This window comes from Pseudarthrobacter sulfonivorans (assembly GCF_001484605.1).
GTDB classification, from domain to species: domain Bacteria; phylum Actinomycetota; class Actinomycetes; order Actinomycetales; family Micrococcaceae; genus Arthrobacter; species Arthrobacter sulfonivorans_A.
This window is the reverse complement of sequence record NZ_CP013747.1, coordinates 4,121,723-4,236,184: the sequence shown is the minus strand read 5'-3', so window position 1 is coordinate 4,236,184 and position 114,462 is coordinate 4,121,723. Positions and strand designations below refer to the sequence as shown.

General features: G+C 65.3%; 105 protein-coding genes, 4 tRNA genes and 1 pseudogene (2 of these 110 only partly in view). 36 read left to right on the top strand and 74 right to left on the bottom strand.

The window, feature by feature from the left end; genetic code table 11:
- Together AU252_RS19220 and AU252_RS19215 are read left to right on the top strand one after the other, a co-directional pair.
- Positions 1–397: the 3' portion of an IclR family transcriptional regulator gene (locus tag AU252_RS19220; RefSeq protein ID WP_058932091.1), read on the top strand. 323 nt of this gene lie to the left of the window's left edge; 397 of the gene's 720 nt are visible here — the last part of the coding sequence; the start codon falls outside the window, past its left edge; it ends in the stop codon at positions 395–397.
- Positions 398–443: 46 nt separating this feature from the next.
- Positions 444–983 (top strand): DUF1697 domain-containing protein, encoded by a 540-nt coding sequence (locus AU252_RS19215; RefSeq protein WP_058932090.1) that lies wholly within the window; start codon positions 444–446, stop codon positions 981–983.
- A gap of 5 nt (positions 984–988) precedes the next feature.
- Here the strand turns inward: AU252_RS19215 and AU252_RS19210 are convergent, their stop codons facing one another.
- From AU252_RS19210 to AU252_RS19195, 4 genes are all read right to left on the bottom strand, one after another.
- Positions 989–2,605: a GTPase gene (locus AU252_RS19210; protein ID WP_058932089.1), complete on the bottom strand. Its 1,617-nt coding sequence runs from the start codon at positions 2,603–2,605 to the stop codon at positions 989–991.
- Positions 2,602–4,317, bottom strand: a complete 1,716-nt coding sequence (locus AU252_RS19205; protein ID WP_058932088.1) for a dynamin family protein — start codon at positions 4,315–4,317, stop codon at positions 2,602–2,604. Before AU252_RS19205 ends, AU252_RS19210 begins: the two co-directional genes overlap by 4 nt.
- A gap of 216 nt (positions 4,318–4,533) precedes the next feature.
- Positions 4,534–4,609: transfer RNA gene (locus tag AU252_RS19200), tRNA-Glu, on the bottom strand.
- Between the two features lie 143 nt (positions 4,610–4,752).
- A tRNA-Gln gene (locus AU252_RS19195) sits at positions 4,753–4,824 on the bottom strand.
- A gap of 296 nt (positions 4,825–5,120) precedes the next feature.
- Between AU252_RS19195 and AU252_RS19190 the strand changes: the two genes are divergently transcribed.
- A complete protein-coding gene (locus AU252_RS19190) occupies positions 5,121–6,515 on the top strand; it encodes a hypothetical protein (protein ID WP_058932087.1) in 1,395 nt (464 codons plus the stop codon).
- 8 nt (positions 6,516–6,523) lie between these two features.
- Here AU252_RS19190 and AU252_RS19185 read toward each other — a convergent pair whose 3' ends face one another.
- The 4 genes from AU252_RS19185 to AU252_RS19170 are packed head-to-tail and all read right to left on the bottom strand — an operon-like array spanning position 6,524 to position 10,423.
- Positions 6,524–7,261: an HAD family hydrolase gene (locus AU252_RS19185; RefSeq protein ID WP_058932086.1), complete on the bottom strand. Its 738-nt coding sequence runs from the start codon at positions 7,259–7,261 to the stop codon at positions 6,524–6,526.
- Positions 7,261–8,775, bottom strand: coding sequence for a glutamate--tRNA ligase (gene gltX / locus AU252_RS19180; RefSeq protein WP_058932085.1), 1,515 nt, complete (start codon positions 8,773–8,775; stop codon positions 7,261–7,263). The genes AU252_RS19185 and gltX overlap by 1 nt, the downstream gene beginning before the upstream one ends.
- Before the next feature lie 20 nt (positions 8,776–8,795).
- Positions 8,796–9,572 carry a fumarylacetoacetate hydrolase family protein gene (locus tag AU252_RS19175; RefSeq protein ID WP_058932084.1) on the bottom strand — a complete coding sequence of 259 codons (777 nt, stop codon included), beginning with the start codon at positions 9,570–9,572 and terminating at the stop codon, positions 8,796–8,798.
- A gap of 56 nt (positions 9,573–9,628) precedes the next feature.
- Positions 9,629–10,423 carry an MBL fold metallo-hydrolase gene (locus AU252_RS19170; protein WP_058932083.1) on the bottom strand — a complete coding sequence of 265 codons (795 nt, stop codon included), beginning with the start codon at positions 10,421–10,423 and terminating at the stop codon, positions 9,629–9,631.
- Between the two features lie 99 nt (positions 10,424–10,522).
- Between AU252_RS19170 and AU252_RS19165 the strand changes: the two genes are divergently transcribed.
- On the top strand, positions 10,523–11,125 hold the full coding sequence (locus AU252_RS19165) for a hypothetical protein (RefSeq protein ID WP_240484231.1): 603 nt from the start codon (positions 10,523–10,525) through the stop codon (positions 11,123–11,125).
- A gap of 105 nt (positions 11,126–11,230) precedes the next feature.
- On the opposite strand, the gene AU252_RS19160 is transcribed toward AU252_RS19165, so the two are convergent.
- The 12 genes from AU252_RS19160 to ilvD all read right to left on the bottom strand — a co-directional run bounded on the left by AU252_RS19160 (position 11,231) and on the right by ilvD (position 28,138).
- The gene (locus AU252_RS19160; RefSeq protein WP_058932081.1) at positions 11,231–12,343 is read right to left on the bottom strand and encodes a branched-chain amino acid aminotransferase; all 1,113 of its coding nucleotides are present in this window, start codon (positions 12,341–12,343) and stop codon (positions 11,231–11,233) included.
- 111 nt (positions 12,344–12,454) lie between these two features.
- A complete protein-coding gene (locus AU252_RS19155) occupies positions 12,455–13,507 on the bottom strand; it encodes a 3-isopropylmalate dehydrogenase (RefSeq protein ID WP_056349215.1) in 1,053 nt (350 codons plus the stop codon).
- Positions 13,508–13,550: 43 nt separating this feature from the next.
- Positions 13,551–14,231, bottom strand: a complete 681-nt coding sequence (locus tag AU252_RS19150; RefSeq protein WP_058932080.1) for a class F sortase — start codon at positions 14,229–14,231, stop codon at positions 13,551–13,553.
- A gap of 114 nt (positions 14,232–14,345) precedes the next feature.
- Positions 14,346–15,161, bottom strand: coding sequence for a hypothetical protein (locus AU252_RS19145; RefSeq protein WP_058932079.1), 816 nt, complete (start codon positions 15,159–15,161; stop codon positions 14,346–14,348).
- 268 nt (positions 15,162–15,429) lie between these two features.
- Entirely contained in the window at positions 15,430–16,989 is a 1,560-nt protein-coding gene (gene metG / locus AU252_RS19140) for a methionine--tRNA ligase (RefSeq protein WP_058932078.1), read from the bottom strand.
- A 34-nt stretch (positions 16,990–17,023) separates the two neighbouring features.
- A complete protein-coding gene (locus AU252_RS19135) occupies positions 17,024–17,779 on the bottom strand; it encodes an ABC transporter ATP-binding protein (protein ID WP_056349225.1) in 756 nt (251 codons plus the stop codon).
- A complete protein-coding gene (locus AU252_RS19130) occupies positions 17,776–20,571 on the bottom strand; it encodes an ABC transporter permease (protein WP_058932077.1) in 2,796 nt (931 codons plus the stop codon). Before AU252_RS19130 ends, AU252_RS19135 begins: the two co-directional genes overlap by 4 nt.
- Before the next feature lie 204 nt (positions 20,572–20,775).
- Entirely contained in the window at positions 20,776–22,365 is a 1,590-nt protein-coding gene (gene serA / locus AU252_RS19125; protein ID WP_058932076.1) for a phosphoglycerate dehydrogenase, read from the bottom strand.
- 124 nt (positions 22,366–22,489) lie between these two features.
- Positions 22,490–23,515 carry a ketol-acid reductoisomerase gene (gene ilvC, locus AU252_RS19120; protein WP_058932075.1) on the bottom strand — a complete coding sequence of 342 codons (1,026 nt, stop codon included), beginning with the start codon at positions 23,513–23,515 and terminating at the stop codon, positions 22,490–22,492.
- Positions 23,516–23,614: 99 nt separating this feature from the next.
- Positions 23,615–24,127, bottom strand: a complete 513-nt coding sequence (gene ilvN, locus AU252_RS19115; protein WP_028271611.1) for an acetolactate synthase small subunit — start codon at positions 24,125–24,127, stop codon at positions 23,615–23,617.
- A 2-nt stretch (positions 24,128–24,129) separates the two neighbouring features.
- Positions 24,130–26,037 (bottom strand): acetolactate synthase large subunit, encoded by a 1,908-nt coding sequence (locus AU252_RS19110; protein WP_058932074.1) that lies wholly within the window; start codon positions 26,035–26,037, stop codon positions 24,130–24,132.
- A gap of 379 nt (positions 26,038–26,416) precedes the next feature.
- On the bottom strand, positions 26,417–28,138 hold the full coding sequence (gene ilvD / locus AU252_RS19105) for a dihydroxy-acid dehydratase (RefSeq protein WP_058932073.1): 1,722 nt from the start codon (positions 28,136–28,138) through the stop codon (positions 26,417–26,419).
- Positions 28,139–28,346: 208 nt separating this feature from the next.
- Between ilvD and AU252_RS19100 the strand changes: the two genes are divergently transcribed.
- The 3 genes from AU252_RS19100 to AU252_RS19090 all read left to right on the top strand — a co-directional run bounded on the left by AU252_RS19100 (position 28,347) and on the right by AU252_RS19090 (position 30,921).
- On the top strand, positions 28,347–29,588 hold the full coding sequence (locus AU252_RS19100) for a hypothetical protein (protein WP_058932072.1): 1,242 nt from the start codon (positions 28,347–28,349) through the stop codon (positions 29,586–29,588).
- On the top strand, positions 29,542–30,729 hold the full coding sequence (locus AU252_RS19095) for a PQQ-dependent sugar dehydrogenase (RefSeq protein ID WP_083510478.1): 1,188 nt from the start codon (positions 29,542–29,544) through the stop codon (positions 30,727–30,729). The genes AU252_RS19100 and AU252_RS19095 overlap by 47 nt, the downstream gene beginning before the upstream one ends.
- A gap of 116 nt (positions 30,730–30,845) precedes the next feature.
- Positions 30,846–30,921 (top strand) — tRNA-Lys (locus AU252_RS19090).
- 347 nt (positions 30,922–31,268) lie between these two features.
- Here AU252_RS19090 and AU252_RS19085 read toward each other — a convergent pair.
- Both AU252_RS19085 and AU252_RS19080 read right to left on the bottom strand, forming a co-directional pair.
- On the bottom strand, positions 31,269–32,966 hold the full coding sequence (locus tag AU252_RS19085) for a family 16 glycosylhydrolase (protein WP_083510477.1): 1,698 nt from the start codon (positions 32,964–32,966) through the stop codon (positions 31,269–31,271).
- A 240-nt stretch (positions 32,967–33,206) separates the two neighbouring features.
- The gene (locus tag AU252_RS19080; RefSeq protein ID WP_058932071.1) at positions 33,207–33,662 is read right to left on the bottom strand and encodes a MarR family winged helix-turn-helix transcriptional regulator; all 456 of its coding nucleotides are present in this window, start codon (positions 33,660–33,662) and stop codon (positions 33,207–33,209) included.
- A gap of 95 nt (positions 33,663–33,757) precedes the next feature.
- Between AU252_RS19080 and bcp the strand changes: the two genes are divergently transcribed.
- From bcp to AU252_RS19040, 8 genes are all read left to right on the top strand, one after another.
- Positions 33,758–34,231, top strand: coding sequence for a thioredoxin-dependent thiol peroxidase (bcp, locus tag AU252_RS19075; protein WP_058932070.1), 474 nt, complete (start codon positions 33,758–33,760; stop codon positions 34,229–34,231).
- A gap of 156 nt (positions 34,232–34,387) precedes the next feature.
- A tRNA-Leu gene (locus AU252_RS19070) sits at positions 34,388–34,469 on the top strand.
- 260 nt (positions 34,470–34,729) lie between these two features.
- Positions 34,730–35,401, top strand: a complete 672-nt coding sequence (locus AU252_RS19065) for a fasciclin domain-containing protein (RefSeq protein ID WP_058932069.1) — start codon at positions 34,730–34,732, stop codon at positions 35,399–35,401.
- A 196-nt stretch (positions 35,402–35,597) separates the two neighbouring features.
- On the top strand, positions 35,598–37,220 hold the full coding sequence (locus AU252_RS19060) for an ABC transporter substrate-binding protein (protein WP_205630712.1): 1,623 nt from the start codon (positions 35,598–35,600) through the stop codon (positions 37,218–37,220).
- Positions 37,221–37,299: 79 nt separating this feature from the next.
- Positions 37,300–38,802: a malate:quinone oxidoreductase gene (locus AU252_RS19055; protein WP_058932068.1), complete on the top strand. Its 1,503-nt coding sequence runs from the start codon at positions 37,300–37,302 to the stop codon at positions 38,800–38,802.
- Positions 38,803–38,885: 83 nt separating this feature from the next.
- Entirely contained in the window at positions 38,886–42,122 is a 3,237-nt protein-coding gene (locus AU252_RS19050; RefSeq protein WP_058932067.1) for an efflux RND transporter permease subunit, read from the top strand.
- Between the two features lie 113 nt (positions 42,123–42,235).
- Positions 42,236–43,345 (top strand): LLM class flavin-dependent oxidoreductase, encoded by a 1,110-nt coding sequence (locus AU252_RS19045; protein ID WP_058932066.1) that lies wholly within the window; start codon positions 42,236–42,238, stop codon positions 43,343–43,345.
- Positions 43,345–43,815 (top strand): MarR family winged helix-turn-helix transcriptional regulator, encoded by a 471-nt coding sequence (locus AU252_RS19040; RefSeq protein WP_058932065.1) that lies wholly within the window; start codon positions 43,345–43,347, stop codon positions 43,813–43,815. The genes AU252_RS19045 and AU252_RS19040 overlap by 1 nt, the downstream gene beginning before the upstream one ends.
- A gap of 62 nt (positions 43,816–43,877) precedes the next feature.
- Here the strand turns inward: AU252_RS19040 and AU252_RS19035 are convergent, their stop codons facing one another.
- Both AU252_RS19035 and AU252_RS19030 read right to left on the bottom strand, forming a co-directional pair.
- Positions 43,878–44,684, bottom strand: a complete 807-nt coding sequence (locus AU252_RS19035) for a transglutaminase-like domain-containing protein (RefSeq protein WP_058932064.1) — start codon at positions 44,682–44,684, stop codon at positions 43,878–43,880.
- A gap of 70 nt (positions 44,685–44,754) precedes the next feature.
- Positions 44,755–45,570, bottom strand: coding sequence for a hypothetical protein (locus AU252_RS19030; protein ID WP_058932063.1), 816 nt, complete (start codon positions 45,568–45,570; stop codon positions 44,755–44,757).
- Positions 45,571–45,664: 94 nt separating this feature from the next.
- Here AU252_RS19030 and AU252_RS19025 point away from each other — a divergent pair, with 94 nt between their 5' ends.
- The 3 genes from AU252_RS19025 to AU252_RS19015 are packed head-to-tail and all read left to right on the top strand — an operon-like array spanning position 45,665 to position 47,733.
- A complete protein-coding gene (locus AU252_RS19025) occupies positions 45,665–46,327 on the top strand; it encodes a DUF1684 domain-containing protein (protein WP_058932062.1) in 663 nt (220 codons plus the stop codon).
- A gap of 48 nt (positions 46,328–46,375) precedes the next feature.
- Complete coding sequence (locus AU252_RS19020; protein ID WP_058932061.1) at positions 46,376–47,224, top strand: fumarylacetoacetate hydrolase family protein; 849 nt, start codon at positions 46,376–46,378, stop codon at positions 47,222–47,224.
- Positions 47,225–47,241: 17 nt separating this feature from the next.
- A complete protein-coding gene (locus tag AU252_RS19015) occupies positions 47,242–47,733 on the top strand; it encodes a GtrA family protein (RefSeq protein ID WP_058932060.1) in 492 nt (163 codons plus the stop codon).
- Here AU252_RS19015 and AU252_RS19010 read toward each other — a convergent pair.
- From AU252_RS19010 to AU252_RS18985, 6 genes are all read right to left on the bottom strand, one after another.
- Entirely contained in the window at positions 47,730–48,884 is a 1,155-nt protein-coding gene (locus tag AU252_RS19010) for a cysteine desulfurase family protein (protein WP_058932059.1), read from the bottom strand. The genes AU252_RS19015 and AU252_RS19010 overlap by 4 nt on opposite strands.
- 7 nt (positions 48,885–48,891) lie before the next feature.
- Positions 48,892–49,764 (bottom strand): carboxylating nicotinate-nucleotide diphosphorylase, encoded by an 873-nt coding sequence (gene nadC / locus AU252_RS19005; RefSeq protein WP_056349292.1) that lies wholly within the window; start codon positions 49,762–49,764, stop codon positions 48,892–48,894.
- On the bottom strand, positions 49,757–51,565 hold the full coding sequence (locus tag AU252_RS19000) for an L-aspartate oxidase (protein ID WP_058932058.1): 1,809 nt from the start codon (positions 51,563–51,565) through the stop codon (positions 49,757–49,759). Before AU252_RS19000 ends, nadC begins: the two co-directional genes overlap by 8 nt.
- Before the next feature lie 39 nt (positions 51,566–51,604).
- Positions 51,605–52,927: a quinolinate synthase NadA gene (gene nadA / locus AU252_RS18995; RefSeq protein ID WP_058932057.1), complete on the bottom strand. Its 1,323-nt coding sequence runs from the start codon at positions 52,925–52,927 to the stop codon at positions 51,605–51,607.
- On the bottom strand, positions 52,924–53,634 hold the full coding sequence (locus tag AU252_RS18990) for an NUDIX hydrolase (protein WP_058933059.1): 711 nt from the start codon (positions 53,632–53,634) through the stop codon (positions 52,924–52,926). The genes nadA and AU252_RS18990 overlap by 4 nt, the downstream gene beginning before the upstream one ends.
- A 155-nt stretch (positions 53,635–53,789) precedes the next feature.
- A complete protein-coding gene (locus tag AU252_RS18985) occupies positions 53,790–54,269 on the bottom strand; it encodes an Lrp/AsnC family transcriptional regulator (protein WP_058932056.1) in 480 nt (159 codons plus the stop codon).
- A 175-nt stretch (positions 54,270–54,444) separates the two neighbouring features.
- Here AU252_RS18985 and AU252_RS18980 point away from each other — a divergent pair, with 175 nt between their 5' ends.
- The 5 genes and pseudogenes from AU252_RS18980 (at position 54,445) to AU252_RS18960 (ending at position 58,589) form a co-directional block, all read left to right on the top strand.
- Positions 54,445–55,824 carry an amino acid permease gene (locus tag AU252_RS18980; protein ID WP_058932055.1) on the top strand — a complete coding sequence of 460 codons (1,380 nt, stop codon included), beginning with the start codon at positions 54,445–54,447 and terminating at the stop codon, positions 55,822–55,824.
- 28 nt (positions 55,825–55,852) lie between these two features.
- Positions 55,853–56,053: pseudogene (locus AU252_RS18975) on the top strand (biotin/lipoyl-containing protein); the annotation flags it as partial.
- Positions 56,054–56,057: 4 nt separating this feature from the next.
- Positions 56,058–56,885 carry an alpha/beta fold hydrolase gene (locus tag AU252_RS18970; RefSeq protein WP_058932054.1) on the top strand — a complete coding sequence of 276 codons (828 nt, stop codon included), beginning with the start codon at positions 56,058–56,060 and terminating at the stop codon, positions 56,883–56,885.
- A gap of 83 nt (positions 56,886–56,968) precedes the next feature.
- Positions 56,969–57,850 carry a serine hydrolase gene (locus AU252_RS18965; RefSeq protein WP_083510476.1) on the top strand — a complete coding sequence of 294 codons (882 nt, stop codon included), beginning with the start codon at positions 56,969–56,971 and terminating at the stop codon, positions 57,848–57,850.
- Between the two features lie 91 nt (positions 57,851–57,941).
- Positions 57,942–58,589, top strand: a complete 648-nt coding sequence (locus tag AU252_RS18960; protein ID WP_058932053.1) for a phosphoribosyltransferase — start codon at positions 57,942–57,944, stop codon at positions 58,587–58,589.
- 86 nt (positions 58,590–58,675) lie between these two features.
- On the opposite strand, the gene AU252_RS18955 is transcribed toward AU252_RS18960, so the two are convergent.
- On the bottom strand, positions 58,676–60,010 hold the full coding sequence (locus AU252_RS18955) for an MFS transporter (RefSeq protein ID WP_058932052.1): 1,335 nt from the start codon (positions 60,008–60,010) through the stop codon (positions 58,676–58,678).
- Between the two features lie 301 nt (positions 60,011–60,311).
- On the opposite strand from AU252_RS18955, the gene AU252_RS18950 reads away from it, so the two are divergent.
- Entirely contained in the window at positions 60,312–61,037 is a 726-nt protein-coding gene (locus AU252_RS18950) for an IclR family transcriptional regulator (RefSeq protein WP_058932051.1), read from the top strand.
- Between the two features lie 42 nt (positions 61,038–61,079).
- Here AU252_RS18950 and AU252_RS18945 read toward each other — a convergent pair whose 3' ends face one another.
- The 4 genes from AU252_RS18945 to AU252_RS18930 form a co-directional block, all read right to left on the bottom strand.
- Positions 61,080–62,384, bottom strand: coding sequence for an MFS transporter (locus AU252_RS18945; RefSeq protein WP_083510475.1), 1,305 nt, complete (start codon positions 62,382–62,384; stop codon positions 61,080–61,082).
- 127 nt (positions 62,385–62,511) lie between these two features.
- The gene (locus AU252_RS18940; protein ID WP_058932050.1) at positions 62,512–65,589 is read right to left on the bottom strand and encodes an AAA family ATPase; all 3,078 of its coding nucleotides are present in this window, start codon (positions 65,587–65,589) and stop codon (positions 62,512–62,514) included.
- Positions 65,586–66,767, bottom strand: a complete 1,182-nt coding sequence (locus AU252_RS18935) for an exonuclease SbcCD subunit D (RefSeq protein WP_058932049.1) — start codon at positions 66,765–66,767, stop codon at positions 65,586–65,588. The genes AU252_RS18940 and AU252_RS18935 overlap by 4 nt, the downstream gene beginning before the upstream one ends.
- 71 nt (positions 66,768–66,838) lie before the next feature.
- The gene (locus AU252_RS18930) at positions 66,839–67,867 is read right to left on the bottom strand and encodes an MIP/aquaporin family protein (RefSeq protein ID WP_058932048.1); all 1,029 of its coding nucleotides are present in this window, start codon (positions 67,865–67,867) and stop codon (positions 66,839–66,841) included.
- Between the two features lie 142 nt (positions 67,868–68,009).
- Between AU252_RS18930 and AU252_RS18925 the strand changes: the two genes are divergently transcribed.
- Positions 68,010–69,092 carry an ADP-ribosylglycohydrolase family protein gene (locus AU252_RS18925; RefSeq protein ID WP_058932047.1) on the top strand — a complete coding sequence of 361 codons (1,083 nt, stop codon included), beginning with the start codon at positions 68,010–68,012 and terminating at the stop codon, positions 69,090–69,092.
- On the opposite strand, the gene AU252_RS18920 is transcribed toward AU252_RS18925, so the two are convergent.
- On the bottom strand, positions 69,079–69,597 hold the full coding sequence (locus tag AU252_RS18920; RefSeq protein WP_058932046.1) for a DUF4395 domain-containing protein: 519 nt from the start codon (positions 69,595–69,597) through the stop codon (positions 69,079–69,081). The two genes, AU252_RS18925 and AU252_RS18920, sit on opposite strands and share 14 nt — an antisense overlap.
- 83 nt (positions 69,598–69,680) lie before the next feature.
- On the bottom strand, positions 69,681–70,355 hold the full coding sequence (locus AU252_RS18915; protein WP_058932045.1) for a TetR/AcrR family transcriptional regulator C-terminal domain-containing protein: 675 nt from the start codon (positions 70,353–70,355) through the stop codon (positions 69,681–69,683).
- A gap of 120 nt (positions 70,356–70,475) precedes the next feature.
- On the opposite strand from AU252_RS18915, the gene AU252_RS18910 reads away from it, so the two are divergent.
- The 3 genes from AU252_RS18910 to AU252_RS18900 are packed head-to-tail and all read left to right on the top strand — an operon-like array spanning position 70,476 to position 73,146.
- Positions 70,476–71,477, top strand: a complete 1,002-nt coding sequence (locus tag AU252_RS18910) for an NAD(P)-dependent alcohol dehydrogenase (protein WP_240484228.1) — start codon at positions 70,476–70,478, stop codon at positions 71,475–71,477.
- A gap of 37 nt (positions 71,478–71,514) precedes the next feature.
- Entirely contained in the window at positions 71,515–72,231 is a 717-nt protein-coding gene (locus AU252_RS18905; protein WP_058932043.1) for a DUF4386 domain-containing protein, read from the top strand.
- Between the two features lie 42 nt (positions 72,232–72,273).
- On the top strand, positions 72,274–73,146 hold the full coding sequence (locus AU252_RS18900) for an SDR family oxidoreductase (RefSeq protein WP_205630595.1): 873 nt from the start codon (positions 72,274–72,276) through the stop codon (positions 73,144–73,146).
- Between the two features lie 43 nt (positions 73,147–73,189).
- On the opposite strand, the gene AU252_RS18895 is transcribed toward AU252_RS18900, so the two are convergent.
- The 4 genes from AU252_RS18895 to AU252_RS18880 all read right to left on the bottom strand — a co-directional run bounded on the left by AU252_RS18895 (position 73,190) and on the right by AU252_RS18880 (position 76,285).
- Positions 73,190–74,182 carry an exonuclease domain-containing protein gene (locus tag AU252_RS18895; protein WP_058932042.1) on the bottom strand — a complete coding sequence of 331 codons (993 nt, stop codon included), beginning with the start codon at positions 74,180–74,182 and terminating at the stop codon, positions 73,190–73,192.
- An 89-nt stretch (positions 74,183–74,271) separates the two neighbouring features.
- Positions 74,272–74,958 carry a hypothetical protein gene (locus tag AU252_RS18890; RefSeq protein ID WP_058932041.1) on the bottom strand — a complete coding sequence of 229 codons (687 nt, stop codon included), beginning with the start codon at positions 74,956–74,958 and terminating at the stop codon, positions 74,272–74,274.
- Complete coding sequence (locus tag AU252_RS18885) at positions 74,955–75,887, bottom strand: ABC transporter ATP-binding protein (RefSeq protein WP_058932040.1); 933 nt, start codon at positions 75,885–75,887, stop codon at positions 74,955–74,957. The genes AU252_RS18890 and AU252_RS18885 overlap by 4 nt, the downstream gene beginning before the upstream one ends.
- Positions 75,884–76,285, bottom strand: a complete 402-nt coding sequence (locus tag AU252_RS18880) for a GntR family transcriptional regulator (protein ID WP_240484227.1) — start codon at positions 76,283–76,285, stop codon at positions 75,884–75,886. Before AU252_RS18880 ends, AU252_RS18885 begins: the two co-directional genes overlap by 4 nt.
- 124 nt (positions 76,286–76,409) lie before the next feature.
- On the opposite strand from AU252_RS18880, the gene AU252_RS18875 reads away from it, so the two are divergent.
- A complete protein-coding gene (locus tag AU252_RS18875; RefSeq protein ID WP_058933055.1) occupies positions 76,410–77,186 on the top strand; it encodes a DedA family protein in 777 nt (258 codons plus the stop codon).
- 105 nt (positions 77,187–77,291) lie between these two features.
- Here AU252_RS18875 and rdgB read toward each other — a convergent pair whose 3' ends face one another.
- Together rdgB and rph are read right to left on the bottom strand one after the other, a co-directional pair.
- Positions 77,292–77,954, bottom strand: a complete 663-nt coding sequence (rdgB, locus tag AU252_RS18870; protein WP_058933054.1) for an RdgB/HAM1 family non-canonical purine NTP pyrophosphatase — start codon at positions 77,952–77,954, stop codon at positions 77,292–77,294.
- An 11-nt stretch (positions 77,955–77,965) separates the two neighbouring features.
- Positions 77,966–78,724, bottom strand: a complete 759-nt coding sequence (gene rph, locus AU252_RS18865) for a ribonuclease PH (RefSeq protein ID WP_058932038.1) — start codon at positions 78,722–78,724, stop codon at positions 77,966–77,968.
- Positions 78,725–78,808: 84 nt separating this feature from the next.
- On the opposite strand from rph, the gene AU252_RS18860 reads away from it, so the two are divergent.
- Complete coding sequence (locus AU252_RS18860; RefSeq protein ID WP_058932037.1) at positions 78,809–79,306, top strand: group II truncated hemoglobin; 498 nt, start codon at positions 78,809–78,811, stop codon at positions 79,304–79,306.
- On the opposite strand, the gene AU252_RS18855 is transcribed toward AU252_RS18860, so the two are convergent.
- The 4 genes from AU252_RS18855 to clpS all read right to left on the bottom strand — a co-directional run bounded on the left by AU252_RS18855 (position 79,303) and on the right by clpS (position 82,185).
- Entirely contained in the window at positions 79,303–80,100 is a 798-nt protein-coding gene (locus AU252_RS18855) for an MBL fold metallo-hydrolase (protein WP_058932036.1), read from the bottom strand. The genes AU252_RS18860 and AU252_RS18855 overlap by 4 nt on opposite strands.
- A complete protein-coding gene (murI, locus tag AU252_RS18850; RefSeq protein WP_099093408.1) occupies positions 80,097–81,164 on the bottom strand; it encodes a glutamate racemase in 1,068 nt (355 codons plus the stop codon). Before murI ends, AU252_RS18855 begins: the two co-directional genes overlap by 4 nt.
- A gap of 69 nt (positions 81,165–81,233) precedes the next feature.
- Positions 81,234–81,800 carry a DUF2017 domain-containing protein gene (locus AU252_RS18845; RefSeq protein ID WP_058932034.1) on the bottom strand — a complete coding sequence of 189 codons (567 nt, stop codon included), beginning with the start codon at positions 81,798–81,800 and terminating at the stop codon, positions 81,234–81,236.
- Positions 81,793–82,185, bottom strand: a complete 393-nt coding sequence (gene clpS / locus AU252_RS18840) for an ATP-dependent Clp protease adapter ClpS (RefSeq protein WP_058932033.1) — start codon at positions 82,183–82,185, stop codon at positions 81,793–81,795. The genes AU252_RS18845 and clpS overlap by 8 nt, the downstream gene beginning before the upstream one ends.
- A gap of 38 nt (positions 82,186–82,223) precedes the next feature.
- On the opposite strand from clpS, the gene AU252_RS18835 reads away from it, so the two are divergent.
- The gene (locus AU252_RS18835; protein ID WP_058932032.1) at positions 82,224–83,552 is read left to right on the top strand and encodes a nicotinate phosphoribosyltransferase; all 1,329 of its coding nucleotides are present in this window, start codon (positions 82,224–82,226) and stop codon (positions 83,550–83,552) included.
- Positions 83,552–84,184, top strand: coding sequence for an isochorismatase family protein (locus AU252_RS18830; protein ID WP_058932031.1), 633 nt, complete (start codon positions 83,552–83,554; stop codon positions 84,182–84,184). Before AU252_RS18835 ends, AU252_RS18830 begins: the two co-directional genes overlap by 1 nt.
- A gap of 3 nt (positions 84,185–84,187) precedes the next feature.
- Here the strand turns inward: AU252_RS18830 and AU252_RS18825 are convergent, their stop codons facing one another.
- From AU252_RS18825 to AU252_RS18790, 8 genes are all read right to left on the bottom strand, one after another.
- Positions 84,188–85,972 (bottom strand): DEAD/DEAH box helicase, encoded by a 1,785-nt coding sequence (locus AU252_RS18825; RefSeq protein WP_058932030.1) that lies wholly within the window; start codon positions 85,970–85,972, stop codon positions 84,188–84,190.
- On the bottom strand, positions 85,972–86,313 hold the full coding sequence (locus AU252_RS18820; protein ID WP_056349372.1) for a DUF3039 domain-containing protein: 342 nt from the start codon (positions 86,311–86,313) through the stop codon (positions 85,972–85,974). The genes AU252_RS18825 and AU252_RS18820 overlap by 1 nt, the downstream gene beginning before the upstream one ends.
- Before the next feature lie 137 nt (positions 86,314–86,450).
- Positions 86,451–87,233, bottom strand: a complete 783-nt coding sequence (gene nagB, locus AU252_RS18815; RefSeq protein ID WP_058932029.1) for a glucosamine-6-phosphate deaminase — start codon at positions 87,231–87,233, stop codon at positions 86,451–86,453.
- 44 nt (positions 87,234–87,277) lie between these two features.
- A complete protein-coding gene (locus AU252_RS18810; RefSeq protein ID WP_058932028.1) occupies positions 87,278–88,849 on the bottom strand; it encodes a hypothetical protein in 1,572 nt (523 codons plus the stop codon).
- Positions 88,831–89,637 (bottom strand): ABC transporter ATP-binding protein, encoded by an 807-nt coding sequence (locus tag AU252_RS18805; RefSeq protein ID WP_058932027.1) that lies wholly within the window; start codon positions 89,635–89,637, stop codon positions 88,831–88,833. Before AU252_RS18805 ends, AU252_RS18810 begins: the two co-directional genes overlap by 19 nt.
- Positions 89,638–89,709: 72 nt before the next feature.
- Complete coding sequence (locus AU252_RS18800; RefSeq protein WP_058932026.1) at positions 89,710–90,807, bottom strand: NADH:flavin oxidoreductase/NADH oxidase; 1,098 nt, start codon at positions 90,805–90,807, stop codon at positions 89,710–89,712.
- Complete coding sequence (locus AU252_RS18795; RefSeq protein ID WP_058932025.1) at positions 90,807–91,814, bottom strand: tetratricopeptide repeat protein; 1,008 nt, start codon at positions 91,812–91,814, stop codon at positions 90,807–90,809. The genes AU252_RS18800 and AU252_RS18795 overlap by 1 nt, the downstream gene beginning before the upstream one ends.
- A gap of 65 nt (positions 91,815–91,879) precedes the next feature.
- On the bottom strand, positions 91,880–93,574 hold the full coding sequence (locus tag AU252_RS18790; RefSeq protein ID WP_240484226.1) for a hypothetical protein: 1,695 nt from the start codon (positions 93,572–93,574) through the stop codon (positions 91,880–91,882).
- 276 nt (positions 93,575–93,850) lie between these two features.
- Here AU252_RS18790 and AU252_RS18785 point away from each other — a divergent pair, with 276 nt between their 5' ends.
- On the top strand, positions 93,851–95,110 hold the full coding sequence (locus AU252_RS18785; RefSeq protein ID WP_083510607.1) for an AI-2E family transporter: 1,260 nt from the start codon (positions 93,851–93,853) through the stop codon (positions 95,108–95,110).
- A 24-nt stretch (positions 95,111–95,134) separates the two neighbouring features.
- On the opposite strand, the gene AU252_RS18780 is transcribed toward AU252_RS18785, so the two are convergent.
- Both AU252_RS18780 and AU252_RS18775 read right to left on the bottom strand, forming a co-directional pair.
- Positions 95,135–95,935, bottom strand: a complete 801-nt coding sequence (locus AU252_RS18780; RefSeq protein WP_058932023.1) for an alpha/beta hydrolase — start codon at positions 95,933–95,935, stop codon at positions 95,135–95,137.
- Between the two features lie 98 nt (positions 95,936–96,033).
- Positions 96,034–96,390 (bottom strand): hypothetical protein, encoded by a 357-nt coding sequence (locus AU252_RS18775; protein ID WP_058932022.1) that lies wholly within the window; start codon positions 96,388–96,390, stop codon positions 96,034–96,036.
- Between the two features lie 37 nt (positions 96,391–96,427).
- Here AU252_RS18775 and nucS point away from each other — a divergent pair, with 37 nt between their 5' ends.
- Together nucS and AU252_RS18765 are read left to right on the top strand one after the other, a co-directional pair.
- On the top strand, positions 96,428–97,123 hold the full coding sequence (gene nucS, locus AU252_RS18770; RefSeq protein WP_058933052.1) for an endonuclease NucS: 696 nt from the start codon (positions 96,428–96,430) through the stop codon (positions 97,121–97,123).
- A 336-nt stretch (positions 97,124–97,459) separates the two neighbouring features.
- Positions 97,460–97,663 carry a cold-shock protein gene (locus tag AU252_RS18765; RefSeq protein WP_011692441.1) on the top strand — a complete coding sequence of 68 codons (204 nt, stop codon included), beginning with the start codon at positions 97,460–97,462 and terminating at the stop codon, positions 97,661–97,663.
- Positions 97,664–97,805: 142 nt separating this feature from the next.
- On the opposite strand, the gene AU252_RS18760 is transcribed toward AU252_RS18765, so the two are convergent.
- From AU252_RS18760 to AU252_RS18695, 14 genes are all read right to left on the bottom strand, one after another.
- Complete coding sequence (locus AU252_RS18760; protein ID WP_058932021.1) at positions 97,806–100,355, bottom strand: bifunctional lysylphosphatidylglycerol flippase/synthetase MprF; 2,550 nt, start codon at positions 100,353–100,355, stop codon at positions 97,806–97,808.
- On the bottom strand, positions 100,352–101,659 hold the full coding sequence (locus tag AU252_RS18755) for an alpha/beta hydrolase (RefSeq protein WP_058932020.1): 1,308 nt from the start codon (positions 101,657–101,659) through the stop codon (positions 100,352–100,354). The genes AU252_RS18760 and AU252_RS18755 overlap by 4 nt, the downstream gene beginning before the upstream one ends.
- 4 nt (positions 101,660–101,663) lie before the next feature.
- On the bottom strand, positions 101,664–102,095 hold the full coding sequence (locus AU252_RS18750) for a DUF2550 domain-containing protein (RefSeq protein WP_058932019.1): 432 nt from the start codon (positions 102,093–102,095) through the stop codon (positions 101,664–101,666).
- Between the two features lie 10 nt (positions 102,096–102,105).
- The gene (locus tag AU252_RS18745; RefSeq protein WP_058932018.1) at positions 102,106–102,390 is read right to left on the bottom strand and encodes a F0F1 ATP synthase subunit epsilon; all 285 of its coding nucleotides are present in this window, start codon (positions 102,388–102,390) and stop codon (positions 102,106–102,108) included.
- Between the two features lies 1 nt (position 102,391).
- A complete protein-coding gene (gene atpD / locus AU252_RS18740) occupies positions 102,392–103,846 on the bottom strand; it encodes a F0F1 ATP synthase subunit beta (RefSeq protein ID WP_058932017.1) in 1,455 nt (484 codons plus the stop codon).
- 75 nt (positions 103,847–103,921) lie between these two features.
- A complete protein-coding gene (locus AU252_RS18735) occupies positions 103,922–104,812 on the bottom strand; it encodes a F0F1 ATP synthase subunit gamma (RefSeq protein WP_058932016.1) in 891 nt (296 codons plus the stop codon).
- 74 nt (positions 104,813–104,886) lie between these two features.
- A complete protein-coding gene (atpA, locus tag AU252_RS18730) occupies positions 104,887–106,524 on the bottom strand; it encodes a F0F1 ATP synthase subunit alpha (RefSeq protein WP_058932015.1) in 1,638 nt (545 codons plus the stop codon).
- Between the two features lie 83 nt (positions 106,525–106,607).
- Positions 106,608–107,435: a F0F1 ATP synthase subunit delta gene (locus AU252_RS18725; RefSeq protein WP_058932014.1), complete on the bottom strand. Its 828-nt coding sequence runs from the start codon at positions 107,433–107,435 to the stop codon at positions 106,608–106,610.
- Positions 107,435–107,986, bottom strand: a complete 552-nt coding sequence (locus AU252_RS18720; protein WP_058932013.1) for a F0F1 ATP synthase subunit B — start codon at positions 107,984–107,986, stop codon at positions 107,435–107,437. Before AU252_RS18720 ends, AU252_RS18725 begins: the two co-directional genes overlap by 1 nt.
- A gap of 52 nt (positions 107,987–108,038) precedes the next feature.
- Complete coding sequence (gene atpE, locus AU252_RS18715; RefSeq protein ID WP_011692451.1) at positions 108,039–108,257, bottom strand: ATP synthase F0 subunit C; 219 nt, start codon at positions 108,255–108,257, stop codon at positions 108,039–108,041.
- Positions 108,258–108,336: 79 nt separating this feature from the next.
- On the bottom strand, positions 108,337–109,137 hold the full coding sequence (atpB, locus tag AU252_RS18710; RefSeq protein WP_058932012.1) for a F0F1 ATP synthase subunit A: 801 nt from the start codon (positions 109,135–109,137) through the stop codon (positions 108,337–108,339).
- 81 nt (positions 109,138–109,218) lie between these two features.
- Complete coding sequence (locus tag AU252_RS18705; protein ID WP_058932011.1) at positions 109,219–109,557, bottom strand: hypothetical protein; 339 nt, start codon at positions 109,555–109,557, stop codon at positions 109,219–109,221.
- The gene (locus AU252_RS18700; protein WP_058932010.1) at positions 109,550–110,032 is read right to left on the bottom strand and encodes a hypothetical protein; all 483 of its coding nucleotides are present in this window, start codon (positions 110,030–110,032) and stop codon (positions 109,550–109,552) included. The genes AU252_RS18705 and AU252_RS18700 overlap by 8 nt, the downstream gene beginning before the upstream one ends.
- A 93-nt stretch (positions 110,033–110,125) precedes the next feature.
- Positions 110,126–111,238, bottom strand: coding sequence for an MraY family glycosyltransferase (locus AU252_RS18695; protein WP_058932009.1), 1,113 nt, complete (start codon positions 111,236–111,238; stop codon positions 110,126–110,128).
- Positions 111,239–111,531: 293 nt separating this feature from the next.
- Between AU252_RS18695 and AU252_RS18690 the strand changes: the two genes are divergently transcribed.
- A complete protein-coding gene (locus AU252_RS18690; protein WP_058932008.1) occupies positions 111,532–112,428 on the top strand; it encodes a glycosyltransferase in 897 nt (298 codons plus the stop codon).
- Here the strand turns inward: AU252_RS18690 and AU252_RS18685 are convergent.
- The 3 genes in view from AU252_RS18685 to prmC are tightly spaced (at most 15 nt apart) and all read right to left on the bottom strand, a layout consistent with a single transcriptional unit that may run on beyond the window.
- Positions 112,425–113,183: a WecB/TagA/CpsF family glycosyltransferase gene (locus tag AU252_RS18685; protein WP_058932007.1), complete on the bottom strand. Its 759-nt coding sequence runs from the start codon at positions 113,181–113,183 to the stop codon at positions 112,425–112,427. The two genes, AU252_RS18690 and AU252_RS18685, sit on opposite strands and share 4 nt — an antisense overlap.
- Positions 113,180–113,983, bottom strand: a complete 804-nt coding sequence (locus AU252_RS18680) for an L-threonylcarbamoyladenylate synthase (RefSeq protein WP_058932006.1) — start codon at positions 113,981–113,983, stop codon at positions 113,180–113,182. The genes AU252_RS18685 and AU252_RS18680 overlap by 4 nt, the downstream gene beginning before the upstream one ends.
- A 15-nt stretch (positions 113,984–113,998) precedes the next feature.
- On the bottom strand, positions 113,999–114,462 hold the 3' portion of the coding sequence (gene prmC, locus AU252_RS18675; protein WP_058932005.1) for a peptide chain release factor N(5)-glutamine methyltransferase. Its footprint extends 406 nt past the window's final position; 464 of the gene's 870 nt are visible here — the last part of the coding sequence; its start codon lies off the right edge, out of view; the stop codon is at positions 113,999–114,001.

The window sequence follows — 114,462 nt, the reverse complement described above, 5'->3', positions numbered from 1 at the left end:
GCGCATCTGCGTCGCCTCCGCGGAACGCCCCATCGGCCTGCGCGACACCATCCCTGTCGGTACCAAACTCTCCATGAAGGCCGGCTCCGCAGCCCAAGTGCTGCTCGCCTGGGAAGACCACGACCGGCTTCTTGAGGGCCTGCAGGCCGCCCGTTTCACGCCCACGGTGCTGGCAGGCGTACGACGGCGGGGCTGGGGACAGAGCCTCGGCGAACGCGAGCCCGGGGTCGCCTCAGTCTCGGCACCGGTCCGGGGACCGTCCGGACGCGTGATCGCCGCGGTCTCGATCTCCGGCCCCATCGAGCGGCTCACGCGCCAGCCGGGCCGCCTCCACGCCGAGGTGGTTTGCAACGCCGCGCGGATCCTCACCGAGGCCCTGCGCAAGGGCAACGACTGAAGGCTCGCCTCCGTCCAGGCCTGGGTGCCCCGGCTAGGCTGTCGGCATGAACAGCTACGCAGTCTTCCTCCGCGGGATAAATGTCGGCGGGATCAACATCAAGATGGCGGACCTCAAGACTGCGCTTGCATCGCAGGGGTTCGCGGACGTCAAGACACTGCTGGCCAGCGGCAATGTGGTGCTTGCCAGCGACGAGGATCCTGCCGCGGTCAAGCAGACGTTTGAATCGTGCCTGCGTGACGCCTTCGGCTACGACGCCTGGGTGGTTGTCCTCACGGCACGGCGGGTCTCCGAACTCGTGGCGGCCTGCCCGTATCCGGCAGACGACAAGGCAACTCACACCTACATCACGCTGGCATCGGACACCGCCATGCTCGATGAGCTTGAAGCCGCCGGCGCAGCCTTTGAGGGTACCCAGCAGAATCGCCTCGGCCCGGAGGCATTGGCCTGGCTGGCTCCGGCCGGCGGGACGTTGGACAGCCCGTTCAGCAAGATTTCGTCCAAGGCCAGGTTCAAGGCAACCACTACCACCCGGAACCTGCGGACGCTGATCAAGGTCAGGGACGCCGCAACCGCACTGGCGTAACTACCTTAGTTTCCGCCCGCAACCTTCAGTGCGGCGTTGAAGGACGCGAGCCTGCTGACCTCAATTTCAACCGGCTCCACCACGAAGTCCCGGGCAACTCCGCCCACCGCTGCCCGCAGCCGTTTCCTGGCCCGGGCTGCGCGCGCCCTCGCGGCTCCTGACCCAATGAATTTTCCAGTCAGCGCCAGGAAGATCCCCAGCACCACACCGCCGCCAATCAACAGCGTCGGCACCGGCCAGCCCTCCACCTTGGGAACCTCCGGCACGGGCAGCTGGAGATAGCCGAGCCCGGCCAGCCCACCCAGCCAGCCCAGGCCGCCCAGGACTGTCAGCAGCGCGAGCCACTGGACCACGTTGAACACGCCCCACCACCAGGACTTCCGGGACGCCATCAGGTCCGTGCCTGCGATGGCCTGGTCCAAGGCATCCGGCAACGCCTCCCGCCCTTCCCGGGCAGCACCCCTGATGGCGGCACGCCACGGTCCGGGTGCGCCCGCACTCGCCGCATCCGCAAACTCACGGACAGCAGCATCCGTCCGGGCACGTTCCGGGGCGCCCGCGGCCGGGAGCGAGGTCCGGTTAAGCTGGGACGGAGAAGAACTTCTCAGATTGAGCCGGCGGAGCGGATCAGGCCGGAACCGCACCAGCCACCGCGTCACCGGCCACCCTGTGCGGCGCGTCGACTCGATGCGGTAGGACCGGGCGACTGCGTCCACCACCACGGGCACGTTGGCGGCCGTTGCCAGCTCATCGGTAAGGCGGGTTTTCGACGCCGGCCTGACACCGGCGGCTTCCCCGGCGCCGGCGGCTTCCCGGAGCTGCCCGGAGGCCCGCGAAACATCCGCGGCAAGCCGCTGCGAAAGTGCCTGGCGCTGCACCACAACACCGCGGATCGCGCTGCGGACCTTGTCCACACCGGTGCCCTTCAGGGCGGATGCGCCCAGGACCTGAACCTTGCCCAGCCCGTCGCGGGCAAGGATCCCTTTCAAGGACTCGAGCACAGGCTGCACGTCCCGTTCGGGCAACCGGTCCACCTGGTTGAGGACCACCAGGGTCACGGCGCCATGGGCGGACAGGGGCGCCAGGAAATCGTTGTGGACCGCCGCATCGGCGTACTTTTGCGGATCCAGGACCCAGACCAGGACATCAACCAGGCCAACCATGCGCTCCACGATCTCGCGGTTCGCGGCCCTGGTGGAATCGAAGTCCGGCAGGTCCAGCAAGATCAGCCCCGTGCCCTCGTCCGCGAAGCCTGCCACGGGCTCCGCATGGTGGCGGTTGCCCACCTCAAGCCAGTCCAGCAACGGCTCGCTGCCGTCCGCTCCCCAGACACCAGCCAAAGGTTCCGACGTTGTGGGCCGGCGGGCGGCCGCCGTCGCGATTTCAGCGCCGCTGACCGCGTTGAAGAGTGACGATTTTCCGCTGCCGGTGGCACCGAAGAACCCAACAACGGTGTGATCAGCCGACAGTGACCGCCGGGAGCTCGCGCGCTCGAGGAGCTGGTACACCTCCTCGAGTGCAGCATCCGGCAAGACGCCTTCGGCGAGTTCGCGGGCATCATTGAGGGCTTCGAGCCTGCGGTCCAGCTGCGACGCTTCGCGGGCTACGCTGTGGCGGCTCATGCCTTGTCCGCCAGCCGGGCCAGGGCAGCGGCGTGGTCGGTCAGGATCCGGCCGGTGTCCGCGCCGCCCTCCGGCAGGCGTTGGAGGAATTTCTGCTGCTCTGCCTGCAGCAGCCGCTGGCAACGGGCATGGAGGTCATCCCGCGCAGTCTGCGCCAGCCGGCGGACCGCGTCTTCGCCGAACACTGCCTCGAGCAGTTTCTGGCCGACGACGGCGGTACCGCCCGCCACGCCGATCTCCAGCCCGGTGAGGCCGGCGGTCATGGAAAACACCACGATCATCAGTGCGGCACCCAGCCCGTTTATCCCGAAGGAAAGCCATCTGGCCTGCGTGCGCTTGCCCTGCCCTTCCGTGCGGATCAGTTCCATCAGGCCGGCCTGCCAGGCCCTGATCTCCGCTGCGGCCGCATCGGCAAAGCCGGGGCTGGTGCCGGACAGATCCTCCGTCCCGAGGAGCTCGCGGCCGGCCGGGTCCGAGCGCCACCGCTCGTCGGTTTCCTCGCACGCGTTGGCGGCCTCGTCCAGGATGACGGCCTGCAACCCCGTTTCGATGGCGGCCTCAACCCGGACGGCCGGCGTCGGCTCGCCCCGGAAGAACGCTCCCACGCGGTCCCGCAGCCGTCCGATGTTCTGCTCCAACGCCCGGAAGAATTCCCCTGTTCCGACGAAGTCCTGCCAGCGCGCCAGTACTTCGCCACGGAGGAGGGCGCCGTCCTTTGTTGCGTCCAGGATCCGGACCCCGGCATCGCGATAGGCGGCCTCAGCGCCTGCACGGAGCGAGGCCGCGGCACGCTCCTGCCCCTGGACCGCGTGCGCCACGGCACCGACCCGCCCGGCCAGCGCCTTCACCGTCCCGTTGAGGGTACGGCGGGCAATTTCGGACCGCCCAGCGGCGTCGGCTGCAAGTTCCTGCAGCCAGCGCCGCAGCGGCTCCACGGCGCTCGTTGGCAGCATGCCAAGATGGTCCAGGTCCGTCTCCGGCACAATGAACAGTCCGGCATCACCGAGCCCTTCCTGCCGCAGCAACGCGCGGAGATCGGCACTGACTTCGGCTTCCGCCTCCGCCGGCACACGGTCCAGGACCACGGCCACCATGATGTCCCGCGAGGACGCGTCCAGGAGCAGCTTCCACGGGACCGCGTCTGCGTAGCGGTTGGCAGTGGTCACAAAAACCCAGAGGTCCGCGGCGGCCAGCAATTGACCGGCGAGCCGGCGGTTGTCGTCGGAAATGGAGTCGACGTCGGGAGCGTCAAGCAGCGCGATCCCCTGCGGAACAGCCTTGTCCGCCACCAGCACCAGGGAGGAAATGGCCTCCGCATCGGGTGTTGCGCCGGCCCGGCTGGCCGGGACGGGTTCCGTGGAAACAGTCCCCCGGATCCGGTTGAGGGTGGGCAGCACACGGTGGCCTTCGAACCAGCCGGCATCGGCCGGGTGGTGCAGCAGAATGGGCTGCCCCGTGGTGGGCCTGATGGCGCCGGAGCGTGTGACCGCGTGCCCCACCAGGGCGTTGACCAGCGTTGACTTGCCGGCGCCCGTGGAACCCCCGACGACGGCAAGCAGCGGTGCGTCCAGGCTGCGGTACCGCGGCAGGATGTAGTCGTCCAGCTGGGCGACGGCGTTCCGCGTGTCCTGGCGCGCCTGTTCCACGTCCGCAAGGGCGAGCGGCAACGACACTGCGGGCAGATCCCCACGCACGGCCTCAAGCAAGGCCACGGCCGGCTCCGACGCCGCGTCGGGCCGGCCCGGCTGCGTTCTCGGTGCGCGCTTAGGCGGCGGAGGCTGCGTGGGACGAAGCCCGTCTGATGAGGTCACAGGATCATCATGCCAGTTGCCCTGGCTTTTCCACCGGGCCCCGGTTTTGTCCTATAACCCGCAGCGCAGCCTCCACAACGAAAAAACGGCCCCGGGCTGATGCCCGGGACCGTTCGTTGGTGACCCCAGCGGGATTCGAACCCGCGTTACCGCCGTGAGAGGGCAGCGTACTAGGCCGCTATACGATGGGGCCGCGTACTTCCAGGAAGTTTTCACTTCCAACCGGCACCAGGCCGGTTTGCTAAGTGAGTATTTCATACACTCAGCGCGCGTTTCAAATCGGCGAACCGATCTGAAACCACTGATTTGCCGCGGTTAGCCTGCGACCAAACAGAGCTGGGATACCAGGACTCGAACCTAGAATGACGGTACCAGAAACCGTAGTGTTGCCAATTACACCATATCCCAATGATACTTTCGGGCCGGAGTTTCGGGCTTCAAGCCGCGCTCCGTGCGCCTCAGCACGAGAAATTACTTTACCCGAGACTTTGGGCTGGCACAAATCGGCACCGAAGACCCAAGGTCTGAACCCTTGCCAGATCACCCGGAATAAGTTTACTCTCGGTAAGTTACCCGAGAGTAACCACCCTCTGCCTTTGCTGCAGGCACTTCGGAATTTAGTTTTCCGTCCGGACTGCCGCCCCTGGTCCAGGTGGGTGGCCGGCAGATTTCACACTGCCGGCAAACCGTCGAGAGGACCCACCGTGACACAAAGTCGTGCCGCCGCGCCCACCAAGACCCGAACCCGGGCACAGCAGCTTGCCATCGCCGTCCTGGCCCTGATGCTGATTGCTTTGCTTGGGTTTTACACCCTGGTCACCGGCAGGATCACCGACGGTTCGGCCAAGCTGATGGACGGTGCGGGCCAGGCCTCGGCCGGCGCTGAGCAGCTCCAGGACGGCGCCGGTCAGCTGGCGGCCGGCGCGGGCATGGCAGACACCGGCGCCGGCAAGCTCTCCTCCGGCGCCGACAAAGTCTTCCTGGGTGTCAGCGAGAAGCTGGCCCCGGGCGCTGAAAAACTGCAGTCCGGTGCAGACCAGCTCGCCGCCGGCGCTGTCAAGATCGAAACTGACGTCAACAACAAGCTCGCGCCCGGCGTGTACAAAGTGGACGACGGCGCCCGAAAGCTCGCCGCCGGAGCCACCCAGCTCGCCGCGGCACTGACGCCTACGGCCGCCGGAAATGCCGAGAACAACCTGGCGGACGGCGCGACTGCGCTGGATGCGGGTGCGGCCCGTCTGGCCTCCGGGACCGGCGAGCTGGCCGCCGGAACGGCCCAGCTGAAGGGCTACCGGGGAGCGAACAACTCCCCCGAGGCAGGCACCGGCACGGCGGCCTTGGCCCAGGCCCTTGAGCTGCTGGAGGCGGCTGCCTCGGACCCGCTTCAGGGTCTGGTGCCGTTGGCCGTAGTCAAGGACAAGATCGCCAAGATCACCGCTGGAGCCCATAGGCTCGACGCCGGGGCGCAGCAACTGCAGGCTGGCGCGGGGAAGCTCAATGACGGAGCGGCACAGTTGCACACTGGAACAGGGCGCCTCACCGCCGGCTTCGCCACCCTGGGTGAAAAGCTCAACAGCCGCGATCCCAACAACCCTGGTGTTGTGCTGGGTACCGAACTGCTGGCCGCCGGAACTGCCCAGATACGCACCGGCATGGACGGCGTGCCCGGCAATGCCGACCGCCCGGGCCTGATCAAAGCCGTGGCCAGTATTACTGAGGGCACCTCACGGCTGGCGGACGGCACATTGGCATTGAATGCCGGCATCAAGGGCGATCTGGCCGATCCCTCAAACCCCGGCCTGCTCCAGGGCTCCGAGGCACTGGCTGCAGGCGCTTCGGAGCTCGCTACGGGCAACACCAAGCTGGCCTCGGGATCGACAGAGCTGGCCACCGGTGCCGAGAAACTTGCTGATGGCAATGCCCGGATTGCGGATGGCACGGACACCCTGTACACCAGCGCAGCGGCCATCTCGCCCACCAGTATGGTGGGGAAGTCGGATACCGCCGTTGCCCTCGGCCTGGTTGCTGTGCTGGTGCTCGGATCCGTGGGCATCTACCTGGTGCTGTGGAACAGGCGAAGGCTGCAGTCTGCGGAGTAAGCGGCCGGTCAGCCCAGCAGCTGTGACAGCGAGGTGATCTTGTGACCGGTGAAATCCGGCGCAGGCTCCCCCACCCTGTTGAGCCAGACGCCTACCAGGCCCGCCGCCGTCGAACCGTCTGCGTCCAGCATTCTGTTGTCCCCAACGTAGAGCGTCTCCTCCGGGGCAGTCCCCAGCAGGCGGACTCCTTCGAGGTAGATGGCCGGCTCGGGCTTGGCAACGCCTACCGTGTCCGTGCCCACGAGGCGGCGGACGCGTTCCAGGCCGGCGCCGTCGAGCTTGGCCCGCTGGTAGTCGTGCACGTTGTTACTGACGGCACCGTAGGGGATGCCGGCAGCGTCCAGCAGGTCCAGGAGCGGCAGCACGTCCTCAAAGGCACGCACATACGTGGGCTGCAGCCGGCCGTAGGCCGAGAGCCACCCGTGCGCTTCTTCGCCGTCGGCAAGATCCACACCGAAGTGCCCCAGGGCGGCGCGTCCCCGCAGGAGGCGCTGGTCGTTGAAGGTCAGCTCCCCCGCCAGGTACCGGTCGTAGTAGTGCGTGGTCTCGTGCGTGAAGATCCTGCCGAAACGCTCCCACCCGGTCTGGTCCAGACCGGGCAGGAGGTGCTCGCTGACCTCACGCAGGGCGGTGGTCATGGCGTATTCGAGGTCCACCAGAGTGTCGTCGATGTCGAAGAGGACGCCCCGGATGGACCCGAAGCGTGTGCTCAGGACTCCGTCAGCCGTGGTGCCGGTGGTAGACATCAGCCGCGGAAGGTGCGGAGCCGGCTCAGGGACGAGCCCTTGCCCAGGATCACCATGGATTCGAAGAGCGGCGGCGAGATCCGGCGCCCGGAGATGGCCGTGCGGACAGGACCGAAGGCCAGCCGCGGCTTCAGCCCGAGGTCCTCCACGAGTGCCTGCTTCAGGGCCGTCTGGATCTCCTCCGGGTTCCAGTCCTGAATGGGCTCAAGGGCAGCAAGGGCGGCGTCGAGGACTTCGGTCAGGTTGGCGGGCAGGCCCTTGCGGGCGTCGTCTGCGACGTCGATCGCGTCGTCGGCCTTGAACAGGAAGGCGAGCATTTCCGGGGCCTCCCCCAGCAGGGTGATCCGCTCCTGGACGAGGGGTGCGGCCTCGGTGAGGATCTCTTCCTCCCGGTCCGTGAGGATCTCTCCGACCAGGTCCGCGGCCCTGAGGTACGGCACCAGGCGCGCACGGAAATCGGCCGCCTCAAGCAGCCGGACGTGCGTGCCGTTGATGGCCTCTGCCTTTTTCAGGTCAAAACGTGCCGGGTTGGCCAGCACATCGTGGATGTCGAAGTGCTCCACGAGCTGCTTGACGGTGAAGATGTCCTCGTCGGCGCTCAGGGACCAGCCCAGGAGGGACAGGTAGTTAAGCAGGCCTTCGGGAATGAAGCCGCGTTCGCGGTGCAGGAACAGGCTGGATTCGGGGTCGCGCTTGGAGAGCTTCTTGTTGCCCTGGCCCATGACGTAGGGAAGGTGGCCGAACTCCGGCATGTACTCGGCCACGCCGATGGCGTAGAGGGCACGGTACAAGGCGATCTGGCGGGGCGTGGAGCTGAGCAGGTCTTCGCCGCGCAGCACGTGCGTGATTCCCATCAGGGCATCGTCCACCGGATTTACCAGCGTGTACAACGGCGCGCCGTTGGCACGGACCACCGCGAAGTCCGGCACGGAGCCGGCCTTGAACGTGATCTCGCCGCGGACGAGGTCCTTGAACGTGAGGTCCTCGTCCGGCATCCGCAGGCGCAGCACGGCCTGGCGGCCTTCTGCCTTGTACTGGGCCAGCTGTTCCTCGGTGATGTGACGGTCAAACCCGTCATAACCCAGCTTGGGGTCGCGGGACGCCGCACGATGGCGGGCTTCGATTTCAGCCGGCGTGGAGTAGGACTCGTAAATGTGGCCTCCGGCCTTCAGCCGGGCGATGACATCCTGGTAGATGTCGCTGCGCTGGGACTGGCGGTACGGCTCGTGCGGGCCTCCCACCTCGACACCTTCGTCCCACGTGATGCCCAGCCACTTCAGCGCATCCAGCAGCTGGTGGTAGCTTTCCTCGCTGTCCCGCGCCGAGTCCGTGTCCTCGATGCGGAAGACCAGGGTTCCCTTGGTGTGCCGGGCATAGGCCCAATTGAACAGCGCCGTCCGGATCAGGCCCACGTGCGGGGTGCCCGTGGGTGACGGGCAGAACCGCACCCGGACCGGGGTTTCGGCAGTGACGGACGGGATGGCGGCAGGGTTCAGCGCGGAGGCAGTAGTCATAGTGGTTCCAACTTTACCCGTCAGCGGCGGACCACCGGGTTGGACAGCCGACCGATGCCCTCGATCTCCACGTCGTAGCGGTCCCCCGCGGTGACGAGGTCGACGCCGGCCGGGGTGCCGGTCATGATGACGTCCCCGGGGAGCAGCGTGAAGGCCTGGGACACGATGGAGACGATTTCCCGGACGCCGCGGATCATCTGGCTGGTGCTGCCGTCCTGGCGCAGTTCGCCGTTGAGCCAGCCCTTGATGGCCAGGTCCTCGGTGTCCAGCTCGGTCTCAATCCACGGTCCGAGGGGTGCCGAGGTGTCGAAGCCTTTGGCCCGGGCCCACTGCAGGTCCGTTTTCTGGACATCGCGGGCGGTGAGGTCGTTGCCGCAGGTGTAGCCGAAGATGACGTCGTCGACGCGGTCTTCCGGGACGTCCTTGCAGATCCGGCCGATGACCACACACAGTTCGGCCTCGAACGAAACCTCGTCTGAGAATTCCGGCAGCACAATGGGGTCGCCGGGGCCGATGACAGAGGTGTTCGGCTTCAGGAACAGCAGCGGCTGCTGCGGGACCTCATTGCCCAGCTCGGCGGCGTGCTCGGCGAAGTTGCGGCCCACGCCGATCACCTTGCTGCGGGGAATGATCGGGGCCAGGAGCCGGACGTCTTCAAGCTTGTGCTTGACGTGGGTGCGCTCCACGCCGTTGAAGAAGGGGTCGCCGTTGATGACAGTGATTTCCTCACTGCCGGGCTCGCCTTCAACAACGCCGTAGAGGGGATCAGAATCGACTACAAACCTGGCAATACGCATGGTGGCTAGCCTACCGTCTTGAGCTGGCGCCCCTGCCTTTGCGTCATGTCCTAAGGTCAGGCGCCGGGCAGTCCACGGAGGTAGTCGAGCTGCGCGGCCACCGACATTTCGGCCGCCCGCCGAACGGAAGGGTCGACGTCGGCGTACACGGCGTCTGCCACGTCCGCCACCGTGGCGTCCCCGCCGAGCCGGACCAGCGCTGCGCGGATCTGCGCCAGCCGCTCCTGCCGGTGCTCGCGGTAGGCACGGGTGATGGCCTCCAGGGAGGGCAGAACCGGGCCGTGGGCCGGCAGGACGGTGGCCTGGCCAAGGGCTTCGAGCCGGTCCAGGGACTCGAGGTAGTCCCCCAGCCTGCCGTCAGGGTAGTCCAGCATTGTGGTGCCGCGGCCCAGGATGGTGTCGCCGGTCAGTATGGAACCGTGCGGGCCGTCGTCGGGAAGGTGGAAGCAGACGCAATCGGAGGTGTGACCCGGCGTGGCCAGGACCCGGATGGAAACACCCGCCGCGTGGATGGTTTCACCGTCCTGCAGGGTCTCGCCGCGGTGGCAGTGCCGGGGATCGGCCGCGCGGACGGGGGCGCCGGTGAGCTCATGGAGGCGCTGTGAGCCTGCGGTGTGGTCGGCATGCCGATGCGTCACCAGAATGAGTTCCACGGGGCCCACATCCGCGAGGCGGCGGAGGTGGCCTTCGTCCGCAGGACCCGGATCCACCACCACGGATGTACTGGCGCCGGGGGCGGAGATGACGTACGAATTGGTGCCGTCCAGGCTCATGGGCCCGGGGTTGGGTGCCAGGAAGAAAGCCGTCAGTGGGCTGGCAGCGACTGGAATGCCGCTCGAGGTGGAGTTCACTGCACCATCTTCGCATCAGGACGGCACGGAATAACCGCACCCCCGGGGCGGGTTATGGCTGGTGAACCCACCGCCCAGAGAGAGCAGCCAGGCACCACCATGAGCACTTCACCCACCATCTCGCTGTCCGAGCTGTTGTCCGGCGCCGACGCCGCGGGACACGACCACGCACTGACGGAGAAGAACAGCGGCCTGCAGCACATCCACAACCACGCGACCGGGGCCATCGTCTGGTTTCCCACGTGGCGGAAGTTCCGCGAGACGTCCGATTGGAGCGAGGAAGTCGATGCTTTCGTCGAGGACTTCAGATCAGGTGCGCTACCTGTGGAAGCCGGGGCGTCCAGGTTCCTGGCCCGTGACCTCGACGCCCTCCTGACGCGCGCTGCCGCGTCCAGCGACGCAAACGTCTTTGTCCAAGAGAACCTCACGAAGCACCTGACCCGGACCTGGGCTGTGGCCGACGCCGTTGCGGAGGCGGCAGGGACGGATCTGCCCACCGGCGGCACCAAACCGTCCATCTTTGCTGACTATCCCTACGACGTTTACGCCCAGGACGGCGGCGCCTTCGCCACCGCACTCTGGAACGACGTCATCGATGCCCGCCGCAACCGCGCCCTGGCCGACGAAGCGGCGCGGAAGGCCCTGAAGCCGGTCTCGCGCAAGGCCCTGAAGAACGCTGCCCGGAAGGCCGCCCGCCGCTGAGGGTGCCTGGAAACAGCAACGCGGGGTCACTTAACGCCCATTCCGATGGAGATATCGGGCGTTAAGTGACCCCGCGTTGTGGTGGCCGGGGCGCGAACGTGGTGTTTAGGCCAGGCGGGTCAGCCAGCCGTGGGTATCCGGCACGGTTCCGGTCTGGATGCCGAGGAGCCGTTCGCGGATGGCCATGGTGGTCTCCCCCGCCTTCGCGTCCTCGGAGCCGATGAATTCGGTGGTGTCCTTGAGGACACCGATCGGGGTGATCACCGCTGCGGTGCCGCAGGCGAAGACCTCGGCGATCTCGCCCGAGGCAACGCCGTCGCGCCATTCATCCAGGGTGATCTTGCGCTCGGCGACCTCGCGGCCCATGTCCTTGGCCACCTGGATGACGGACATCCGGGTGACGCCCTCCAGGATTGTCCCGCTCAGCGCGGGCGTCACCAGCGAGCCGTCCTTCATCACGAAGAAAACGTTCATGCCGCCGAGTTCCTCTACGGCGTTGTCATTGAAGTGGTCCAGGAACAGCACCTGCTTGCAGCCGTTGGCTTCGGCTTCCTGCTGGGCGATCAGGGAGGCGGCGTAGTTGCCGCCGCACTTGGCCGCACCGGTGCCGCCGCGGCCTGCGCGGGCGTACTCGCGGGAGATCCAGATGGACACGGGCTTGAGTTCGCCGCCGAAGTAGTTGCCGGCGGGCGATGCGATCACCCGGAAGGACACCTCCCGCGCTGCCCGGACACCCAGGAACGCCTCCGTGGCGATCATGAACGGGCGCAGGTACAGGGCCTCGCCGTCACCGGCGGGAACCCATTCCTTGTCCGCCTGCACCAGTTCCCGGATGGCGCCGAGGAAGTATTCCTCGGGCAGTTCCGGAAGTGCCAGGCGTCGGGCCGACTTGTTCAGGCGGGCCGCGTTGGCCTCCGGACGGAAGGTCCAGATTGAGCCGTCAGCGTGGCGGTATGCCTTGAGGCCTTCGAAGATCTCCTGGCCGTAGTGCAGCACCGCGGCAGACGGGTCCAGGGAGATGGGTCCGTAGGCCTCAACGCGGGCGTTGTGCCAGCCACCCTCGCCTTGCTCGTCCACGCTGTAGTCGACGACGGCGGTGTGGTCGGTGAAGTAATTGCCAAATCCCGGGTTGGCCAGGATGGCTGCACGCTCTTCAGCTGACTTCGGGGTTGCCGAGAGCTGCTGGTTAAATTCGACGCCATGGGCGGTCTGAGTCATGGTTCCTCCACGATCGGCTGCCTTCTGAATGTGGTTCAACACTGAACCGCAGGGCAGCATTTGGTGATTCGAAACAAGCTTACGCCCGTTGGCAGGACCTTCCGGCCGGGCCTAGAGCGCTGCGGCGATGGCGTCCCCGACGGCGCTGGTACTGCGGGCGCCGCCGTCGCGGGTTTCGACGTCGGCGATCACCGCAGCTTCGATCCTGCGGGCCGCGGCGGTGTAGCCGAGGTGGTCCAGCAGGAGCACCGCCGACAGGATGGCCGCGGTGGGATCTGCCTTCTGCTGTCCGGCGATGTCCGGGGCCGAACCGTGGACCGGTTCAAACATGGACGGGGCGGTGCGGTCCATGTTGATGTTGCCCGACGCCGCCAGCCCGATGCCGCCGGTGATGGCTGCAGCGAGGTCAGTGAGGATGTCGCCGAAGAGGTTGTCGGTGACAATGACATCGAAGCGTGAGGGGTCGGTGACCATAAAGATGGTGGCCGCATCAACGTGCAGGTAATCGTGGGTGACCTCCGGGAATTCCTGGGCCACCGCCTCGACGGTGCGCTTCCACAGGTGGCCGGCGTAGACCAGGACGTTGTGCTTGTGCACCAGGGTCACATGCTTGCGTTCCCGGGCGCTGGCGCGGCGGAAGGCATCGCGGACAACGCGCTCCACGCCATATGCCGTGTTCAGTGAGACCTCGGTGGCCACCTCGTGGGGTGTGCCGGTGCGAAGCGAGCCACCGTTGCCCACATATGGACCCTCGGTTCCCTCACGGACGACGATAAAATCGATGGTGCCGGGATTGGCCAGCGGGCTCCCGACTGTTCCGTACAGCCGCGACGGCCGCAGGTTGACGTAGTGGTCCAGGCTGAAGCGGAGCTTGAGCAGCATCTCCCGCTCGATGATGCCGGACGGAATCCGGGTGTCGCCGGGGGCGGCACCAACAGCACCGAAGAGGATCGCGTCCCGTGTCCGCAGGTCGGCGAGGACCTCATCCGGAAGGGTCTCGCCGGTGGCCAGCCAGTGCTCGGCACCGAGCTGGTAGTGGGTCTGCTCGAGGACAACGCCTTCAGCGGCGACAGCCTTTTCAAGGACCTTCAGTGCCTCGGCAATGACCTCTGGGCCAATGCCGTCACCGGGAATGACAGCGAGATTGATCGTGGATGCGCTCATGCTCCAAGAATATTTAGATCATCCGCATGCCGGACAATCAGTCTCATTTACTGAGACGGAGGAGTGGGTCCTCCGGTGAGGCCACCACCACCACGTTGGTGCCCCAGGCATCACCCGTATAGCAGGAAATCAGGACCAGCCTGTTGGGTGCCACCTGCCAGATGCGGCTGTCTTTGAGCCCGGATTTTTCGTAGGTAGTCACTGAATCCACCAGGTAGGCCACTTCGCCCGTGGCTGTGGCCACGGTCAGCCTGTCACCTGCCGCCGCGTGTGTACTCAGCCGGTTGAAAGGCGCATCCCGGTCCGTCCAGCTATGCCCGGCAATATAGGTGGTATTGACCGAGCCCGCGCCGGGGGCACCGTAAGGCGACAGCCAGTAGCCGTCCATGGTGGGGGGCGGCACGATGGTCTGGGTGGCCTGGTCCTCGCCGGTGGGTTCGAGCGGATGGACCACCACATCGATGTCAGCGGCCGGGTACACCAGCCGCTGCGGCGGCGACGCCGCCGGACCGGCCGGGACGGGCGTGCCGGTATCCACCGAGGGTGTGGGGGTGGCTGGCACTGGAGTTGGGGCCGTCGGCTGCACAGCAACCCCGGTCACCGTCGGCGACGCTCCCGGCCCGGCCAGGAGTGGCAGAAATGCGAACGCCAGGTAGGCCAGCACTCCACACAGCGCCACAAAGACAATGCTCTTGGCGGTGAAGAGCCTTCCATCGCTGTCCATCGTTACCCGCTGTCAGTCGGATTTGCCCGGTTTGCCGGCAGGCGCCGTGCCCATTGTGGCCACGGCGCCTGCCGGTGATTCAAACAGCGCCCCTGCGGGCGCCAGTAGCCGGCGTCATTCCTTCCGGTGCCGGGATACGGTACCGCTGGCAGCCAGGGTCCTGCGGGCAGCCACTCCCGCTGCAGCGAGCAACATTACGACGATCCCAGCGGCCCAGGGGGCGATGGAAACGTCAGTCGAACCTGCCACTGCAGTCTGGACATTGAAGCCAGGGTTGTTGGCAGCTACGGCACCTTGACCCGCCGGCGCACCCACAACTGCCCCACGGGGAGTTTCGCCCGGCGTCACCGGCGTAACAGCAGGCGGGACCACCGGAGGAACAACAGGCGGCACTACTGGCGGCACCGTTGTGGGAACGCAGCCGTTGTTATAGGTTGCCTGCCCGTTAGCCGTCCAGTTCTGGCCTGCAGGCAGCACGTTGCCGTTGTTCGGCGGGATGATGTCTTCAGTGTGCTGGTGGTTGGCGTTGGCGTGGCCGTTGAGCCCCTGCAGGGCGATCGTAATCGGCTTGTACGGGTTCGTGTCCGAGCCCGTGGCGTGGCAGATGCTGATCTTGTGATCGCCGTGGCCGTTACCCTCGCCTGGTGCGGCGCAGCCTGCATTCCAGATGCTTGCCTTGTCAAGGTTCTGGCCTCCGGGTAGGACTTTCCCGTCGTTGGCCGGAATGATGTCCTCCTCGTGCTGGTGGCCCACGTGGGCGTTGAGCGCGTTGAGGCTGATGGTCACCGGCCTGTAGGGATTGCTTTCCGAGCCGGTGGCGTGGCAAATGGTGATCTTTTTCTCGTCCTCAGAAGGTGAAGCGGTGGCCGGCGCAGTGGCACCCAATAGCGCAAGACCCGCGACACCAAAAGCGGCAAGGATCCGTTTCATTTCCGTCTCCATCCATTGTCTGGTCCAAACTGATCAGACAGGTGGAAGAACGGCGCCATCCCCGACACGGAGGGCTAAGGCAAACAGACAGCATCGGGGCGACGGTTCTCCCAGATGCGAATCATCAGTTTGCTAACCAGATAAGGCTAGACAGACGGACACCATGATGTCTCCAGTACTCAGTACCCGCCTTACAAGATGGGCCCTACTGACCGGCCCCGGAACCGTACTCAGTCCGCGTACCAGCAAGTAGCCAGCAGGGACATACCTAGGCTTCGGCCGGTTCCTCATACTTGGGGAAGACGGGCGCCGGAGCCGGCAGCGGAGTTCCGGCGACAATAGGTGTGGTGAGCGCGGAGAACTGGCGGGATCCGCCGTCGGGCTGTCCCAAGGTGTCCAACAGCGCGGCCGTGGCGGTGGGCATCACTGGCTGGGCCAGGATAGCCACGATGCGCAGCACTTCCAGCGTCACGTACAGCACGGTGTTCATGCGTTCGACGTCGGTCTTCCGCAGTACCCAGGGAGCCTGCTCGGCAAAGTAGGCGTTGGTGTCCCCCAGGACGCCCCAGATGGCCTCGAGTGCGCGGCTGAATTCCTGCTTTTCGAAGGCGGCCCGGGCAGTCTCCAGGAGCCCGTTGGCCTGTGCCAGGATCGCGGTGTCTTCAGCCGTGAAGGCACCCGGAACCGGGACCCGGCCCTCGCAGTTCTTGGCCACCATGGACAGCGAACGCTGCGCCAGGTTGCCGAAGTTGTTGGCCAGGTCCGAGTTCATGCGGCCCACGATGGCTTCGTGGTTGTAGCTGCCGTCGGCGCCGAACGGGACCTCTCGGAGGAAGAAGAACCGTACCTGGTCCAGCCCGTACTGCGCCACGAAGTCTGCCGGTGCCACCACGTTGCCGAGCGACTTGGACATCTTCACACCGTTGTTGTGCAGGAAGCCGTGGATCATGACGCGCTTGGGCAGCTCAAGGCCGGCGCTCATCAGGAACGCCGGCCAGTAGATGGCGTGGAACCGTGAGATGTCCTTGCCGATCACATGCACATCGGCGGGCCAGAACTTCTTGAAGGATTCCGACTCGACGTCCGGGTAGCCGACGCCGGTCAGGTAGTTGGTGAGCGCGTCAACCCAGACGTACATCACGTGCTTGTCGTTGCCGGGGACGGGGACACCCCAGTCGAACGTGGTGCGGCTGATCGACAGGTCTTCGAGGCCGCGCTTGACGAAGCTGATGACCTCGTTGAAGCGGGACTGCGGTGCTCCGAACTCCGGTTGGGCCTCGTACAGCGCCAGCAGGCGGTCCTGGTAGGAGGACAGCCGGAAGAAGTAGCTCTCCTCAGCCGTCCACGTCACCTCGGTGTCCGTCTCCTTGGAGTACCGCACGCCGTCGTCCTTGACCAGGGTGTCGTCCTCCACGTAGAAGGCCTCGTCCCGGACGGAGTACCAGCCCTCGTACTTGGACAGGTAGACATCGCCGTTGGCTTCCATCTTCTTCCAGATGGCCTGCGACGCGGCGTAGTGGTCAGCGTCCGTGGTCCGGATGAAGCGGTCGTAGGTGATCCCCAGCGCGGCGTGGGCAGACTTGTAGACTTCCGCGTTGCGGTCCACCAGCTCCTTGGGCGTGACGCCTTCCTTCTCGGCCGCCTGCGCAATCTTCATACCGTGCTCATCCGTGCCCGTCAGGAACATCACGTCAAAGCCGTCCAGCCGCTTGAAGCGCGCCATGGCGTCGGTGGCGATGTACTCGTAGGCATGTCCGATGTGCGGAACACCGTTCGGGTAGGTGATGGCCGTGGTGATGTAGAACGGGGTTTTGGCTGTTGCGCTCACGTGCGGACGTTACCTTTGGTGCGAAGGGGCAGGGCTAGATCAGTTCAGTCAGCGTATCGCTCAGGCGGACCAGTTCGTGGTCGTGTGAAGCGACCAGTACTGCGATGCCGTCCGAGGTGGTGTCCTTGAGGATGCTGATGATGCGGTTGGCGGAGGCCCTGTCCAGGCTGGCCGTGGGCTCATCAACCACCAGGACGCGCGTACCCAGGATCAGGGCGCGGGCGATCGCCACACGCTGGCGTTCACCACCGGACAGCTGGGCCGGACGGTGCCGCATCCGGCGGCCCAGGCCCACCAGGTCCAGGAGGTCCTTGGCCATGTCGCGGCGCTGGTCCACCTCGCCGTCGGGCACGGCCGGCAGGAGGACGTTCTCGAGCGCGCTCATGCCGTCGATCAGGGCGCCGCCCTGGTCAACGTAACCGATCAGGGCCCGACGGCGGTCGGCGATTTCGTCGTCGCCCATGCTTTCGAGGGAATCACCTTCCCAGAAGACACGGCCCGACGTCGGCAGGGTCAGTCCCGCACCCACTGTCAGGATGCTGGTCTTGCCGGATCCGCTTCGGCCGGCGACGCAGTGCATCTCGCCGGCGTGCAGCGTGAGGTCGAAGTTCTCCACAACACTGACGGCTTCGGCACCGCTTTTGCCGCCGCCATAGCGGATGGTGATGTCGCTCAGTTCCAGCGGGGTCCCGTGGTCCGCGGCCTTGACGATGGTGTTGGCGCGGGTCTGCAGGGGCGACTCAGCCGAGCCGGACCTCCGGCTCCGGTAAACGTTCGTCTCGTTTGTCATTGGACCACTTTCGTTGCAATCGGTATCCAGCAAAGTACAGCCACGAGGCCGGCGACGCCGGCCCATAGCGCGGCATACGGGGCAAGGAGGAGCCCGATGCCCAGCGCGCCCAGGACGCCCAGCGGCAGGGCCACCGTGCCCACCAGCGCGTTTTCGAAAAGACGGACCTGGCGGAGCATGTCCGGGTTCCAGCCCATGGCCTCAAGGATGCCCAGGTACTGGCGTTTGGCGTTCAGCTCAAACCGGCCGGTGACCAGGGTCAGGACCAGCCCCACTGCGACGCCGGCGAGTGCAAGGAGCATGCTGGGCATCGCCACGCTTGCTGCGGCCAGGCCGCTGAGGGCGCTCGCTCCGGCAGCACGGGGGATGTCGATGAGCAAGGCAACCAGCCCGCCCACCGCGGCTCCGAACACGCCGACTGCGACGGCCAGGGACAGGGTGTTGAACTTGTTCGTGCTGAGCTGCCGGTTGGCAAAGGTCAGCGGGGAGTCCACCGGGATCAGCCGCTCGTCGTGCTGCGGTTCCTGGTCCACCTCATCACGGTGGCGCAGCTGTTGGGCGGCGAAGAAGGCCGCTGCCGCATACAGGACCAGTACGGAGGCTGAGACGATGGCTGTGGTCACGCTCCAGCTCACCAGGCTCAGGATGATCCCGGCTACCGCGAGCAGCGCAGCGCCGACACCGAATTCCTCAAGCACCCAGTTCCTGATGCGCACTTGGGTCCAGCCCATGGCGCGGAGGGTCCCGGCTTCACGTTTGCGTTTGCGGATGTAGCTGACAGTGGAGGCGCCGGTCAACAGCGCGGCTCCGCACAGCGTCAGGAAGAGCAGTGTCACGTTGGTCCCGGTGAGGGAGCCGGAGACTGCGTCCGCTGCATTCTGCCGGACCCAGGACTGCTGGACAGTGCCCAGCGCTGACTCCTTGCCGGCGTCGTCCTTGGAGTATCCGGGGACAAAAATGCTGGCGTCCTCACGGGCGGAACCGGCCACAACAGTAGCCTCAAGACCCATTTCGCGGATCTCGCTGGCGAGCTTTTCGACGTCGGGCTGGGCTTCCTTCCAGCTTCCGGGGGCCTTGGCCCGGACACGTACGGCATCGATCACGGCGGCGTTGTCCTTGTAGCCGCGTGCTGCGGCCAGGCCGTAGAAGTCGGTGATGGCACCGGCCGACTGGCTCGCCAGTCCGGTGGCACTGAGTGAAGGCTTGAGTTCGGTATCGGTGACCGTCTTGCCTTCGGCGTCGTTGGTGAGGGTAAACGGAGTGGGGTCGTAGCCACCCAGCGGAAGGCGGTTGACGTCGCCGGCGGCCTTCTCGACAGCCGCGGGGTCGAAGGTCCCGTAGACCATGGCCAGGGGAGCCGCGAGCTTCTCCCCTGTTGCCAGGTCTTCCCGGTAGGAACGTTCGTCCACGGGTTCACGCTGCGTCTGGTCCACCGGGGCGCCGTTGGCACCCTTCTCCGGCAGCCGGTTTACGGTGACCCAGTCGCCGGGAACGGCGGTCTTCTGGACTGCCCCGTTGGCCGCGGCTTCGCCGTCGGTGTACTTCGGCGCGGCAGCGAAGTCGGTGCTCCACGTGGCCGGGGTGTAGAGGCCCTGGTTGAAGTTGCCGGCGCTGCCGAGGAGACCGGAGTGGTCGGTGGAACCGGGCCAGGACAGAGCGAACGGGTCCTTGGACACAAACGGCAGGTAGTCCTTACCGAGGGAACGCGTGGCGGTGCCGACTTCCTTGACAACCTTGCCCGCGGCGTCGATCTCCTCGATCTTCACGTTGTACTTAAGGTCCAGGGATGTGCCGGAACGGACAACCAGGGGAATGGCCTGCGAGTCCGCGGTCAGCTGTCCGCTGCGCTTCGCCTGCTGGTACTGCGTCATCAGCGGTGCCCAGTACTTGAGCTTGACACCGAGGAAGTCAGGGCCCTCGTTGAGCTCTTCCAGGCTGATGCCGTTGGTGAAGAGGCTTTCGAAGTGCCGGCCGATGGCTCCGGCGTTCCGCGCGTCAGCGGGCGGGGCCTTCTCCAGCGGGGCGAGAAAGTCGCCCGCCGAGCCGAGCAGGGCGCGCTCGGAGACGGGGTCGACGGCGACGACGGACTCGGTCACTTCTGGAGACAGCGGCAGTGACACCGAAAGGTTGAACAGGTTATGTTCGGAGCCGCCGGCCGGAGCGGGGAACTTGATGCCTGTCTCGCCTGCGGGAGGGGCAATCCGGATGCTGCTGCCGCCGGCAGCCTTCTCTTCGACGAGTTTGGCCTTGCCCAGGCTGCCCTCGGCCGTGGACTTGAACAGGGTCTGCTCGGAGACACCGTCGGAGCTGACGGCGCTGGCGGTCAGGCGGTAGTTCTTGGGGGTATCGCCGAGCACGGACTCAGCAGCGGGCCATTTACTGGGATCTGTGGCGCCGGCGGCCTGGTCCGTGGTGGCTGTGCCTGCCAGCCCGGAGTTGTAGCCAAGGTAGTCCATGGCGTCGAGCCGTGGCGCTTCCAGGTTCTGCGTTACGCGGGACACCAGGCTGATGGGGGCCGCCACGGACGTTCCGGAAAGCTTCCGGATGCTCTCGAGCTGGTCAAAGCCGATGCCGCCGCCACCGTTGGCGATCTCCGGCTGCATCAGCGCCCCGGAGCCTGCCTTGGCCTGGACCAGGACGTCGTAGAGACCCCGCGAGTTCTCATCCACCGTTCGGTTGAGTGCGGCCTGCGACTGGCCTTGGACGAGGACCGACAAGCACATGGCTGCGATCAAGATGGCCGCGGTCAGCAGCAGCACTTTGCTTCTGATGAACCTCTGGACGGCGTTCATTGGGCTCCCTGAAACCTGGATTGCGTGCGCACACCGGGATCCGCAGGCGGCGGATATATAGGATTTCCTGCCTGGTGTGCAAAAAGTATTGGCCGGTCTGCCGGCGTGGTCCTGAAACAGGACCTAGCCATTGTAAGCAGACCGGCCAATCATACGTGGCCGACGTTAAGGTTCGGTCACGCGTAGTTGATGGCGGTGCGGTTCTTAGTCCTCGAGGTCCACTTCGCGGACCATTTCGGCGCCGATGCCTGCCTTGATGGCGTCAAGCACCTGCTGCGGAACGGAACTGTCGATGGTCAGCAGTGCCAGAACCTGGCCGCCTTCCGCCTGCCGTGCCACCTGCATGCCGGCAATGTTGATGTTGTTCATGCCCAGGATGTGTCCGATGGTTCCGATCACACCAGGCCGGTCGGCGTAGGCCACCACCACGAGGTGCTCGCTGATGGGGATCTCAACATCGTAGCCGTTGACGCCGACGAGCTTCTGGATCTGCTTCGGACCCGTGAGCGTACCTGCCACGGAGATCTGGCTGCCGTCGCTCAAAGCACCCCGGATGGTGAGGACGTTGCGGTAGTCCTCCGCTTCCGCCGTCGTGATGAGGCGGACGTTGATGCCGCGCTGTTCGGCGATGACCGGGGCGTTGACGTAGGAAACCTGCTCGGTCACCACATCGGCAAAGATGCCCTTGAGCGCGGCAAGTTCCAGGACCTTGACGTCCAGCGCCGCGATCTCGCCGGCCACCTCGACGTCGATCTGGGTCAGGGAGGCGTGGGTCAGCGCGGTGAAGATCCGGCCCAGCTTTTCGATCAGCGGGATGCCCGGACGGACATCGGAGGCGATCACGCCGCCGGCCACGTTCACGGCATCCGGTACCAGTTCGCCGGCCAGCGCCAAGCGAACGGACTTGGCAACCGAGACGCCTGCCTTCTCCTGGGCTTCATCGGTGGATGCACCCAGGTGCGGGGTGACCACCACGTTGTCCAGGGTGAAGAACGGAAGGTCCGTGCTGGGTTCCTTGACGAAGACGTCCACGGCTGCGCCGGCGATCTGGCGGTCCTGCAAGGCTGCGTAGAGCGCCTCTTCGTCCACGAGGCCACCACGGGCCACGTTGACCACGTAGGCGGTGGACTTCATCTTGGTGAACGCGTCAGCGCCGAGCATGCCGACGGTTTCCGGCGTCTTGGGCATGTGGATGGTAACGAAGTCCGACTGGCTCAGCAGTTCATCGAGGGTGACGAGCTTGACGCCGAGCTGCGCGGCGCGGGCCGAGGTGATGTACGGATCGTAGGCGAGGATTTCGGTGTCGAAGCCCTGGAGTCGGGCAGCAACGAGGGCGCCGATGCGGCCCAGGCCGATGATGCCGATCTTCTTCTCGAATAGTTCGATGCCGGTGTACTTGGAGCGCTTCCACTCACCGTTTTTCAGCGCGGAGCTGGCCTGCGGGATGTGGCGTGCGAGGCTCAGGATGTGGCCCACCGTCAGTTCCGCTGCCGAAATGATGTTCGACGTCGGGGCGTTGACCACCATCACGCCGGCCTGTGTGGCGGCCTTAATGTCAACGTTGTCCAGGCCAACGCCGGCGCGGGCGATGACCTTGAGGTTCTTCGCGGCGGCAATGGCTTCGGCGTCCAGGTGGGTGGCGGAGCGGACCAGGATGGCGTCCACGTCCGCGATGGCGGCGAGCAGCTGGGACCGGTCGGAGCCGTCCGTTTGGCGGATCTCGAAGTCCGGGCCGAGGGCCTCGACGGTGGCGGGCGAAAGTTCTTCGGCGAGCAGTACTACGGGTTTTGACACGAGTGATCCTCTGCGTTGCAGTCCTTGGGATGGAACAAGTCTAGGCGGACGGAAAGGCCGGGCTCACATTGTTAAGTGAACCCGGCCTCATGATGGCACCCCGAGGGGCACCGGCACAGCAGACTTACCGGGCTGCGGAGCCCTCTACGTAGTCCTCGTCCGTCTGCTGCCAGGCGAACAGTGAGCGCAACTCGCGGCCAACGGCCTCGATCGGGTGCTGCTCAGCCTTGGCACGCAGGGCCTTGAACTCTTCGCCGCCGTTGTCCTGGTCGTCGATGAAGCGCTTGGCGAACGCGCCGCTCTGGATGTCGGCGAGGACAGCCTGCATGTTTTCCTTCACCTCGGGGGTGATGACGCGCGGGCCGGAGACGTAGTCGCCGTACTCTGCGGTATCGGAAACGCTCCAGCGCTGCTTGGCGATGCCGCCTTCCCACATGAGGTCAACGATGAGCTTGAGCTCGTGAAGAACCTCGAAGTAGGCGATCTGCGGCTGGTAGCCGGCTTCGGTCAGGGTTTCGAAGCCGTACTGGACCAGCTGGGACACGCCGCCGCAGAGGACGGACTGCTCGCCGAAGAGGTCGGTTTCGGTCTCTTCGGTGAAGGTGGTCTTGATGACGCCGGCGCGGGTGCCGCCGATGGCCTTGGCGTAGGACTTGGCCAGGTCCCAGGCTGCGCCGGTGGCGTCCTGCTCCACGGCGATGATGTCCGGGATGCCTCGGCCGGCCTCGAATTCGCGGCGCACGGTGTGTCCCGGAGCCTTCGGGGCGATCAGGATGACGTCAACGCCCTCCGGTGCCTCGATGTAGCCGAAGCGGATGTTGAAGCCGTGGGCGAAGGCCAGGGCCTTGCCCGGGGTCAGCTTGTCCTTGATGGAGTCGTTGTAAATCGAGCGCTGGTACTGGTCCGGCGCCAGGATCATGATGACGTCGGCCCATTCGGCGGCGTCGGCAACGGTCAGGGCCTTGAAGCCGGCTTCTTCGGCCTTGGCGATCGACTTCGAGCCTTCCTTGAGGGCGATGACAACCTCGACGCCGGAGTCGCGCAGGTTCAGCGCGTGGGCGTGGCCCTGGGAGCCATAGCCAACAATGGCGACCTTGCGACCCTGGATGATCGACAGGTCGGCGTCGTCGTCGTAGAACATTTCAGTCACTTGGGTAACTCCTCTTGAGTGATTCACTGGGTAATTAGTCTGGGGTGTTGCGGTACTGCACGGGCATTGCGCCGCAGGTGGGGCCGTGCCCCGCCTTAACTAAGCGCTGCGCAAAGCCCTGTCACTCATGGAGCGGGATCCCCGTCCAACGGCCAGGGTGCCGGACTGCACAATTTCGCGGATGCCGAAGGGCTCAAGCACTGAGAGCAGCGCCGTGAGCTTTTCGGGGTGGCCTGTTGCTTCAATGACCACGGAGTCGGTGGAGACGTCAACCACTGAAGCACGGAACAGGTCTGCAGCCTGGGTCACCTGCAGACGAGTCGCGGCATCCGCACGTACCTTGACCAGGATGTGGTCTCGCTGTACGGAAGATTCGGAGGTCAGCTCAACAATCTTGATCACGTTGACCAGCTTATTGAGCTGCTTGGTGACCTGTTCAATCAGGTCACCATCGGCGTCGACGACGACGGTCATCCGGGACATGCCCGGAACTTCCGTCGGGCCCACGGCCAGGGAGTTGATGTTAAAGGCGCGTCGGGCGAACAGGCTCGCGACGCGGGTCAGTACACCGGGCTTGTCTTCAACCAGAACGGACAGTGTGTGGCGGGTCATGTTCAGTCCTCCTCTTCCCATTCCGGGGTCATGTTGCGGGCAACCTGGATCTGGTCGTTGCTCACGCCGGCGGGCACCATCGGCCACACCATGGAGTCGGGGCTCACCACGAAGTCGATAACCACGGGGCGGTCATTGATTTCGAGGGCCTTCTGGATGGTGGCATCAATATCCTCGTCCCGCTCGCAGCGGAAGGAGGCACAGCCGTAGGCCTCCCCCAGCTTGACGAAGTCGGGGATGCGGACGGTCTCGTGGCCGGTGTTGAGGTCCGTGTTGGAGTAGCGGCCCTCGTAGAAGAGGGTCTGCCACTGGCGGACCATGCCCAGCGAGGAGTTGTTGATGATGGCAACCTTGATGGGGATCTTGTTGATGGCGCACGTGGCCAGTTCCTGGTTGGTCATCTGGAAGCAGCCGTCGCCGTCGATGGCCCAGACCACACGGTCCGGCTCCCCCACTTTGGCGCCCATGGCAGCCGGTACGGCATAGCCCATGGTGCCGGCGCCGCCTGAGTTCAGCCAGGCGTGCGGGCGCTCGTACTTGATGAACTGTGCCGCCCACATCTGGTGCTGGCCCACGCCGGCAACGTAGATGCCTTCGGGGCCGGTCAGTGCGCCGATGCGTTCGATGACGCGCTGCGGGGCGCTCAGTCCGTCCTCCGGCTCGGTCCAGCCCAGCGGGTAGGTTTCCTTAAGGTTGTTAAGGAACGCCCACCAGGTGGTGAGGTCCGGCGTGCCGGCGGATTCGAACTGTGAGCGCACAGCCTCGGTGAGCTCGGGGATGATTTCCTTGACGGATCCCACGATCGGCACGTCGGCGGTCCGGTTCTTGGAGATTTCGGCGGGATCAATATCCGCGTGGATCACCTTGGCGTTCGGGGCGAAGGACTTCAGGATGCCCGTCACCCGGTCATCGAACCGGGCGCCGAGTGTGATGAGCAGATCGGACTGCTGCAGCGCCGTGACCGCGGAAACGGTGCCATGCATGCCCGGCATGCCCACGTGCTGCGGGTGCGAATCGGGGAATACACCGCGTGCCATCAGGGTAGTGACAACGGGCGCGCCCGTGAGTTCCGCCAGTTCGCGGAGTTCCGCGGCAGCGTGTGCCTTCACCACACCGCCGCCCACGTAGAGCACGGGCTTGGTGGCCGAGGCGATCAGCTTGGCAGCTTCACGGACCTGCTTGTTATGGCCGCGCGTCACCGGGCGGTAGCCGGGGAGGTCGATCTTCGGCGGCCACGAGAAGGTCATCTGACCCTGCTGGGCGTCCTTTGCGACGTCCACGAGGACCGGGCCGGGACGTCCGGAGGAGGCCAGGTGGAAGGCCTCCGCCATAACGTGCGGGATGTCGTTGGGGTCGGTCACCAGGAACGAATGCTTGGTGATCGGCATGGTGATGCCAACAATGTCGGCTTCCTGGAACGCGTCGGTGCCGATCACACCGCTGGATACCTGGCCGGTAATGGCCACTATCGGCACGGAATCCATGTGGGCATCCATGATGGCGGTAACGAGGTTGGTGGCACCGGGTCCCGAGGTGGCGATACAGACGCCCACCCGGCCGGTAACCATGGCATAGCCTTGCGCGGCGTGGCCGGCTCCCTGTTCGTGACGGACCAGTACGTGATTCATGCTGGAGGCCATCAAGGGGTCATAGGTAGGCAGGATCGCGCCACCAGGCAAACCAAAAATATCGTCGACGCCGAGTTCTTCGAGCGATCGGACAATAGCTTGCGAGCCGGTCATCACCGTTGGGGGTACAACGTTGTTCGGCCCAAGGACAGGAGAGACAGCGGCAAGATCAGCGACGACGGCGGCCTGGTCAGCCGTACGGTCGGCGCGTTCCGGAGCCTTGGGGGCTCCAGCGGACTTAGTAGCCATCAGCGAGGGGCTGATCGGCGATCCTTTGCTCATCGGACTCTTCCTTGTGGATCATCTGTGTACTCGGAAATGCGGAAATAAAAAAACCCCTCAGCCTGGCGGCTTTTCGAGGGGTTGCGCGTGACGGTTCGTTACCAGTCGGGCTAGTGAGCCACGCGCTTGGTAAGGACGACGGCTGCATCTGCAGCGGCGCAGCTGGTAACGAATGCGATCATGCGTTCAGTTTTCCCTCTGTGTGAGATACATGTCAACGAGGACTGTGCGCATCTCACAGTGTGGACACCATTGTCCACTGGTTGGCCACGTTCCCCAACTGGGTCGCAGTAACTGTCGTTATGAGCGCTCATAACGACAGTTACTGCTACCCTAGTTGGGCTCAACCAGCGGCCGGAGGTTGAGGAACGAAACCGTGCTACCCGCAGTATGCGCCCGTGGAGGCGCTGTGGACCAGCTTGGCGTACTTGGCGAGCACACCCTTGGTGAACTTGGCCGGGAGGGGCTCCCAGCCGATCTTGCGGGATTCGAGCTCGGCCTCATCAACCAGCAGGTCGAAGCTGCGGGCCGCGATGTCCACGCGGATCCGGTCCCCGTCCTTGACGAAGGCGATGGGGCCGCCGTCGACAGCTTCCGGTGCCACGTGGCCGATGCAGAGGCCGGTGGTTCCGCCGGAGAAGCGGCCGTCGGTGAGGAGCAGGACGTCCTTGCCCAGTCCGGCGCCCTTGATGGCGCCCGTGATGGCGAGCATCTCGCGCATGCCGGGGCCGCCCTTGGGGCCTTCGTAGCGAATGACCACAACGTCGCCGGCCTTGATCAGGCCCTCATCCAGGGCCGCCAGGGCACCCTGCTCGCGCTCGAAGACGCGGGCGGTGCCCTCGAAGACGTCGGCGTCGAAGCCGGCACTCTTCACCACAGCACCCTCGGGCGCCATGGTGCCGTGCAGGATGGTGATGCCGCCGGTCTTGTGGATCGGGTTGTCCATGGCGCGGAGGATCTTGCCGTCCAGGTCCGGCGGGTTGATCGCGGCGAGGTTCTCGGCCACGGTCTTGCCCGTGACGGTGAGGCAGTCGCCGTGCAGCAGGCCGGCGTCGAGCAGTGCGCGCATGATGACCGGCACGCCGCCGATCTTGTCAACGTCCGTCATGACGTAGCGGCCGAACGGCTTCAGGTCGCCCAGGTGCGGGATCTTGTCGCCGATGCGGTTGAAGTCCTCCAGGTTCAGCTCGACTTCAGCTTCGCGGGCGATGGCCAGGAGGTGCAGGACGGCGTTGGTGGAGCCACCGAAGGCCATGGTGACGGCGATGGCGTTTTCGAACGCCTTCTTGGTCATGATGTCCCGGGCGGTGATGCCAAGGCGGAGCAGGTTGACCACTGCCTCGCCGGACTTGCGGGCAAATTCATCACGACGGCGGTCTGCCGAGGGCGGGGCGGCGGAGCCGGGGAGGGACATGCCCAGGGCTTCGCCGATGCAGGCCATGGTGTTGGCGGTGTACATCCCACCGCAGGCGCCTTCGCCGGGGCAGATGGCCTTTTCAATACGGGTCAGGTCTTCGAGGCTCATCTTGCCCGCGGCGCATGCACCGACGGCTTCGAAGGCGTCAATCAGGGTGACTTCCTTTTCGGAGCCGTCCTCAAGCTTGACCCAGCCCGGCATGATGGAGCCGGCGTACAGGAACACACTGGCCAGGTCCAGGCGGGCGGCAGCCATCAGCATGCCGGGGAGGGACTTGTCGCAGCCGGCCAGGAGGACCGAGCCGTCGATGCGCTCGGCCTGCATGACGGTTTCCACGGAGTCGGCAATGACCTCACGGGAAACGAGCGAGAAGTGCATGCCTTCGTGGCCCATGGAGATGCCGTCGGAGACGGAGATGGTGCCGAACTGCATGGGGAAACCACCGCCTGCGTGGACACCTTCCTTGGCGCCCTGGGCCAGCCGGTTCAGGGAGAGGTTGCAGGGAGTGATTTCATTCCAGGAACTCGCAACGCCGATCTGGGGCTTCGCGAAGTCGTCATCGCCCATGCCGACGGCGCGGAACATACCGCGCGCGGGGGCGGCATGGATCCCGTCGGTGACGACCCGGCTGCGGGGTTTGATGTCGATCTTGTTCTCGGTTGCTGTTTGGGTGTCCTCACTCATGGGTCAAAGTCTATGACTCCGATCGGGACGCCAACGACCCGAACAGCCCGTTTGGCCCATTTTCAGGAATATTTCGATCAAATGGTGGACTCTCGTCTCAAATTCTGAGACGGGCCCTTACCGGTCCGCCGGAACCTAGACAGTCCCGTTCGCGCCGACGTACCGTCAGGGAACGGCAACCATGCCATCCGGACTGAAGGGCCCTGCTATGGATTTTGTCTTCTGGATTATCCTCATCGTGCTGATCGTAGGCGTTGTGTGGTGGCTACTGAACCGCAGCAGCTCCTCGAGCACCAGCGACTCCGCGCCGATCCGGACGGACGGCGGCCTCGCCGGAGGAAGCGCAGCCGCCTCGGCCGAAGCCGTCGGCACGACGGGCATCCCCAGCGCTGCGGGCTTCGGCGCCTCTGAGCCGACACCACCGACGACGGCGGACGAGGCGCCCGAGCGGTCCAGCACGGCAGAATCCCAAGAAGCCGTCGCCGGGCACAAAGCCGGCGGTGAAGAAGTCAGCGTCGAAAAAGACACCAGCGCCGGGCAGAAGGTCGTCGCTGAACCCGACGTTGCCGGTTCCACTGCTACTGCTGGTGCCACAGATACCGCTGGTGCCAAGGACACTACTGGTCCCGCAGATACCGCTGCAGCCGATGCACCGGAACGCCCGTCCGCCGAAGAACTGTCATCCCCCGAGTCGGCTGGCTCTGGGGAACCCGGCCGACTTGAGCAGCCGGCTGGGCAAGAGGAGCCGGCTCGCCCGGAGTCGCTAGCAGCCCAGGAACCAGGCAGCAAGGAGCGTGTGAGCCGGCAGGCAGACGAAGCCGAGTGGGAAACCCAGTGGTCAGAGGCAAGCGCACCAGCCCAACCCGCCGCCAGCCACCGGCCGGCAGGCGAAGCGTCCACAGTAATTGCCGACACCCCAACGTCCGAAGCACCACGGGCCCAGGGCGCCGGATTTGTGCATCACCCGGAATACACGGAGCCCCATGCACCCACGCTGCCCGGCGCAGAAACGGCCGCTGCGGAAGCCGAAGCCGAAGTCGCTGGTACGCAACCCGAAGTGGCCGCCGCCGATTCAGCCCCGCACACGGCAAGCGCGGCTCCCGGGCAAGCTGCAGGATCCATGGAGGCCGCGGTAGCCACAGACACAGCAGTAGCCACAGAGGCTGCTGAAGCCCGGACCATGGAGCCGGCAGCCGTGGCGGACTACGAAGCTGCACCGGAACCGACCAGGCATCTGGCCGCGGACCAGCCCTACGGCGCAGGTTCCGCGTCGCCCGGCCCGGATGGAAGCGGTCCGGCGGATTTCGAGGTCAAGGCCGACGCCGGAGCGATGGTCTATTACGAGGAGGGGCATCCGGACTATGAGCAGACGAAAGCCGACGTCTGGTTTGAGTCGGCGGCCCATGCGGAAGCTGCCGGCTTCCGGGCTCCCCGGCGGACGCGTATCTGACCGGACGCAAGCACCCTTTCGGGCCTCCGCGGCGGCCAAGCCCACCGCGGGCGCCTTCGCAGTGTGCCTGGCCGTGCTGCTGTCGGGCTGCACGGGGGACGCCAACGATGCCCCCACCGGCAGCATCACAGGAACCGGGACCAGCACAGGAAACGGGATCGGGACCGGCCCGGGTAACGCCACGCCGCCGGAGGTTGTGGCACGGCTCGATCTCCAGCTCGACATTCCCTGGGCCGCGGTATTCCTGCCGAACGGAACCGCGGTCGTCTCCGAGCGTGACTCTGCGCTGCTGAAAGCTGTCCGTGATGGCAGGGCGGCCACCATCGGCCAGGTCCCCGGCGTTGCTCCTGGCGGTGAGGGAGGCTTGCTGGGACTAGCCCTCTCCCCCGGCTTTCCGTCCGACAACTACCTTTACCTGTACTTCACCTCGGCACAGGACAACCGCATCGCCCGGCTGAAGCTGACGGAACAGCCTGACGGATCCCTGGACCTTGGCGACCCCGAGGTGGTCTTTCCCGGAATCCCGAAGGCATCAACCCACAATGGCGGCCGGATCCGCTTCGGCCCGGACGGGTTCCTGTACGTGGGCACAGGCGACTCCCAGCGCCGCGAACAGCCGCAGGACCGCAACGCTCTGGGCGGGAAGATCCTGCGGCTGACTCCTGAGGGTGACCCGGCACCTGGCAACCCTTTCGGCAATGCCGTATACAGCCTGGGCCACCGAAACGTCCAGGGACTGGCGTGGGACAGCGCCGGCCGGCTCTGGTCCAGCGAGTTCGGCCCGGACGTCAACGACGAGCTCAACCTCATCGAGCCGGGAGCCAACTACGGCTGGCCCGCAGTAACCGGCGCACCGCACCGGGAGGGGTACCGCGACGCGAAGGTGGTTTGGCCTTCGACGGCGGACTCCTCACCCAGCGGCCTGGAAATTGCCGGGTCGACGGCCTACCTCGGCGCCCTGCGCGGCCAACGCCTCTGGACGGTGTCCTTGTCCGGCGAGGAGGCAAGCGCTCCTGTGGCCTATTTCACACGGGAATACGGCAGGATCCGGGACGTCATCCGGACTCCCGACGGCGGCTTCTGGCTCCTGACTAACAACAAAAACCCTGATTTTGTGCTGGTTCTTGCCCCTCCTGCCTGAACCTGGGGAGCATCGGGACCTCGATTTCACATGGGTCGGAAGTTCGTGTAGAGTTTCATGTCGTTGCGGAGATCAACCGGGAAAGAAAAAGCCCGGAAGGTCACCACATAACAGATGCACCTCTAGCTCAATTGGCAGAGCAATTGACTCTTAATCAATGGGTTCCGGGTTCAAGTCCCGGGGGGTGCACCAAAGAAACCCCGTCTTCACTGGCCACAAGCCGTGAAGACGGGGTTTCCTTTTTGCCCCTCGATCGCTGTGGGTATTTAGGGGCTATTTATTCCCTGCTGCTCCGGGGAAAGAGCTGGGACACGCCGCCATCACAGCCGACTGCCTCGAGACTCCGAATCCAACCACCTTGGCTTCCTCAGGCGGTTTCCTGCCGACCCGGACCACATTTACGAGGCGAAGGCCGAGGTCTCAAACGCGGGACACTCAGCTCCGTGAAAGAGCTGGAAGAATCCATGGAACGCTAGGGTGCGGAATGTGGCGGTAGGTCCCTCATGGTGCCCGAACCGGCGGTGACCGGAACCGAAGAATTAGCCATGGCTTCGAGACCCGCTATCCGTCTGCATTCCGCCAGACACGGGACGGAATTCCCACGTATAAGAGCCGTCAGCCTTGAGGCTCATCCGTAGGTGACCCCAGGTGTCGCTAAACTTTCGCTGCACATAAGAGGGGCTGCTGGTGAACGCCCGGAGGCCGATTCCACCAGTGGACACCTGAAATTGTTGCATCCCGTCCGCAACGCACTGGTCCTCGTTGTTTATCGGGCAGGTCCGCTCATAATTGTGCTGCGAGCCGGACAGCAACACACGAACGCGGTTCGCCCAGAACACGTCAATCCACGGCTTCGCCTTAAGGAAGCGGGTATGGCTCGATGTGTTGCTGGTGAAATACGGATCATGGTAGATAACCGCCAGATGCTTTCCAGCGGCCTTCGCCGCTTTCAGGTCGGCATCCATCTCCGAGGTCATCGCCTGCGCCCGCTTAGCGTTATAACGCCATGTGGCCGTAGGCGCTACAAGAATGTGCCAGTTGCCCTTGTCGAACGAATACCAATCAAGAGCGTCTTGGAACCGTACAACATCGGAGCTAGTCGCGCTCTTCACCGTGGACACGCACTGCCCATCCATGTACCGGTCAACGTCGTCATTCTCGCCGGGTTCAACATCATGATTCGGGCCAGCGGTCCAGTACGTCTTGGCCTTAGCCGGACCCCACAACTGGTCGTAAGCCTCGAGCGCGGTACAGGAGCCATTGTCATACTGGAAATCGCCCAGCGCAATGAAGTTGTCCAGCGAACCGTCGTTGAGACCGGCGATGATACTAGCCGCGTTCTTACCACTGTGCGACGTGGCCGACGTGTTACCCGCAGGGTTTATATCCCCGGTGGCGGCGAAATCAAACGGCTCATCGGATGGCGGCGGCAGGGCAGCGGGAGTTGGATCGCCAGCCGCATAGACGCGAACCCAATCCACTCGCATCTCGCCAGCGCCGTTATCAGTGCTGTCTGGGAACCAGTCCAGTTGTAGCGTCTGGTGCATCGGTCCGGGAGGCTGGTGCGCCGGGTCGTTGTCCTCAAACCACTTAACCCCATCGACGTAGCCGACGATCCCATTCGGAGACCAGTCAACCGCGTAGTTGTGGAACTGCGTAACGTCCAGTGCCATGGTCGCCGACGTCTGCGAATTCGAACATCCGTAGTGGTGGAAGAACTTGATGACGCTCCAGTCAGCAGGCGTCTCCGCGTAGTCAACTTCGCCGTCACACGGCCAATTCCTACTATCCGGCCACAGGAGCACCACCATATGATACTCGGTGTCACCCGAACCCGCTGCGCGGACTTCCCACCGGCCGTACTTCTGGCGCCCAAACTTCGCGCTCATTCCAGCGGTCGTGCCGTCCGGTGTTCCAGTCATGACCATTTTGGAACCGTCTACCGTGACCTGCTGGGGACTCCGAATGCCATTCCCGTCGTGCCCGGCACTGTTGTACACGGACCACTTCGCGGCGTCCGGTGCGCCGGTATAGTTGAACTCGTCGCCAGCGGTCGGCGTACCCCAGTTCAGATCTGTCGCGGCCGAGCCCGTCGTCGTTGGCGTAGTGGGCGTCGGCGTGGCTGATGCTGATGTGGCGACCGGCGCCGTCGAAGTTACTGCCGGTTGAGTTGAAGGGGCCGAGCAGCCGGCCAGGAGGATTGCCACGACCCCAACGGCGACCAAGTGTTTACGCATACGTCAGATGATAAGGGCATCGCGCGGCGAGACCTACGGCCAGATGCCGCTGGTGATGTTGAAGAGTTCACTTTGTAAAGCGACCATCGATGCACTTCCTGAAAGTGCGCCCTGAACCGCTGCAAATCACTCGGCAAAGACGCCACTTCTGGACGCTTCAGGTACAAACCAAAAAAGGCACCACCACTGCGGAATTTTGCAGTAATGGTGCCAGTCAGATTTACCGGATTCCCGGGATTGCTAGCTGAGCGGGGCACCGTCCACCAGGGCGCGGGTTGACGGCGACGCGAACTGGCTGGCCAGCTCCCTGACCACAGCCTGGAGCTCCTGCCGCAGGGCGTCAGGGTCAATAGTTGCCGCGGCAAGCACCGAGCGTTCCATCTCAACGGCTGCGGCTGCGGCTTCCCGTCCGCTGTCCGTGAGGGACACCACCTGGCTGCGGCGGTCCGAGGTGCTGCGGACGCGGGCAATGTGGCCGTGGGACTCCAACCGGCTCAGGGTTTTACCCATGGTCTGGGCCTGAACGCGCACATATTGGGCGAGTTGGGCCTGTGTCATCGGCCCCTGCGCTGAGAGGACTTCAATAGCGATCACGCCGGCGTGCGTCAGTCCGATGGCGCTTAGCTTTTCGTTCCAGGAGTGTTCTACGAGGCGTGCCGCAGTGGACAATAGGCGCCCAGTGGGCCAGCGATCCATGTCAGGCATACCAGCAAGTATAGCTAAGGCTGGTTAGCACCGGTCGTGGATGCTTACTAAACTGGTGTGTTCCGCCTGCAACGAGGAGATTAACAGTGGCTGACAGACTCTTGACCGGCGACGTGGCGCCCGGCTTCACCCTGAAGGATTCGTCGGGTAAAGACGTCAACCTGGCTTCCGGCCACAGCGGCAGCACCATCGTGTATTTCTACCCAGCCGCCGCCACCCCCGGCTGCACGAAACAGGCCTGCGATTTCCGCGACAGCCTGGCATCCTTCACGTCGGCCGGTTATCGGGTCCTGGGCGTCTCCCCCGATTCCGTGGACAAACTTGCTGCCTTTGCCGCCAACGAGGACCTTAGCTTTCCGTTGCTTTCGGACGAGGACCATGCCGTGGCCGAAGCCTATGGTGCCTGGGGCGAAAAGAAGAATTACGGACGGACCTATGAGGGACTGATCCGCAGCACCGTGGTGATCGATCCCGACGGAAAAGTGGCGCTTGCCCAGTACAACGTCCGGGCCACCGGCCACGTGGCAAAACTCCGGCGCGACCTCAAAGTGGACGCGTAAAGCATTACGCGGGAAGTGGCGCCGGTACGGGCGGCAGGAACCGGCTGACCGGAACCCCGCCGGCCCGAGGCTACAATGGAAACTGGCATCCGCCGTCGTACGTTTTTATCCGTAGGCCATCTGGCCAAGGTTGAAGACAACGGCAGCAACTGCCAAGCGCGAGTGGTGAAATTGGCAGACACGCAGGATTTAGGTTCCTGTGCCTTCGGGCGTGGGGGTTCAAGTCCCCCCTTGCGCACACTTACACAGAGATCCCGGGCCCACAGGCCCGGGATCTCCGTCATTTAACTGCCCATCTACCGTGTTCTGCTGGGCTTTCCCTGCGGGCTGGCCGCGAATCTAAAAAACTCTTGGCGATCCACCCATCCGCTTCCGTGCTCCGGCCGAATACCCATTGAGACACCAGCCAAGGGCAGGTGCCCAACAGTCGGAAAAGGCCACGCGGCAGGCATCAGGTCAGCCGCAGGCAAGAAATCGGCACAAACAAGGAGAACCGAAATGCAGTCATTCAAGCGCACATCCTTCACCGTCGCAGGCGTTGCAGCTGCAGCCCTGCTGAGCCTTACCGCCTGCGGTGGAACAGCAACCACAACCCCGAGCTCCTCGGCACCTGCCGCCACCCCGTCAGCGACGAAGATGGCCCCGTCACCGTCCGCCAGTGCTGCTGCCATGGATCCGGCCGCAAACCTCGTTGGCGCAGGCTGCGCCGGCTACGCCGAGAAGGTCCCCACCGGGGCAGGCTCGGTTGCCGGGATGGCCCTTGACCCGGTAGCGGTCGCGGCATCCAACAACCCCATCCTGACCACCCTCACGGCAGCTGTCTCCGGCAAGCTGAACCCGAAGGTTGACCTGGTTGACACCCTTAACGGCGGCGAGTTCACGGTCTTCGCTCCGGTGGATGACGCCTTCGCCAAGATCGATGCCGCCACCATTGAGACGCTCAAGACGGACGACGCCCTGCTGAGCAAGATCCTGACCTACCACGTGGTCCCCGGCCAGATCACCCCTGACAAGATCGCCGGCACACACGCCACGGTCCAGGGCGGTTCAGTCACCGTGACCGGCAGCAAGGATGCCCTCATGGTTGATGGCGCCAGCGTGATCTGCGGCGGCGTCCAGACCAAGAACGCCACCGTTTACCTGATCGACTCGGTGCTGATGCCCAAGTAGTCCGGCTTTCAAGCCCAGAGGCCTGTTCCGCACCCGGAACAGGCCTCTGGCGTGTGTCCAGGGAGCACCGGGGTGTGTCAACTAGACTGTGTCCTTGGCCCGCAGTCCGCGGCGCCGGCCAGAAGCAGCCAGAGGTGATAGACGAGTGCCCAGCAGTACTTCGCGGCGAACGGTCATCAAGACCGGCGCCGTTTTTATGGCGTTAGGCCTGACCTCCTGTACCGGCAACCCACCACCTTCGCCCTCGGCAACGTCTCCTTCGACGGCGCCCGCCGGCGCTGAACCCACCGAAACGTTCACGTTCGGCACGGCGTCCCAGCCCCTCGGCCTGGACCCCGCGCTCTCGAGCGATGTGGAAAGCTACCGGATCACCCGGCAGATCCTCGAAGGCCTGGTGGGTGTGGACCAGACCACGGGCAAGCCCACGCCGCTGCTGGCAACGGAATGGTCCGAGGAAAACGAAGGCCGCTCGTACACGTTCAAACTCCGCAGCGGCGTCTCGTTCCAGGACGGCACGCCCTTCAACGCCGACGCCGTGTGTGCCAACTTCAACCGCTGGTTCGCCTTCTCGGCGGAACTGCGGCGGCAGGCGCCGGGAAGCTCGTTCAAGAGCGTGTTCAAGGCACATTCCGACGACGCTGCGCTCTCCATTTTCAAGAGCTGCACGGCCCTTTCCGCTGACACTGTCCGGATCGACCTGACTCAGCGCTTCACCGCGTTCCTCCAGGCGCTCACCCTGCCGGCGTTCGCCATCGCATCCCCGGCCGCCCTGACAGCGGGCACGGCGGATGTCCTGGATCAGACCCGTGGCGGAAACCCGCTCTCCCGGTTCGCCACCAACCCCGTCGGCACAGGACCGTTCAGCCTGGCCGCCTGGGACGAGGCGAGTGTCCAGCTCATCAGCCACAAAAACTACTGGGGTGAGCGCGGGCAGATCTCCACCATTAGTTTCGTCACGTACGACCACCCCCAGACTCGGCTTCAGGCCCTCCTGGACGGCAAGATCGACGGCTACGACGCCGTCACGGTGGGCAACTTCGATCAGCTGGTCAAGCGGGGCATGCAGATCGTCCAGCGTGATCCTTTCTCGGTGATGTACCTGGGCATCAACCAGGAAATTCCGGTCCTGCAGAACGAAAAAGTGCGGCAGGCCATTGAGCTGGCCATCGATAAGGAAACCCTGATCCGCAAGTTCTTCATCGACAACACAGCCAAGGCCTCACAGTTCGTTCCTCCGAAGATCAGCGGTTTCAATAATGACGCTCCCGCGCTGGGCCACGATCCGGTCAAGGCCAAGGCCTATCTGACCGAGGCCGGCTACACCGGGGAAGAGCTCAGGTTCTACTATCCGCTTAACGCCACCCGCCCGTATCTGCCCACGCCGGAGAAAATCTACGCCGAAATCAGCAGGCAACTGACCGCCGTCGGGTTCAACATCAAACCTGTCCCGGTGGACTGGTCCGAAGGCTATCTCCAGAAAGTGCAGTCACCCGGAGACCACGGGCTCCACCTGCTCGGCTGGAATGGCGCGTATGCCGATGCCGATAACTTTGTGGGCCCGCTGTTCGGCGAAAAGAACGGCGAATTCGGCTACCAGGACCCGCAGGTCTTCTCCAAGATCAACCGCGCCCGCGGCCTCCCTGCCGGCAAGGAACGCGACGAGCAGTACCACACCATCAACGCCCAGATCGCGGCCACTGTGCCGGCGGTTCCCATCGCCTTCCCCATCTCGGCACTCGCACTCTCGGACCGCGTCAGCAGCTACCCGGCGTCCCCGGTACTGAGTGAAGTTTTCACAAAGGTACAGCTAAAGCCTTGACGGCCCGGCCCAATTTCAGTATGCGGGCCGCCCGGGGATATTCTTTGACAGCCAGAGCCGCTGCTATCGGAGACTGATTGTGACCTTCATATCCAAGACCCAACATGCCGACGTCGTACTGATTGGCGGCGGCATCATGAGCGCCACGCTCGGGGCATTCATCAAGCAGCTTGAACCGAACTGGACCATCTCCCTGTTCGAACGTCTGGACCAGCCCGGGCTGGAAAGCTCCGACCCCTGGAACAACGCAGGAACGGGCCATGCCGCCCTGTGCGAGCTGAACTACTCCCCCGCAGCCAAAGACGGCTCGGTGAACCCGGCCAAGGCCCTGCTCATCAATGAACAGTTCCAGCTGTCCCGCCAGTTCTGGTCCCATCTTGTGGAAGAATCCCTGATCGGCTCGCCGAAGGGCTTCATCAACACCGTCCCGCACATGAGCTTTGTCATCGGCGAGGACAACACCAGATTCCTCAAGACCCGCTACCAAGCGCTCAAACCCCACACGCTGTTCCGCAGCATGGAGTACTCCGAGGACCACGCCCAGATCGCCAAATGGGCGCCGCTGATCGTCAAGGGCCGCGACGCGAAGCAGCGTATCGCCGCCACCCGGGCAACCGAGGGGACCGACGTCGACTTCGGGGCACTGACCCGTGAGCTCACCACCTACCTCGGGAACAACGGCGTCGAAATCAATTACGGCCATGACGTCAGCGGCATCTCCAAGGCGTCCGACGGCGGCTGGGACCTTTCGATCAAGCACCCGGCTTCCGGGGAACACGGCAAGATCCACGCCAAGTTTGTGTTTGTGGGCGCCGGCGGCGGCGCCCTGCACCTCCTCCAGGCCTCCGGCATCCCGGAGAGCAAGGGCTTCGGCGGATTCCCCGTGTCCGGCCAGTTCTTCCGCTGCACCGACGAGAAACTTGCCGCCCAGCACAGCGCCAAGGTCTATGGCCAGGCTTCGGTGGGCGCGCCGCCCATGTCAGTCCCGCACCTTGACACCCGGTACGTCGACGGGAAGCGTTCGCTCCTGTTCGGCCCCTATGCCGGCTTCTCCACCAATTTCCTGAAGAACGGCTCGTACCTTGACTTGCCACTGTCCATCCGGCCCAGCAACATCATCCCGATGCTTGCAGTCGCCAAGGACAACATGGACCTCACCGCGTACCTCGTCAAGGAAGTTGCCAAGCGCCACGGGGACAAGGTGGAAGCGCTGCGCGAGTACTACCCCGAAGCCAAGGACGGCGACTGGGAGTTGATCACCGCCGGCCAGCGTGTGCAGATCATCAAAAAGGACCCGAAGCGCGGCGGCGTGCTGCAGTTCGGCACGGAAGTCATCGCCGGCCGCGACGGCACCATCGGGGCGCTTTTGGGTGCGTCGCCCGGCGCATCCACAGCGGTGCCCATCATGATTGAGCTGCTGCAGAAGTCCTTCCCCAAGGACTTCAAGGGCTGGCAGGGCAAGCTCAAGGACATGATGCCGGGCTACGGCGTGAAGCTGGATGAGAATCCGGATCTTGCTGCCGAACTCGAGACGGCAACGGCCAAGGCATTGCAGCTGGAGAGCATTTCCGCCAACCACTGACGCCCGGCATTCCGTCCGGCCGGCAGGCCCGGCTGGACGGTCCGGACCGCAGGAGTCCGTCAACCCCACAGGAGAGACCCGCGATGTTCCGGCTGGCACAACTTTCATTGGCAAACCGGGCGCTGATCGCGCTGATCACCGTCTTCGCGACGGTGTTCGGCGTGATCACCATGTCATCGCTGAAACAGGAACTCATCCCCTCCATTGAGTTCCCCCAGATCACCGTCCTCTCCGCCATGCCCGGCGCCTCGCCCGAAGTGGTGGACAAGCAGGTCAGCGCACCGCTCGAAACCGCCCTGAACGGCGTCGAAGGCCTGGAGTCCACCTCCTCGACGTCACGCAACGGCGTCTCGCAGATCTCCATGGTGTTCACCTACGGGACAAACCTCGACCGCGCCCGGAACCAGATCGACCGGGCCATCTCCAACGCCAAGCGCTCCCTGCCGGAGGACGTGCAGCCGCAGGCCATCGCGGGCAGCATCAGCGACTTCCCCATCGTGTTCCTGGCAGTGTCCTCGGACAAGCCCCTCAGCGAACTCAACGCCGACCTGGCACGCCTCTCCGTTCCCCGGCTCCAGAAGATCGACGGCGTCCGGGGAGCCGACGTGACCGGCGGCGCCACCCAGCACATCGAGATCATCCCCCGGCCCGAGGCGATGGCCGCCAAAGGCACTACGATCGAGTCCATCCGGAACGCCCTCTCCAACAACGGCGCGCTGATCCCGGCCGGGACCATCCAGGAGCAGGGCAAGACGCTATCCCTCCAGATCGGCAGCCCGGTGGATTCCCTGGACGCCATCAAGGCACTCCCCCTGGGTGGAGCCAAGGATGCCGCGACCATCGGCACGGTGGCCGACGTCAGCCTGCAGGATGACGAACGGACCTCCATCACGCGGACCAACGGCCAGGAAACGCTGGCGGTGTCCGTGACCAAGAAGCCCGAGGGCGACACCGTGGGAATCTCCCACGCCGTGAACGACTCGTTGGCGGCCCTTGAGGCCGACCTGGGGTCCAACGCAAAGTTCACGGCGGTGTTCGACCAGGCCCCGTTCATCGAGAAGTCCATCAAGGACCTCACCACCGAGGGCCTGCTCGGGCTGGGCTTCGCTGTCGCCGTCATCCTTGTTTTCCTGATGTCAGCCCGCTCCACCCTTGTTACCGCGGTCTCCATTCCACTGTCGCTGCTGATCACGTTCATTGGCCTGTCCGCGACGGGCTATTCACTGAACATCCTGACCCTGGGCGCGCTGACCATTGCGATCGGCCGGGTGGTGGACGACTCGATTGTGGTGATCGAAAACATCAAACGCCACCTCAGCTACGGGGAGGAGAAAGTCCCCGCGATCCTCACCGCAATCCGGGAGGTGGCCGGCGCAATCACCGCCTCCACCTTGACCACCGTGGCGGTCTTCCTGCCCATTGCCTTCGTGGGCGAGCTCGCCGGCGAACTCTTCCGGCCCTTCGCCCTGACAGTCACCATGGCGCTGCTGGCATCCCTGCTGGTATCGCTGACCATCGTTCCGGTCCTGGCCTACTGGTTCCTCAAGAGCCCCGCCGGTTCCGCCGCCGCTGGTTCGCCCGATGCCCGCGAAACTGCCGCCCGGCTTGCTGCCGCCGCCCGTGCCCTGGCACAGGAAGCCGAACAGAAAAGCCGGCTGCAGCGTGCCTACCTGCCGGTCCTCAGCAAGACCCAGAAGCACCCGGTGCTGACCCTGGTCGCCGCCGTTCTGGTGCTCGGCGCCACGGCCGCCATGACGCCGCTGCTGTCCACCAACCTCCTCGGCGATTCCGGCCAGAACAGCCTGACTGTCCGCCAACTGATGCCAGCGGGCACAAGCCTGGCCGACACCAGCGCCGCCGCCATCAAGGTCGAGGACGTCCTCCGCGGCATCGAGGGTGTCAAGAATGTCCAGCTCACCTCCGGAAACGCGCAGGCAGGTTTTGCCGCCCTGACGTCTTCCGGAGCCGCCAACTCCACGTTCACGGTGGTGACGGATGAAAAGGCCAATCAGGCAAAGCTCCAGGAAACCGTCCGGACCGAAGTGGGCAAGGTGGCCGGTTCCGGGAAAATTACCGTCGGCACGCAGCAGGGTGGCTTCGGGACATCCTCCACGGTGGACATCACCATCAAGGCGGCAACGTCCGAGGACCTCCGCACAGCCAGTGACGCCATGGTTCAGGCCATGACCGGCGTGCCGGAGACCAGCGAGGTGACAACCAACCTCGCGGCCAGCCAGCCGGTGGTCCAGGTCAAGGTTGACAGGGCCAAGACCGCGGCAGCCGGACTGAACGAGGAACAGGTAGCCGGCGTCCTGGCTGCCACCATCAGCCCCATCCCCGCCGGTACGGTCCGGATCGACACCAACGATTTTCCGGTCCAGATCGGCAAGGGCACCCGGTTCACCAGCATCGACGCGGTGCGCAACATCGCACTCCCTGCATCCGGCGCCCCCGTCACCCTGGGCAGCATCGCGTCCGTGGAACAGGTGGACGTGCCGGTCTCCATTACCGCCAGCAACGGCCAGCGGACCGCCAAAGTGTCAGTCACGCCGTCGGGCTCCAACCTCGGTGCGGTGAACGCAGAGGTGCAGAAGCGCCTCACGGAGGTCAGCCTCCCCGCAGGGGTCACCGCCGAACTCGGCGGCGCCACCACCCAGCAGGCCGAGTCCTTCCAGCAGCTGGGCCTGGCGCTCCTCGCCGCGATCGCGATTGTCTATGTCATTATGGTGGCCACCTTCAAGTCGCTGATCCAGCCCCTGATCCTGCTGGTGTCCGTTCCCTTTGCCGCCACCGGCGCCGTGGCCCTGCTGCTGGCCACGGGCGTTCCGCTGGGCCTGCCGTCGCTGATCGGCATGCTGATGCTGGTGGGCATTGTGGTTACCAACGCCATTGTGCTTATCGACCTCATCAACCAGTACAGGCAGCCACGGGACGGCCGCGGCGGGATGAGCGTGGCGGACGCAATCACCCATGGCGCGAGGCAGCGGCTCCGCCCCATCCTGATGACCGCGCTGGCCACCGTTTTCGCCCTGACACCCATGGCGCTTGGCCTGACCGGGGGCGGCGGCTTCATTTCCCAGCCGCTGGCCGTGGTGGTGATCGGCGGCCTGGTTTCTTCCACGGCGCTGACGCTGGTGCTGGTTCCCGTGCTGTACCGGCTCGTGGAGGGACGGCGGGAGACAAAAGCACTGCTCCGTGCCATGCAGCAGCGCCCGGAGTTTGCGGCGGCCGACGACGTCGATGCCGAGTTCCGCGACTGGACCACCGGCATGGTGCCCCGCGTCAGTGGCCGCCGTGCCGCTCCGGGCGACCCCCTGTAACACCTGGAATATTCTGGCCGGGGAGGCGTTATAGCCGTCGATACATGCAAACGCATGAAAATCGGGTATAGTGGAAGCAAGCCCAGAGAAGCCCAGGAAACGGAAGGCACACCATGCAGATCGGCGTATTCAGCGTCAGTGACATCACCACTGACCCCACCACCGGCCGGACCCCCACGGAGAACGAACGCATCAAGGCGGCCGTGGCGATCGCCAAAAAAGTCGAGGAAATCGGCATGGATGTCTTCGCCCTCGGCGAGCACCACAACCGCCCGTTCTTCTCGTCCTCGCCCACCACCACGCTCGCGTACATCGCAGCGCAGACCGAGCGGATAACCCTCTCCACTGCCACCACGCTGATCACCACCAACGATCCGGTCAAGATCGCCGAAGACTTCGCCATGCTGCAGCACCTGGCCGACGGCCGCGTGGATCTGGTCCTGGGCCGCGGCAACACCGCTCCGGTGTACCCGTGGTTCGGCAAGAACATCCAGGACGGCGTGGAACTGGCCATCGAGAACTACAGCCTGCTGCGCCGGCTGTGGGACGAGGACACGGTGAACTGGTCCGGCAAGTTCCGGACCCCGCTGCAGAACTTCACGTCCACCCCGCGCCCGCTCGACGGCGTGGCCCCCTTTGTGTGGCACGGCTCCATCCGCACGCCGCAGATCGCCGAAGTGGCCGCCTACTACGGCGACGGCTTCTTCGCGAACAACATCTTCTGGCCCAAGGAGCACTACCAGCAGCTGATCAGCCTCTACCGTGAGCGCTACGAGCACTACGGCCACGGCAAGGCGGACCATGCCATCGTGGGCCTCGGCGGCCAGTTCTTTATGCGGAAGAACTCCCAGGACGCCGTGAAGGAATTCCGGCCCTACTTCGACAACGCGCCCGTCTACGGCCACGGCCCGTCGCTGGAGGACTTCACCTCCCAGACACCGCTCACCGTGGGCAGCCCGCAGGAAGTCATCGAAAAGACCCTGACGTTCCGCGAGTACTTCGGCGACTACCAGCGCCAACTGTTCCTGATCGACCACGCAGGCCTGCCCCTGAAGACAGTGCTGGAGCAGCTTGACCTGTTCGGCGAGGAGGTCCTCCCGGTCCTCCGCAAGGAATACGCGGCCCTCAAGCCCGCCCACGTCCCGGATCCGCCCACGCATGCCGGCCGCGTGGCCGCGCTGATGGCTGCACCGGCGCCTGAGACTGCCCCATCGGAGGCGTGATGGCTGCCGACGGAAACGAATCACCCATCCGCCTGGCCGCGGAAACGTGGGAATCCCTGTTCCGGGCGCAAGTTGCGGTCATGCGGAGGCTGCAGGCCGGGGCTGCCTTCCGAAAGGTGGCCATCAACGAGTACGATGTCCTGTTCACGCTGTCCCGGTGTCCGTCCGGCTGGCTCCGGCTCAATGAACTCAATGACCATGTCCTGCTGAGCCAGTCGAGCCTCAGCAGGCTGGTTGAGAGGCTGGAGAAGCGCGGGCTCGTGGTCCGGATGGCTGCCCCGGACGACGGCCGCGGCGTGCTGCTGAAGCTCACCGAGGAAGGGTCCGCCCTCCAGAAGGAGATCGGCCGGGAGCACGTGCGGGACATCTCCAGTCTGGTGGGGCCGGCCCTGACGGCTGCCGAGCAGAGGGAACTCCAGCGACTGACCGAGAAACTCCGGCATTCCGTGGGAGCGCGGCCGGCAAAGTAACTGGCTGGGAAATATCCGGCCGGGAAGTAACTGCCCGCCAGTAACCGGGCCGTGCGGGAATCTCAGCCCAGCATGACCAGCTTGGCCGGATCTTCCGGCGGCAACTGGCCGTTGACCACGGCGCTGACGCGGAGCTCGTTCAGTGTCAGGCGCCCGCCAACGGTGGACAGGAACGCGGTGTCGGACGAGTCCCGGCCGGCGGTGATCCGCACCATCGACTCCCGCGGGGCCAGCCCCGTGGGGTCGATGACGTGCCAGGCGCCATTGACATGGGCCTCGGCTACCGCGTGAAAATCCATGGGGCTCAGCCCCGGCGCGTACACGGCGGTGAGCCGGGCGGGGACGTCCTTGGAACGCAGCAGGGCGATGGCCAGGTGCGCGAAGTCCCGGCACACTCCCCTGCGGTGCAGGAGGGTTTCCACGGCGCCGTCAGTTCCCCTGGAGGAACCGCTGATGTACCGCAATTCCCCGAAGACCCAACTCCGCACGGCCTGGAGCAGTTCGGCACCGTGCAGGCCGCCGAATTCGGCATAGGCCGTGGGCAGGAGCCGGTCCGACTCCGCGTAGCGGCTTGGCCGCACGTAGCGGATGAGCTCAGTCAGAGTGGCTTGTTCGGGAACGGCCTGCCCTGCCACAGTCGCTGAGTACTCAACGGTGACCTCGGCGGGTTCAGTGAACTCCATATAGTGCAGGCGGCCGCCATGATGGTCCGCGAGTTCCTGCAACGGAACCGGCTGACCGTCGGCCGTGACAGTCAGGGATTCATCAAACGAGGTATAGCCGGGATTCCTGGCTACAGCGATGGCCAGGGCTGCCTTCGTGTCGGCGATGGTCCTGAAAACCATACGTGCTGAAACGGTGCGTTCCATGTATCTCCGGGGTGTGAGGTAGTGGCAGAACTTCCCGCGCTGGCCCGGGGTTGAGGGGCAAGGGGCAGGACTAGTTTTTGATCTCCAGAGACATTAGCATCCGTTGGACGTTCGCGAATTCCGAGCTCTCGTCCACGTACTTTTCGGCCTGGCCCAGGGTGTCAAACGCCTTCGCCGGGGCCACCTTCTCATCCGGGGCGAAGGCCCTCAGGACTCCGAGGTCACCGAACGAGTAGTCCCCTTTTCCTGCCGGGCCACGGACCACATTCCGCAGTTCGCAGGCCTGGCCGTCAGCCCCGCCCACAATGTTGGTGATGCCGTAGGAACCGAAGTAGCGGTAGCCCTGGATGACGCGGAACACCACGTGCGGGGCGATGGTGCCTTCCCCCGTCAGGCTGGGAAGCTCCACCGGCACGCTGCTGATCACAACGTACGGTTTCCGGGCAGTCTCGGGGCACTCGGACGACGACGGCGGCAGTCCTGTCCGCAGCGTGGCCACCACCGTGCCGTCCTGCTTTTTCACCTCGATCTTCAGGGCACCCGGCAATGTCCCGTCCTCGGGCGTGACGGACTGGGCGATCCATTCCTCCGGCAGGTCGAAGCTGACGGTCTTCGCCGGATCGGTAAAGGTCTTCCAGGCAGCAGCTGTTGCAGCCGGGCCGGGTGCTGCGGACGTCGAGGCGCCCGCTGTGGCAGAAGGATCCGACGACGGGGACCCCGTAGCGCCGGCGGTTGAGCTCGTGCTGGCGCCAGAGCTGGCCGATGTGTCCGGCTGCGCCGTCCACGCTGAACCGCTGTTACCAGGCGCGCTGCAGCCGGCCGCCAGTCCACCGGCCATCAGCAGCGCTACCGTCCGCACTCCCCACATTGCCGCCTTGTGTGTCATGCAGCCAGCCTATCGGCGGGCGACGGTGGACAAGGGCCGGAGCCTCGTGTCGCCGTCGGACATTCCCCGCGCGCAAGGTACTAGGCTGGTGCCTATGGCGGATGAGCAGTACGGCGCGGACCTTGAGAGCCTGGCGGACATCTCCGCCATCGACATTGCGGACTGGCGGCTGCGGACGTTTGCGCTGTACGACACGGTACGGAAGGTTGCCGCTGAAGATCCGGCGGAGGCCCATTCCCTGTGGCGGCATGAACGCGACCGGATGTTCGCAACGCATCCGGCCTCGGCCCTCAGCGCTAGGGACAAATCGCAGTTCTCCGGCCTGAAAACGGCCGATTACGATCCCATCTACCGCTTCTATGTGCCGCTGACCCTTGAGGGAGCCGGCCGGGAAATGACCGTGGAAACCGCCACCGACGGCGTGGTCCGGTTTGTCCGGCTGGGCACGTTCGATCTTCCCGAGCTGGGCCAGCTCGGCGTGTGGAAGCTGCACGGCTACGGCGGCGGGATCTTCGTTCCGTTCCGGGACGCCACGGCCGGCCAGCCCGGTGGAACCTACGGCGCCGGCCGGTACCTCCTGGACACCATCAAGGGCGCGTTCCACGGGGTCCATGGCTCGGGGGCGGGCGCGGAGTTTGTCCTGGACTTCAACTTTGCCTACAACCCGTCCTGCGCGTACAACGAGGCTTGGGCCTGCCCGCTGCCCGGCCCGTCCAACCGCCTGGCCGTGGAGATCCCGGTGGGCGAGCTGTACTGAGCCTGCCGGAGCCGGCCACCGGCCAGCCGGAGGACGTAGGATGTCATCATGACTGCCAGCGCTCCCCGCCGCCTTGCCCGTGTCCGCCCCCTGTCCCCGGCTGTTGCCGACGAGCACTTCTTCGTGGCCAATGACGCCCCAGACTTCGGCTCCGACGCCGGCCGGTCCTGGACAGTCGTTGAATCCCCTTTCGGGGCGTCCCGTCCAAACGCCAACCACCCGGCCCGGCCCGGCTGGGAAACCGGCACTGTAGTGGACCAGGACTCGTTCACGTTCCTGGCGCCGTCGGTCCCCCTCAACGTCTTCGGCATGGCGCACAACACCGGCCAGGCCGGCCGGGACCTCCCGCCGCAGGCCTTTCACAAGGCGGCATCGAGCGTGATCGGCCCGGATGACGCCATTGAACTGAGCTCAACGGTGGGCTACGTGGACCCGGAAGCGGAACTGACCGTCGTCGTCGGGCGCACCGTCCGTGGCCTGACGCTGGAAACCGCCCGGAGCGCCATCCTTGGATTCACCATCGGCAACGATGTCTCGGCCCGCGATCTGCAGAAGTCGGACGAGCTGTGGATCAGCGCCAAGAGCCAGGACACCTTCACTCCAGTGGGCCCCTGGATTGTGACGGACCTCGACGACTCGGACCGGTCCATCAGCATCGTCCACAACGGCGCCGAGCTGAAGGCCGCCAGCAGCACCGATCTCGGCTGGAAGGTGGACGAAATCATGGTCTACCTGACGTCCTTCATGACCGTGCACGCCGGCGATCTGGTCCTGACGGGCTTCCCCGCCGAGTGCGCCCGCATCCACCCCGGAGACACCGTGGTGTGCCGCGTGGAGGGCATCGGCGAGCTCAGCAACCCGGTCAAGGCGGCGTCCTGGGAGGAACCACCGGCCTGATATGTCAGGCTTGACCCATGGAGACCCCTGCTGCGCCCGCCGCCCAGCTGACGCAGCAGCCCACGCGCGGTGCGCCGGCCACCAAGCATTACCGCGGAATGTTCAGGTTTCCGCTGGTGCGGCAGCTCCTCCGCTTCACGGGCGTCGGCATCATCTGCACCGCCACCTCCCTGGCGCTCTATGCGTTGCTGCGCCCCTGGCTGGGACCGCAGCTGGCCAACGCGGCCGCCCTGGTGCTGACGTCTTTGATGAACACGGCACTGAACCGCAGGCTGACGTTCAAGATCTCCGGGCAGCGCCGGATGGCCCGCGACCACCTGAACGGCGTGATCGTCATCGCCGTGGCGCTGGTCATCACAGGCGGCAGCCTGGGCGTGCTGCATTGGCTGCACCCGGACGCCACCGTGTCCGATGAGCTGTGGACCACCACTCTGTCGGGCTTCGTGGCCACCGCCGTGCGGTTCACGATGCTGCGGCACTGGATCTTCCGCCGCGCCCGCCACATCTAGCGACCGAGGGTCCGGACGCTCCCGACGGCGGTGCCCACGGCTGCCGCTGCCTGCTCCAGTTCCTCGGATGTCACGGTCGAAGTGAAGCTGAACCGCACAGCTGTCTGCGCGACCTCGGCGTCGTAGCCCAGCGCGGTCAGCACCGGCGACGGCGCATCCGAGCCAGCGGCGCATGCCGAACCACTCGAGCACACCACACCCTGCCGCTCCAGCTCCAACAGCACGGATTCTCCGCTGGTACCGGGGAAACAAAACGACGCTACTGACGGCAGCCGTTCCGTGCGGTGCCCGGTGAGCAGGGCACCGGGCACCGTGTCCAGGATGGTGGCGATGAAGCGTTCGCGGAGCCCTGCCACCCTCGCGGTCAGTTCCGGCCGTTCGGCGTGGGCGAGCGTCAGGGCGGTGGCCAGCGCCACCGCACCGGCCACGTTTTCGGTTCCCGACCGCCGGCCGCGTTCTTGGCCGCCGCCGTGCACCAGGGGCTCCACACGGGTCCGGCCGCGGAGGTACAGCACGCCGCAGCCCTTGGGTGCGCCGAGCTTGTGGCCGGAAATGCTCAGGGCATCCACGCCCAGCGCCTTGACATCCAGGGGCAGCCAGCCGGCGGCCTGGACGGCGTCGGTATGGAACGGGATGCCCATCGCGGTGGCCACTGCAGCCAGTTCCGCAACCGGCTGGATGGTGCCTACTTCGTTGTTCGCGTACATAATGCTGACGACGGCGGTCTCGGGCCGGAGCACGGCGGCGAGCGCCGCGGGCGCCACCCGGCCGGCGCTGTCCACGGGAACCACATCAACGGCGAAGCCGTGGAACCGCTCCAGGTACCGGGCGGACTCTTCCACGGCGGGATGTTCGACGGCGCTGATCACCACGCGGTTCAGCGACGGATCCGCGGCCTGCCGGGCCAGGGCGATGCCCTTCACGGCCAGGTTGTCCGCCTCCGTACCGCCCGAGGTGAAGGTGACCTCACCCGGCCGGCAGCCGAGCACCTTGGCCACGGCGGCGCGGGCGCCTGCGAGCGCCGACGCAGCGGCCTCGCCCAGGGTGTGGTGGCTGGAGGGGTTGCCGAACTCGCCGCTTAGGTAGGGCCACATGGCCTCGAGGACTTCGCGGCGGACGGGCGTGGTGGCGGCGGCGTCGAGGAAGATCATGGCCGAATCAGCCGGCCCTCAGTTCGACGTCAAGGCCCAGGTCCAGGGCAGCCACGCTGTGCGTGAGGCCACCGATGGAGATGACGTCAACGCCCGCGGCCGCGATGTCCGCCACGGTGCCGAGGTTGACGTTGCCACTGGCTTCCACAATGGCCCGCCCGGCCACCTGCCGCACGCCGGCCCGGAGCTCATCGATGGTGAAGTTGTCCAGCATGATGGTGTCAACGCCGGCGGCGAGGACAGGCTCGATCTGCTCGGCGCTGTCCACCTCCACCTCGAAGTGCGTGGTGTGCCCCAGCTGGGCCTTGGCCGCGACAAGCAGGGCGGTGAGCTTGGCGGGGTCGCCGCCGGTCATGACGGCCAGGTGGTTGTCCTTGGCCAGCACGGCGTCGGACAGGCTGTAGCGGTGGTTGGCTCCCCCGCCGCAGCGCACCGCGTAGCGCTCCAGCACCCGCAGGCCGGGGGTGGTCTTGCGGGTATCGGTGATGCGCGCTTTGGTACCTTCGACAAGCTCCACGAATTCCGCGGTCTTGGTGGCGATGGCGCTCATGCGCTGGACCAGGTTCAGCGCGACCCGTTCGGCCAGAAGCACGGAGCGGGCGCTGCCCCTCACCCGCGCGAGATGAGTGCCGGCGTCGAACGCTTCACCGTCTGCAAGCAACAACTTCACGTCCGTCTCCGGATCAATGAGCTTCATGGCGTCGCGGAAGACGGTTCCGCCGCTGAACACGCCGGGCCCGCGGGCGTTGAGCACGGCGGTGGCCCGGGCCTCCGCCGGGATCAGCAGCTGGGAGGTGATGTCACCACTGGGCGCGTCCTCGGCGAAGGCCCGCTCCAGGATGTCCCGGACGGGTGCTGCGGGGAGGGTCAGGCTAGTCATTAACGAGGCTCGCTTTCCGGCTCATGGTGTAACGCTTGTCAAAATGTTCGACGGCGGCATCCGCGGGCACGCTGTCGCTGCGGTAATGCGCCCCCAAGGATTCCCGCCGCTCCCGCGCGGCGTGCACCAACAGCTGCGCAGCCAACAAAAGATTGGCATCCTCATGCTCCCGAGGATCGAGGGAATCAGGAACATTCTCAGAGGGTTCGACGACGGCCCAGGAGCCAAGAGTGGCCCCCGCCTCCCGCAACAACCCGCCATCCCGCAAAACCCCAGCGTTAGCAGTCACCAACCGCCGAAGAGCAACCCGAGAAAACGGCCCCGCATCAGCAAAGGATGTTTCCATGGGCCCAGCCGACGGAACCATTTCAAACTGCCAGGAAATGGACGCTGACGCGTCGTTAAGCATCACCGGCAGTTCCGGAGGTCCCGATAGCGCCGTTGTTGCGTGAGCGGCCGGACCGGCCGCCGAGCTTGCGAGGCGATCGCCGGTGCGAGGCGAGAGCGCAGGCGCCGAGGGATCTGTGGAACTGCCGGCCAGGAACGCAACAACAGCCCGCCGCCCAAAGACAAGTCCCTCAAGAAGGGAGTTACTGGCAAGCCGATTAGCCCCTTGAACGCCGGTGCAAGCAACCTCACCGGCGGCAAGCAACCCAGGCACCGAGGTCCGCCCGTAGAGGTCGGTATGGACCCCGCCCATCCAGTAGTGCGCGGCTGGGGCCACGGGGACGAGTTCGCGGGTCCAGTCGACGCCGGCTTCGCGGGTGCGTTGGGTGATGGTGGGGAACCGCTTGGCCAGGTAGCCCACGCCCCGCCGGGCCTCGACCACCATGGCGTCAAGGAACACGTGCCCGTTGGGATCACCGAGGGTGGCCAGGTGCAGGGCGATACTGCGGGAGACGACGTCGCGCGGGGCAAGTTCTGCGTCGGCGTGGTAGGCGGGCATAAAACGTTCGCCGAGTGCGTCCAGCAGGATGGCGCCTTCGCCGCGGACGGCTTCGGAAATCAGGAGCGGTTCGGTGCCGTTGCCGGCTGCCTCAAGGGCATCGGCCGGCAGCACCATGCAGGTGGGGTGGAACTGGAAGAACTCCAGGTCCGCCACGGCGGCTCCGGCCCGCCAGGCGAGCGCCAGCCCGTCGGCAGTTGCCACGGCAGGGTTGGTGGTCTGGGCGAACAGCTGGCCCGCTCCCCCAGTGGCCAGGAGCACGGCATCACCGTGGACGCCGAGTTCCCGCCCGTCATGGAGGAAATTCACGCCTGCCACACCGCCTTCGCTCTGCGACAGGGAGATGACCTGGGCGTGCCCGATGACCTGGATCCGGCCAGCGGCCTGCGCATCCAGGACAGTCCTGATGAGCGCTCTGGCCACGCCGGCACCGGTTGCGTCGCCGCCGGCGTGCAGGATCCGCGGCGCGGAATGTGCGGCCTCGAGACCCAGTGAGGGGTCGCCGTCGTCGTCCATGTCGAAACGCACGCCGAAGCGTTGCAAGCCGGCGATATCCAGGCGGGCCTCCGTGCAGAGGACGCGGACAGCCTCCTCGTCGCAGTGCCCGGCCCCGGCCTTCAGTGTGTCTGCGATGTGCGCGGCCACAGTGTCCCCGGGCGCGGGCTCGTCGAGGACGGCGGAGATGCCGCCTTGGGCGTAGTACGTGTTGCTGTCCGCGAGCGCGCCCTTGGTCAGCAGCACCACTTCGGCGCCGGCATCGGCGGCAAGCAACGCGGCGTACAGTCCCGCGATGCCGCTCCCGACGACGATCAGCCGCCGGGGTGCCGGACCACCGGCTGGGCTCTCTGCGCTCATGTGGGGCTCGTTTCGGTTTCCGGTGTTACAGGAGTTGGACTACAGCGGACGCGATGCGAGCATGCGCTCGAGCGCGGTCTTGGCGTTGTCCTGGACGGAATCGTCCACGCTGATGCGGTTGACGATGCGGCCTTCGACGAGTTCCTCCAGGACCCAGGCGAGGTAGCCGGGGTGGATGCGGTACATCGTGGAGCAGGGGCAGATCACCGGGTCCAGGCAGAAGATGGAGTGCTGGGGGTACTCGGCCGCGAGCCGGTTCACCATGTTGACTTCCGTGCCGATCGCGAAAGTGGTCGGTTCGGTGGCGGCTGCGATGGCCTTCTTGATGAAGTCGGTGGAGCCGGCGGAATCGGCGGCGTCCACCACCTCCATGGGGCACTCGGGGTGCACAATCACGTTGACGCCGGGGAACTCGGCGCGGGCCTTTTCGATCTGCCCGACGTTGAAGCGCTTGTGGACCGAGCAGAAGCCGTGCCAGAGGATCACGCGGGAATCGAGCAGGGCCTGTTCGTCGTTGCCGCCCAGTTCCTTGCGCGGGTTCCACATGGGCATCTGCTCCAGCGGCACACCCATGGCTTTGGCGGTGTTGCGGCCCAGGTGCTGGTCGGGGAAGAAGAGGACCCGTTGGCCCCGTTCGAAGGCCCATTCCAGGACCACTTTGGCGTTGGAGGAGGTGCAGACGATGCCGCCGTTCCGGCCGCAGAAAGCCTTCAGGGCGGCGGAGGAATTCATGTAGGTGACAGGAATGACCGGAACCCGCCCCTCGGCGTCGGCCTCGGTACCGAAAATCTCTTCGAGCTGTTCCCAGCACTCCTCCACGGAGTCGGTGTCCGCCATGTCCGCCATGGAGCAGCCGGCAGCGAGGTTGGGCAGGATGACGGCCTGTTCCGGGGTGGAGAGGATGTCCGCGGTCTCGGCCATGAAGTGCACGCCGCAGAAGATGATGGCCTCAGCGTCGGGCCGAGTGAGGGCGGCGTTGGCCAGCTGGAAGGAGTCGCCCACAAAGTCGGCGTACTGGATGACTTCGTCGCGCTGGTAGAAGTGGCCCAGGATCACTGCCCGGTCCCCGAGCTTTTTCTTGGCCGCGCGGATACGGACATCGAGCTCGGCATCGCTGGCGAGCTTGTATTCCTCCGGAAGCTGGCCCTGGCGCGGCGTGGCGGCCGGGGCAACGTCCGCGCTGGAGGCGCCGGGTCCGTAGGCAGGGGCACCCGCGAGGGCTTCGGCAAGGTCGTATTCCCACGGGCCCTTGGCGAGCGCCGGGCTGCAGGTGGCCGCTGTTTTGCCTGCTGCCGCGCTTCGGGCCGCGCTTTCGGCTTGTTCGCGCGTGATCAGCTGGATGGCTGTGTTGACGCTGCTCATGGTGTGCTCCTGTTATCGGGGTCAAGGCCGGGACGGCCGGTGAAGCGGTAAAGACGTGGCGGGCGGTGCTTGCCGCCCTGGAGGTATTCGCCGGTTTCTTCGATCTCCGGCGTGGATTTGAGCTGGCGGCGGAAGTTGGCCGGGTCCAGCCGGGTGTCCAGGACGGCTTCATAAACTTCCCGGACCTGGGCGAGCGTGAAGTACTCCCCCAGGAAGTGGTAGGCCACGGAACCGTAGGCCAGCTTGTTCCGCAGGCGCCGGAGCGCGTACTCAACAATGGCGTTGTGATCGAAGGCCAGGTCCCCCACCTTGTCTGCCCGGAACCACTTCACGTTCTCCGATTCGTCGGCCAGGGCGGCCTCGGTGGGCTGAACCAGCGCCCAGTACACGATCGACACCACGCGCTGGGTGGGTGAGCGGTGCAGCCCGCCGAACGCGTAGAGCTGCTCCAGGTAGCTCGGCGTCAGTCCGGTGGTTTCCCGGAGGTTCCGGGACGCGGCATCCTGCAGGGATTCAACGTGCGTCAGCGGTCCGCCCGGAAGGGCCCAAAGGTCCTTGTACGGCTCGCGAATCCTGCGGACCAGGGGAAGCCAGAGCGTAGGCCGGCCGGAGGACTCGCTGGGCCGCAGGGCGAAGATGACGGTGGAGATCGCGAGCGAGGGTGCAGCGGTGGCCCGTTCGGCGACGTTCGCTGAGCTGCTGTACACGGTCACTCACCCGCTCCCTGCTTCTGCGCATCATTGCAATCTTAGTTATAGTCATTTTGACTAGAACTGATTCTACGGCCACCTTCCTCTGATTCAAAATGTTTCGCCGCCCCGCGCGACTGGACGAAGGCTCCTTGGGCGGGTCCCCGGAGACCTTACTCCGACTGCCTGGCGGCCGCGGCTTCGAGCAGCTTCAGCGTCCTGCCCTGGAAATGGGTGTTGAGGACAATCACGGACGACGCGCGGAGCACGGTCCTGGTGGCGATCATCGCATCCAGAACACGCTGCAGGTCCGGATTGGACCGCGCGGCGATCCTCGCCATAAGGTCCGAACTGCCGGAAACGGTGTGGACCTCGATCAGTTCCGGGATCGGGGCCAGCGCCTCGGCCACTGCACCGTGGCCCAGGTCCTGGTTGATGGTCAGCGAGCAGAAGGCCACCACAGGGAAGCCGAACTTGGCGGGGTCAGGCCGGGGCACCCACGAGCTGATCACGCCGGCCTCCGTCATCCTGTCCAGCCTCGACTGGACGGTGGCGCGGGCAACGCCCAGAACCCTCGAGGCCTCCAGCACCGAGCCCCTCGGACTGTCGGTAAAGAATCGGACAATTGTGGCATCGAGGGTATCCACGTTCATACAATCTCCTTCATGCACCGCCATGGGGTAAGCAAGTTGCTAGCCAATAGTCGTCCTAGTGACTCAAAGTGCCACCATCGTTCCACAACCGTTGCCCGCGGGCCAGCGACTTAGGCGGTAAATTCAAGTGGTCCCTGCGGGGGCACCAACCCCAACCCCAAGAAGGTTCTCAGGCATGACATCGAAGTCCACGGCAGTGCGGCCGGAATCCCACCTCGGCCACACCATGAAACCCCGGCAGCTCACCATGATGGGACTGGGCAGCGCCATCGGCGCCGGCCTGTTCCTGGGTTCGGGGGCCGGAATCCAGGCCGCGGGGCCTGCCGTGCTGATCTCGTACCTGGTCGCCGGGACGCTCATCATCCTGGTGATGTGGGCACTGGGCGAAATGGCCGCTGCGAATCCCACCAGCGGCGCGTTCTCCGTCTACGCCGAGCGGGCGCTCGGAAAAACCGCCGGCGCCACCGTGGGCTGGCTGTGGTGGCTCCAGCTGGTGGTGGTCATCGCCGCGGAAGCACTCGGCGCCGCGGGCCTGCTGTTTTCGGTCTGGCCGGCTATCCCCGTCTGGGCCCTGGCCCTGACCTTCATGGTCGTGTTTACGGCCATCAACCTCACGGGCGTCAAAAACTTCGGCGAGTTCGAATTCTGGTTCGCCATCCTGAAGGTTGCCGCCATTGTGGCGTTCCTGGCGGTGGGGGCGGCCCTGCTGCTGGGCCTCCTGCCCGACGTAGCTTCGCCCGGACTCGCGAACATCACCACTGATTTTGCTCCCGCCGGGCTTGGCGGAGTCGCCACGGCATTGTTCGTGGTGATCTTTGCCTTCGGCGGAACCGAGATCGTGGCCGTGGCCGCCGCGGAAACGGAGGACCCGGAGCACAGCGTGGGCAAGGCGATCCGGACGGTGTTGTGGCGCATCCTGGTCTTCTACATCGGGTCGGTTTTTGTCATCGCGGCCGTCCTGCCGGTCTCCTCCGAAGGACTCGCCTCGCCATTTGCCGGCGTGCTCGACGCGGCCCGGATCCCGGGCGCCGGCACGGCGATCACCCTCGTTGCCGTCGTCGCACTTCTCTCTGCACTGAACGCCAACCTCTACGGCGCGTCCCGCATGGTGTACTCGCTCGCCGAACGCGGCGAGGCTCCCCGGTTCCTGGCCAGGCTCAGCGGCGCCAGCGTGCCCATGCTGGCGGTGGGCGTGTCCGTGGCGTTTGGTTTCTTCGCCACGGTTCTGGAGCTGCTGTTCCCGGACCGGATCCTGCCGGCCTTGTTCCAGCTGGTCGGATCCACGTGCCTGGTGGTCTGGGGCACGGCCCTTGTTTCGCAGCTGATCCTCCGGCGCCGGGCGGACCGGGAAGGTGCCGAACTTCCGCTGCGGATGAAGGGTTTCCCGGGCCTGACTATCTGCGGATTGGTCCTCCTGGGCCTGATCTTCGCCATCGGGTTCAGCGCGGAAAGCAGCCGCGGACAGCTGCTGAGCACGTTCGTTCTGGTTGCCTGCCTCGCGGCGGCCTGCTGGCTCGGTGCCCGGCTCACCACCCGCGATCGCCAACCAAAGTAAGTGGCAGCAGATGTCGTCATGAGCCCTCAAATCCGCTGTTGAACTGCCCAGTCCGCAGGCAGGTAAAGTGGTCCGTATCTTCTGTGGGGCAGGCGACAGGATCAATGTCGGCGAACCCCTGATCGTGTTCGAGGTGCCGGACAACACCGCCGGAATCGTGGGCACGGTCCCGAAGGACGAGGCACCGACGCGCCGGGTCCGCCTGAGCGCCGTACTTGATGAGGACTGACACCATGAGCGGCAGGCACACCGGCGAGATGCATTCCCACACCGTTGAGGGCACGGACCCTCAACTTTTTGTGGAGGTGCACGACCCCCAGAACGACGCCGGACTGCGCCCTGTGCTGCTGCTGCACGGCTTCTCCTCTTCCAGCAAGCTCAACTGGCATGACACCGGCTGGGTGGCGGCCCTGCTGGAGGCTGGCCGCCGCGTCATCACCGTGGACCTGCCAGGACACGGCCGCAGCGGCGCCCCCGAAGACATGGACTCCTACTCCCCCAGCCGGATCCGCGCAGATCTGCTGCAGATAGCGTTCGACGCCGGCGTGCGGCCATTGCACGACGGTGACCCCACCAGCGGGATGGACGTTGTGGGCTATTCCTTGGGCGCCCGGCTCGCCTGGGAATTCGGCGCCACCCAGCCCGAGATCGTCCACCGCCTGGTCCTGGGCGGACCGAACATCGCCGATCCGCTGGCAGCCTTTGACCTCATCGCCGCCCAGAACTACCTCGCAGACGGAACCCCCATCGCGGACGAGTCAACGGCCGGCCTGCTCAAGATGGCCATGCTCCTGCCGAGCAACAACATCTTCGCGCTGCTGTCCCTTGTGGATGCCATCAAGGCCGAGCCCTTCGATCCTGCCGAAGCCGTTCCCCACATGCCGATGCTTCTTGTGGCCGGCGACCAGGATGAACGTGCGGCCACCATGCCCCAGCTCGCCGAACTCGGAATCCGGGCAGGGTCCATGGCTGAACAGCTGACGTTGCCCGGGCGAAACCACACCAACGCCATCACCAGCCGCGCATTCAAACAGGGCGCCATCGCTTTCCTGGGGGTCTGATCACTGCGGGCTGATCCCTGCGCGGCTGATCCCTGACAGGGATTTCATAGCTCCCGCATAGGTTCCGCTGCTTGGATCGTCAGATGCACGATCCTTCCCAGCCGCGCGCCCGCCGCACGATCGCCGCCCTACGCCGCCGTTCCGCCCTGGTGGCTGCCGCCGGTTTCCTTGCCGTGGTCCTGATCGCTGCCGCCTACGTGCTGGCGCCTGCCCGGCCCGTGCAGGGTGCGGCATCGCGCACATCAATTGGCATCGACACCTTTGCAAGCTCCGCTCCGATTGACGCGGGCCTGGACGCAGCCATCGATGCCATCATCGGCGCCAACAGCCAGTACCAGGTGGGTGTTGCGCTGATGGCTACAGACGGCGGGGACGTGCACCAGTACGGCGTAGAGGAACCGTTCGAGGCAGCGAGCACGGCCAAGATCCTGACCGCCGCGGCCTATTACCACCTCGTGGAGGAGGGTTCAGCGTCCCTCGATGATCGGCTGGGCGCGTTCGCTTCGGAGTTCCAGATCCAGGCGATGGTCCAGGACAGCAACAACGAATCGTGGAGCCTGCTGATGGACGCCGTGGGCCTTTCCGAACTTTCGGAGTACGCCGCCTCCATCGACGTCACGTATGACCCCGAGGTGAATACGCTTTCGACCGCCGAGATGGCCCATATCCTGGCGGAACTGTTCGAGGGCCGGCTCCTGGACCAGGAGCATACGGAGCAGCTCCTGTCCTACATGCAGGACACCAACTACGAAAACCTCATTCCGGCCGCAGTTCCGGACGGCGTCACCGTCTTCCACAAATACGGGCTGCTCGATGACGAACTCCACGACGCCGCCATCCTCTCGATGTCCTCCGGCAGCTACGTGCTGGTGGTTTTCACGAAGGGTGCCGACCTGAGCGACATCCCTGAACGGACGGTGGTGATCCAGGAAATCACCAAGGCTGTTACCGCCGCCCTCTCGTAACTGAGCAGCGGTGGGAGGAAGTATCCCCGGTTCCCGGCGCGGTAGCAGAAGGTAGGCTGGAAGCGGGGCGGAGACAGCCGGAGAGGGAACAATGAGCACGCGTTTTGAAGACCGCACCGATGCCGGTGAACGGCTGGCGGCGGTGCTCACGCAGTTCCGGGAACGCCCCGACACCATCATCCTGGGGCTGGCCCGCGGCGGCATCCCTGTGGCCGCCGCGGCTGCCAAGGCCCTGTACCTGCCACTCGGCGCCGTTCTGGTCCGGAAACTCGGCATCCCCGGCCACGACGAAACAGCGTTCGGTGCGCTGGCCTGGTCGGGAGGCCGGATAGTGCGCCTGCTCAACCGCCCCCTGATCACCCGCATTCTGGACCACGGCGTCCGCCGGGAGTGGCTGGACGAAGTGGAGAAACGCGAGAGGGCCGAGCTGCTCCGCAGGGCCGCGACTTACCCGGGGATCAACAACGACCTCACCGGTCAAACAGTTCTACTGCTCGACGACGGCCTGGCCACCGGAGCCACCATGCGCGCTGCCGCCGAGGCAGCCCGTTCCGGTGGTGCGGCACGCGTCGTCGCCGCAGCGCCGGTGGGTTCGGTGGAAGCCTACACGGCCGTGTCCCGCGTGTGCGACGCCGTGCTGTGCCTGCATCTGCCGGGCAAGTTCCGCGCCGTGGGCAGCTTCTACCGGCACTTCGAACAATTGGCTGATGAGGACGCCATCAGCCTGCTGAACCAGTAGGCCCGACGGCAACACCGGGCCCGAAAAGCCAAACGGCGGGTCCAGGCCAGATGGCCCGAACCCGCCGTTTTGCGATGCGTACAACTTTAGTGGTGGCTGCTGACGCCCAGCGGGTTGCCCTTCGTCTCCTTGGCAAGCAAAACCCCGACAGCCGAAATCACGCACAGGATCATGATGTAGATGCCGATGGATCCGGTCCATTTGGTGCTCTGCAGCAGAGTCTCGGCAATGGTTGCGGCGAAAGCACCACCCAGGATCGCACCGAACGCGTACCCGATGGAGATGCCCGAGTAGCGGACATTGGCCGGGAACATCTCGGCGTACATCGCCGACATGGGGCCGTAGGAGAGACCGAGTCCAATGGTCAGGACGAAGAGCGCCACGCCGTAAAGCCAGATGTTCCTGGTGTCGATCAGGGCAAACATCGGGATCATCCAGACGAAGATGATCGCATACCCGATCAGGAACGTCTTGACCCGGCCGATCCGGTCTGAGAGCCAGCCGCCGGCGAGCGTGAAGATCAGCCAGCCGAAGGAGGCGAGGGTGGTGGCGAGCAGGATTTCCGGGACCGGCATCTTCAGCGTCCTGGTGGCGTAGGAGATGAAGAAAGCGATCAACAGGTAGCCAGCGGCATTGTTGGCGATGAAGATCATGGTCGAGTAGAGGACTGGCCTCTTGTGGCTACGAATGAGCTCGCTGAGCGGCGCCCTGCTTTCGGCCTTTCGGGCCGCCATCTCCTGGAAGACGGGGCTCTCGGCCACGGCACGCCGGATCAGGTATCCCACCACAATCAGCACAATGGACAGCAGGAACGGAACCCGCCAGCCCCACGAAGCAAAATCTTCCTTAGACATGTTCGAGTTGAGTATGAAGAGCAGGCCGGTGGCCAGGATCATGCCGACCGGGACGCCGATCTGCGGGTACGCGCCGAACACGCCGCGCCGGCTCTTGGGGGCGTGCTCCACTGCCATCAGGGCAGCGCCGCCCCATTCACCGCCGGCGGAGAAGCCCTGGGCAATGCGGAGGATGATCAGCAGGATGGGGGCCCAGACGCCGATCTGCGCGTAGGTCGGCAGCATGCCGATCATAGAGGTGGCTGCGCCCATCATCAGGAGGGTGAAGACCAGCATGGCCTTGCGTCCGAGCCGGTCACCAAGGTGGCCGGCAACCACTGCACCCAGCGGGCGGAACAGGAAGCTGATGCCGATCAGCGCGAAGGACAGGATCTGGGCCAGGCCCGGATTGGATTCGTTCAGCGGAGCCAGGAACAGCGGGGACAGCAGGGTACCCGTCAGTTGCGCGAAGATGAAGAAGTCGTACCACTCGATGGTGGTGCCGACCAGCGTTGCTGCGAGGACCTTGCGTTCCTCGTGCTTGCTGCTCGGGCCCGCCTCGGAATCGACGCGTGAAGTTTCGGTCATTGGAACTCCGTGGCTTGGGGCAGCCTGGTTGGGATAACGGCTGCCGACAGTGGATTTAGGCCGTCCGATTTACTGATCGAACGGTCAGTTAGTATGACGTTACGCGAAGATGTGACGAAACGCACTATTTTTCTTGATTCTCCGCGCGGATAAGTTCCATAGTTGATGCGAGTCAGTTCCATAGTTGAACTTCCTTTTCGGAATCAGCACAGGGCTTTTCGAAATCCGCACACAGTCCGGATGTGGGAAGCACCGTCACGGCACCCGGGCAGCGCCCGTGCAGCCGCCTAGGATGGGACCCATGACGCCCACCGCAGTCCCCGCCGGAGCAGCTCAGGCTTCGCCTTCCCAGACCCTGTCGCGCGGAATCCGGGCGCTGGAAATCCTGGCGGCCGCGGAGACTCCCTTGACCATTGCGGAACTTGCCGACGCCATGGGGGTTCACCGTTCCGTGGCCTACCGGATCCTGCGGACCCTGGAGGACCACTCCTTGCTGGTGCGCGATGACGCGGGCAGAGTCCAGCCGGGGCCCGGGCTGGCTGTCCTGGCGCGGGGGGTTGCCCGCAACCTGCAGACGGCGGCCCTGCCGGAGCTGACGCAACTCGCCAACGCCCTAACTATGAGTGCCTTTGTGGCGGTCTGGGACCGCGATGACTGTGTCACGCTGGTTACCGTGGACCCGCGGCATACCGGTGCCGCCATTGTCCAACATCCCGGCTCCCGGCATCCCATCAGCGCGGGTGCCCCCGGCATTGCGATCCAGTCCGCCTATTCAGAGGCTGAGTGGCATACGGCTGCCCCGGGAATCCCTTACCGGCCCGAGGCGGGAACCGCGCGGCAGCTGGGCTTTGCCGCCAGCCACGATGAGGTCATCGCCGGCGTCTCTTCCGTGGCAGTTCCGGTCAGGGTCCCTGCCGGCCGGCCAGCCGCGCTGGCCGTCGTCTATATCCGGGCAGCCCAGAATCCGGACGAAATCGCCGCTGCCCTGATGGCGAGTGCCGCACGCATAGAGGCCCAGCTGGGCTGACCATTGCACACGCCGCCTGGCCATGACCAGCGCCTGGCTCGATCAGTGGCGTTTGCGGAGAATGACGGCGGCCGCGGCACCAAGCACCAGTAGGCCGCCGGCGGCAATCACAGGCACAAGGAAGGCGGCGTGGTAGCCGTGGGCCTGCGCCAGCTGGCCACCAACGGCGGCCCCCAGTGCGGTACCCGCCACGATCCCGCTTGCCAGAGCTGTCATCACAGTGCCCAGCTTTTCCGCCGGCGCCACCAGGCCTCCGATCGCGAAGACTGTGACCATCACGGGGCCCACGGGCAATCCCAGGACCAGAAGCACCGCAATCATGCCGCCCAACGATCCGGGCACCAGAAGCAGCAACGCGAGCATTGTCATGAGTGCCGCGCTGACCAGCCACCGGGCGGCGGGAGTGAAGCGCTGGGGCCAGTACGCCACGGACAGGGCTGCGGCGGCCGAACTCAGTCCCATGACCGCATACAGCAGTCCGGCGATTTCCGAGGTGGCGAAACTGGCGGAGAAGGAGCTCAAAGCCGTCTGGGCGGACCCGAAGAAAGTGCCCATGGCCACCATCGCCAGGACGGGCAGTGCGACGACGGCGGGAATCCTCGCTGCCTTGCGCGAAGCTGCGGAGCCCCGGTTCAGGGGAACCGCCTTGTGCGTGGAGTGCACGGCAAAGGCGGGCACCAGCGTGATGGTCATGGCTGCGGCCAGGGCCAACGGCAGCCAAGGGGCCACCAGGCTGGCCAGGATACCCACCAGAGCCGGTCCCAGCACGAACGTCAGCTCATCAGCCGTGCCTTCGTACGACAGGGCGGTGTCCAAATCCCTGCCGCCCTTCGCTCCCTTGCCCCGCGAAGTGAGCGCCATCCAGCGCACCCTGGCCAGCGGCCCTACCTGCGGGCAACTGGCCCCGGCAAGGAATGCGGCGGCGATCACGGCCACGGGAAAAGACCCGGCTTCGGGCGCAGCCCAAGCCGTCCCGATCAGGGCCAGGACAGCCAAAGTGTTGAGCACCGCCGCCACCAGGAGTACGGGCCGCTGCCCCCTGCGGTCTGCGAGGGCACCAAAAACCGGGGCGCCGAGGGCCGAGCCGATCCCCACAGCACCGGCCGCAGTGCCACCCAGCGCGTAGGAGCCGGTCACGGAGGTAACAAGCGTCAGGGCGCCGACAGTAAGCATGGCCAAGGGCAGCCGGGCGAACAGGCCCAGGGGGATAAAGCTGCGGCCTGCGAGGTGCGGGAGCCTGGCGAACCGCCCGGTGGGCGGAGCCAGCGCAGCGGAGGCTGTTGCAGCGGAGGCAGGCGCAATGTCAGGAGCGAGAGGCGCTTCCAGGGAAGCGGGCAGGGAGGACATTGTTGAAGAGTTCAAGGTTCCGGGCTCGTTCAGTAATGCGCATCGTCCCTCCTCCCGATGCGCGCGACCCGGTAACTATCCAATTATAGAGGCCGGCTGGGGCCAGTCCAGCCCGGCATGGCCACCGTCACACCAGCGCTTCGGCGGCGTCGGAAATGCGGAGGGTGGAACCCTTCCGGCCCTTGAGGACCTGGAGCTGGGTTCCGATGCGCTGCTTCATCTCCCCCACATGACTGACGAGACCCACAACGCGCCCGCCGTCGCGTAGGCCTTCGAGGGCATCCATCACCTGTTCCAGGGACTGTTCGTCCAGGCTGCCGAAACCCTCGTCCACAAAAAGCGTCTCGATCTGGATGCCGCCGGATTCCTGCTGCACCACGTCCGCCAGCCCCAGTGCCAGAGACAGTGACGCCATAAAAGATTCGCCGCCGGAAAGTGTGGAAGTATCCCGGCGGTGTCCGGTCCACTGGTCCACCACTTCCAGGCCCAACCCGGATTTCGCGCCGCGCGCCGCCTTGGCGTCTGAATGCTGGAGCAGGTAGCGGCCATCGCTCATGGCCACCAGGCGTTCGGAAGCAGCCAACGCCACCTGTTCAAGCCGTGCCGCGAGGACGTAGCTGTTCAGGCTCATGCGGTACGTGTTGTCTCCCCGGCCTGCGGCGGTATCAGCCAGGGCTGTCAGCAGCTGGGCGCGTTCCCGCGGAACCCGCCCGGAACCGGCAAGCCGTTCGTAGTCATTGCGGACAGCGGCCAGCGACTCCACACAGCGCACGGCCATTCCGGCGGCGAGATCGGCGGCGCGTGCCTCCTCCCCGGCCTGCTCCGCGGCGGTTTGCAGCTCGGCAATGAGGGCTTCGTCCACCGCGGGATGGGCTGCTTCTTCCGTCAGTGCCTGCCGCAGGTCCTCGGATGCGAACAGCTCGGCAATCCTCGCCTGTTCGTCGTGGCCGGCCCGGACGTCAGCCAGCAGGGCGTCGGCGTCGGTGGCCGACAGCAGCTGCGCCCGGGCTTCAACGTCAGAACTGAAACCAGCCTCCGGCAACGCCAGGTCAAGCTGGATCCGCGCTTCCTCGGCCCTGGCCTTGGCCCTGCTGAGCAAGGCCTGGGCCTCCACGGCCTTTTCCAGTGTGGCAGCAGCGTCCTGCAGCGACCGCAGCCGGTGTGTGAGGCTGCGGTGGCCGCCGCGCAGGGCGGAGAGCGCCTCGTCAAGCGACGCCAGCTGGTCCACCAGTCCCGACAATTCAACGGTGACCTGCGCGAGCTCGGATGCTGCGCTGCGCATGGCGGAGTCCGCTGCCGCAATTCGGGCCTCCGAGCCCTCAAGCTGCCGCCGGAGGTCCTCGAGGTTTTTCACCGCCAGCTGAGACTCTCCGGCGGCGGTGCGGGCAGTCTCGAACGCTGCAATCGCATCCTCTTCGGGGGTGTCACCGCCCTGGCCTTCAAGAACAGCCACCAACTGGTTCGCGTCGCCCAACTCACGGGCCCGCGCCGCCAGATCTTTCTCCGCAGACTCGTGGTCATGCTGGGCGGCTTCCTCGGCCTGGCTGAGGCCCAGCGCTGACGCCGCAGCCTCCGCGGGAGCCGGGTGGTCCGCACTGCCGCAAACCGGGCAGGCTTCCCCCTCGGCCAGCTGGGCGGCGAGTTCGGCGGCGGCGTTGGCGAGTCTTTCCTCGCGCAGGTCCAGCCAGCGGAGTTTCTTCTCGAGCTGGATCTCCCGGGACGCCGAGTGGCGCTCGGAGGCGAGCCCCTGCGCCGCGCGTGCAGCCGCGTAGCGCCGGACGACGTCAAGAAGTTCCTCAGCCGCAGCGGCTTCCTTGGCGTGCAGGATGGCGGCTGAGGCCAGTTCCGTCAGGGGCTCGAGGCCCGCCGTCAGTGTTTCCTGCTCCGTGCGGAGGGCCTGCAGCGAAACGCCCAGGTCAATGTCCTTTTGGGTGAGTTCCTGCTGCTTCGTGCTGAGTGCGGCACGCCTGGCAACGAGTGAATGGAGGCGTTCTTCGTCCGGCAATCTTGCTTCCACAACGGCCAACAGGGACCGGAGCCGGCTGAGCTCACCAGCGACATCAAGGGCCCCTGCGGCGGAGAGCCCGCCATCGGAGTGGTCCGCATCCAAGGCGCCAAGGTCCAGCTGGTCCAGTTCGGGGTCTTCATCCGCCGCCATGCGCAGCAGTGTGATGGCGGATTCCATGGCTCCCGCCGCGTGCCGGACCTGGGTCTGGCTGGACTGGACTGCATGCAGCTGGCCCGAGAGCACCTCGGCGCGGCGGTGCTGTTCGAGGCGGGCGGCATGGACCTTCAGTGACGGCAGGGTTGCCTCTGCGGCTGCCTTCCTGGCCTCGGCGGCTGCCAGTTTGCGGTGCCGTTCCCGCCGCGCGGACTCGCTCTCCAGCCGGCCGGAGGTGTGCCTGCTGACAGCTGCTGCGGCCTCCGCCGCGGCAGCCAGCTCCCCTGCGCGGTGGGCCACTGATTCCTGCAGCCATTCGATCCGGGCAGACGATTCTTCCCGGGTAGGAGCTCCGGAATCGTCAATGGCCAGCGCGGCGGCCTCGGCTTCCGCCCGCGCCGCCAGCAGCTCAAGCTCCGCGTTCAGCCGGGCAACATCGTTCCGCGCGGCCTGCGCCTGCGCCGCCAATTCCTGTTCGAGAGCCTCAAACCGCTGGGTGCCGAAGAGCTTCTGCAGCAGTTCCAGGCGATCGGCTGCCTTGGACCGAAGGAAGGCGGCAAAATCGCCCTGCGGCAGCATCACCACGCGCGTGAACTGTTCCCGGTCCATTCCCAGCAGGGCGGTGATTTCAGCGCCGGCTTCGTCATTGCGTCCGGATCTCTCCGACCACGTCCCGCTGATGCGTTCCCGGAGGAGCGTTTTGGCCTGCTGTGTGGTGAAGCCGTTCTTCCCCCGGGCACTGGGTTTATCCCAGGCCGGCGACCTGGTGACTTCGAAGTGCCGGCCCTGGGCGGAAAACTCGCAGGTTACCGCCGGTTCGAGCGACGGCTCAGCATGATCGCTGCGCAGGCGTTTACCGTCCTGGCGCGCCCCGGGCACGGATCCGTACAGCGCAAAGCAGACGGCGTCCAGCACGCTGGTCTTCCCTGCCCCCGTAGGCCCGTTAAGGAGGAAGAGTCCGTGGGCGCTCAACCTGTCGAAGTCGATTTCCTCGGTACCCGCAAAGGGCCCGAAGGCGGAGATGGCAAGGCGGTGGATCCTCATAGCGATGCCTCCGTCAGGCGTACGTTATCCAGCGCCGCGGCGATGGCCGACCGCTCGGCGTCGTCCGCGTCCCGCCCCCGCACATGATCGAGGAATCCGCAGCAGAGCGAGAGATCATCCTGGGCTTCGGCGAGCCGGCTGCTGTAGCTCTTGGACGCCTTGACGGCGCCGCCCTGCGGATCAAAGCCGAGGACCAGCGTGTCCGGAAACCGGGCCCGCAGCCGCTCCATGGCCTGCGCCGGCCGCTGCTCATCCGTCAGGGTGATCTGGCAGTACGCACCTTCGGCCCAGGAATGTTCCGCGGACTCCAGGAGCTCCGAGATATCGCCGCGGAGCACAGCCAGCTTCCGCGGGGCTTCCCACGACAGGTCCGATACGCCGGTCACGCCGTCCGGGCCGACGTCGATCAGCCAGCTTCCCTTGGTGTGCTTGGCTTCGGAGAACGAGTAGGCCAGGGGCGAACCCGAGTACCTGACCTGCGGCGACAGGGTCTGGCGGCCGTGCAGGTGACCCAGCGCGGTGTAGCTGAATCCGTCGAAGAGGTCCAGGGGCACGGCTCCGACTCCCCCGATGCTGAGGTCCCGCTCGCTGTCGGAGCTGATCCCTCCGCTGGCGAACGTGTGGGCCAGGACCACTGAATGGACGGTTCCCGCAGCGCTACGCTCGGCGAGGTCTGCCCGGATGCGGTCAGTGGCGGCGCGGGTGACTTCGAAGTGGCTGGCTGTTTCTGCACCGAGTTGTTCGGCGACGAGGCGCGGTTCCAGCCAGGGGATTCCATAGATGGCCAGGACGGCGCCGGGCGTCCCGCCGTCACCTGTCTCAAGGGGCAGGACGACGGGCTGGTCCAGGTCCGCCAGCCGGGTCCGCAAGTGGACGCCGCCACGTTCCAGCAGCCGGGAGGCGAAGCCCAGCCGGATGGCGGAGTCGTGGTTGCCGGATGTCAGCACCACAGTGGCGCCGGCCGCCGTGAGCCGCACCAGGGCATCGTCCAACAGCCCCACGACGTCGACGCCGGGCAGGGCGCGGTCGTAGACATCGCCGGCGATCAGGACGACGTCGACAGCATTTCCGGTGACAGCGCTGACGAGCTGATCAACAAATGACCGCTGGGCGTCCAGCATCCCGACGCCGTGGAAGGACCTGCCCAAGTGCCAGTCCGATGTGTGCAATAACCGCATATTCTTACGCTAGCGGCTGCCACCGACAGTTTAGGAAACCGCCGCAACAGGCCGTTGCCCAGTCAGGCCAGCTAGCCGCGCTTTCCGTCGAAGAATTCCTGGGCCTCGTCGTGGTTGTCCGGCTCGTCCGCGGCGGCATGAGCCGGTGCGGGCGTGGCCGGAGCAGGTGCCTTGGCGGGCACCGCAGCGGACTCGTCGGCGACGACGCCATCGACGTCGGCATCCTCCTCGTCGGCATCCTCGTCGTCGTCAAAATCCACAACGTCGTCGGCCTCACTGCCGTCATCTACTGACCCGTCAGCGGCTGATCCAGCGGCCGAAGCAGTAACGGCAGCAACCGGCTCGGCGAACCCACGGAAGACCAGCCCGGCGATGGCTGCGCCCGCCAAGGGAGCAACCCAGAAAAGCCACAGCTGCTCAAGGGACCAGCTGGAGCTGAAGACGGCCGAGGCCGTGGCGCGGGCGGGGTTGAACGGCGCATTGCCCACGGACAGGCCCAGCTGCAGCAGGACCGCGAAGGCGAGGCCCACGGCTACGGCGGCTGCCGTTTTGTTGACGTTGTTGCGTGCGGTGGTGCCCAGGAAGACTGCAACCAGGATGGCGGCCCCGAGCACTTCCAGCAGGAGCACGCCGGCGAGGGGCGCCTGGATGATGGAATGTTCGCCGAATCCGGCGGTCACGGTGTCGAACGCCGTGCGGCTGTCCTGGATGCCCGGCAGTGTGCGCAGGATGCCGAAGAGTGCGAGGGCGCCGAGAAGCCCGCCCACCAGCTGCGCGCCGATGTAAGCAGCGGCGTCACCGAGCCGGATCCGGCCGGCGACGGCGTGGCCAACGGTCACCGCCGGGTTGAAGTGTCCGCCGGAAACGTAGCCGAAGGCCAGCATCGCCGCGGTCACTGCCAGGCCTGCTGCGAGCGCGGCGGGCAGCGGGCTGGACTGCGGGATGGAGAACAGCGGCACGCCCAGGCCTGCCACCACGATGAAAAGGCTGCCAAAGGCTTCGGCAGACAGCCTGGACACCAGCCCGTGCCGGATTTCGGCACCGCTGCCGGCAGTCAGCCCGGGGGCGGGATCACGGTGGACGGGCACAGGCGTGGTCATGGTGGGGCAATCCTTATCGTTGGGGTTTGGTGCCTTTGCATTCTGCCAAGGGATTCTGGGCGTTGGCTGAGTCCGAGCTTAGTGGACGGACGGCGTGGCGCCCCGGCGCGTTCCACCTTCGCCCCACGGTAAATTTACTGTCATGAGCATTGAACCGGGCGCCGTTGCCGCGCCCCCGCTGAAGTCCCGTATCCACGGCTGCCTCCTGGGCGGCGCACTGGGAGACTCGCTGGGCTACGCGGTGGAGTTCGACCCGATCGAGGCCATCCGCCAGCGCTTCGGCCCCGCGGGCCTGACGGACTTCGCAGCGCTCGACGGCGGCAGCCACTTCTCGGACGACACGCAGCTGACGCTGTACACCGTTGACGGGCTGGTGGAGGTGCTCGAATGGGCCAATGACGGCGTGGGTGCCGATGCGAACGCCTGCCTCTGGCTGGCCTACCTCCGCTGGCTGGCCACCCAGGGCGAATCCGTACCGCCGCAGGCCCCGGCACAGCCGCCGCGGTGGATCGACGGCAACGAGGTCCTGAGGCACCGCCGCGCCCCGGAAGACGCGTGCATCAGCGGGTTGGCCACCGGCGAAATGGGAACGGTGTACCGGCCCGTGAACCCGGATTCGAAGGGCCGCGGAACGGTGAAGCGGTCGGCACCGTTCGGCCTGCTTCCCTTCATAGCGTCCGACGCCGTCTATAAGTTGAGTGCCGACGCCGCCTCCCTGACACATGGCCACCCGTCCGCACGGCAAAGTGCCGGCAGCTTCAGCCTGCTGATCCACCGTCTGGTGGCCGGGGACGCCCTGGCGGACGCGGCTGCGACGGTCCTCACCGAGGTCCGAGGCCTGAAGGATGTGGCGGCGGAACTTCCCGAGCGGCTCGAAGCGGCCATCCGCTGTGCAGGAACAGGCGTCCTGTCGCCGGAGGAACTGGTTCGGCAGCTGGGCGAGGGCTGGGTCGCGGAGGAGGCGTTCGCCGTCGGGCTTTACGCTGTCCTGGCCACTGCGCCGGACGCGGACTCCGCCCTGTCGCCGGAGGACCATTTCCGGGCGGCCATGGCATTGGCCGTCAACCACAGCGGCGGCAGCGATTCCACGGGATCCATCGCGGGAAACATTCTGGGTGCCTACTACGGCCAAGAGTGCCTGCCAGCGGAGTGGCTCGACGCCCTGGAAGCTCCGGACGTCATCCGCGGCATGGCCGATCTGCTGGTGGGCGTTACGACCGCTTGAGCGCGACGTTGTTGCAGGCCTCGCAGATGTCTTCCGGGATCAGGCCCCGGCGCTGCAGCACTCCGAAGATGACGCAGCCCAGGCAGAATCCGGCGAAGGCCTCCAGGGAGGCAGCGGCAATGAGTACCGCGAGCGTAATCCAGGCTGCGGGGGCGGCACCGGCAAGGAACAGGATCAGCGCAGCCGTGGACACCACCGTTCCCATGCCCTGGGCAAAACGCTTGGGCGGTCCGGGAACCAGGCGAACGCGGCCCAGACGGGGTGCCAGGACCTTGACGGAGAGCAGGGCCAGCGGTGAAATCCGTGGGCCGAACAGCACCCGTAGCCAGAAGCCCGCGGCGATCAGCACGAGTCCCCAAACGGACCCGCTCAGCAGTGTGGCGCCCGCGAGGAGCACCACCAGGCCGGCGGTGATCCGGGCCGCGTATTCATTGACGGGGTTGGGAAAGGCGAACACGGCGGACCAGTTGATTCCGGTTGTTTGGCCGTCCGTTAGTTTGCTCATCTTGCAAGGCTAGGAGCCGGGCACGCCGCAGGGAAGATTTGTTGCGCCGGATGAACGCTGCACCGTGCCATCAGATGCAGGAGTTATGGCGGATCGACCGAGGTGAAGGCGGCCTCGAGGCCATCGAGAATGAGCCGAATGCCGAACTCGAACTCATGGCCGTAGGCATATCCCGGCTGCAGAATGTGCTCAACCGCCATCCGGGTGAGGTACGGGAACTCCGTCATGTCCCTCTGCTCCATGATGCTCTCGGTCGCGACACCGATATGGCCGGACTCGTCGAGGGGCAGGGAGGCCTCCTGCAACGCGAACCCGTGCACGTAGCTGTCCACCACTGACAACGCGTGCGCGGCCAGCGGAATCGAAAAACCGCTGCCCACCAGGCATCCGATCATGTCGTCATGAAATCTCATGGACGCCCCGGTGTTCCGCGCGTCCATCATGCTGATGGCCCATGGATGCCGCGCCAACACAGTTCGCGCCGACTCCGCACGTTCACGCAGGGCCGTCTTCCACTCGGCGTCACTGCGCGCCAGGACCATCTCGCCAACGACGAGTTCGACCATGCCGTCGAGAATCTCGTCCTTGCTTTTCACGTGGTAGTACAGCGACATCGCCTCGATGCCGAGTTCACGGGCCAGCTTGCGCATGCTCAGGGACTCGATGCCGCCGGCATCGGCGACCGCGACCGCCAGTCGCAGCGCCCGTTCGCGCGTGACGGGCGTCCGGGCCCTCTCGTTCTTTACTGCGGATACCACGGGTCCCTATCCTCTCGACCTACTTTTCATTCGACTCTAGTCAAACCATACAGTGTATGGTAACTTTCGAACACGACCTTACACTGTATGGTCGCCCCGGTTCACGAACGGAACACGACGATGACTGAAACACAGACTCCGACCACAGCGACAATGCAGGCGATCGTGCAACACCGGTATGGCCGCGCAGATGCCCTGCACCTCGAACGCGTCGCTAAGCCGAAGATTGCGGACGGTGAGGTGCTGATCCGGGTGCGCGCGGCATCCATCAATCACGCCGACTGGGTGTACACGACCGGCCGTCCGCTCATTGCACGCCTGGCCTTTGGGCTGCGAGCGCCCAGGAACATTGTTCGCGGGAAGGACGTCGCCGGTCAGGTAGAAGCGGTCGGCGTCGACGTAACCCGGCTGCGCGTGGGTGACGAAGTGTATGCCGAGGTCGAATCGGGGAGCTTCGCCGATTACGTCTGCGCACCGGACAGCCGGGTGGCGCTCAAGCCGGCGAACCTCTCGTTCGAGCAGGCGGCCAGCGTGCCTCTGGCAGCTCGAACCGCCTTGCAGGCGCTGCGTGACGGCGGACAGCTCAAGGCAGGGCAGCAGGTCCTGATCAACGGGGCATCCGGTGGGGTGGGCACGTTCGCGGTGCAGATCGCCGCCGCGCTCGGAGCGGAAGTGACCGCAGTGTGCAGCAGCCGAAATGCCGACCTCGTGCGGTCGCTCGGTGCCGATCACGTGATCGACTACGCCGAGCATGACTTCACGCGGGGTGCGCAGCGCTACGACGTGATCCTCGACAACATCGGCAACCACACCCTCACCGCAAGCCGACGGGCGTTGACTCCACACGGAACGCTCGTGCTCTCCAACGGCACCGGCGGCCCGGTGCTTGGGCCCCTGCCCCGTATCCTGCGCGCGCTGCTGCTGTCGCGGTTCGTCAGCCAAAACCTGCGCACCTTCACGGCCACTCCCGGCACGGCCCACCTCGACCTGCTCCGTGAGCTCATCGAATCTGGCACGGTCACGCCGGCAATCGACCGCACTTACCCCCTCGCCGAGACCGCAGACGCCCTCCGCTATTTCGCCGAAGACCACGCTCAAGCCAAAATCTCCATCACCGTTTGAACCCCGTCACCTCTACACCACACGAAAGAAGAAGACCATGTCCACATCAACTCTTGGAGCCGGCCAGGCGCCAGCGCTGAAAAGTTCACGCAAAGCGACGTCGCGGCTGATCGGCGGGCTCTTCCTGTCGGGGTTCCTGGTATACGGAATTGGCGCCGCCCTGGTCGCCTCCGTAGTCGGCGCACCCGACTTTCTCGCCTCGGTCGCCGCACAGCAGACCACCCTGGTGCTCGGCGCGTTCCTCATGTTGCTGAACGTGCTGGTGGATGTTGGCAAGGCGGTGCTGTTCTTTCCGATCATCGAGACTCACGGCCGGCGAACCGCACTGATTTATCTGGCCACAATGATTTTCGAGGTCGTGCTGCTGACGGTGGGTGTGCTGGCCGTGCTCATGATCGTGCCCATTGCCCAGCAGTCCGTTGTTTCCGGACCGGCGGGCGCAGAGTGGGCGCAATCCCTCGGCGCGCTCGCCGTGGCGGGCAATACCCTGGCCTACCAAATCGCCATGATGGCGCTGGGAATCGGGTGCATCTTCCTGTTCGCACTGTTGTTTCGCAGTCGTCTGCTGCCCCGCTTCCTGTCGGTGTGGGGCATGGCCGGCTACGCGATCTTCGCTGCTGGCGCCATCGCCGAGATCTTTGGCCTCCACATCGGCCTCATCCTGACGATCCCGGGCGGCCTGCTCGAGGTGGCGCTTGGCTTCTGGCTGATCATCAGGGGTTTCGAGCCAAAAGCCTACGACCAGGCGCCCTGAGCTGTGCCCCGCAGTCACGTGACGTACAAAAGGAATTCGACGATGAATGAGATCCACCCCCACACAATGACCGGCCAGACCGTACTGGTCACCGGCGCAACCAGCGGCATCGGCAAGGCAACCGCCCTCGGGCTGGCCGCGCTGGGTGCGACGGTGGCGATCACCGGTCGCGATCGCGAACGCACGGACGGCGCGGTGCGAGACATCCGGGCATCCGTCGACGGCGAGGTACACGCGTTCGTCGCTGACCTGTCGAGCCAGTCGGAGGTGCGGCGGCTGGCCGACGAGGTACTCACCGGTCTCCCCCGGATCGACGTGCTCGTCAACAACGTCGGCGGCTATTGGAACACCCGGCACGTGACCGCCGACGCGCTCGAGCGCACCTTCGCCCTCAACCATCTCGCGCCGTTCCTGCTCACCAATCTGCTGCTCCAACGACTGAAACAAGGCCCCGCCGCGCGGGTGGTCATGGTCGCCTCCAACGCACAGTCGATGGGTCGGATCGACTTCGACGACCTGCAGGGCGAGCGCGCGTACTCCGGCGCACGGGCCTACAACCAGTCCAAACTGGCCAACGTGATGTTCGCGTATGAGCTGGCCAGGCGCCTCCAGGGAACCTCGGTCACGGCGAACGCCGTGCACCCGGGCCTGGTGAGCACGGGGTTCGGCGCCGAGGATCCGGGGCGAACGCAGCGTCTGCTCGTGCCGCTGCTGCGACCGTTCATGAAAGCCCCGGCTAAGGGCGCGGCCACATCAATCCACGTGGCGTCGGTCGCCCAGCTCGCGCGGGTGACCGGCCGCTACTTCGCCGACAGGCAGCCCAGGAAGTCCTCCCCGCTGAGCTACGACACGGCTGCCGCAGCGCGGCTCTGGCAGGTGAGCGCCGACCTCGTCGGCTTACCCGCCCTCACCTGAGCGGGCGCCCAGCTGGTAGGCAGGTGACAACCCGATCTACCTATCAGCCGCCCACCATCTGCAGGAACTCGCCTTCGGAGAGTACTTCGATGGGCTGGCCGCGGTCGTGGAGCTCCAGGACGCGCCGGGCCTTGCCGGTCAGCCTGCCGGACCGCAGGTCCGCGGCCACAAAGCCGTCACCCACCACCAGCACCGTGGTGCGGGCGGTTACCCGGCTTTCCGGCCGGGCACCCAGCTCGGCCGAACGCACCTTCGCTTCCGGCCGGGCCATGGAGAGCTCGCCGGTGAAGACGACGGTCTGGCCGTACAGCGGGTGGGAGGGTTCGGCGTCGGCATTGGGTACGGGGTTGTCGCCCTCCTCCGGCCACCCGGACAGGAACGGGCGCACCAGCGCGGCGCTGCCTCCGCCAGCGGCACCGGCAAGGGCGGTAAGGCTGGCTTTGGACAGGACATCGTGCGCCGGGTCAAACGCCTCCTGATGCGGCAGGACCAGGCCCAGCGACAGGTAGAGCTCGGCAATGCTGTTGGCGTTGTTCCGCGCAGCGATGTCGATCAGGATGCCGGCGCAGGCGCGGGCGTCTTCTGCGGCGTCGTGGTGGTTGACCAGCGGCACGCCGGCTTCCTCCGCGGCGAACGGCAAGGAATTGGAGACCAGGGAGTAGCAGCGCCGGGCCAGCATCACGGTGCAGACGTAGTCGTAGGCAGGGCCGGGCAGGCCGGAGACCTCAAGCCCTGACCGGATCACTCCCAGGTCAAAGGCCGCGTTGTGCGCCGCCAGGATATCGTCCCCGATGAAGGCGCCAATCTCCGGGAACAGGTCACCGAAGCGGGGACGGCCCGCGACGTCCGTGGCCTTGATGCCGTGGACCCTGACGTTGTGGTACTCGAAGTGGTCGTGGTTGACCGGAGGCCGCATCAGCCACGACGCCTCGTCCACCACGCGCCCGCCGCGCACTTTTGTCAGGCCAACCGCGCACGGTGAACCCCGGAAGCCATTGGCCGTCTCGAAGTCGATCGCCGTAAAGTCCAAACCCACGGCCCATACTTTACCGCCGGACAGGCCCGTTCCCGTGTCACCAGGGCGGCCCTGTCGCGGATATCACGCGTCCGACGCCGGTGGCGGGGTTAGGGAATCGCCCGCCGCAGCGTGAGGTAGGAGCCGCCGGCAAGCACCACACACAGGGCGGCAGCCCAGGCGCCCATGGTCAGCGGTGTCTGCTGGACGAACCAGAAGCCGATGCTCCCCCACCACTGGTTCAGCGTCGCCAGCGCCACAATGCCAAGCAACAAAGCGGCCGAGCCGATCAGGGAGATCAGCATCCCGATGGTCCCCCAGCGTTTGTAGATCGTGGCGAACCAGAAGCCGATGATGAACATAAACATCATGATGGTGAAGTAGAACACCGCCGTGCCGTACCAGGGCCCGTCCGCGACCCACGGGAGGGCGAAGAAGAATCCATTGACGCCCCAGCCGTTGGTGGCCCGTTCAACGATGCCGCCCAGGAGGTAGATGGCCGTCATGGCCACGGCCAGCACGGAAAACAGGCCCAGCGTGCCCAGGTAAAAGGCCCGGCGGCTCACGCTCAGTGCCTGCGAAAACGGGAAAGCCAGCGTCATGCTCTGGATGCCCAGCACCATGAAGTACCAGAGCGGAGCCTGGCTGCCGCCGCCGAACTTGGGCTCGTCCACCGGAATCAGGGCGAATATGGCGATCGAGAGGAGAAAGGCCGCCGCGAGAATGACCAGCGGGTTCCCCAGATATGTCCATTTGGTGACGAGTTGCATCCGCGCCACCGCCATTGCCTTGCTCATCGTGCTGCCTCCAATGCATCGCGTTCCGGTCCGTCACCTGGCGCCTGGCGCCGGGTGTGGTTGTCCACGGTCTTCCTGATAACGAGCTGCTGCAGGGACACGGGAACCACTTCCAGTCCCACCCTGGCGGCTTCCGCCCGCTGCACGGGGCTGAGGGCTTCGTCAACAGTGACCGACGCCAGGGAGGCCATGGTCTCGCGGTGCAGGACCTTCCTGCCCGCGAGGAACGCGTCCACCTTGCCTGCCGGGCCCACCAGCGTCGTTGCGGACCCCCTCAGCGCATCCGCCTCGGCGTCGATAAGGATCCTTCCCGCATCAATCACAATGACGTGGTCCAGAAGGTTGGCCACTTCGTCAATGAGGTGGGAGGACAGGACGATCGTGCGCGGATAGTGCGTGAAGTCGGCCAGGAGCCGGTCGTAGAACAATTGCCGGGCAACCGCATCAAGCCCGAGGTAGGGTTCGTCAAAGAACGTCAGCTCCGCCCGTGACGCCAGGCCGATGATCACGCCCACGACGGACAACTGCCCCCGGGAGAGCTTCTTGATCCGCCGCTTGACCGGGAGTCCGAAGTCACTGATGAGCCGTTCGGCAAACGCCTGGTCCCAGTTGGGGAACAGCAGCCGCGCGGCCTTAAAGGCATGGAACGGCGTGAAGTCATCGGGGTATTTCTGCGATTCGCGGATAAAGCAGACCCGGGACAGGACCCTGTCATTTTCGTACGCCGGCTCGCCGAAAACCAGCGCATCCCCCGAGGTGGCGAACGCCTGCGCCGTCAAGACGGACATCAGGGTGGTCTTGCCGGCACCGTTACGTCCCAGCAGGCCGTAAATCCGGCCCCCTGAAAGACTGATGCTCACGTCGTCGAGTGCCAGGACATCCCGGTACCGTTTTGTGAGATTCCTTGCTTCAACCACTGTTTCGTTCATAGTGCCGCGCTCCTTTCCTGGTTGCCGTCCGCTGCCGTCGCGGCCTCTGCGCCGCGGATGATCATGCGGCTGAGCTCGTCCGGTGGAATGCCCAGCTTGCGTGCCTCCGCTGCGAGCGGCCGCACGTACTGCTCAAAGAATTCCTGGGTCCGCCGCGCCACCAAAGCCGCCCGGGCACCTGTGCAGACAAACATGCCGATCCCCCGCCTTTTGTAGAGGATTCCCTCCTCCACCAGGAGGTTCACACCCTTTGCTGCCGTGGCCGGGTTGATCCGATGGAACGCCGCGAACTCGTTGGTGGACGGGACTTGGGATTCCTCCGGGAGGTTGCCGTCCACGATGTCGTTTTCTATCAGTGCGGCAATCTGCAGGAAGATCGGCCTGCTGTCGTCTATCACTGGCGCCGCCTTGATCCTCATCCACGAGGCCGCAAAGCCTCACTGGTTAGTTACTTGTGTAACTAACCATACAACCAGGATGCCCTGGTGCGTCAAGTACCCTGAGGAGGTGAACTTTCTTGCGATCAGCGACCTTGCCGCGCCCATGCTGGGTGGTGCAGGACCGGTCCAGCCGCAGCTGGCCTCCTTCCTGCCCGACTGGCTGAACCCCCAGATTTTCCTGGCCGATCCCGCCCTTGCGCCCTGGGTGGTGCTGCTGGTCTGCGGAATTGTCTTCGCCGAGACCGGCCTGCTGGTGGGATTCTTCCTACCCGGCGATTCGATGCTGTTCACGGCAGGGCTGTTGGTGGCAACGGACACCATCCAGTTCAATGTCTGGCTCCTGGCGCTCCTGATCACCATTTCCGCCATCATCGGCAACCAGACCGGCTACCTGATCGGTTCCAAGGCCGGTCCCGCCATATTCAACAAGCCGAACTCCCGCCTCTTCAAGCGCGAAAACGTGGAGAACGCACACGCCTTCTTCGAAAAGCACGGCGGCAAGGCACTGATCCTCGCCCGCTTCGTGCCGATCATCCGGACCTTCGTGCCCGTGATCGTTGGCGTGGCCCAGATGAACAAGAAGAAGTTCTTCCTGTTCAACGTGATCGGCGCGGTCCTGTGGGGCAGCGGCGTCACGCTGTTGGGCTACCTGCTCGGTGACAGGGTCCCGTGGGTCCGGGAGAACCTGGACATCATCTTCATCGTCATCGTGCTGGTCTCCGTGATTCCGATCGGCATCGAAGTCCTCCGCGGAATTTCCGCCAAGCGCCAAGCGGCCAGGTTCGGCACCGACCCCGTTGACGAATTCATTGAGGAGCACGAACCCGAAGCCGAACGGAAGACGCACCGGGACCACTGAGCCCCTCACCGCTCCCTGGCCACTCCCTCCCCCGGAGTTCTTGTCCAGATAACGCCATCATGCCGGCTACTTAGCAGCGATATCTGGACAAAATCTCCCGTACGGTCACGGGCCGGCGAGTGCCTCGACAATGGCCGGCAGGAGTGCCCGGAAGGCCTTCGCCCGGTGGCTGATCGCGTTCTTTTCCGCCGCTGACAATTCAGCGCAGCTGCGGTCCTCACCGGCCGGCTGCAGCACGGGGTCGTAGCCGAAGCCGCCGTTGCCGCGGGGTTCGCGCAGGAGGGTCCCCTCAAGCTGGCCGTATTCCACCACTTCGCGGCTCCCAGCGCCCGGTCCCGGGACAGCCAGGGCCGCAGCGCAGACAAACGCGGCTCCACGGTGCCCGTCGGGGACATCGGAGAGCTGGTCCAGCAGAAGCTTCAGGTTGGCGGCGTCGTCACCGTGGCGGCCGGACCAGCGCGCGGAAAAGATTCCGGGCGCCCCGCCCAGCACGTCCACGGCCAGCCCCGAATCGTCGGCGATGGCCACCAGCCCAGTGGCCTCCGCAACGGCCCGCGCCTTCAACAGCGAGTTTTCGGCGAACGTCACGCCGGTTTCGACGACGTCTGGCGCACCCACCGCCGCGGCGTCCACCACCTGCGTGTCGACGTCGAGCCCGGGGACCTGTCCGCGCAGCAGCTCCCGGAGCTCCCTGAGCTTGCCCTTGTTGTGCGTGGCCAGGACGAGGCGCGGTACGGGCGCGCCGTCCGGTTCAGCGTTCGGGGTCACAGCGTCCTGGTTCACAGTGCGTCGGCGAGGGTTTCGCGCTGGATCGCCGCCAGGGCGGTGGTGCCCAGGAGGGCCAGGTCCAGCAGCTGGTTCAGCTCGTCCCGGTCGAAGGGAGCACCCTCTGCGGTGCCCTGGACTTCCACGAACTTCCCGGATCCGGTGACCACCACGTTCATGTCGGTTTCGGCGCGGACGTCCTCAACGTAGGGCAGGTCCAGCATGGGCACGCCGTCGATGATGCCCACCGAAACCGCTGCGATCGTGTCGATCAGGGGCTGGGCGTTCTTGGCGATCAGCTTGTTGTCGCGGGCGAAGCGGATGGCGTCCGCCAGTGCCACGTACGCGCCGGTGATGGCCGCGGTGCGCGTTCCGCCGTCGGCCTGGAGGACGTCGCAGTCCAGGACGATCGTGTTTTCGCCCAGGGCCTTGGTGTCAATGATGGAACGCAGCGAGCGTCCGATCAGCCGGGAAATCTCGTGGGTCCGCCCGCCGATTTTCCCCTTGACAGATTCGCGGTCGGAACGGGTGTTGGTGGCCCGGGGAAGCATGGCGTACTCCGCCGTGACCCAGCCGCGGCCTTCGCCCTTGAGCCAGCGCGGCACGCCCGCCGTCAGGGACGCCGTGCACAGGACCCTGGTGTTGCCGAACTCGATGAGGGCCGATCCCTCGGCCTGCTTGGACCATCCGCGGGTGATGCTGATGGGGCGGAGCTGGTCGGGGGCACGGCCATCGGCGCGCACTACGGGCACTGCGGTTGCTTCAGAAGTCATGCCTTTAGCTTATCGACTCGCCGTGGGACGTCCTGCCACGGACAGCCCTTCCCCCTGTCCGGTGCAGCATGTCATCGTTGCAGTGTGCAGACGGTGTACGAGGCTGCCGGCAGTGCCGACTTTTTCCTGAGGCTGGCCAACGCCTGGCATGCAAGGGTAATGGCTGACGAGGTAGTCAGCCACGCGTTCAGCCACGGATTCCATCCGCAGCACAGCCACCGGCTCGCAGCCTATTGGACGGAGGCGTTGGGTGGCCCGCCCGTGTATTCAGACTCGTATGGTGACGAGACATCAGTGATTCGGCTGCACAGCGGCAACGGCCCGCACGAGGACATGGACCGTAGGGCGGTCGCCTGCTTCGACCAGGCGCTGGCCGACGTCGGGCTCGCTGATGACGATCCGGTGCGCAAGGTGCTGCACAATTACTTCACCTGGGCGGCCACCACCACGATGTCCCGTTACCAGCGCTCTGCAGAGGACGTGCCGGACGGGCTCCGCATCCCGCACTGGTCCTGGGACGGCCCGGTCGGTGAAACAGGTTCCGGCGGTGCAGACAGCAGGCCGTCGGCCAAGGGGCCCTAGACGGTGTAGTGCACACCGGCCACGGCAACGGCCACGTCGCCGCCGAACACGGGGCGCGCTTCGGCCATAACAGTGGTGGGCGATGTCCAGACGGGGATGTGCGTGAGCAACAGCCGGCGTGCGCCCGCGCTCTCCGCGGCCTCGCCGGCACGCTTTCCGGTCAGGTGGACATCCTTGATGTCGTCGTCGCGGCCTTCCTCAAAGGCGGCCTCGCACAGGAACAGGTCAGCGTCCTTAGCCGCTTCCTCCAGCCCGGCGCAGGAATCGGTGTCCCCGGAATACGTCAGGATCCGGCTGACCGCGTTGCCCTGCTTGTCCGGTTCGGTCACTTCCACCCGCAGGGCGTAGGCCTCCTTTACGGGATGGTTCACCGCGAACGGCGTCACCGTGAACGGCCCCACCGTGACGGATTCCCTTTCGGTCCAGTTGGTGAAGTCGAATTCCTCGTGCATCCCCGGATCGAGCTCCAGGCCGTAGGCGGTGGCCATCCGGTCCGCCGTCGCGGCGGGGCCCCACACCGGAATCCTGCCGCGTCCCCAGCCGCCGGGCTTCCAGCGGACGGCCACGTGCAGGCCGCACAAGTCCATGCAGTGGTCCGGGTGCAGGTGGGTGAGGAAGATCGCGTCGATGTCCTCAAGGTCCGTGTATCGCTGGATGGCGCCAAGGGCTCCGCTGCCAAGGTCCATCACGATCTTCCACGTCCGCTCGCCGTCGCTGGCGGTCAGGAGGTAGCAGGACGCCGGGGAGCTCGGGCCGGGAAACGAGCCGGTGCAGCCGACGATGGTGAGCTTCACAGGGCAGGTCCTCCGGCCCGGTGGGCGCCCACAAAGTTCGAAATCCGAGGTCCCGACGACGACTGCCGGGCGCTGGCGATCTGCGCAGCCGCGATCATCTCGGGCGTGATCCGCGCCAGGCTGCCGGTGGGGTATTGGGCTGCCACATGGTCCACGTGCCGGACGGACAGGACCTCCGGGCCCAGGAAACGGCGGGCCAGCGTTTCGAACTGGCCGGCGTCACCGGTGGCGATGAAGTGGTGTTCCGGCGGTGTTACAGCAGTGCGCTGAAGGTCGTGGGTGGCGAGGGCCCGGTACACGTCCTTCGCCGTTTCCTCCGCGCTGGACACGAGCGTCACGGCGTCGCCCATCACGAACGAGATGACGCCGGTCAGCAGCGGATAGTGCGTGCAGCCCAGCACCACGGTGTCCACGCCTGCCGCCTTCAGCGGCGCCAGGTACTCTTCGGCAATAGCCAGCAAGGCGGGTCCGGTGGTGATCCCGGCCTCCACGTAGCTCACGAACTCGGGGCAGGCCACGGACGTGATCGCCAGGTCCGGCGCGGCGGCGAACGTGTCTTCGTAAGCCCGTGAACCAACGGTGGCGGAGGTTCCGATGACGCCGATACGCCCACTGCGGGTGGCAGCGACAGCCCGCCGGACGGCCGGCTGGATCACCTCGATGACGGGGATGCCGTATTTCGCCGTGTACCGCTCGCGGGCGTCCCTCAGGACAGCGGCCGACGCCGAGTTGCAGGCAATGGTCAGCAGCTTGACGCCGGAGTCCACCAGTTCGTCCATCACGCCCAGGGCGTTGGCGCGGACTTCGGCAATGGGCAAGGGCCCGTAGGGCCCGTTGGCGGTATCCCCCACATAGAGGATGGACTCGTTGGGGAGCTGGTCGATGATGGACCGCGCCACGGTCAGTCCGCCGACACCGGAATCAAAGATGCCGATGGGGCGGGACCCCACCTGCGCGGTGGTGCTGCTGGCTGCGGAGTCCGATGCGGCTGCGCCTGACGGATCCATGCTCGAGGCTGTAGTCATGATTATTCGAGGATAGGTCTTCCCCGGGGCCGCAGCCATCACATTGTGGCGCCCGACTCATGTCAAATTTGTCACATTGGCGGTCGAATCCCGGAACAGGACAGCAGTTCAGCCCCGTGAGTCCAGGGACTGGAGCATCGCCTGGACCAGTGATTCCTGCAGCCACGTGGTGAAGTTGTACACCAGGGCGAGGTAACTTTCCACGTCCTCGGCCTGGGACCAGTCCTGCATCAGGTGCACGTGTTCGGCGTCCTCTTCATCCCGGATATCCAGGCGTTCCGCCAGCACCAGGCGCACATCGTTCAGGGCCATGGACCAGAACCTTGCCCCTTCGGCGGTGAGGACCACTTCATCCCTGTCCAGGTCCAGGGCGGCGGCGCGCAGCGCGCCGATCTTGGTTTCCCGCAACGAGCGCTCGGTGAGCTGGCGGAACTCCAGGGACGCGCCGTCGTCGTTCTTCATCACGTTGGGCAGCAACCGCTTAACGGCACGGTCCGTCGGTTCCTGGACGTCCATATCCAGTCCGATCAGGGCGGCCAGCGGATCCTGGCTGGTGTGTTCGGCCGGCTGGAGCATGGAGATGACGTCATCGATCAGGCTGCGGAGCAGTTCCCGTTCGGCGGGTTCCAGGAACCCGGTGATGCCCTTGAGCCCGTATTTGAATGCCTTAGCCACGTTTCCCCTTGCCCTGCCCGGACCCGCCGGATTTTCCTGAGTTTTTGGAGCTTCCACCATTCCCGCCGGAGGCCCTCTCCACGGTGGCCCAGAGGCCGAAGCCGTGCATGGCCACGGCATGCCGCTCAACCTGTTCCTTGCTGCCGTGGGCAACAATGGACCGGCCCTTTTTGTGGACTTCCATCATCAGCTTGTTGGCTTTGGACTCGGCGTAGCCGAAGTAGCTTTGGAAGACATAGCTGACGTAACTCATCAGGTTGACGGGATCGTTCCAGATCACCAGGTTCCAAGGGATGTCCGGGGCGGTCAGGGAGTCCGTGGACGCCTCTGTCCCGGTCCGGGTGCCCTCCTGTGTATCAGGGCCGAGCGCAACGCTTAAGGTCATCTGTCCATTCTATGGGGATGCACACTAGAGTGAATTTTGTGAGTACCTCCGCCAGCTGGGACCATCCCCGCACGTCCTTTTACACAGACCACTACGAGCTGACCATGCTGCAGGCGTCCCTGCACTCGGGCGCCGCACACCGCAGGTCCGTCTTCGAGGCTTTTGCCCGGCGCCTGCCGGACGGCCGGCGGTACGGGATTGTGGCGGGAACGGGCCGCCTGCTGGAAGGCATCGCCGACTTCCGGTTCGGCGAAGCCGAGCTGGACTTCCTGGGGCGGACCGGCGTGGTCAACCAGGACACCCTGGACTACCTGGCGAACTACCGCTTTTCCGGTGACATCTGGGGCTACCCGGAGGGCGAGGCGTACTTCCCCAACTCCCCCATCCTGATTGTCGAATCAACGTTTGCCGAAGCCTGCATGCTGGAAACCTACCTGCTCTCGGTCCTGAACCATGACAGTGCCATCGCTTCCGCCGCATCCCGCATGATCACCGCTGCCGGCAACCGGCCCTGCATCGAAATGGGATCCCGGCGGACCCACGAGGAATCGGCAGTCGCGGCAGCCCGCGCCGCCGTCATTGCCGGGTTCGACAGCACCTCCAACCTCGAGGCCGGCTTCCGGTACGGCATCAAAACGGTAGGGACCGCCGCGCACTCCTTCACGCTCCTCCACGACACTGAGCGGGAAGCCTTTAAGGCGCAGATCGCCTCCCTCGGACCCGGCACCTCGCTGCTCGTGGACACGTACGACGTCGAAGCAGCGGTGCGTGCCGCCGTCGAGTTGGCGGGGCCCAAGCTGGGGGGCGTCCGGCTGGACTCCGGCGACCTCGTGGCCCAGGCCCAATGGGTCCGGCGCCTCCTGGACGAGCTTGGCAACGTGAACACCAAGATCGTGGTCACCTCGGACCTGGACGAGTTCGCCATCGCCGCGCTGCAGTCCGCCCCGGTGGATTCCTACGGTGTGGGCACCTCGCTGGTCACCGGTTCCGGTGCACCCACAGCGAGCATGGTCTACAAGCTCGTCAGCCGCACCGACGACGCCGGCAATTTCGTCTCCGTGGCAAAAACCGCCAAGAACAAAACCAGCATGGGCGGCCGGAAGTACGCGCTGCGCAAGCTCAACGAGCGGGGGGTGGCCACCCAGGAAATTGTGGGCATTGGCCACCGCCCCGAAGACGACGGCAACGACCGGCCGCTGCTTCAGCAGTTTATGAAGAACGGCGAGCTGCTGCCGGGCTGGACCGGACACGAGGGTGTGGTCCGCGCCCGCCAACGGCACGCGGACACCATGGCCGAACTGCCCGGCGTCGTCAACCGCCTGCAGCGCGGCGAGCCTGCCATCCCCACCATCTACGAGGAGAACTGATGTCCCGCGCCCTGATCATCGTTGACGTCCAGAACGACTTCTGCGAGGGCGGCTCCCTGGCCGTGGCCGGCGGTGCCGATGTTGCCGGAGCCATCAGCGAGTACGTGGACGCCCATCACAACGAGTTCGACCACATTGTTGCCACGCAGGACTGGCACATCGATCCCGGCGCGCATTTTTCCGACACGCCCGATCACAAGGACAGCTGGCCGCGGCACTGCGTGGCCGGCACTCGCGGCGCAGAACTCCATCCGGACCTGGACAGCGAATACATCCAGGCCTACTTCCAGAAGGGCCAGTTCGCCGCGGCGTACTCCGGCTTTGAGGGCCTGCTGGCACCTGAGGATGCCGTCCCCACTGGGGAACGCCAGCCGGGCGCCATGCCCGCTGACGCAGAAGCCTACGCACCCGCGGACAACGCCATCGGACTGGACGACTGGCTGCAAAGCCACGACGTGGAGGACGTTGTAGTGGTAGGGATCGCCACCGACTTCTGCGTGATGGCCACCTCGCTGGACGCGGTCCAGGCCGGCTACTCCGTCACGGTCATCCGCTCACTCACCGCCGGCATTGCCGAGGACCTGGAGGATGCCGTCGCCGAAATGGAGCTGGGCGGCGTCGAAGTCGCGTAAGTACTACTTCCGGCCGATGAACCAGTCCTGGAGCTTCCGCAGCCTGGACTGAAGCTGTTCCTCGTTCGCCTGGGCCACCGGAGGGCCGCCGCAGACGGTCCGCAGCTTCGTGTGCACCACACCGTGCGGGGTCCCGGTCCGCGCCGACCAGGCCGCCACGTTCTTGGCCAGTTCGTTGCGCAGGTCCATCAGCATCCGGTGGTCCGGAATGGCCGGCGCCGCGGCGGCCGGCTCGGCTGCCGGTGCGCGCCGGTTCTTGCGGTTGAGCTGTTCGTGCTGGCGCTGCCGCAGCAGCGTCCCCACCTGCTCGGCATCCAGCAGTCCGGGGATGCCCAGGAAATCCAGTTCGTCCTCCGAGCCCACTTCTCCCCCGGTGCCGAACTCGCCGCCGTCGAACAATACCCGGTCGAAGGACGCCTGCGAGTCGAGGGCCTCGAACTTGCCCTTGGTAAGGCTGTCGGACGCCTTGTCCTCCCGGTTGGCCTCTTCCATCAGCGAGTCCTCGGGATTGAACAGGCCGTCGCTGTCCTCTTTCTCGGGGCGGTCCAGCGCGTGGTCGCGTTCGGCCTCCATCGAGTTGGCCAGGGCCATCAGCGTCGGCACGGACGGCAGGAAGACCGAGGCCGTTTCGCCGCGTTTCCGGGCGCGCACAAAGCGGCCCACGGCCTGGGCGAAGAACAGCGGCGTCGAGGTGGACGTCGCATAGACGCCGACGGAGAGCCGGGGCACGTCCACGCCTTCTGACACCATGCGGACGGCCACCATCCACCGTTTCTCGCTCACGGTGAATTCCTCGATCTTGCTGGAGGCCTTGGCGTCGTCGGAAAGGATCACGGTGGGCGATTCGCCGGTGATCCTTTTCAGCTGCCCGGCATAGGCCCTGGCATCCTCGTGGTCCGTGGCGATGACCAGCCCGCCGGCGTCCGGAACGGTGCGGCGCACTTCGCTGAGGCGTTTGTCCGCCCCCGCCAGGACAGCGGGAATCCATTCCCCGGCCGGGTTCAGCGCCGTCCGCCACGCCTGCGACGTGATGTCCTTGGTGACCGCGGACTCGCCCAGGGAGGCCGCCATTTCCTCGCCGGCACTGGTGCGCCACCGCATCTGGCCCGAGTAGGCCATGAACATGACCGGGCGCACCACGTGGTCACGCAGGGCATTGCCGTAGCCGTAGGTGTAGTCCGCTTTCGAGCGCCGGATGCCGTCCTTGTCCTGCGCGTATTCAACAAACGGGATGGGCGAGGTATCGGAGCGGAACGGCGTACCAGTCAGGGAGAGCCGCCGTGCCGCAGGGTCAAACGCTTCGCGGAGGCCGTCGCCCCAGGACAGGGCTTCGCCGCCGTGGTGGATCTCGTCAAGGATCACCAGCGTGCGGGCGGCCTCGGTCTTGGCGCGGTGCAGCATGGGTTTGCTGGCCACCTGCGCGTATGTAACAGCGACGCCAACAAAACCGCGGCCGTGCTGGCCGTCGGAGTTCTTGAAGTTGGGGTCGATGGCGATGCCCACCTTGGCAGCGGCGTCGGCCCACTGCCGTTTCAGGTGGTCCGTGGGCGCCACGATGGTGACGCGGTTGACCGCCCCTGATTCGATGAGCATGGAGGCCACGCGCAGCGCGAAGGTGGTCTTACCGGCGCCGGGAGTTGCTACGGCCAGGAAGTCGCGGGGATCGGTCCTGAAGTAGAGGTCAAGGGCTTGCTGCTGCCAGGCACGGAGTTTTTGGGCGGTTCCCCAGGCTGCGCGTTCCGGATAAGCCGGTGGCAGGGTGGGGCCGCCAAAGAGCGTCTCCGTCACTACTTGTTGTTGCCCGAGTCCCCTCCGGGACCCTTGCCGCCGTCGTTGCCCGGGCGGAGGCCGTCATAAACCTCTTTGCACATGGGGCACACCGGGAACTTCTGCGGATCCCGGCCCGGCGTCCACACTTTGCCGCACAGGGCAATGACAGGATCACCCGTCAGCGCGGATTCCATGATTTTTTCCTTGCGCACATAGTGCGAGAAGCGTTCCCGGTCACCCGGCTCCACTTCCTGGCGCAGCTCTTCGCGCTCGATGGTTGCCGTGGACGTTCCAGCCCCGGAAAGCTCGCGCATCGGGTCGTTTTCGAGAGGGTCCGTCATGCTAGTCATGGCATCCATCTTAGCGTCCCAGGACGGAGGACGTTCGACGGCGGGAGGACCGTTTTGCATGCACCGCACCCGCCGCCGTCGGCCGTTCCGCGCAACGCCGCTACGCACCCGCCCGTGGTGTGTGGCCGGAATTACAGCCCCTGGAATTACAGACCCTGCCAGGCAGGCTTGTGATCGTACGTGTGCCGGTAGAAGTCGGCGAGCTTCAGCGACGACGCCGCGGCCTCATCCACCAGGATGGTGGCGTGCGGGTGGAACTGGAGGACCGAGGCCGGGCAGATGGCGGCGACGGGCCCCTCCACAAAGTCGCGGACGGCCGGTGCCTTCTGTGCCCCGGTAGCGATGAGGACAACGTGCCGGGCCTCGAGGATGGTGCCCAGCCCCTGGGTCACCACATGGTGCGGCACCTCTGCCAGGCTGCCAAAGAATCTGGCGTTGTCCCGGCGCGTCTGCTCGATCAGCGTTTTGATGCGGGTCCGGGATGCGAGCGAGGAACCGGGCTCGTTGAAGCCGATGTGGCCATCCGTACCCACGCCCAGGAGCTGCAGGTCCACGCCGCCCGCTGCCCGCATGGCCTCCTCGTAGGCGGAACAGGCCGCAGGCAGGTCCGCGGCCGCCCCGTCAGGCGTATGGACGTTGCCTTCGGCGATGTTGACCCGGCTGGTGAATTCCCGCCGGATGACTTCCCGGTAGGACTCCGGATGCCCGTGGTCCAGCCCCACGTATTCGTCCAGGGCAAAGGCATGGGCATTGCTGAAGTCCAGCCCGTCACGCTGGTGCCGCGCCGCCAGCTCGTCGTACACCGGCAGTGGCGATGACCCGGTGGCGAGGCCCAGTACGGCGGTGGGCTTTCGCCGGAGCAGGGCCTCGATGGCATCGGCGACGAGCTGTCCGATCTGCTTGCTGCCCTGGAGGATGACAACTTCCATGTCCGGCCGCCTTTCTGGTGCTTTACGTCTGGTGCGTTACGGAGTCAGCGGTTGACGGTCAGTTGGGCCAGCAGTTCGGGTCCGCGGGCATCAAGCCACTTTCCACCCAGCCGAATGCCCGCACCAAACAGCGCCAGTCCCAGCATCAGGCCGACGGCCAGGTTGGCCCACCCGAACATGGCATTCCCCGTGACCAGCTGCGCGATGAGCAGGCCCACCTCGGGCAGGACCAGCAGGCTCAGGACGCCCATGCCGGCAAACTGCACCACCAGGGTCTGCCCTACGTTGCCCGGGGGTTTCTTGAACGGGCTGTCCCCGGGCAACGGGACGGCCACCGTATAGCGTGCCGACACCACGGACGACAAGCCAAGCCCGGTGAAGAGGATGCCCAGGCTCAAGCCCAACTGGCCGGGCAGTTCCGACCAGCTGCCGGTAAAGAAGTACTGGCCCACTGCAAAGATCAGCACCACGGGCAGGGCAAAAGCCAGGCAGGCCAACGCCCTGCCCAGCCGGTCGTCCACACCGCGGACACCCGTGGCCACATGCAGCGCGAATGCCGTGTTGTCATAGGAGACGTCCGCTGAGATGGACCAGGCCAGCAGGAAGGCAGCCAGCGGGGCAGCCACCGCCAGTACTCCGTAGTCACCGGACTGGCTGCCCTGGAAGACCAGCAGGATGGGGAGCAGCGGGACCACCACCAGGGAACCGGAATAGCGGGGATCGCGCAGCCAGTAGGTCAGCGCCCGCGCTGTTACTGCACCGGCCGGTGTGGCCGGCAGCAGGTCGAACAGCCCAAGTTTGCCACCCTTGCGGCTCCCGCTGCCGGCGTAGGGCGGGTTGACCAGGGCCCGTTCAAGGAGCAGTTTCCAGCACCAGGACAGGACTGCGAGGGTTGCTGCGGCGATCACGAGTTTCAGTGCGGCCGCTCCCGGGCGGCCAACCGCAACATCACCACCGAGGGACCACGCGGCACCAAGTGGCGTCCAGGACAAGGTGGCAGCCAGCTCCGGCAGGAAACCCGTCGAGGCGGTGATGCCCCTGCCGACGCCAGCGACGATCGGGCCCATCAGGACCAGCGGGACCATAAATGCGATGGCGCTGACATCCTTGAACCGGCGCGACGACGCCAGGCTGGCGGTAGCGGTGGTGACCACTTTGGACAGGACAATACAGGTCAGAACGCCGACGGCGGCACCCACCAGTGCGGCAACCGCGGGAAGGGGGCCACGGGCCCAGGTCCACACGGTGGCGAGCGCTGCGAGCGCGGTGGCCAGGCCGGGGATGCCGATCAGCCCGCCGAGGGCCAGCCCCGTGAGCAGTTGGCGCATGGGGATGGCGGAGGTGGTGAAGCGGGCAGGGTCCAGGGTCAGGTCTGCGGCGGACGCGACCACCGGAATGAGGCCCCAGCCGAGGAGGGCCGCTGAACCACCAAGCACCACAACCGTCTGGGCCAGTTCGGGGTCTGCAGTGCGCAGCAGGATAAGTGCCACGACCACTACCCCCACCAGCCCCAAGGCATAGAGACCGCCGAACGCCAGGCCGACAAGCTGCCAGGGGCTGCGGCGAAGGCCGTTCCGCAGCAGGGTCAGTTTGAGCCTTAGGAGGTGCGCAACCATTCCAGGCCTTCCGTGTGGTTGCGTCCGCCGACGAGCTGGACAAACCTTTCTTCCAGCGTTGCCCCGGCGCGGACTTCGTCCACGGTCCCGGTGGCGAGGAGCCTTCCGGCCGCCACCACGGCGACGTGGTCGCACATACGCTGGACCAGGTCCATAACGTGGCTCGAGACGATCACCGTCCCGCCGGAGGCTACATAACTGTCCAGGATGGACCGGATGTTGGCCGCCGAGACGGGATCCACGGACTCGAAGGGTTCATCGAGCACCAGCAGCCGCGGGGCGTGGATCAAGGCCGAGGCGAGAGCGATCTTTTTTGTCATGCCGGCCGAATAGTCCACCACGAGGGTCCCGGCGTCCTCGCTGAGGTCCAGGGCGGACAACAGCTCCCCCACGCGGGAGGCCACCACGTCTTTGTCCATGCCACGCAGCAGCCCGGCGTAGGTGACCAGCTGTTCGCCGGTGAGCCGGTCAAAGAGGCGGACACCGTCAGGGAGGATGCCCATCAGCTTCTTGGCCTCCAGCGGCCGGGCCCAGACGTCCACCCCGTGGACAACGGCTGTCCCGAAGTCGGGCCGCAGCAGGCCGGTGGCCATCGACAACGTGGTGGTCTTGCCGGCGCCGTTGGGCCCCACGATGCCAAAGAATGAACCTGCCGGGACGTCGAGGCTGATGCCGTCCACGGCGATTTTTCCGCCGAAACGCTTGGCGAGGCCGCGGATGGACAAGGCAGGAACCGGCCCGGCGTGCACCACCGGATCAGAGTGGGGATCAGGATGCGCAGCAGTCATGATGCCAGCCTAGACCCAGGGCCCTGCCGAAGGGGTCCTCCCGCGGGAGTAGTGCCTAAGGCGTAGGGAACCCTAGAACGAATGCCGCGGCATGGCCCGTTCGTACTGCGGTGCCCAGGGGAGGTCATGCCCCAGTTCAAACGCCGCACGGAGCCACCAGTGCGGATCCCGGAGCGCGGCCCGGGCAATAAACACGCCGTCGGCCTGCCCGGTGGCCACGGCATGCTCGGCCTGGCCTGCGGAAGTGAGCAGGCCCACGGTGCCTGTGGGCACACCGGCTTCCCGGCGGATGCGTGCGGAGAACTCCGTCTGGTAGCCCGGACCCGGCCTGATGTCCTGATGGGCCACGGCCCCGCCGCTGGAGACGTCGATGAGGTCCACTCCGTGTTCTGCCGCCTGGGCGGCCAGCCGGACCGAAGCCTGGACATCGACGCCGCCCGGCGCCCAATCGGTGGCTGAAATCCGCAGCAGCAGGGGCATGGATTCGGGGATGACGTTGCGGACGGCATCAACGACGGCGAGCATCAGCCGGTTCCGTCCGGCCTCATCCCCGCCCCAGGAATCGGTCCGCGTATTGATCAGCGGGCTTTGGAACTGGTGCAGGAGGTAGCCGTGCGCGCCATGGATCTCCACGGTGTCGAACCCGGCGTCCACGGCACGCACTGCGGCGGCCGCGAAGTCGGAAATGACGTCCTGGATCTGCGCCTCGGTCATCGCGGCGGGTTCGGCAAAGCCGTCGAAGGCAAGCCGTGACGGCCCCACCGTGGGCCAGCCGCCGTCGGACTCCGGGACGCTCCCCCGCTGCCCGGCGAACGGCCAGTAGGCGGACGCTTTCCGGCCGGCGTGGGCAAGCTGGGCGCCGATCTTCGCTTCCGCGGCACCGTGCCGGTGCACAAAGGACGTGATCCGCTGCCAGGCCTCGGCCTGTTCGTCGTTGTACAGCCCGGCATCGCGGGGGCTGATCCTGCCGGCCGCGTTCACGGCGGCCGCCTCGGTGAGGATCAACGCGGCGCCGCCCGCGGCGAAGGAGCCCAGATGCATCAGGTGCCAGTCGTTCGGAACCCCCGGGGCGCCGTCGGGACCGCAGCTGTACTGGCACATGGGTGATACCCAGCCGCGGTGCGTGAGCTCCAGGGAGCGGAGCTTGAGCGGCTGGAACAGGGCCGGCACTAGAACAGGACCCTGGCGAGTCCTTGGCGTGCCTTGGCAACACGGGGGTCGGACGTGCCCACCACGTCAAAGAGCTCCAGGAGGCGTACGCGGGCAGTCTCCCGTTCCGGGCCGAAGTTCCGGCCGATGAAGCTGACCACGCGGTTCAGCGCGTCCTCCACGTGGCCGCCGGACACGTCCAGGTCCGCCACGTCCAGCTGGGCGGCCAGATTGTCAGGTTCGTTGGCGGCGAGGGTACGCAAGGCTTCCGAGTCCTCGGCGGAGAGCGGCTGGAGCCGGGCCATCAGCTCCACCTGGGCCAGGCCGGCCTTGGCCTCGGCGTCGGCGGGCATTTCCAGCAGGGCCTGCCGGTAGGCCACGGCGGCGGCCTCATAGTCGCCCGCTTCAATGGCGTCGAACGCGGCCTGGTGCAGCGGCGGAAGAGGTGCTGGTTCAGTCTCCATGGGCGCACCGCCCCCGCCGAGGCTGCCCGTAACCCCATTGGCCGCCGCGACTTTCAGCAGTTCATCCAGGAGGGGGCGGATCTGGGATTCCTCGGCGCCGCCTTGGAAGAGCGGTACGGGCTGGCCTTTGAGGACGGCGACGGCCGTGGGGACGGCCTGGACCTGGAAGGCCTGTGCCAGCTGCGGGAAGGCTTCGATGTCCGCCGCCCCCAAGACCAGGCGGCCGCCGTAGCTGTTGATGACCCGCTCCAGCGAGTCGAGCATCGCGGCGGATTCCGGCGAGTACGCGGCCCATAGCGCGAAGACCACCGGAACCTGGGCGGAAAGCTCCACGAGTTCCTGGAAATTGCCTTCGGTGACAGTGACACGCAGCGGTGCCGCGCCGTCGTCGGGCGTTGCCGCACCCGCTTCTGCGCTGCCACCCGCATCCCCGGAAACAGGCGGATTGCCGGCAGCCGCAGGCGGCGCCTGTCGCTGTTTCAGGGATGAAAGGTCGACGGCGCCACGCATGTTAAGCAGGCTGGCAGCGGCGGGAGGGACTGGGCGGGAAGCTGGCGAACTCATGCTTTCCACTCTAGCCACTCCGGCCGCTGCCGGGGGTACTGCATCTGGGACTGGACCCTGCGGGCCTATTTGAAGCTTGCGCCTACCAGCCCGCGCGTTGCGGCCACCAGCTTGATGGGATCCGTGGAACCTGCCGGCGGAACGTAGACCGCCATTGATTCAGCAAAGTTCAGGACCATGCCGGTGGTGGTTTCCTTGCCGCCGGCGAGCGCCGCGGCATCGTCGCCGATGGTGAGCTTGTCACCGGAGGCCTTGGGCGTGCCATCAAAGCCGAAGTTGATCCGGCCCAGCACGAGCGCCCCGCCGTCGGCCGTCCGGAACACCACAGTGCTTTCCGGTACTACCTTGTGGGTGAAGGAGAAGTTGCCGTTTTCGCCGGACTTGACTACCTCGGCCTGGTAGGAGAGCGTGTCGGCGATGTACGGCGAGGATGCGCCCTCCACGAGCTTGTCCTTGAAGCTCGACTCTGAATTCGCCAGGCGGTCGGCCAGCCCGGCCAGGGCTTCTTCGCCGCTGTACAGCAGGCCGGATTTGTCGTTGGCGGCCAGCGTGTCGGTGCCGTTCCGGCCGATGGCGGGGAACGTGGTTCCCGGCTGCAGCGGGGTGGTCTCGGTCAGCTTGTAGTTCTCCCGCGGGGAGGGCTGGACCAGGGTGAGCAGCTGCGGGACGACGTTGCCGTCACCCTGCGTAACGGCGAGGACTGAACGCGGCCAGCTGCGGTCGCTGGTGACCACCGTGGTGAGGAGCTTCGTGGAACGGACGGGCATCCGGGCTTCATAAGTGCCCACCTGGGAACGGATCTTGTAGTTCTGCGTACGGACCTCAAGCTCCGTCCCGGCTACGCGCTCTGCGAGCTTGGCTGCGTCCTTTGCGGCGTCACCGGCGTCGGCGGTGCTGGAGACCTGCTCCAGGATCCTGCGGAACTGGGCGTCCAGGAGGACCGGCGCGGCCCCCTGGGCGGCCTCCGGCGATGCTGATTCGGGAGCCGGCGCGGGCGTGGTGGCAGCGTTCGCAGCAACACCCGTTCCGGCCACAACAAGGGCGGTCACTGCGGCGGTGACCATGCCGCCGGAGACCATGCCGAGCCGTGAGGCGGACCTTGCCTCGGCCTTGGCCCGGGCGCGCCGGGCGAACAGGCTTCCCGTGCCGTTGCCTTCACCGTCCCGCTTGCGTGCGGACAGGACCACCAGGGCAATGCCGGCGAGGATCAGCAGGCCGCCAATCACCATCAGCGGGATGGCCCACGGGGTGGAGGTGTCATTCGGGAACGTCATGGAGACCGACGACGGTGCGGGCTTGGTGCCATCGGACGCCAGCAGCAGTGACCATTCGCCGTCAGCGGGCGGCGTCCACGAGTACTCCAGCTCACCGCTCGCGTTCTCAGTGGAAACCCAGAGATCGGATCCGGACGGATTCGGCGCCGTGGCGTCGCCGTCGGCGTGCTCAACCTGCAGGGATTTGTTGTCCTCGGAAACCCCAGTGATGGTGTTGTGGGCCGTCGGGCCCACCCAGGCGTCCACGTCGTCAGGCCGGCCGGCCGCGAGCATGAAGTTGCCGTCGCCTTCGATCTTGATCTTCACCGTTCCGCCCTGCGCGGTGCGCAGGTTCTGGTCGATGACGGTCAGTGGCGCCTCCGCGGCATCTGCCGGGGCGGAAGCCGTAAAGGTCTCGGAGGGAGCCCAGATTGTCTTCTGGCCAATACCGGCCAGAAGTGTCAGGAGGCCGAGCAGCACGAGTGCAACTGCAGTCTTGAAGCGCAAAGGAAACACCTATCATTCGCGGGGGTTTACTTTCAATAGTAACCGTTTTGTTACCAGAACCCCCGTTTGGGCGCCAGCGGGGTCCGGAATCGGCGGCGCCCGGGCGGCCCGGCGGGCGCCCTCGCTCCTGTTGGCAAGGCTGCTGATAGTGTTTGCGATGATCATCACACCGGCCCGCAAATGCGGCGCCACGCACGGAACAGGCCCCAGAATCCAGTGACTGACAAGACGGAAGAGTCCTCCACGGGACACGAAAATCAACCGGCCGCTGGCGCTTTGGAATCCTCGCCGGACACGCCTGCGACGGCGAAGCGACGGGGCTCCGCAGCTTCGGCCCTTGGCCAGCTTGTTCGGCGCCTGCGCCAGCCGCTGCCGGGCGCCCAGCCCAGGCTCCGGTTTGAGATCCCGCCGGAATACAACCACACGGAAGAACCTGCCGCCATCGAAGACGGCGGGGCTGGCGGGACAGCCGCGCAGTTTGGCCGTCCGGGTCCCCGGATGTCGATGCAACATCCCCTTTACATGGGCTTCATGGGCACCGTAGGGGTCGGCCTTGCACTGCTGGTCTACTGGATCGGCTCCAACACCACCCAGCTACTGCTATGGATTGTTGCTGCTCTGTTCATTGCCCTTGGCCTGGAACCCGTGGTGGGCTGGCTGGAGAACCGCCGCATTCCCCGCCCGGTCGGCATTCTTCTGGCCGTCCTTGTCCTCGTAGTGGCTGTGGGAGGGTTCTTCGCTACCCTCATTCCCACCATCGTGGAACAGGTCACCCAAATTGTGGTGCAGGCACCCACCTGGGTACGGGACTTCATCGACTCTGAGTTCTTCCGCAATCTTGATAACGAGTTCGGGGTCCGCGACCGCATCAACGAGGAACTCGACAAGTTCGTCAATGATCCGGCGGCGATGGGCGGGATCTTCGGCGGGGTGGTGGGCTTCGGTTCCACCCTGGCCAACGGTCTCTTCGGCACGTTGATCGTCCTGGTCCTGAGCCTCTACTTCCTGGCCGCCCTTCCAGCCATGAAGAAGTGGGGCTACCGGCTGGCCCCGCGGTCTCGCCGGGCCCGGGTGGAAGCCCTCTCCGAGGAGATCACCCGTTCCGTCGGCAACTACGTGATCGGGCAGGCCTGCGTGGCATTGCTCAATGCCACGTTTGCTTTCATCGTGATGTCCATTGTGGGTGTCCCGTTCGCCCTCTTGCTGGCCTTCGTGGTGGCCCTGCTGGCGTTCATCCCCTTGGTGGGCGGCATGATCGCCGGCATCGTGGTCCTGCTGGTATCGCTGACGGAGGGCTGGCAGACCGCCGCCGTCTACGGCATCTGCTACTTCGCCTACCTCCAGTTCGAGGCCTACTTCATCTCGCCGCGCATCATGCAGAAAGCCGTGGCCGTGCCTGGCGCCGTGGCCGTGATCTCCGTGATTGCCGGCGGCAGCCTGCTGGGAGTCCTGGGCGCGCTCATCGCCATCCCCACGGCGGCCGCCATCCTGCTCCTGGTCAAGGAGATCTACATCGCCCGCCAGGACAAGCACTAGCGGACAGGCACTATCGGGCAGGCACTAGGCGGCTGAGGTAGCCACCGGGCCGTTCCACACTTGCGGCAGGCCTTCGGGTCCGGAGCCCGCTTCCGTCACGTCGTCGACGATTTCATTGAGCACGCGGGAAGCGTATTTCTCCCCCACCCAAAGGTGCTTGGCGCCGTCGACGCCTACCACCCGGGCCTGTGGCACCAGGCTGAAGCGTTCAGCGGCGGCCGCGGGCTGGAGGTAGTCGTCATGCTCCGGCACAAGCACCGTGAGCGGCTTGGCGGAGTCCGCCCAGAGGCGCAGGTGGGCATCCGTTGCGCGGTGCAGCGGCGGTGACAGCAGGACAGCACCTTCAACCTGGCTCGCCACCGGCTCAACGGCACCGTACATCAGCGCCAGCTCGGTGCCGAAGGACCAGCCCACCAGCCAGCGGTTGGGCAGTTGGCGTTCGACGGCGAAACGCACCGCCGCCTCAACGTCCTGCCGCTCGCCAATCCCTTCTTCGAAGGAACCTGCGCTGGTTCCCCGCGGCGACTCCGTCCCGCGCGTGTTGAAACGAAGCACAGCCACGCCGGCCAGGGCCGGAAGCCGGTAGGACGCCTTGCGGTACACGTGCGAGTCCATAAAACCGCCGTGCGTCGGAAGCGGATGCAGGGTGATCAACGTCGCGGTGATCTGGCCGGACTCGGGCAGCGCCAGTTCCCCCACCAGCGTGTGGCCATCCTCCGTGCGGAGCTCGATGTTCTCGCGACGGGCCGGCAGCACCGTTGACGCGCGGATGGGTGCGGGCCCTGTTGGCTGGCTGAATTCGTACGACACGGGATCAAAAGTCATGCCTGCCAGCTTAGCGACTCCCGGCGTCCGCAGGCGCAGTGCGCTGGCTCTTAACGCGGCTTCTCCGGGGCGGAGCCGTTCGCCGGGGCTATTCCGAGTCAGCGGTAACGGTACGTCCGGGACAGCCAGCAGTTGGTGTGCCAGTGGCGGCGCTCAGCCAGGCCTGCGGCCGCACCGAAGATGTGATCGTCCTTCCAGACCACCAGGTGGGCGATGCCGGGGACCACAGCGGTGGAACAGCCGGGGCAAATGTAGGTCTTTTCCGCGTTCCTGGCGGTCATGGTCCTGACCGTCCACTCGCCGTCGGGCGCGCTTTCCCGGCGGGCGATTCCAGCCCGCGCCCGCTCCAAATCCAACTCCGGAACGTCGCCGTTGCCCTTCTTGCCCACCGGCTTTCCGCCAGCTATGCCCGGCTTTCCGGAGGCAGGGCGACGGGGACGGTTGGAACGCGGCATGCCTCCATTCTGCCCCAGCCCCGGTAGTGTGTACGGCGTGCGACTTGTCATAGCCCGATGTTCAGTTGATTATGTTGGCCGGCTCAAAGCCCATCTCCCCCTTGCCACCAGGCTCCTGCTGGTCAAGGCCGACGGCTCGGTGCTGGTTCATTCCGACGGCGGCTCCTACAAGCCGCTGAACTGGATGAGCCCGCCCGCAACCCTGCGGGTGTCCTCGCCGGAGGACATTGACCTGGAGCTTGGCGTCACGGAACAGTGGACCGTCCAGTCCGCCAAGACCGATGACCGCCTGATCATCAACATCCACGAGCAGCTGCACGAGTCCTCCCACGACCTCGGGGTGGACCCCGGTCTGATCAAGGACGGCGTCGAAGCCGACCTCCAGCGCCTGCTTGCCGATCAGATCGAGACGCTGGGCTCAGGTTTTTCGCTCATTCGCCGCGAGTACTTCACCGCCATCGGCCCGGTGGACATCCTGGCCCGTGACGCCAGCGGGGCCACCGTGGCCATCGAGCTGAAGCGGCGGGGCGACATTGACGGCGTGGAGCAGCTCACGCGCTACCTTGAACTCCTGAACCGCGATCCGCTGCTGGCCCCGGTCCGTGGCATCTTCGCTGCCCAGCAGATCAAGCCGCAGGCCAAGGTGCTGGCCAACGACCGCGGTATCGACTGCATCACGCTGGACTACGACGCCATGCGCGGGGTGGATGACAGCGACTCCCGGCTTTTCTGAGGCCCGCTATCCGCTTTTATGACGCCGAGTTCCGCTTTTCTGACGCCGGATATCCGCACCGGTGACGCCTTCGGCCCCCTGACAAGGGGATTCATCCTTTTTATACGCAAAATTTGCCGTATTGGCCGTTCAGACCGTTGACCTGACGGAATCGGCGTGAAATTCTTAGACCAGTCTTTGTGTAGGTGTTTTTCATGCTCGCAAGACATGTTGCGAGCGCGAAGCTCCTGCAGCGCAGGTTCCCAGGAACGGCATTGAAGGATTCTTCTCGCGGAGTGACCTAGTCCGGCACGAGGTGTGCCGGACTTAGACAAGTTCCATAATGAGGAGAAATAAATGGCACAGGGAACCGTCAAGTGGTTCAACGCTGAAAAGGGCTTCGGCTTCATCACCCCGGATGACTCCGATGGCGATGTCTTCGTTCACTACTCGGAAATCCAGACCGGTGGCTTCAAGACCCTCGACGAGAACCAGCGCGTTCAGTTCGAAATCGGTCAGGGTGCCAAGGGCCCCCAGGCTACCGGCGTAACGCTGGTCTAGTCCCCCGCCCGGCGGCCGCCATCCGCGTGGCCTCCAGCGAAGAAAAGATCCCCGGCATCCGTGCCGGGGGTCTTTTCTTTGTCCGCAATGTCTTTGTCCACCGTGACTTTCCAGTCCCAAATCGTTCGTGCCGCTGTGAGGATCAGCTTCCCTGGCCCACGAGGCCCCGGACCAGCCGCGCCCCCTGCCGCAGCGAAAGGCCGGGCAAATAGGCCCGGGTGAGCGCCCGTCCGATCGCCGGCAACTGCAGCGGATCCTGGTAATACAGGTAAAGGGTTCGGTACTCGGGTTTGAAGCGTGATTTGAAAGCCGCCAGGGACCGGAATCCGTAGACCGGTTCGAGGGCGTGGCCCACCACATCGAGGATGCGGACGAGGTTCTCTGCCCGCACCGGCTTCCCCGGCGTTTCGTCGCCGGGCCGGCTGGCGAGCGGGGACCCGGAGAGCGAGATCACCTCCACGGATTCGCGCAACTCCAGGACCGCCGAAGCAATGAGGAACTCCATCACCCCGGGGAATCCGTCAGCACCCCGGCGCATAACGTCCAGAGTGCGGCTGACCAGCGTCCCGCCGTCGTAAACGGGCAACCAACTGGTGACCCCGTGCACATGGCCGTCGCCATCCACGGCCAGGCAGCACAGCACTTCGTCGTCCATCAGCTCATCCATGCCGCCCAGCGTGAATCCCATTTCCGGAACTGATTTTCCTGCCGCCCATTCCTCCGACACTTCGCTGAGCCGGGCACGCAGGGCGGACGGCAGCCCGTGGTAGGTACCCCAGACGGCTTTGACGCCCATCTTGGCGGCGCGGTTGCGGGCAGTCCTGACGTTCTGCCATTCTTTGCCCGTGAATTCAAGTTGCCGGACGGACAGCCTGGTCTCCTGCGCTACCGACACGCGCTGGAAGCCCCGGTCCTGCAGCAGGGGCCACAGCGTGTCATCGCACGAGTAGAAGGCCGGGATGAGCGCGCGGTTGCCGCAGTAGGAAAGAAACCCTTCAGCGGTCCGCTGACGGGAGTCGGCCGCACCGAAGGGGCCCGCCAGCGTCAGGGCAACACTGCCGTGCAGCTGGTAGGCGACGGCGCCGCGTCCATCCGGGCTGAACCAGTACCGGTTGGGCTCCCAGAGGGCCATCCACGACAGTGAATCGCCGCCCTCATGCAACAGCTTCCGGGCCGCGGCTCTGTCGTCGTGGCCCGAATCGCTGCCATGGTGCCGGCCCAGGAGTACGGACCAGACGCCCGCCAAGGCAACAAGCCAGAAGACCGGTCCGGCGTAGCCAAAAATCAGGGACTCGAGTCCGTTCCGTTCAGCAAAAACCCGGTGGTAGAGATTGGGCAGTGGTACCGGCAGATACTGCCTGGACAGTTCGGCCAGCAAGCCCAGCAGGCCGCCGTCGCGCGTCATTCCCCCAGCGGCAAACCAGGCCAGGGCGTAGCTCCCGGCCAGGAGGAGCCAGACGCCACCTACGACTGACAAGAGCCGACGGCGGGCGGCGGGGATCGTCTCGACTCGGAACTGGCGGCGGTTAATCCAGAGCAGGACCGCCAGCAGCAGTGGGACGATCACCAGAGGCAGAATGTGGGCAAAACCCGAACCCATGGCGGCCGTATGCGGCCGCGCGGGGTAGTGCGGGATCAGCGCGAACAGGGCGAGGTAGACGGCGGCCATGGCCGTAATCGCCAGCTGAAGGGCCAACGTGATGCGCAATGCCATACGGCGGCCGCGGCGCATGCCGTCAGCACAGATGAGGAGCAGAATCACCGGCACTACTGCCAGGGCAAGGCCAAAGGGTCCGGCGAAGCCCGTCCGCCCCACCTCCAGGCAGGATGCCTCCACTGTTGCTCCACAGTTTGCTTCGAGCTGGCCCAGCGTTGGCATGGGGTTCAGCACCACGTCCCGGAGCAGCGCCAGCGGGCCGGTGGGCGTACGGGCAACGGCGGTAAGGATAGGGCCCACGGCGAACACGGCCACCGTCAGGGCCAGCAGGTTCCTGGTTTCCCTCCCGCTCGAGCGGGGCGGATGAAGCTGGCCGTGGTCGCTCTGGTTCCACCAGCTGGCTGCGAGGCCCACGGCTGCACCTACCAGGCCGATCACGGTCTCGGCATGCCCCACGTACAAAACCAGCAGGAGCGACACCGAGAGCAGCGCCGTCCGCAACCGGCGCCGCCACAGAACAGGAATCCTGCCACTCGCGGCGAGCGAAACCGCCAGGACAGCGGCGTAGGGTCCGATCAGGCTGTTGTCCGCCATCAGCCCCAGCCAGCCGTCCCCCGCGTACCTCGCCAACTGGGTCAGGAGCAGGAAGACTGTGACAGCAGCAAACTGGCCACCGAGGAAAAACGCTGCCGTCTGAAGGGACCCGAGGTTCTTCTCGGCCAGGCCCAGCAGCAGCAGGATCATCAGGGACGCCACCAGATAGGCCAGGGGGTTGGTGGCAAAGAACAGTGACGTCACCAGGGACCACCAGTTGCCGGCCTTCAGACCCGGGGCGCTGACGCCTGCGAGGGAAAGAAGCTCCTCCGGCGGACCGCTGAGGAAACTGCCGGTTGCCGCCCCGACCAACAGGAAAATGCCGAGGATGCTGAGCGTCAGTGGCACCGACCGCAGGTAGCCCCACATCCTGCGGACAGCCGGAAGCACGACGGTTGACCAGAGCAGGGCCGGCGCACGGGTTTCGCCAGCTTCCCTCATTTGGTCCACCCCCAGTGTGCGGCCAGCAGCTCAAGCCCATTGTCCATGCCGGGAGTCAGCACGTCCCACGAATGGCCGGTGTGCGCCACCACGTCCGAGCCCACGGTGAAACCTGCCCCGCTGGCCGCCGCTTCGAGGGTGCGAAGATTTGCCACAAACTCAGGATCGGTGGCCCCGGCCGCGAAATACGCCACGCTGCCAGGATATTTCCGCTCCTTCAACAGCGTCAGCGGTACCTGGGCATCAAAGGCGGCGGTGTCGCCGTGGAAGGCCGCGTCAACCGTTTTCTGGCGTTCCTTGGCCAGCGCAGGCTCGCTCTCGCTGGAAAAGGCGAGAACACCCGTGTAAAGCTCCGGGTGGCGGGTGGCCATCTGTACCGCACAGGTGGCACCAAAACTGAACCCGCCCATGGCCCATTTCCGGTGGTCGGGGTCCACGTCCAACGTTCCCGAGATCCATGCCGGCACGTCCACTGCGAGGTAAGTGTCTGCCTTGGCGATGGCGCTGTCCATGCAGAGATTGTTCGCTGACTGGTTGCCGTTGGGATCAACCACCACCACAACCGGCGCCACTCCTCCGTGCCGGGCGGCGAAAGTGTCCATGCGTGCCGGGAGCGACCCGCCGGTCAACCAGTCGGCAGGGCCGCCGGGCTGGCCGGGCACCAGAACCAGCACCGGAAGGCTGGGACGGTTCGAAGCAAAGTAGGCCGGCGGCAGGTAGATGTACGAGTCGCGTGTCTGGAGGCCCGAAGAAGCTCCTGGAATGGACGCGGTGCGAACAACGCCTTCGGCAGGGATCTCATTGGCGGGTTTCCACCCCTCCAGAGGCGTGGCCGGGCTGTCCGGCTGGCGCATCAGCTCCTGTTCCAGGGCCGGGATGCGGGTCAGCGCCGTTCCCGTCAGGTCCGCAACTGTCCGGTTGAGGCCGAAATATGCGTTGATCTGCACCGCGGCCAGCAGCACCACCGCCAGGAGGGCGAGCACATCCAGCCCACGACGGCGCCACGACGCCGTGGGGAGCCGGAGCAATACCAGCAGGAGGGCGGCCACGGCCGGAAACACCCACGCCAGGACGTCGAACGGCAGTTCTTCGGGGAAGGTAGAGGCCCAATAGATGAGGACCCAATGAACCAGGGCCACCACGGCGGCAGCTGCGGCCGCGGCGGCGGCAACACTGAGGAACCAGCGGCGGCGGCCAAGGGCGCGCGGAGGCCAGATCAGGGACAGTGCGGCGGCGGCACCAAGGACCCAAGCGGCCCAGTACAACGGTCCGTCGGTCAACCGGATATCAGCAATCCAGTCCACGTGGCTAGCGCCAGGTACCCACGCCGATGACCGGCCCGGCTTCCAGCCAGGAGGACAGCCCCGTGTAGGCATCGAATTTCATGGCCAGCCGCAGATCCTGGCCTTCGTACCGCAGCTCGACAATCACGACGTCGGGCTGGACTTTCACGGCCTCCGCCTCGGTGGGCTTGCGGCGGCCCAGCAGCTCCAGGGAGCTGCGTTTGAATTTATGTTTGGGACGCACGCTCAGGGACAACAGGCGGAACCATTCAAGGTCGTTGTCCTGATAACGACAAACCCCCATCTGCCAGCTGTTTCCAGCAATGCAAATGGAGGCGTCCACCGTGCCAAGGGCGCGCCGCAGATTGAAGCGGCGCACCCCCGAAAGGCACAGTGCGAAAACCAGCAATCCAAAAACGATTGCCAAGGCGATGAACGTAAGAGTCGGAGCGTCCATCAAGGTCGTGCTAGCGGATCCCAGCAGTAACCGCGTCACCCAGTTGGGCGTTGTCAGCAACAATCACCACGCGGTTGTTGTCGACGGAGAAAAATCCGCCGTCAACAGCCACGGCAATGCGGTTCCCGGAAACCGGCTCAATGGCCAGTTCACCTTCGGCCAGGATCGCCAGCAGGGGCGAGTGGCCGGGCAGGATTCCGATCTCACCATCGCTGGTGCGGGCCTTGACCATCTTGGCCGCTCCGGACCACACGAAGTGATCCGCTGCGACAATCTCAACCTCAAGCTCAGCCATATTACTTGGTCTGTTCCTGGATCTTGGCCCACTGGCGCTCAACATCGTCCAGGCCGCCGACGTTGAAGAACGCCTGCTCTGCAACGTGGTCAAGTTCGCCGTCGCAGATAGCGGTGAAGCCTTCAACCGTGTCCTTGATGGTCACGGTGGAGCCCTCGACGCCGGTGAACTGCTTGGCGGTGTAGGTGTTCTGGGAGAGGAACTGCTGGATACGGCGTGCACGCGACACGACGATCTTGTCCTCTTCCGACAGTTCGTCAACACCGAGGATGGCGATGATGTCCTGGAGTTCCTTGTTCTTCTGCAGGATCTGCTTCACACGAACAGCCGTGTTGTAGTGGTCCTGACCGATGTACTGCGGGTCCAGGATGCGGGACGTCGACGTCAGCGGGTCAACGGCCGGGTACAGACCACGGGAAGCAATTTCACGGGAAAGTTCCGTGGTTGCGTCGAGGTGTGCGAAGGTCGTGGCCGGGGCCGGGTCGGTGTAGTCATCTGCGGGAACGTAGATGGCCTGCATCGAGGTGATCGAGTGGCCCTTGGTGGACGTGATGCGCTCCTGGAGGAGACCCATCTCGTCAGCCAGGTTGGGCTGGTAGCCCACGGCCGACGGCATGCGGCCGAGGAGGGTGGAAACCTCGGAGCCTGCCTGGGTGAAGCGGAAGATGTTGTCGATGAAGAGCAGCACGTCCTGGTTCTGCACATCGCGGAAGTACTCCGCCATGGTCAGGGCGGACAGTGCAACACGCAGACGCGTTCCCGGCGGCTCATCCATCTGGCCGAATACAAGGGCGGTGTCCTTGAGGACGCCTGCCTCTTCCATTTCAACCCAGAGGTCGTTACCTTCACGGGTACGCTCGCCAACACCGGCGAATACCGAGGTACCACCGAAGTTGCGGGCCACACGGGTGATCATTTCCTGGATCAGCACGGTCTTGCCGACGCCGGCGCCGCCGAACAGGCCGATCTTGCCACCCTTGATGTACGGGGTGAGAAGGTCAATGACCTTGATGCCGGTTTCCATCATCTCGGTGGAACCCTCAAGCGTCGCGAAGGCCGGGGCCTTGCGGTGGATGGGCCAGCGCTCGGTGATCTCGAGTTCGGCCTCCGTCACGTCAAGCGGCTGTCCGAGGACGTTGAAGATGTGTCCCTTGACGACGTCGCCGACAGGCACGGAGATGGGGGCACCCGTGTCCACCACAGCGGTACCGCGGACGAGGCCGTCGGTTGCCTGCAGGGAGATGGCGCGAATGACGTTGTCGCCGAGGTGCAGGGCAACCTCGAACGTGATGGTCTTGGTCTCACCGTTGAGAGTAATCTCGGTGGTGAGTGCGTTGTAAATCGAGGGGATTGCGTCAGCCGGGAATTCGACGTCGACAACCGGGCCAATAACACGTGCAATACGGCCGGTAGCACCGGTCGTCGCGGCTACGTGTTCGGTAGCAGTGGCAGTCATCTCTCTCACTTCACTCAGTAGATGGCGTGGGGTTAAGTTTGTTCTTTAGTGCAGGTACAGCTGGACCGGACCGGGCTACGCGTTCAACGCGTCAGCACCGGCCACGATTTCAGAAAGCTCCTGCGTAATTTCAGCCTGTCGGGCAGTGTTGCGCAGACGCGTGTACTTCTTGATGAGGTCCGTGGCATTGTCGCCGGCGGACTTCATCGCCCGCTGGCGGGCTGCGAGCTCGGAAGCTGCTGCCTGCAACATGGCGGCGAAAATGCGTGACTCGATGTAGCGCGGCAGCAGGGCATCAAGGACCTGCTCCGCTTCCGGCTCGAATTCGTAGAGCGGCGGGAGATCCGACTCGGACGCCGCCTGCTCTTCGACCACCTCAAGCGGAAGCAGGCGGATAACCGTCGGCTCCTGCGTCACCATGGACTTGAAGCGGGTGTAAACGACATGGATCTCGTCGACGCCGCCCTCTTCGTAGTCAGTCGCGAAGGCTTCGAGCAATGCCGCGCCGACTTCACGTGCAGTTCCAAACTCGGGCGCATCGGTGTTGCCGGTCCACACGCGCTCGTAAGGAAGGTTGCGGAAGTCGAAGTACGCCTGCGCCTTGCGGCCCATCACGTACGTTGTGACTTCTTTGCCCTCCTCCCGGAGCAGCTCGTTGAGGCCAATCGCCTGCTTAAGCACGGTTGCCGAGTAGGATCCTGCAAGGCCGCGGTCAGCACTGATGACCAGGACGGCGGCCCGGCGGATCTGCGCCGGCTCGGTGACCAGCGGGTGGTCAATTTCGCTCTGGCTTGCGACAGCAGAAACGGCACGCGTAATCGCGTTTGCGTAAGGCAGTGAAGCCGCTACGCGTGCGCGGGCCTTGCCAATGCGCGAGGTAGCGATCAGTTCCATCGCCTTGAAGATCTTGCGCATCGACGTGGTCGAGCTGATCTTCTGGCGGTAGACCCGAATCTGGGCTCCCATACTTTTCCTTTCCTAAGATCCCGATGGCCGGGACTGCCGGAACCTCGGGGTTCCGACAGTCCCTGCCAGCGAAACTAGCGCTTCTGCTTGACGATTTTTTCCTGGTCGACGTCGCCCTCGGAGATAGCTTCATGCTCCTCGTGGCCGGCGCCTACCAGGCGGTTGTCACCCTCGCCGAAGAAGCCCTTTTTGAAGGCCACGATGGCGGTCTTCAGAGCTTCAGCAGTGTCGTCGTCCATAACGTTGGTCTGAGCCAGCGTGGTCAGGATGGAGGACTTGTGCTTGAGGTGCTCGAGGAATTCGGTCTCGAAGCGGTTGATGTCCTCAACCGGAACCTCGTCCAAGTGGCCGTTGGTACCGGCCCAGATGGACACAACCTGGTTCTCGATCGGGAACGGTGAGTACTGGCCCTGCTTGAGCAGTTCCATCAGGCGGGCACCGCGGGTCAGCTGCTGGCGCGATGCGGCATCGAGGTCCGATGCGAACATGGCGAACGCCTGCATGTCACGGTACTGGGCCAGTTCCAGCTTCAAGGTACCGGAGACCTTCTTCATGGACTTGACCTGCGCAGCACCACCAACGCGGGACACAGAGACACCCACGTCGACGGCCGGACGCTGGTTGGCGTTGAAGAGGTCCGACTGCAGGAAGATCTGGCCATCGGTAATGGAGATCACGTTGGTCGGGATGTAGGCAGAGACGTCGTTTGCCTTGGTTTCGATGAGCGGCAGGCCGGTCATCGAGCCGGCACCGAGCTCGTCGGAGAGCTTGGCACAACGCTCCAGCAGACGGGAGTGCAAGTAGAAGACGTCGCCCGGGTAGGCTTCGCGTCCCGGCGGGCGGCGCAGCAGCAGTGATACTGCACGGTAGGCCTCGGCCTGCTTGGAGAGGTCATCGAACACGATGAGGACGTGCTTGCCGCCGTACATCCAGTGCTGGCCGATGGCCGAACCGGCGTACGGTGCCAGGTACTTGAAGCCTGCGGGGTCAGACGCGGGGGAAGCCACAATGGTGGTGTATTCCAGTGCGCCGTTGTCCTCAAGGGTCTGACGGACAGCCGCGATGGTGGATGCCTTCTGACCGATTGCCACGTAGATGCAACGCACCTGCTTGGTCACATCGCCGGAAGCCCAGTTGGCCTTCTGGTTGAGGATGGTGTCGATGGCGATAGCCGACTTGCCGGTCTGGCGGTCACCGATGATCAGCTGACGCTGACCGCGGCCGATCGGGATCATGGCGTCGATAGCCTTCAGACCGGTCTGCATCGGCTCGTGGACCGACTTACGCTGGGTCACGCCGGGCGCCTGGAGTTCCAGTGCACGGGTGGTTTCGGCCTTGATCTCGCCGAGGTCGTCGATGGGCTGGCCCAAGGGGTCAACCACGCGGCCGAGGAAGGCGTCGCCTACCGGTACGGACAGAACCTGACCCGTGCGGTGGACTTCCTGGCCTTCTTCGATTCCGGTGAAGTCACCGAGGATGATGACACCGATCTCGCGGACGTCAAGGTTCTGGGCCAGGCCCAGGGTGCCGTCTTCAAAGCGAAGCAGCTCGTTCGCCATGACCGAGGGAAGGCCCTCAACACGGGCGATGCCGTCACCTGCGGTTGTTACACGGCCAACCTCTACGCGCTCTGCGTTTCCGGGTTCGTAGGACGCCGCGAACTCGTTCAACGCATTACGGACGTCGTCGGCGTTGATGGTCAATTCGGCCATCTGCAGTCCCTGCTCTCCTGTTTTCGTGATCATCGTTGCTCACGATGACCGGGGTTTCGTTTCGTTAGGTTGTGCTTGTCCGGCTAACCGGCCAGTTGGCGGTGAAGCTGTCCCAGCCGGGTGACAACCGAAGCGTCCAGCACTTCGTCACCCACCTGGACGCGGATTCCGCCGATCAGTCCAGGATCAACAGTCATGTTGACCTTGAGCTCGCGACCGTACAGGGCGTTGAGCCCTGCCTGGAGGCGGGCGAACTGCGTCTCCGTCAAGGGACGGGTGACGCTGACCGTTGCAATCCAGCGCTGCTGACGTTTGGCTGCCAGCTCGGCGAACCGGGTAACCAGCTTGGTCGGCTTGATGCCGCGGGGCTGGGATACTGCCTGCCCAATGAGGACTTTTGCTTCCTCGCTGGCACCGGGATGCAGCTTCTGCGCCAAACCGATCTTCGCGGCGGCACTGGCCTGCGGCTCCGACAGAGCACGTTGTACCTCATGGTTGGAGGCAACGGCCTGGTTGAAGGAGAACAGATCGTTCTCCAGTTCTTCCAGCCCAGAGATTCCGGAGGCAGAAACGGCCGACTTGTTTTCAGCAACGGCAATAACCACCGTTGTGGCAAGCGTCTCGAGTGCATCGCCGATATCTCGGGCTGATGCCCAGCGTGAACTGGCCAGTCCGCCCGCGATGTCCGCAGCATCAGCGGAGACTTTTCCGCCAACAAGCTGCTTGACCAGCGCCGACTTATCGTCGCCGGTGCGGGACGGGTCAGTCAGGGCGCGGCGCAAGCCAGCCGAGCTGTCCACCGTTCCCAGGATTCCGAAGAGTTCCTTTGCCAACTCCAACGAGGCCAACGGAAGCTTGGCTTCCAGTTTGGTCAGCGCCGTGGTCAGCGATTCGCTCGATACACCTGACATTACTTAGCTGCACCTGCGTTCTGGTTTTCCAGATCTGCCAGGAAGCGGTCAACTACACGGGCGGAACGCTCGTCGTCGTTGAGTGCTTCGCCAACGATGCGGCCTGCCAGCGTGGTGGCCAGCGTGCCTACCTCGGAGCGCAGGGACACAACTGCGGCCTGGCGCTCCGATTCGATCTGCACTTGTGCCTGGGCCGTGATACGGGCAGACTCAGAGGCGGCCTTTTCCTTCAGGTCTGCAAGGATCTGGGCGCCTTCAGCACGGGCTTCCTCGCGGATGCGGTTAGCTTCCGCGCGGGCGTCCGTGAGCTGCTGCTTGTACTCTTCGAGGGCGGCTGATGCTTCTGCCTGGGCCTTTTCAGCCTTTGCAATGCCGCCTTCGATTGCCTCTGCGCGCTCTGCGAACGTCTTCTCGAACATCGGGACAACGAACTTGACCACGATGAACATGAGGACAGCAAAGCCGGCGAGGACAACGCCCATTTCCCAGACGTTGGGTACCAGTGGGTTAGTCCCGCCCGCTGTTGCGGCTGAGATGATCACCTGGTTCATAATTCACCCGTCCTTATCTACTCGGTTCTGGATGTTCGCTAAGTTCTTACGCTTAGGAAAGAACGAAAGCGAAGACCAGGCCGAGGATGGCGAGGGCTTCAGTCAGCGCGAGGCCGAGGAACGCGATCGGCTGCAGGACGCGCTGGGCTTCCGGCTGACGTGCTACGCCGTTGATGTAAGCGGCGAACACGAGACCAACACCGATACCACCGCCGATGGCGGAGAGACCGTAGCCGATGAGGTTGAGGGAGCCGTTAATGGAGCCTTCCATTTTTCTTCCTTTCAAGATGCCACCCGTGTGGCAGGTTGTTTGGTTTGCTTCATCCCCGTGAGGGGAAGTTTGTGGGTGCCTAGTGGCTGTCCGCGTGCAGCGCGCCTTCGATGTAGATGGCGGTCAGCAGCGTGAAGACGTAGGCCTGCAGGGCCATGATCAGCGCTTCCAGCATGTACATGGCAACGGCGCCGGCGATGACCAGAAGCGAGGTTCCCTTGAGCAGGATATTTTCCTGCATCACGAGGAACTCAATGCCCGAACCGGCGATCATGACGATCAGGTGTCCTGCCAGCATGGTGGCGAAAAGACGGAGGCTGTGTGTGACCGGCCGGACCAGGAAGTTAGAGATGATCTCGATCGGGATCACAATCGGGAGAATGTACACCGGGACGCCGGACGGCACAGTGGCCAGCTTGAAGTACCTCAGGCCGTTCTTCTTGATGCCGATGGCAATCCAGGTGACGTACACAATGCCCGCGAGGACATAGGCGCCGCCAACGTGCGAGAAGCTCGGGAGCTGGATCACGGGAATGGCGCCGTAGATGTTGTTCACCAGAATGAAGAAGAAAAGGCTGAACAACAGCGGGACATACTTCATGAAGTCCTTGCCGCCGATAATGTCTTTTGCAATGCCGTTTCGGACAAAGCCATAAGCCATTTCACCAGCGAACTGGAGCTTGCCGGGAACAAGCTGCTGCTTCCGCGCAGCTAGCAGAAAGAATGTGGCGATAATGACGACCGACAGGATTACGAGCAGCATCTGCTTGGAGAATCCGTCAGCCACCCCCCACGGCAGGATTGCCGGCAGGTGCATTTCTTCAATTCCAGGAGGATTAAACTCTCCTGAATCTTGGGCCGGGAGCGCAAGCGCGATCAACGCGTTTCCTCTCTGCAGTGTCCATCATTGGGCGTTGGTCGAGGACCCGCGGAATTGTGCTCCGCAGCTCCCCCTGTGAAATTATTTGGCATTTGTGTTTCCGTCCGCGGACGGGCCGCTGTCTGCGCTGCTCTTACCGGCTGTGGTTCTGGAACTGGTAAGGCCATGCATGTGGGAAAGATAGAAACCTCCGAGAGCTCCAAGCAGAGCGCCTGCGAGCACGATCCAGCGGGTTCCCCACAGATAATCCAGACCCCACCCTATCAAACTCCAGACGATGATTCCGCCAATAATGTAGCTAAAGACGGCCATTCCGGCGTTGTATCCGCCGTCGTTGTTTTCGGCCGACACCCCCGGCGTGGGCGCAGCGTTCTTGGGCACGGAGGAACTGTTTTTCGCTGTTCGTTTCCGATCAGGCATCGTTCGGCTCCTTGGGCTCGGGGTCGTTGTAAATCTGCAGGCGCGCCTTGCTGAAGCCATAGATTTCGGCAGCCTGCCAGAAGACAACAGTGGCAACGGCGCCAATCAGGAACCATCGGTCGTGAAGCCAAGCAGGTGCTCCGATCACAAACAGGACAACCGCGAAACCCACGACCTTGACAAAGTAGGTGGCCGCGAACATTCCGATGGCACCGGAGGGGTTGTTGCGCCCCATGAAGTGGCCGACGAGAAGACTGATGGCGAAGAAGAGCATCACCAGGAGGCCGCCCAAAGTACTGGACAGGACGCCGCTGGGGCCATTCAGGATCACAGCCGGGATGCCCGCCAGAATCAGGGCGCCTGCACCGGCAGCTGAACTGAGTGCGAGGAGGCGAAGCCACAGCGAGCGCGTGGGACCGGAAACACCAACGGGTCCGCTGCCGGACGAACGTCCGGGTTCGGCGTTGGAGGTCATAAGATCCCAATCGTCGGCGCCCTGGGGCTGGGTGGAGGGGCAGCTTGGGCTGCCCCTGAATTCTACACGAGATAGAAATAAATCCGAACGCCGTTACGCCGGCGACGGGTCACTGTGGCGGCGCAGGTAAGGCCAGGCCGTAATCAGGCCCATGACAAGCGTGGCGAAGATGTCAGCGGCCAATACAACTTGCCAGGGGAAGACTGCAAAGGCCAATCCCCCGAAGGACAGGATGGCGGTCCAGAGGTACATCAGGATCACGGCCGTCCGGTGCGAGTAACCGATATCCAGCAGCTTGTGGTGGAGGTGGCCGCGGTCTGCGGACCATGGCGAACGTCCCCGCGCTGTCCGGCGGACGACGGCGAGGCCCAGGTCAAGCAGTGGCAGGAACAGCACGGCGAAGGGCAGCAGAATCGGTATGACTGTGGAGATACCGTTGGCACGGTCGTACAGCCCTGACGTGATCTGGCCTGTGGAGACGATGCCGGCGGCTGCCATCAGCAGGCCGATCAGCATGGCACCGGAATCGCCCATAAAGATCTTGGACGGGAACCAGTTGTGCGGCAGGAAGCCGATGCAACTGCCAACGACGACGGCGGTGAGCAGGGTTGCCAGGTCCGAATAGTCCAACAGGACGGCGTTCCGGTGCACCCAGTACGCAGTGAAGAAGAATGCAGTTCCGCCGATGATGGCCACACCGGCGGCGAGCCCGTCGAGGCCGTCAATGAAGTTGAAGGCGTTCATGGTGGTGACGATGAGCCCGGCCGTCAGCACGACGCGGAGCAGTTCGTTCTCCAGGTAGATCGGCTCCGGAACCCACGGGACTATGGTCATCCGGACTCCCCAGATGGCCACCACCAGGGCTGCGGCGCTCTGGCCGATGAGCTTAACCCACCATCGGATGTCCAGGAGGTCGTCCGCGATCCCCACGAGCACGATCAGGGCCGCGCCTGCCAGGACGCCCCATGGCGAGAAGTTGTTCCGGTAGATGTCCTTGACGAAGAAGGACTGGCTGGCGACGAGGAGGGCCACCAGCACGCCGAGGAAGATGGCCACCCCTCCCAGCCGGGACACCGGCGTCGTATGCATGTCACGGCTGCGGATGGGGGCATGGAGTTCAAGCCGGTGCCCGATGACGCGGGCACCCCAGGTGGCTCCGTAGGACACGACGGCAGCCGTCAGCCCCATAAGCAGGTACATAATCATGCGATAGCGGCCGTTTCGTCGGTGTGCGGCGCAACCCTGCGGGTGCGCACGGGCATGGACAGCGGCCCGAACAGGTGGTCCTCGATCGATGGGCTCACTGGCGGGGAATCTGACTTTCGATAAATGAAACTTCTCCGTCGCCGGGCGCGCAGCAGGCAGTGCTTGGTGCCTTACAGGGCTGTATTACAGTGGACTCTAGTCAAGATACTAGCGCCAACGGCTCCATGGCTTCGCGCCACACTGGCGCATTGCGAGCGGGGAATCCCCTGAAGGCCATGCTGAAAGGAATCCCCATGACCGTCCGGGTTGCAGTTGCCGCCGTGACATTTAACCGTCATAAAGAGCTGTCCGTCCTGCTGGACGCCATTAATGCACAGTCCGCGGCAGTGGACACCATCTGCCTTGTCGACAGCGGCACGGACCCCGCACGCGATGTTGCCGCGCGGCACCCAAATGTTGATTACGTCCGTTCCGAAGCGAACCTCGGCGGGGCAGGCGGCTTTGCCCTCGCCGCGCTGAAGGCGGTGGCCAGCGGTGCCAAATGGGTCTGGATGATGGACGACGACGCCGAGCCGGCAGATCCCGAATGCCTCGCCACGCTGCTGCGTGAGGCTGAGGCCCGCGACCTTGAAGCCGTGGTCCCGCTGGTGGTTGCCCCGGGCCATCCCGACCGGCTGTCCTTCTTCTTCCGGCTGGACGGGAAAGTCACCCACGACCGGGCCCAACTGGAAAAAGTAGGTTTCCTACCCAACGACGGACACTTCTTCAACGGTGCCCTGATCAGGTCCGACGTGTTCTTCAAGGTGGGCCTGCCGGACATGCGCCTCTTTATCCGCGGCGACGAGGTGGACTTCACCATCCGCCTCCGCAAGGCGGGCATCCGGTTCGGCACGGTGACCACCACCGCCATCACCCACCCGCATGCGTTTTCCGAGACGAAGCACGTCTTTGGTGCACGATGGCATGTGATCGTGCCGGATTCGGCGTTCAAACGTTACTACTACTACCGCAACCGCGGGTACCTGATCCGGCGCTATTTCCGAGTTAAGTCGCTGGTGGCCGACGTCGGGGGCTATCTTGGCTATTTTGCGCAGCGCCGTGACCTGAAGGGACTGCTCGCCTGGGCAAGTTCCTTCTCGAAGGGACTGCGTGCCAAGGGCTTCGCGCCGCTGGAGGACCAGAAGTTCTAGGACACGCGCCGTAGCCGGCGCCGGGCCAGCAGCCATAGCAGCACCCACGGCTCACCAAACACGCGGTACGCCACGCGGCGGGGATGCAGCAGCAGGCGCCATGCCCATTCCAGCCCGAGCCTCCCGAGCCATCGAGGTGCAAGTTTCTGGATTCCGGCCAGCTGTTCGATCGCGCCGCCCACGGTGCAGTAGATGGCTGGCGGGAGCGTGCCGAGCCGGCGCTGCAGCACTGATTCCTGCAACGGCATGCCCAACCCGAGCAGGACTAGCTGGGGTTGCTGCTCTGCGAGCCAGCGCACAGCGGCCGTTTCGACGTCGTCGTTCCAGCCTTCGCCGGGCAGGCCCGCTACCGTGGCACCGGGAACAATGCTCCGGAGCTTTTCGACAGCCAAGGCGTTCGCCTCGGCGCCGGCGCCAACCACCGCCATCCGCTTCAGGCCGGCAACCCTGCCCAGGGACGGCAACCAGTCCGTGGAACCCAGCCGGTACTCCATGACCGGCCCCACAGCATTCCCCGTCCGGCTCCACAGCCAGAGCACCGGCGCCCCATCGAGGAGCACCACGTCGCTCTCCTCATAAACGGAACGAAAGCCGGCGTCGGAATGAGTCAGCGTGACACTGTGCAAGTTATGTCCGACGACGGTCCGCTTGGTCCCGTCGTCGACGAACCCCGCCAGCACCTCAAGCAGGTCGTCCACCTTGAGCGGCGTGGCGTCCACGCCCAGGACGGGGATGTGCTGGCGTGCCAGGCTCACCCGTCAGTCTCCCGAACCGGCGCGGCCGGCTCGTCGGCAGCTTTTTCAGCGGCCGGCTCTTCAGCTGCCGGCTCTTCAGCTGCTGATTCGGCCTGCAGAGCGACTTCTTCAGATTCTTTCTCGGGCTCAGCCATCGGAATCTCGCCCAGACCCAAGACGCCCGGAACGTGCTCCCGGAGTTGCTCCAGGGACACGGCGCCGTTGCGCACCACGCGCAGGAGCGCCCCGGTGGCATCCACGATCGTGGAGGGCACGGCGTCGGTTCCTTCCACCGGCCGGAAACCGCCTTCGAGGTAGACCTCCACGGACTCCGCGAGCTGGGCACGTGCCTCCGCGGCGGTCTGCGCCGGCGGCTGGCCGGTCCGGTTGGCGGAGGACACGGCCAGCGGACCGGTCAGCGTCAGGAGTTCCTGGGCCACCTCGTCGGCGGGCATACGTAGGGCCACAGTTCCCTGGGTCTCGCCCAGGTCCCAGTCCAGTGACGGCTGGGCGTGCAGGATCAGGGTCAGTCCCCCCGGCCAGAACGCCTCGGCGAGCTTGCGGGCATCAGCGGAAACATCTGTGGCCAGGCCGTCCAGCGCGTTGATCCGGGGAATCAGTACCGGCGGCGGCATGGTGCGGCTGCGCCCTTTGGACGCCAACAGCATGGTGACGGCCTGCGGAGAAAAGGCGTCGGCGGCAATTCCATAGACCGTGTCCGTGGGGAACACCACGCACTTCTTTTCGCTGATGGCACGCTGGGCATGCTCCAGTCCAAGGGCGCGCTGGTCCTCTGACGTGCAGTTGTAGGTTGTGGTCACTGGCCTATTCTTTCATCACTCGTGGTGCGGACCGGCAAGGACGGCGCTGGTGGCGCGTTCCTTGCCGTTGAGGTCCAGGTGTGTGGTGATCTCCCGCCAGGCACCCGTCCGCTGCATCATTCCGGCGATCCAGCCGGCCTGGACTTCCGCGTGTTCCATCACGAAGTAGCCGCCGGGAACCAGCAGCCGGGCAGCCGAGGCGGCCGCCGCCGTCGGAAGTTCCATGCCGTCCGCTCCCCCGCCGTACAGGGCTTCGGGAGGGTCGTGCAGGGCAACTTCGGGTTCATTCGGGATGGCTTCGGCGGGAATGTAGGGCGGGTTGGAGATTACGACGTCGAAGGTTCCGTTAAGTTCCGGCAGCGCGTCACGGAGGTCCCCCAGCACCAGCTTGACGCCCAGGGGCGCCAGGTTCCGGGCCGCCCACGCGTGCGCGAACGGACTGTATTCCACGGCGTGGACTTCGGCGCCGGGCACCTCGT

Coding starts and splice junctions, on each gene's coding strand:
- AU252_RS19215 (WP_058932090.1), top strand. CDS start 444: ATGAACAGCTACGCAGTCTTCCTCCGCGGGATAAATGTCGGCGGGATC.
- AU252_RS19210 (WP_058932089.1), bottom strand. CDS start 2,605: ATGAGCCGCCACAGCGTAGCCCGCGAAGCGTCGCAGCTGGACCGCAGG.
- AU252_RS19185 (WP_058932086.1), bottom strand. CDS start 7,261: ATGTCTACCACCGGCACCACGGCTGACGGAGTCCTGAGCACACGCTTC.
- gltX (WP_058932085.1), bottom strand. CDS start 8,775: ATGACTACTGCCTCCGCGCTGAACCCTGCCGCCATCCCGTCCGTCACT.
- AU252_RS19175 (WP_058932084.1), bottom strand. CDS start 9,572: ATGCGTATTGCCAGGTTTGTAGTCGATTCTGATCCCCTCTACGGCGTT.
- AU252_RS19165 (WP_240484231.1), top strand. CDS start 10,523: ATGAGCACTTCACCCACCATCTCGCTGTCCGAGCTGTTGTCCGGCGCC.
- AU252_RS19160 (WP_058932081.1), bottom strand. CDS start 12,343: ATGACTCAGACCGCCCATGGCGTCGAATTTAACCAGCAGCTCTCGGCA.
- AU252_RS19155 (WP_056349215.1), bottom strand. CDS start 13,507: ATGAGCGCATCCACGATCAATCTCGCTGTCATTCCCGGTGACGGCATT.
- AU252_RS19150 (WP_058932080.1), bottom strand. CDS start 14,231: ATGGACAGCGATGGAAGGCTCTTCACCGCCAAGAGCATTGTCTTTGTG.
- AU252_RS19145 (WP_058932079.1), bottom strand. CDS start 15,161: ATGAAACGGATCCTTGCCGCTTTTGGTGTCGCGGGTCTTGCGCTATTG.
- AU252_RS19135 (WP_056349225.1), bottom strand. CDS start 17,779: ATGACAAACGAGACGAACGTTTACCGGAGCCGGAGGTCCGGCTCGGCT.
- AU252_RS19130 (WP_058932077.1), bottom strand. CDS start 20,571: ATGAACGCCGTCCAGAGGTTCATCAGAAGCAAAGTGCTGCTGCTGACC.
- ilvN (WP_028271611.1), bottom strand. CDS start 24,127: ATGACCCGCCACACACTGTCCGTTCTGGTTGAAGACAAGCCCGGTGTA.
- AU252_RS19110 (WP_058932074.1), bottom strand. CDS start 26,037: ATGAGCAAAGGATCGCCGATCAGCCCCTCGCTGATGGCTACTAAGTCC.
- ilvD (WP_058932073.1), bottom strand. CDS start 28,138: ATGAGTGAGGACACCCAAACAGCAACCGAGAACAAGATCGACATCAAA.
- AU252_RS19100 (WP_058932072.1), top strand. CDS start 28,347: ATGGATTTTGTCTTCTGGATTATCCTCATCGTGCTGATCGTAGGCGTT.
- AU252_RS19095 (WP_083510478.1), top strand. CDS start 29,542: ATGCGGAAGCTGCCGGCTTCCGGGCTCCCCGGCGGACGCGTATCTGAC.
- AU252_RS19085 (WP_083510477.1), bottom strand. CDS start 32,966: ATGCGTAAACACTTGGTCGCCGTTGGGGTCGTGGCAATCCTCCTGGCC.
- AU252_RS19080 (WP_058932071.1), bottom strand. CDS start 33,662: ATGGATCGCTGGCCCACTGGGCGCCTATTGTCCACTGCGGCACGCCTC.
- AU252_RS19065 (WP_058932069.1), top strand. CDS start 34,730: ATGCAGTCATTCAAGCGCACATCCTTCACCGTCGCAGGCGTTGCAGCT.
- AU252_RS19060 (WP_205630712.1), top strand. CDS start 35,598: ATGGCGTTAGGCCTGACCTCCTGTACCGGCAACCCACCACCTTCGCCC.
- AU252_RS19050 (WP_058932067.1), top strand. CDS start 38,886: ATGTTCCGGCTGGCACAACTTTCATTGGCAAACCGGGCGCTGATCGCG.
- AU252_RS19045 (WP_058932066.1), top strand. CDS start 42,236: ATGCAGATCGGCGTATTCAGCGTCAGTGACATCACCACTGACCCCACC.
- AU252_RS19040 (WP_058932065.1), top strand. CDS start 43,345: ATGGCTGCCGACGGAAACGAATCACCCATCCGCCTGGCCGCGGAAACG.
- AU252_RS19035 (WP_058932064.1), bottom strand. CDS start 44,684: ATGGAACGCACCGTTTCAGCACGTATGGTTTTCAGGACCATCGCCGAC.
- AU252_RS19030 (WP_058932063.1), bottom strand. CDS start 45,570: ATGACACACAAGGCGGCAATGTGGGGAGTGCGGACGGTAGCGCTGCTG.
- AU252_RS19025 (WP_058932062.1), top strand. CDS start 45,665: ATGGCGGATGAGCAGTACGGCGCGGACCTTGAGAGCCTGGCGGACATC.
- AU252_RS19020 (WP_058932061.1), top strand. CDS start 46,376: ATGACTGCCAGCGCTCCCCGCCGCCTTGCCCGTGTCCGCCCCCTGTCC.
- AU252_RS19015 (WP_058932060.1), top strand. CDS start 47,242: ATGGAGACCCCTGCTGCGCCCGCCGCCCAGCTGACGCAGCAGCCCACG.
- AU252_RS19010 (WP_058932059.1), bottom strand. CDS start 48,884: ATGATCTTCCTCGACGCCGCCGCCACCACGCCCGTCCGCCGCGAAGTC.
- nadC (WP_056349292.1), bottom strand. CDS start 49,764: ATGACTAGCCTGACCCTCCCCGCAGCACCCGTCCGGGACATCCTGGAG.
- AU252_RS19000 (WP_058932058.1), bottom strand. CDS start 51,565: ATGAGCGCAGAGAGCCCAGCCGGTGGTCCGGCACCCCGGCGGCTGATC.
- nadA (WP_058932057.1), bottom strand. CDS start 52,927: ATGAGCAGCGTCAACACAGCCATCCAGCTGATCACGCGCGAACAAGCC.
- AU252_RS18985 (WP_058932056.1), bottom strand. CDS start 54,269: ATGAACGTGGATACCCTCGATGCCACAATTGTCCGATTCTTTACCGAC.
- AU252_RS18980 (WP_058932055.1), top strand. CDS start 54,445: ATGACATCGAAGTCCACGGCAGTGCGGCCGGAATCCCACCTCGGCCAC.
- AU252_RS18970 (WP_058932054.1), top strand. CDS start 56,058: ATGAGCGGCAGGCACACCGGCGAGATGCATTCCCACACCGTTGAGGGC.
- AU252_RS18965 (WP_083510476.1), top strand. CDS start 56,969: ATGCACGATCCTTCCCAGCCGCGCGCCCGCCGCACGATCGCCGCCCTA.
- AU252_RS18960 (WP_058932053.1), top strand. CDS start 57,942: ATGAGCACGCGTTTTGAAGACCGCACCGATGCCGGTGAACGGCTGGCG.
- AU252_RS18955 (WP_058932052.1), bottom strand. CDS start 60,010: ATGACCGAAACTTCACGCGTCGATTCCGAGGCGGGCCCGAGCAGCAAG.
- AU252_RS18950 (WP_058932051.1), top strand. CDS start 60,312: ATGACGCCCACCGCAGTCCCCGCCGGAGCAGCTCAGGCTTCGCCTTCC.
- AU252_RS18945 (WP_083510475.1), bottom strand. CDS start 62,384: ATGTCCTCCCTGCCCGCTTCCCTGGAAGCGCCTCTCGCTCCTGACATT.
- AU252_RS18940 (WP_058932050.1), bottom strand. CDS start 65,589: ATGAGGATCCACCGCCTTGCCATCTCCGCCTTCGGGCCCTTTGCGGGT.
- AU252_RS18935 (WP_058932049.1), bottom strand. CDS start 66,767: ATGCGGTTATTGCACACATCGGACTGGCACTTGGGCAGGTCCTTCCAC.
- AU252_RS18930 (WP_058932048.1), bottom strand. CDS start 67,867: ATGACCACGCCTGTGCCCGTCCACCGTGATCCCGCCCCCGGGCTGACT.
- AU252_RS18925 (WP_058932047.1), top strand. CDS start 68,010: ATGAGCATTGAACCGGGCGCCGTTGCCGCGCCCCCGCTGAAGTCCCGT.
- AU252_RS18920 (WP_058932046.1), bottom strand. CDS start 69,597: ATGAGCAAACTAACGGACGGCCAAACAACCGGAATCAACTGGTCCGCC.
- AU252_RS18910 (WP_240484228.1), top strand. CDS start 70,476: ATGACTGAAACACAGACTCCGACCACAGCGACAATGCAGGCGATCGTG.
- AU252_RS18905 (WP_058932043.1), top strand. CDS start 71,515: ATGTCCACATCAACTCTTGGAGCCGGCCAGGCGCCAGCGCTGAAAAGT.
- AU252_RS18900 (WP_205630595.1), top strand. CDS start 72,274: ATGAATGAGATCCACCCCCACACAATGACCGGCCAGACCGTACTGGTC.
- AU252_RS18890 (WP_058932041.1), bottom strand. CDS start 74,958: ATGAGCAAGGCAATGGCGGTGGCGCGGATGCAACTCGTCACCAAATGG.
- AU252_RS18885 (WP_058932040.1), bottom strand. CDS start 75,887: ATGAACGAAACAGTGGTTGAAGCAAGGAATCTCACAAAACGGTACCGG.
- rph (WP_058932038.1), bottom strand. CDS start 78,724: ATGACTTCTGAAGCAACCGCAGTGCCCGTAGTGCGCGCCGATGGCCGT.
- murI (WP_099093408.1), bottom strand. CDS start 81,164: ATGGCTGCGGCCCCGGGGAAGACCTATCCTCGAATAATCATGACTACA.
- clpS (WP_058932033.1), bottom strand. CDS start 82,185: ATGACCTTAAGCGTTGCGCTCGGCCCTGATACACAGGAGGGCACCCGG.
- AU252_RS18830 (WP_058932031.1), top strand. CDS start 83,552: ATGTCCCGCGCCCTGATCATCGTTGACGTCCAGAACGACTTCTGCGAG.
- AU252_RS18820 (WP_056349372.1), bottom strand. CDS start 86,313: ATGGATGCCATGACTAGCATGACGGACCCTCTCGAAAACGACCCGATG.
- nagB (WP_058932029.1), bottom strand. CDS start 87,233: ATGGAAGTTGTCATCCTCCAGGGCAGCAAGCAGATCGGACAGCTCGTC.
- AU252_RS18810 (WP_058932028.1), bottom strand. CDS start 88,849: ATGGTTGCGCACCTCCTAAGGCTCAAACTGACCCTGCTGCGGAACGGC.
- AU252_RS18805 (WP_058932027.1), bottom strand. CDS start 89,637: ATGACTGCTGCGCATCCTGATCCCCACTCTGATCCGGTGGTGCACGCC.
- AU252_RS18795 (WP_058932025.1), bottom strand. CDS start 91,814: ATGAGTTCGCCAGCTTCCCGCCCAGTCCCTCCCGCCGCTGCCAGCCTG.
- AU252_RS18780 (WP_058932023.1), bottom strand. CDS start 95,935: ATGACTTTTGATCCCGTGTCGTACGAATTCAGCCAGCCAACAGGGCCC.
- AU252_RS18775 (WP_058932022.1), bottom strand. CDS start 96,390: ATGCCGCGTTCCAACCGTCCCCGTCGCCCTGCCTCCGGAAAGCCGGGC.
- AU252_RS18765 (WP_011692441.1), top strand. CDS start 97,460: ATGGCACAGGGAACCGTCAAGTGGTTCAACGCTGAAAAGGGCTTCGGC.
- AU252_RS18760 (WP_058932021.1), bottom strand. CDS start 100,355: ATGAGGGAAGCTGGCGAAACCCGTGCGCCGGCCCTGCTCTGGTCAACC.
- AU252_RS18750 (WP_058932019.1), bottom strand. CDS start 102,095: ATGGACGCTCCGACTCTTACGTTCATCGCCTTGGCAATCGTTTTTGGA.
- AU252_RS18745 (WP_058932018.1), bottom strand. CDS start 102,390: ATGGCTGAGCTTGAGGTTGAGATTGTCGCAGCGGATCACTTCGTGTGG.
- atpD (WP_058932017.1), bottom strand. CDS start 103,846: ATGACTGCCACTGCTACCGAACACGTAGCCGCGACGACCGGTGCTACC.
- AU252_RS18735 (WP_058932016.1), bottom strand. CDS start 104,812: ATGGGAGCCCAGATTCGGGTCTACCGCCAGAAGATCAGCTCGACCACG.
- atpA (WP_058932015.1), bottom strand. CDS start 106,524: ATGGCCGAATTGACCATCAACGCCGACGACGTCCGTAATGCGTTGAAC.
- AU252_RS18725 (WP_058932014.1), bottom strand. CDS start 107,435: ATGTCAGGTGTATCGAGCGAATCGCTGACCACGGCGCTGACCAAACTG.
- AU252_RS18720 (WP_058932013.1), bottom strand. CDS start 107,986: ATGAACCAGGTGATCATCTCAGCCGCAACAGCGGGCGGGACTAACCCA.
- atpE (WP_011692451.1), bottom strand. CDS start 108,257: ATGGAAGGCTCCATTAACGGCTCCCTCAACCTCATCGGCTACGGTCTC.
- AU252_RS18705 (WP_058932011.1), bottom strand. CDS start 109,557: ATGCCTGATCGGAAACGAACAGCGAAAAACAGTTCCTCCGTGCCCAAG.
- AU252_RS18700 (WP_058932010.1), bottom strand. CDS start 110,032: ATGACCTCCAACGCCGAACCCGGACGTTCGTCCGGCAGCGGACCCGTT.
- AU252_RS18695 (WP_058932009.1), bottom strand. CDS start 111,238: ATGATTATGTACCTGCTTATGGGGCTGACGGCTGCCGTCGTGTCCTAC.
- AU252_RS18690 (WP_058932008.1), top strand. CDS start 111,532: ATGACCGTCCGGGTTGCAGTTGCCGCCGTGACATTTAACCGTCATAAA.